General features: G+C 49.8%; 107 protein-coding genes and 2 tRNA genes (2 of these 109 cut by a window edge). 50 read left to right on the plus strand and 59 right to left on the minus strand.

What is annotated here, in order from left to right:
- The 3 genes from Q1A04_RS06315 to Q1A04_RS06325 form a co-directional block, all read right to left on the minus strand.
- On the minus strand, positions 1-852 hold the 5' portion of the coding sequence (locus Q1A04_RS06315) for a SusC/RagA family TonB-linked outer membrane protein (RefSeq protein ID WP_299702715.1). 2550 nt of this gene lie to the left of the window's left edge; only the first 852 of its 3402 coding nucleotides appear in the window; its start codon is at positions 850-852; its stop codon lies beyond the left edge, outside the window.
- A 341-nt stretch (positions 853-1193) separates the two neighbouring features.
- Positions 1194-2417, minus strand: coding sequence for a FecR family protein (locus Q1A04_RS06320; protein WP_299702718.1), 1224 nt, complete (start codon positions 2415-2417; stop codon positions 1194-1196).
- A 225-nt stretch (positions 2418-2642) separates the two neighbouring features.
- On the minus strand, positions 2643-3206 hold the full coding sequence (locus tag Q1A04_RS06325) for an RNA polymerase sigma factor (protein ID WP_299702721.1): 564 nt from the start codon (positions 3204-3206) through the stop codon (positions 2643-2645).
- Between the two features lie 373 nt (positions 3207-3579).
- Here Q1A04_RS06325 and Q1A04_RS06330 point away from each other — a divergent pair, with 373 nt between their 5' ends.
- From Q1A04_RS06330 to Q1A04_RS06340, 3 genes are all read left to right on the plus strand, one after another.
- The gene (locus Q1A04_RS06330; protein WP_299702724.1) at positions 3580-4050 is read left to right on the plus strand and encodes a RadC family protein; all 471 of its coding nucleotides are present in this window, start codon (positions 3580-3582) and stop codon (positions 4048-4050) included.
- An 82-nt stretch (positions 4051-4132) separates the two neighbouring features.
- On the plus strand, positions 4133-4693 hold the full coding sequence (locus tag Q1A04_RS06335; RefSeq protein ID WP_299702727.1) for an ArdC family protein: 561 nt from the start codon (positions 4133-4135) through the stop codon (positions 4691-4693).
- A gap of 10 nt (positions 4694-4703) precedes the next feature.
- Positions 4704-5102: a zincin-like metallopeptidase domain-containing protein gene (locus tag Q1A04_RS06340; protein ID WP_299702730.1), complete on the plus strand. Its 399-nt coding sequence runs from the start codon at positions 4704-4706 to the stop codon at positions 5100-5102.
- A 194-nt stretch (positions 5103-5296) separates the two neighbouring features.
- On the opposite strand, the gene Q1A04_RS06345 is transcribed toward Q1A04_RS06340, so the two are convergent.
- The 5 genes from Q1A04_RS06345 to mltG form a co-directional block, all read right to left on the minus strand.
- Positions 5297-6511 carry a site-specific integrase gene (locus tag Q1A04_RS06345; protein WP_299702732.1) on the minus strand — a complete coding sequence of 405 codons (1215 nt, stop codon included), beginning with the start codon at positions 6509-6511 and terminating at the stop codon, positions 5297-5299.
- A gap of 252 nt (positions 6512-6763) precedes the next feature.
- A tRNA-Ser gene (locus tag Q1A04_RS06350) sits at positions 6764-6848 on the minus strand.
- Between the two features lie 183 nt (positions 6849-7031).
- The gene (locus tag Q1A04_RS06355; RefSeq protein ID WP_299702735.1) at positions 7032-8006 is read right to left on the minus strand and encodes a YihY/virulence factor BrkB family protein; all 975 of its coding nucleotides are present in this window, start codon (positions 8004-8006) and stop codon (positions 7032-7034) included.
- Positions 8003-8416 (minus strand): thioesterase family protein, encoded by a 414-nt coding sequence (locus Q1A04_RS06360; RefSeq protein ID WP_007653357.1) that lies wholly within the window; start codon positions 8414-8416, stop codon positions 8003-8005. The genes Q1A04_RS06355 and Q1A04_RS06360 overlap by 4 nt, the downstream gene beginning before the upstream one ends.
- Before the next feature lie 100 nt (positions 8417-8516).
- Positions 8517-9587 carry an endolytic transglycosylase MltG gene (mltG, locus tag Q1A04_RS06365; RefSeq protein ID WP_299702742.1) on the minus strand — a complete coding sequence of 357 codons (1071 nt, stop codon included), beginning with the start codon at positions 9585-9587 and terminating at the stop codon, positions 8517-8519.
- Between the two features lie 209 nt (positions 9588-9796).
- Between mltG and Q1A04_RS06370 the strand changes: the two genes are divergently transcribed.
- Positions 9797-10423, plus strand: a complete 627-nt coding sequence (locus tag Q1A04_RS06370; RefSeq protein ID WP_299702745.1) for an L-threonylcarbamoyladenylate synthase — start codon at positions 9797-9799, stop codon at positions 10421-10423.
- A 74-nt stretch (positions 10424-10497) separates the two neighbouring features.
- On the opposite strand, the gene Q1A04_RS06375 is transcribed toward Q1A04_RS06370, so the two are convergent.
- A complete protein-coding gene (locus tag Q1A04_RS06375; protein ID WP_299702748.1) occupies positions 10498-11388 on the minus strand; it encodes a lysophospholipid acyltransferase family protein in 891 nt (296 codons plus the stop codon).
- A 194-nt stretch (positions 11389-11582) separates the two neighbouring features.
- Between Q1A04_RS06375 and Q1A04_RS06380 the strand changes: the two genes are divergently transcribed.
- The 5 genes from Q1A04_RS06380 to Q1A04_RS06400 all read left to right on the plus strand — a co-directional run bounded on the left by Q1A04_RS06380 (position 11583) and on the right by Q1A04_RS06400 (position 18731).
- The gene (locus Q1A04_RS06380) at positions 11583-12188 is read left to right on the plus strand and encodes a WbqC family protein (protein ID WP_299702751.1); all 606 of its coding nucleotides are present in this window, start codon (positions 11583-11585) and stop codon (positions 12186-12188) included.
- A gap of 116 nt (positions 12189-12304) precedes the next feature.
- On the plus strand, positions 12305-14908 hold the full coding sequence (locus tag Q1A04_RS06385; RefSeq protein WP_299702754.1) for an ATP-dependent Clp protease ATP-binding subunit: 2604 nt from the start codon (positions 12305-12307) through the stop codon (positions 14906-14908).
- A 183-nt stretch (positions 14909-15091) separates the two neighbouring features.
- Positions 15092-16651, plus strand: coding sequence for an acyl-CoA carboxylase subunit beta (locus Q1A04_RS06390; RefSeq protein WP_299702757.1), 1560 nt, complete (start codon positions 15092-15094; stop codon positions 16649-16651).
- A 99-nt stretch (positions 16652-16750) separates the two neighbouring features.
- On the plus strand, positions 16751-17821 hold the full coding sequence (locus tag Q1A04_RS06395) for a M42 family metallopeptidase (protein ID WP_299702760.1): 1071 nt from the start codon (positions 16751-16753) through the stop codon (positions 17819-17821).
- A gap of 97 nt (positions 17822-17918) precedes the next feature.
- Positions 17919-18731, plus strand: a complete 813-nt coding sequence (locus Q1A04_RS06400; protein WP_299702763.1) for an ABC transporter substrate-binding protein — start codon at positions 17919-17921, stop codon at positions 18729-18731.
- A gap of 14 nt (positions 18732-18745) precedes the next feature.
- Here the strand turns inward: Q1A04_RS06400 and Q1A04_RS06405 are convergent, their stop codons facing one another.
- From Q1A04_RS06405 to Q1A04_RS06420, 4 genes are all read right to left on the minus strand, one after another.
- Positions 18746-19273, minus strand: coding sequence for a hypothetical protein (locus tag Q1A04_RS06405; protein WP_299702768.1), 528 nt, complete (start codon positions 19271-19273; stop codon positions 18746-18748).
- Positions 19273-20502 (minus strand): 3-phosphoshikimate 1-carboxyvinyltransferase, encoded by a 1230-nt coding sequence (locus Q1A04_RS06410; RefSeq protein ID WP_299702771.1) that lies wholly within the window; start codon positions 20500-20502, stop codon positions 19273-19275. The genes Q1A04_RS06405 and Q1A04_RS06410 overlap by 1 nt, the downstream gene beginning before the upstream one ends.
- Positions 20499-21536 carry a 3-dehydroquinate synthase gene (gene aroB, locus Q1A04_RS06415; protein ID WP_299702774.1) on the minus strand — a complete coding sequence of 346 codons (1038 nt, stop codon included), beginning with the start codon at positions 21534-21536 and terminating at the stop codon, positions 20499-20501. Before aroB ends, Q1A04_RS06410 begins: the two co-directional genes overlap by 4 nt.
- A 71-nt stretch (positions 21537-21607) precedes the next feature.
- Entirely contained in the window at positions 21608-22738 is a 1131-nt protein-coding gene (locus tag Q1A04_RS06420; protein WP_299702776.1) for a bifunctional 3-deoxy-7-phosphoheptulonate synthase/chorismate mutase type II, read from the minus strand.
- A gap of 173 nt (positions 22739-22911) precedes the next feature.
- On the opposite strand from Q1A04_RS06420, the gene Q1A04_RS06425 reads away from it, so the two are divergent.
- Positions 22912-24102 carry a proline dehydrogenase family protein gene (locus Q1A04_RS06425; protein ID WP_299703644.1) on the plus strand — a complete coding sequence of 397 codons (1191 nt, stop codon included), beginning with the start codon at positions 22912-22914 and terminating at the stop codon, positions 24100-24102.
- A 165-nt stretch (positions 24103-24267) separates the two neighbouring features.
- Here the strand turns inward: Q1A04_RS06425 and Q1A04_RS06430 are convergent, their stop codons facing one another.
- On the minus strand, positions 24268-24465 hold the full coding sequence (locus tag Q1A04_RS06430) for a hypothetical protein (protein WP_299702779.1): 198 nt from the start codon (positions 24463-24465) through the stop codon (positions 24268-24270).
- A 143-nt stretch (positions 24466-24608) separates the two neighbouring features.
- On the opposite strand from Q1A04_RS06430, the gene Q1A04_RS06435 reads away from it, so the two are divergent.
- The 5 genes from Q1A04_RS06435 to Q1A04_RS06455 all read left to right on the plus strand — a co-directional run bounded on the left by Q1A04_RS06435 (position 24609) and on the right by Q1A04_RS06455 (position 28670).
- Entirely contained in the window at positions 24609-25181 is a 573-nt protein-coding gene (locus tag Q1A04_RS06435) for a sigma-70 family RNA polymerase sigma factor (RefSeq protein WP_076672036.1), read from the plus strand.
- A 48-nt stretch (positions 25182-25229) separates the two neighbouring features.
- Entirely contained in the window at positions 25230-26333 is a 1104-nt protein-coding gene (locus Q1A04_RS06440) for a serine protease (RefSeq protein ID WP_299702789.1), read from the plus strand.
- A 167-nt stretch (positions 26334-26500) separates the two neighbouring features.
- Complete coding sequence (locus Q1A04_RS06445) at positions 26501-27190, plus strand: fasciclin domain-containing protein (protein ID WP_299702792.1); 690 nt, start codon at positions 26501-26503, stop codon at positions 27188-27190.
- A 188-nt stretch (positions 27191-27378) separates the two neighbouring features.
- On the plus strand, positions 27379-27915 hold the full coding sequence (locus Q1A04_RS06450) for a hypothetical protein (RefSeq protein ID WP_299702795.1): 537 nt from the start codon (positions 27379-27381) through the stop codon (positions 27913-27915).
- Between the two features lie 170 nt (positions 27916-28085).
- Positions 28086-28670 (plus strand): DUF4142 domain-containing protein, encoded by a 585-nt coding sequence (locus Q1A04_RS06455; RefSeq protein ID WP_299702798.1) that lies wholly within the window; start codon positions 28086-28088, stop codon positions 28668-28670.
- A 56-nt stretch (positions 28671-28726) separates the two neighbouring features.
- Here the strand turns inward: Q1A04_RS06455 and Q1A04_RS06460 are convergent, their stop codons facing one another.
- On the minus strand, positions 28727-29287 hold the full coding sequence (locus tag Q1A04_RS06460; protein WP_299702801.1) for an arylesterase: 561 nt from the start codon (positions 29285-29287) through the stop codon (positions 28727-28729).
- 311 nt (positions 29288-29598) lie between these two features.
- Here Q1A04_RS06460 and Q1A04_RS06465 point away from each other — a divergent pair, with 311 nt between their 5' ends.
- Complete coding sequence (locus Q1A04_RS06465) at positions 29599-31710, plus strand: carboxy terminal-processing peptidase (RefSeq protein ID WP_299702804.1); 2112 nt, start codon at positions 29599-29601, stop codon at positions 31708-31710.
- Positions 31711-31802: 92 nt separating this feature from the next.
- Complete coding sequence (gene ggt / locus Q1A04_RS06470) at positions 31803-33542, plus strand: gamma-glutamyltransferase (protein WP_299702807.1); 1740 nt, start codon at positions 31803-31805, stop codon at positions 33540-33542.
- 75 nt (positions 33543-33617) lie between these two features.
- Here the strand turns inward: ggt and Q1A04_RS06475 are convergent, their stop codons facing one another.
- The 3 genes from Q1A04_RS06475 to Q1A04_RS06485 all read right to left on the minus strand — a co-directional run bounded on the left by Q1A04_RS06475 (position 33618) and on the right by Q1A04_RS06485 (position 38846).
- A complete protein-coding gene (locus Q1A04_RS06475; protein WP_299702810.1) occupies positions 33618-33983 on the minus strand; it encodes a hypothetical protein in 366 nt (121 codons plus the stop codon).
- A 135-nt stretch (positions 33984-34118) separates the two neighbouring features.
- Positions 34119-37496, minus strand: coding sequence for a choice-of-anchor J domain-containing protein (locus Q1A04_RS06480; RefSeq protein ID WP_299702813.1), 3378 nt, complete (start codon positions 37494-37496; stop codon positions 34119-34121).
- Positions 37497-37688: 192 nt separating this feature from the next.
- Positions 37689-38846 (minus strand): aminotransferase class I/II-fold pyridoxal phosphate-dependent enzyme, encoded by a 1158-nt coding sequence (locus tag Q1A04_RS06485; RefSeq protein WP_299702816.1) that lies wholly within the window; start codon positions 38844-38846, stop codon positions 37689-37691.
- A gap of 266 nt (positions 38847-39112) precedes the next feature.
- Between Q1A04_RS06485 and Q1A04_RS06490 the strand changes: the two genes are divergently transcribed.
- The 3 genes from Q1A04_RS06490 to lysS all read left to right on the plus strand — a co-directional run bounded on the left by Q1A04_RS06490 (position 39113) and on the right by lysS (position 42313).
- On the plus strand, positions 39113-40141 hold the full coding sequence (locus Q1A04_RS06490; protein ID WP_299702819.1) for a hypothetical protein: 1029 nt from the start codon (positions 39113-39115) through the stop codon (positions 40139-40141).
- A gap of 313 nt (positions 40142-40454) precedes the next feature.
- Positions 40455-40661: a hypothetical protein gene (locus Q1A04_RS06495; protein WP_299702821.1), complete on the plus strand. Its 207-nt coding sequence runs from the start codon at positions 40455-40457 to the stop codon at positions 40659-40661.
- Positions 40662-40786: 125 nt separating this feature from the next.
- Complete coding sequence (gene lysS / locus Q1A04_RS06500; RefSeq protein ID WP_299702824.1) at positions 40787-42313, plus strand: lysine--tRNA ligase; 1527 nt, start codon at positions 40787-40789, stop codon at positions 42311-42313.
- 77 nt (positions 42314-42390) lie between these two features.
- On the opposite strand, the gene Q1A04_RS06505 is transcribed toward lysS, so the two are convergent.
- From Q1A04_RS06505 to Q1A04_RS06515, 3 genes are all read right to left on the minus strand, one after another.
- On the minus strand, positions 42391-42891 hold the full coding sequence (locus Q1A04_RS06505) for a YtxH domain-containing protein (protein ID WP_299702827.1): 501 nt from the start codon (positions 42889-42891) through the stop codon (positions 42391-42393).
- A 245-nt stretch (positions 42892-43136) separates the two neighbouring features.
- Positions 43137-43475: a YtxH domain-containing protein gene (locus tag Q1A04_RS06510; RefSeq protein WP_299702830.1), complete on the minus strand. Its 339-nt coding sequence runs from the start codon at positions 43473-43475 to the stop codon at positions 43137-43139.
- 180 nt (positions 43476-43655) lie between these two features.
- Complete coding sequence (locus Q1A04_RS06515) at positions 43656-44045, minus strand: CsbD family protein (protein ID WP_299702833.1); 390 nt, start codon at positions 44043-44045, stop codon at positions 43656-43658.
- 209 nt (positions 44046-44254) lie between these two features.
- Here Q1A04_RS06515 and Q1A04_RS06520 point away from each other — a divergent pair, with 209 nt between their 5' ends.
- On the plus strand, positions 44255-44485 hold the full coding sequence (locus Q1A04_RS06520; RefSeq protein WP_299702836.1) for a Kazal-type serine protease inhibitor family protein: 231 nt from the start codon (positions 44255-44257) through the stop codon (positions 44483-44485).
- 16 nt (positions 44486-44501) lie between these two features.
- Positions 44502-44873, plus strand: coding sequence for a cupin domain-containing protein (locus Q1A04_RS06525; protein WP_299702839.1), 372 nt, complete (start codon positions 44502-44504; stop codon positions 44871-44873).
- A gap of 242 nt (positions 44874-45115) precedes the next feature.
- Here the strand turns inward: Q1A04_RS06525 and Q1A04_RS06530 are convergent, their stop codons facing one another.
- The 9 genes from Q1A04_RS06530 to Q1A04_RS06565 all read right to left on the minus strand — a co-directional run bounded on the left by Q1A04_RS06530 (position 45116) and on the right by Q1A04_RS06565 (position 53303).
- Positions 45116-45934: an enoyl-ACP reductase gene (locus tag Q1A04_RS06530; RefSeq protein ID WP_299702842.1), complete on the minus strand. Its 819-nt coding sequence runs from the start codon at positions 45932-45934 to the stop codon at positions 45116-45118.
- Positions 45935-46127: 193 nt separating this feature from the next.
- The gene (gene recN / locus Q1A04_RS06535; RefSeq protein ID WP_299702845.1) at positions 46128-47807 is read right to left on the minus strand and encodes a DNA repair protein RecN; all 1680 of its coding nucleotides are present in this window, start codon (positions 47805-47807) and stop codon (positions 46128-46130) included.
- Positions 47808-47884: 77 nt separating this feature from the next.
- Positions 47885-48115 (minus strand): hypothetical protein, encoded by a 231-nt coding sequence (locus tag Q1A04_RS06540; RefSeq protein ID WP_299702848.1) that lies wholly within the window; start codon positions 48113-48115, stop codon positions 47885-47887.
- 69 nt (positions 48116-48184) lie between these two features.
- On the minus strand, positions 48185-49090 hold the full coding sequence (locus Q1A04_RS06545) for a DUF4835 family protein (protein WP_299702851.1): 906 nt from the start codon (positions 49088-49090) through the stop codon (positions 48185-48187).
- The gene (gene coaBC, locus Q1A04_RS19030) at positions 49083-49742 is read right to left on the minus strand and encodes a bifunctional phosphopantothenoylcysteine decarboxylase/phosphopantothenate--cysteine ligase CoaBC (protein ID WP_366943807.1); all 660 of its coding nucleotides are present in this window, start codon (positions 49740-49742) and stop codon (positions 49083-49085) included. Before coaBC ends, Q1A04_RS06545 begins: the two co-directional genes overlap by 8 nt.
- Complete coding sequence (locus Q1A04_RS19035; protein WP_366943808.1) at positions 49726-50223, minus strand: flavoprotein; 498 nt, start codon at positions 50221-50223, stop codon at positions 49726-49728. The genes coaBC and Q1A04_RS19035 overlap by 17 nt, the downstream gene beginning before the upstream one ends.
- A gap of 68 nt (positions 50224-50291) precedes the next feature.
- Positions 50292-50618 carry a DNA-directed RNA polymerase subunit omega gene (locus Q1A04_RS06555; protein WP_299702854.1) on the minus strand — a complete coding sequence of 109 codons (327 nt, stop codon included), beginning with the start codon at positions 50616-50618 and terminating at the stop codon, positions 50292-50294.
- 11 nt (positions 50619-50629) lie between these two features.
- On the minus strand, positions 50630-51454 hold the full coding sequence (gene bamD / locus Q1A04_RS06560; protein WP_299702857.1) for an outer membrane protein assembly factor BamD: 825 nt from the start codon (positions 51452-51454) through the stop codon (positions 50630-50632).
- 55 nt (positions 51455-51509) lie between these two features.
- Complete coding sequence (locus tag Q1A04_RS06565) at positions 51510-53303, minus strand: OstA-like protein (protein ID WP_299702860.1); 1794 nt, start codon at positions 53301-53303, stop codon at positions 51510-51512.
- 165 nt (positions 53304-53468) lie between these two features.
- Between Q1A04_RS06565 and tilS the strand changes: the two genes are divergently transcribed.
- Complete coding sequence (gene tilS / locus Q1A04_RS06570) at positions 53469-54809, plus strand: tRNA lysidine(34) synthetase TilS (protein WP_299702863.1); 1341 nt, start codon at positions 53469-53471, stop codon at positions 54807-54809.
- A 166-nt stretch (positions 54810-54975) separates the two neighbouring features.
- Complete coding sequence (gene mdh / locus Q1A04_RS06575) at positions 54976-55917, plus strand: malate dehydrogenase (RefSeq protein WP_007653210.1); 942 nt, start codon at positions 54976-54978, stop codon at positions 55915-55917.
- Between the two features lie 597 nt (positions 55918-56514).
- On the opposite strand, the gene Q1A04_RS06580 is transcribed toward mdh, so the two are convergent.
- The 3 genes from Q1A04_RS06580 to mutL form a co-directional block, all read right to left on the minus strand.
- Positions 56515-57429: a rhomboid family intramembrane serine protease gene (locus Q1A04_RS06580; RefSeq protein ID WP_299702868.1), complete on the minus strand. Its 915-nt coding sequence runs from the start codon at positions 57427-57429 to the stop codon at positions 56515-56517.
- A gap of 69 nt (positions 57430-57498) precedes the next feature.
- Positions 57499-58275, minus strand: a complete 777-nt coding sequence (locus Q1A04_RS06585; protein WP_299702871.1) for a rhomboid family intramembrane serine protease — start codon at positions 58273-58275, stop codon at positions 57499-57501.
- Between the two features lie 114 nt (positions 58276-58389).
- The gene (gene mutL, locus Q1A04_RS06590; RefSeq protein ID WP_299702873.1) at positions 58390-60216 is read right to left on the minus strand and encodes a DNA mismatch repair endonuclease MutL; all 1827 of its coding nucleotides are present in this window, start codon (positions 60214-60216) and stop codon (positions 58390-58392) included.
- Between the two features lie 411 nt (positions 60217-60627).
- Here mutL and Q1A04_RS06595 point away from each other — a divergent pair, with 411 nt between their 5' ends.
- The 3 genes from Q1A04_RS06595 to serA all read left to right on the plus strand — a co-directional run bounded on the left by Q1A04_RS06595 (position 60628) and on the right by serA (position 67021).
- Positions 60628-63531, plus strand: a complete 2904-nt coding sequence (locus Q1A04_RS06595; RefSeq protein ID WP_299702875.1) for a glycoside hydrolase family 3 N-terminal domain-containing protein — start codon at positions 60628-60630, stop codon at positions 63529-63531.
- Positions 63532-63603: 72 nt separating this feature from the next.
- Positions 63604-64752: an N-acetyl-alpha-D-glucosaminyl L-malate synthase BshA gene (bshA, locus tag Q1A04_RS06600; protein ID WP_299702877.1), complete on the plus strand. Its 1149-nt coding sequence runs from the start codon at positions 63604-63606 to the stop codon at positions 64750-64752.
- Positions 64753-65128: 376 nt separating this feature from the next.
- Positions 65129-67021 carry a phosphoglycerate dehydrogenase gene (gene serA / locus Q1A04_RS06605; RefSeq protein ID WP_299702879.1) on the plus strand — a complete coding sequence of 631 codons (1893 nt, stop codon included), beginning with the start codon at positions 65129-65131 and terminating at the stop codon, positions 67019-67021.
- Here the strand turns inward: serA and Q1A04_RS06610 are convergent.
- A complete protein-coding gene (locus tag Q1A04_RS06610; protein WP_299702881.1) occupies positions 67018-67551 on the minus strand; it encodes a hypothetical protein in 534 nt (177 codons plus the stop codon). The genes serA and Q1A04_RS06610 overlap by 4 nt on opposite strands.
- Before the next feature lie 156 nt (positions 67552-67707).
- Between Q1A04_RS06610 and Q1A04_RS06615 the strand changes: the two genes are divergently transcribed.
- Positions 67708-68055, plus strand: a complete 348-nt coding sequence (locus Q1A04_RS06615; RefSeq protein ID WP_299702883.1) for an iron-sulfur cluster assembly accessory protein — start codon at positions 67708-67710, stop codon at positions 68053-68055.
- Positions 68056-68119: 64 nt separating this feature from the next.
- Here the strand turns inward: Q1A04_RS06615 and Q1A04_RS06620 are convergent, their stop codons facing one another.
- The 12 genes from Q1A04_RS06620 to Q1A04_RS06675 form a co-directional block, all read right to left on the minus strand.
- Positions 68120-68356, minus strand: a complete 237-nt coding sequence (locus Q1A04_RS06620) for a hypothetical protein (protein WP_299702885.1) — start codon at positions 68354-68356, stop codon at positions 68120-68122.
- Positions 68357-68369: 13 nt separating this feature from the next.
- A complete protein-coding gene (locus Q1A04_RS06625) occupies positions 68370-69257 on the minus strand; it encodes a ChaN family lipoprotein (protein WP_299702887.1) in 888 nt (295 codons plus the stop codon).
- Positions 69254-69667 (minus strand): hypothetical protein, encoded by a 414-nt coding sequence (locus Q1A04_RS06630; protein ID WP_299702889.1) that lies wholly within the window; start codon positions 69665-69667, stop codon positions 69254-69256. The genes Q1A04_RS06625 and Q1A04_RS06630 overlap by 4 nt, the downstream gene beginning before the upstream one ends.
- Before the next feature lie 91 nt (positions 69668-69758).
- Entirely contained in the window at positions 69759-71093 is a 1335-nt protein-coding gene (locus Q1A04_RS06635; RefSeq protein WP_299702891.1) for an ABC transporter permease, read from the minus strand.
- The gene (locus tag Q1A04_RS06640; RefSeq protein ID WP_299702893.1) at positions 71086-71997 is read right to left on the minus strand and encodes an ABC transporter ATP-binding protein; all 912 of its coding nucleotides are present in this window, start codon (positions 71995-71997) and stop codon (positions 71086-71088) included. Before Q1A04_RS06640 ends, Q1A04_RS06635 begins: the two co-directional genes overlap by 8 nt.
- Positions 71998-72194: 197 nt before the next feature.
- Complete coding sequence (gene dnaJ / locus Q1A04_RS06645; RefSeq protein WP_299702895.1) at positions 72195-73346, minus strand: molecular chaperone DnaJ; 1152 nt, start codon at positions 73344-73346, stop codon at positions 72195-72197.
- A gap of 3 nt (positions 73347-73349) precedes the next feature.
- Positions 73350-73916 carry a nucleotide exchange factor GrpE gene (locus Q1A04_RS06650; RefSeq protein WP_299702897.1) on the minus strand — a complete coding sequence of 189 codons (567 nt, stop codon included), beginning with the start codon at positions 73914-73916 and terminating at the stop codon, positions 73350-73352.
- A gap of 168 nt (positions 73917-74084) precedes the next feature.
- Complete coding sequence (gene obgE, locus Q1A04_RS06655; protein WP_299702900.1) at positions 74085-75077, minus strand: GTPase ObgE; 993 nt, start codon at positions 75075-75077, stop codon at positions 74085-74087.
- A gap of 111 nt (positions 75078-75188) precedes the next feature.
- The gene (locus Q1A04_RS06660) at positions 75189-75779 is read right to left on the minus strand and encodes an adenylate kinase (protein WP_299702903.1); all 591 of its coding nucleotides are present in this window, start codon (positions 75777-75779) and stop codon (positions 75189-75191) included.
- A 71-nt stretch (positions 75780-75850) separates the two neighbouring features.
- Positions 75851-76393, minus strand: coding sequence for a hypoxanthine phosphoribosyltransferase (gene hpt / locus Q1A04_RS06665; protein WP_299702906.1), 543 nt, complete (start codon positions 76391-76393; stop codon positions 75851-75853).
- A gap of 259 nt (positions 76394-76652) precedes the next feature.
- Complete coding sequence (locus tag Q1A04_RS06670) at positions 76653-78902, minus strand: sodium-translocating pyrophosphatase (protein ID WP_299702909.1); 2250 nt, start codon at positions 78900-78902, stop codon at positions 76653-76655.
- A 273-nt stretch (positions 78903-79175) separates the two neighbouring features.
- Entirely contained in the window at positions 79176-80090 is a 915-nt protein-coding gene (locus Q1A04_RS06675) for a M20/M25/M40 family metallo-hydrolase (protein ID WP_299702912.1), read from the minus strand.
- Positions 80091-80200: 110 nt separating this feature from the next.
- Between Q1A04_RS06675 and Q1A04_RS06680 the strand changes: the two genes are divergently transcribed.
- Positions 80201-81445 carry a lipopolysaccharide assembly protein LapB gene (locus Q1A04_RS06680; protein ID WP_299702915.1) on the plus strand — a complete coding sequence of 415 codons (1245 nt, stop codon included), beginning with the start codon at positions 80201-80203 and terminating at the stop codon, positions 81443-81445.
- A gap of 81 nt (positions 81446-81526) precedes the next feature.
- Here the strand turns inward: Q1A04_RS06680 and Q1A04_RS06685 are convergent, their stop codons facing one another.
- From Q1A04_RS06685 to asnB, 3 genes are all read right to left on the minus strand, one after another.
- Positions 81527-82492 carry a UDP-glucuronic acid decarboxylase family protein gene (locus Q1A04_RS06685; protein WP_299702918.1) on the minus strand — a complete coding sequence of 322 codons (966 nt, stop codon included), beginning with the start codon at positions 82490-82492 and terminating at the stop codon, positions 81527-81529.
- Positions 82493-82494: 2 nt separating this feature from the next.
- Complete coding sequence (locus tag Q1A04_RS06690; protein WP_299702921.1) at positions 82495-83847, minus strand: UDP-glucose/GDP-mannose dehydrogenase family protein; 1353 nt, start codon at positions 83845-83847, stop codon at positions 82495-82497.
- 78 nt (positions 83848-83925) lie between these two features.
- The gene (asnB, locus tag Q1A04_RS06695) at positions 83926-85797 is read right to left on the minus strand and encodes an asparagine synthase (glutamine-hydrolyzing) (RefSeq protein WP_299702924.1); all 1872 of its coding nucleotides are present in this window, start codon (positions 85795-85797) and stop codon (positions 83926-83928) included.
- A 150-nt stretch (positions 85798-85947) separates the two neighbouring features.
- Here asnB and Q1A04_RS06700 point away from each other — a divergent pair, with 150 nt between their 5' ends.
- A complete protein-coding gene (locus tag Q1A04_RS06700; protein ID WP_299702927.1) occupies positions 85948-86847 on the plus strand; it encodes an alpha/beta fold hydrolase in 900 nt (299 codons plus the stop codon).
- Between the two features lie 21 nt (positions 86848-86868).
- Positions 86869-87135, plus strand: a complete 267-nt coding sequence (locus Q1A04_RS06705; protein ID WP_299702930.1) for a hypothetical protein — start codon at positions 86869-86871, stop codon at positions 87133-87135.
- A gap of 62 nt (positions 87136-87197) precedes the next feature.
- On the opposite strand, the gene Q1A04_RS06710 is transcribed toward Q1A04_RS06705, so the two are convergent.
- Positions 87198-88601: an FAD-linked oxidase C-terminal domain-containing protein gene (locus Q1A04_RS06710; RefSeq protein ID WP_299702933.1), complete on the minus strand. Its 1404-nt coding sequence runs from the start codon at positions 88599-88601 to the stop codon at positions 87198-87200.
- A gap of 73 nt (positions 88602-88674) precedes the next feature.
- On the opposite strand from Q1A04_RS06710, the gene Q1A04_RS06715 reads away from it, so the two are divergent.
- The 5 genes from Q1A04_RS06715 (at position 88675) to Q1A04_RS06735 (ending at position 96867) form a co-directional block, all read left to right on the plus strand.
- Positions 88675-89316: a C40 family peptidase gene (locus Q1A04_RS06715; RefSeq protein ID WP_299702936.1), complete on the plus strand. Its 642-nt coding sequence runs from the start codon at positions 88675-88677 to the stop codon at positions 89314-89316.
- Positions 89317-89441: 125 nt separating this feature from the next.
- Positions 89442-92627 (plus strand): TonB-dependent receptor, encoded by a 3186-nt coding sequence (locus tag Q1A04_RS06720; protein WP_299702939.1) that lies wholly within the window; start codon positions 89442-89444, stop codon positions 92625-92627.
- Between the two features lie 237 nt (positions 92628-92864).
- Positions 92865-96017 (plus strand): TonB-dependent receptor, encoded by a 3153-nt coding sequence (locus tag Q1A04_RS06725; protein ID WP_299702941.1) that lies wholly within the window; start codon positions 92865-92867, stop codon positions 96015-96017.
- A gap of 198 nt (positions 96018-96215) precedes the next feature.
- Positions 96216-96289, plus strand: a tRNA-Ala gene (locus tag Q1A04_RS06730).
- A gap of 143 nt (positions 96290-96432) precedes the next feature.
- A complete protein-coding gene (locus tag Q1A04_RS06735) occupies positions 96433-96867 on the plus strand; it encodes a DUF2267 domain-containing protein (RefSeq protein WP_299702943.1) in 435 nt (144 codons plus the stop codon).
- Between the two features lie 61 nt (positions 96868-96928).
- Here Q1A04_RS06735 and cysK read toward each other — a convergent pair whose 3' ends face one another.
- The 6 genes from cysK to Q1A04_RS06765 all read right to left on the minus strand — a co-directional run bounded on the left by cysK (position 96929) and on the right by Q1A04_RS06765 (position 101977).
- Positions 96929-97846 carry a cysteine synthase A gene (cysK, locus tag Q1A04_RS06740; protein ID WP_299702945.1) on the minus strand — a complete coding sequence of 306 codons (918 nt, stop codon included), beginning with the start codon at positions 97844-97846 and terminating at the stop codon, positions 96929-96931.
- Positions 97847-97857: 11 nt separating this feature from the next.
- Complete coding sequence (locus Q1A04_RS06745; protein WP_299702947.1) at positions 97858-98700, minus strand: serine O-acetyltransferase; 843 nt, start codon at positions 98698-98700, stop codon at positions 97858-97860.
- Between the two features lie 145 nt (positions 98701-98845).
- On the minus strand, positions 98846-100012 hold the full coding sequence (locus tag Q1A04_RS06750; RefSeq protein ID WP_299702949.1) for an MFS transporter: 1167 nt from the start codon (positions 100010-100012) through the stop codon (positions 98846-98848).
- A gap of 240 nt (positions 100013-100252) precedes the next feature.
- Entirely contained in the window at positions 100253-100747 is a 495-nt protein-coding gene (locus Q1A04_RS06755; protein WP_299702951.1) for a hypothetical protein, read from the minus strand.
- A 230-nt stretch (positions 100748-100977) separates the two neighbouring features.
- The gene (locus Q1A04_RS06760; RefSeq protein ID WP_299702953.1) at positions 100978-101472 is read right to left on the minus strand and encodes a hypothetical protein; all 495 of its coding nucleotides are present in this window, start codon (positions 101470-101472) and stop codon (positions 100978-100980) included.
- A 10-nt stretch (positions 101473-101482) separates the two neighbouring features.
- The gene (locus Q1A04_RS06765; protein WP_299702954.1) at positions 101483-101977 is read right to left on the minus strand and encodes a hypothetical protein; all 495 of its coding nucleotides are present in this window, start codon (positions 101975-101977) and stop codon (positions 101483-101485) included.
- Positions 101978-102119: 142 nt separating this feature from the next.
- On the opposite strand from Q1A04_RS06765, the gene Q1A04_RS06770 reads away from it, so the two are divergent.
- Complete coding sequence (locus Q1A04_RS06770; RefSeq protein ID WP_299702955.1) at positions 102120-104084, plus strand: peptidylprolyl isomerase; 1965 nt, start codon at positions 102120-102122, stop codon at positions 104082-104084.
- 68 nt (positions 104085-104152) lie between these two features.
- On the opposite strand, the gene Q1A04_RS06775 is transcribed toward Q1A04_RS06770, so the two are convergent.
- Together Q1A04_RS06775 and Q1A04_RS06780 are read right to left on the minus strand one after the other, a co-directional pair.
- Positions 104153-104809 carry a thioredoxin family protein gene (locus Q1A04_RS06775; protein ID WP_299702956.1) on the minus strand — a complete coding sequence of 219 codons (657 nt, stop codon included), beginning with the start codon at positions 104807-104809 and terminating at the stop codon, positions 104153-104155.
- Between the two features lie 180 nt (positions 104810-104989).
- Positions 104990-105880 (minus strand): DUF1684 domain-containing protein, encoded by an 891-nt coding sequence (locus tag Q1A04_RS06780; protein ID WP_299702957.1) that lies wholly within the window; start codon positions 105878-105880, stop codon positions 104990-104992.
- A 234-nt stretch (positions 105881-106114) separates the two neighbouring features.
- Between Q1A04_RS06780 and Q1A04_RS06785 the strand changes: the two genes are divergently transcribed.
- The 9 genes from Q1A04_RS06785 (at position 106115) to Q1A04_RS06825 (ending at position 111645) form a co-directional block, all read left to right on the plus strand.
- Positions 106115-106372 (plus strand): autorepressor SdpR family transcription factor, encoded by a 258-nt coding sequence (locus Q1A04_RS06785; RefSeq protein ID WP_299702958.1) that lies wholly within the window; start codon positions 106115-106117, stop codon positions 106370-106372.
- Positions 106365-107039 carry an SdpI family protein gene (locus tag Q1A04_RS06790; RefSeq protein ID WP_299702960.1) on the plus strand — a complete coding sequence of 225 codons (675 nt, stop codon included), beginning with the start codon at positions 106365-106367 and terminating at the stop codon, positions 107037-107039. The genes Q1A04_RS06785 and Q1A04_RS06790 overlap by 8 nt, the downstream gene beginning before the upstream one ends.
- Positions 107040-107092: 53 nt before the next feature.
- Positions 107093-108511: an alpha/beta fold hydrolase gene (locus tag Q1A04_RS06795; protein ID WP_299702962.1), complete on the plus strand. Its 1419-nt coding sequence runs from the start codon at positions 107093-107095 to the stop codon at positions 108509-108511.
- 118 nt (positions 108512-108629) lie between these two features.
- Positions 108630-109061 (plus strand): GNAT family N-acetyltransferase, encoded by a 432-nt coding sequence (locus Q1A04_RS06800; RefSeq protein ID WP_299702964.1) that lies wholly within the window; start codon positions 108630-108632, stop codon positions 109059-109061.
- Between the two features lie 154 nt (positions 109062-109215).
- Entirely contained in the window at positions 109216-110403 is a 1188-nt protein-coding gene (locus Q1A04_RS06805; RefSeq protein WP_299702966.1) for an aspartyl protease family protein, read from the plus strand.
- Positions 110404-110419: 16 nt separating this feature from the next.
- Positions 110420-110578, plus strand: a complete 159-nt coding sequence (locus tag Q1A04_RS06810; RefSeq protein WP_299702968.1) for a hypothetical protein — start codon at positions 110420-110422, stop codon at positions 110576-110578.
- Positions 110578-110829, plus strand: a complete 252-nt coding sequence (locus Q1A04_RS06815; protein WP_299702970.1) for a serine hydrolase — start codon at positions 110578-110580, stop codon at positions 110827-110829. The genes Q1A04_RS06810 and Q1A04_RS06815 overlap by 1 nt, the downstream gene beginning before the upstream one ends.
- A complete protein-coding gene (locus Q1A04_RS06820; RefSeq protein ID WP_299702972.1) occupies positions 110787-110966 on the plus strand; it encodes a hypothetical protein in 180 nt (59 codons plus the stop codon). Before Q1A04_RS06815 ends, Q1A04_RS06820 begins: the two co-directional genes overlap by 43 nt.
- 88 nt (positions 110967-111054) lie before the next feature.
- Entirely contained in the window at positions 111055-111645 is a 591-nt protein-coding gene (locus tag Q1A04_RS06825; RefSeq protein ID WP_299702974.1) for an NAD(P)H-dependent oxidoreductase, read from the plus strand.
- Positions 111646-111689: 44 nt separating this feature from the next.
- On the opposite strand, the gene Q1A04_RS06830 is transcribed toward Q1A04_RS06825, so the two are convergent.
- Positions 111690-112013, minus strand: coding sequence for a hypothetical protein (locus tag Q1A04_RS06830; RefSeq protein ID WP_299702976.1), 324 nt, complete (start codon positions 112011-112013; stop codon positions 111690-111692).
- A gap of 337 nt (positions 112014-112350) precedes the next feature.
- Between Q1A04_RS06830 and Q1A04_RS06835 the strand changes: the two genes are divergently transcribed.
- From Q1A04_RS06835 to Q1A04_RS06850, 4 genes are all read left to right on the plus strand, one after another.
- Complete coding sequence (locus Q1A04_RS06835; RefSeq protein WP_299702978.1) at positions 112351-112518, plus strand: hypothetical protein; 168 nt, start codon at positions 112351-112353, stop codon at positions 112516-112518.
- A 162-nt stretch (positions 112519-112680) separates the two neighbouring features.
- Positions 112681-113778, plus strand: a complete 1098-nt coding sequence (locus Q1A04_RS06840) for a DUF4856 domain-containing protein (protein WP_299702980.1) — start codon at positions 112681-112683, stop codon at positions 113776-113778.
- A gap of 90 nt (positions 113779-113868) precedes the next feature.
- The gene (locus Q1A04_RS06845; protein ID WP_299702982.1) at positions 113869-114987 is read left to right on the plus strand and encodes an imelysin family protein; all 1119 of its coding nucleotides are present in this window, start codon (positions 113869-113871) and stop codon (positions 114985-114987) included.
- A gap of 13 nt (positions 114988-115000) precedes the next feature.
- Positions 115001-115343, plus strand: the 5' portion of a protein-coding gene (locus Q1A04_RS06850; RefSeq protein WP_299702984.1) for an HTTM domain-containing protein. 1040 nt of this gene lie beyond the right edge of the window; the window shows 343 of its 1383 coding nt (coding positions 1-343); the start codon lies at positions 115001-115003; the stop codon falls past the right edge of the window.

The raw sequence follows: 115343 nt of genomic DNA on the forward strand, positions 1-115343 counted from the left end.
TGTCTCACTCGCCGGGAAGGTGGAGGTCCCGCGTATCTGCATTTCAGGCAAGGCGTTTGGATTAGAGCCCATCGACAGGTTGTCCATGATCACCACCGACGGATCGATGTTACGAATCGTCTGGAACAGATTTGCATTCCCTACTTTTTTCAGTTCTTCCTGTGTTATGGTGACGGCTGAACCGGTATAACTCTCCACCGGTCTTTCGAATATACCGGTAATAACCACTTGTGAGAGTTCATTCACAGCAGGCATTAGCTGCAGGTTGATCTCCGCCCGACCGTTTACAGCCACTTCCTGCGTCTCGTAGCTTAGGAACCTGAAGATGAGGACATCACTGGGAGCCACCTGAATAGTATAGTTGCCGTCATTATCAGATATCATGCCCCTTGTGGAGCCTTTTACCATAATACTGACACCGGGCAACGGACTCCCGTTCTCATCTGTGACAGTACCCTTTACTTTAATCTGATCCTGTGGCGTGATAGCCTTAGCAGTAGGCTTGTTCGGGGTGATCAGCACCATGTTATCTTCACTTACTTCGACCTTGTACTTAGGCCCTACGAGCCTTGACACAGCCTCTTGAAGGGTTGCCTCTGCGATTTTAGCGTTTACTTTTTTAGTAACATCCAGTTCATCGTCACTGTAAAAGAAACTCACATTCAAGTCTTTGCGAATCTTATTAAACGCTTCCTGAAGTGTAACTGTCCCCATGTTCAAATTGATCACTCTTGGGGCTTGGCTTTTAGTATCCTTCTCTAGCTGGTAGGCATTCGTTGTGTTTAATGTAATTACCTGTGCGAAGGCATTCGCTGTAACCTGCTGCGAGCAGAAGAGTGTTAGAACTAACAAATGTCTTTTACCCCATAAGGGGAGCTTTTTCCGACTTGGTAGCCGTATAAAAGCATTTTCTGGTAGAAATGTTGCCATAAGGTTAAGGTTGGTTAGATATAGTGGTAAAAAGGTATCTGCTACCATTTACCGCAGGAGAAATAATACTTCTCCTAGGCAAGTGGCCTATAAACGCGCTATTCTATTATCATTATTCTTACAACCCTTCTCTCCAACCGTGACAGTATCCGATACTGCCAACCTAACGCTAGGGCAAAAGATATCCTGCTCTTCCTAAATGAAAGCCTTTTATAGGGACAGAGGCTATTCAGGAAGCGTAAGCACTAAAGATTTCAATAAAGCTATTTCTTCTTCAGGATTTTAACTTTATTGTTATCTATCCTATAATCCACATTTGAAGTTTTACTGATCAGTTCAAGTATGTGCTCGACTGGCTTTTCTTTCAAAGCCATGCCGGTAAAGACCTTATCTTTAAGAGATGGATGCTCGTATTCAACGCTTATCGCATACCATCTGGATAACCTGACAAGAATACTCTCAAGCTCCGCTTTTTCAAAATAGAACTTCCCATCTTTCCAAGCTGTGTACTCTTCTGTATCGACTACCCTGATATTTATGTCTTTATTTTTTCTATCGTAAACGGCTTGTTTACTAGGGGTTAGCACTGCTTCCGTAGAAGCACTCGTGCTCTTCATACTCACTTTACCTTCTACTAGCGTAGTCGCGATAGTTTTATCATCGGCATAAGCACTTAAGTTGAATTCCGTCCCAAGCACTTTCACTTCCACTAATCCGGTTTCCACCACAAACTGTCTGGAGTCTTTTTTCACTTCAAAATAAGCCTCCCCTTGTAGTTGCACCATGCGTCTGTCGCCAGCAAATCGTACAGGATATGTTAAGGAAGATGCCGAATTAAGCCATACCCTACTGCCATCCGGTAATAACACCTGATATTCACCTCCGACAGGCACTTTCAGTGTGTTATAAGCCAGCTCGCCCTCATCACTTAGACCATCCGTATTTTCATAAGACAGCAAGTTGTCTTCATTGGTAATGGCTACACCCGGAAGTTGTATCAACCCGTCTTTCTGGGTTGCAAGATTCACTTCTTCACCGTTTGCCAGCACAAGAACCGCTTTCTTACTGCTCTGTGTTAGTCGGAGCGTTTCAGAGGCGCTATCAGCTGCGGCATACCTGCGATCTTTACCGCTGGTCATTTCTTCGCTTGCTGTGTATTTTTGATAGAATAAATAACTGGTGATAGAAAGCAAGACAACTGCTGCGGCATATTTTAGCGATCTTCTAAAGAATGAGTTCGTTTTCTCTTTCCGCCTTACCGCAATTTTAGTCTTTACCCTTTCTAAGGCTGCATGACTGTTTAGCTTCTGATAAACCTCAAACTTATCGTTAACCGCATCCGAGTTTGTTATCCTACTGTATAATTCATCATTGCCAGCCTGAGACCTCCAAACTGCCAAAACCTCATTCTCATCCTCAGTCAGAGTACCTGATATAGATTTGCAAATAAGTTCAGCAAGCTGAAAATTTGAATTACCAATGCGCATAGTTCCTTCTTAGTGACTATAGAACTCTCGAAGCTCTATTTCGGGTGGAATTTATTTTTACTTTTTTAAAAAAAACTTAAATATCCCTTATCAGAAGACCGGCTGTACTCCTCTTGTTATGAGATTACAACATTGTTGTTCTCCCCGGCATCAAGAAGGAAAAAGGGTAGCGATAAACTTGGAAATGACACTTGGCTTTAACAAACTCGGAGTACTTTAAAATAGTTACTTTGTTAAGAGTAAGCTGATAACGACATAGTAGGGGTAGTTTTTCAAAATCTCCCGAAGCAGCTGAAGCGCCCTTGCCCTTTGGGACTTTACAGTGTTGAGGCTGATTCCCATATCATCGGCAATTTCACTGTACTTAAGTTCCTCAATACAAGAAAGCTCAAAAACACGTCTGCATTTTTCAGGTAGCGAAGCAATCGCGTCATAGAGGATGCCATGCACCTCTTCTTCAATAATAAAATTATCAGCTGTGGCGAGGGATTCAAGGCCCTCCAGAAGATCCATAGATACATGCCTGCCTGACTTTTTCAAAAAGTCCAGTGATGCGTTACGCACAGTTGTATAAAGATAGGATTTAAGTGCTCCCAAGGTCTCAAACTTGTCCCGCTTCTCCCATAGCACGACCATAGCCTCCTCCACTATTTCCTCTGCAACTTCTTGGTCTTTGACATACCTCCCTGCAAAAGAACATAGCCTGCCATAGAGTTGATGAAACAGCTCATTATAAGCTTTCTCATCCCCTCCTTTGAGTCTGCTAAGTAGTTCGTTGTCCTTATCCATCGCCTTGAAAAGGCTAATAATTTCGTAAAAATTATTTAAACAACTACTATATATATATAATTTATATTATGCTTTTGCCAAAATGCGACATCAGCATGCGCATTGTATAGCGGTAAATGCGACTTATTAGCGCCACCAAGCATTCAAAATCTGCCTTTCTGATAAGCCATTCATAAGGCAACATCCAACGTCATTCATACAGGCGCAAAGATAGCCTTGCGGTCCGGACACGGGAACAAGGTCGTCCAAACAAAAGGGGTATCCACTGCCGTGGACCCTCCGCATTTTCTTTGGCTCCACCTTGCCCTTAGTCCGGCTCCGAAGGCAGCGGGGGCACCATAATCAATTTCCTCACACTTAAAGACATGAGATTATGGAAAAGACCGTCAACACATCCGCCTTCGCCAGAGTAGCCGAGATCAAGCTCACCTACCGCAACAAAGTAAAACCCTCCGACAGACCGCAGGTCACCTGCTCCACTGACAGCTTCCAAGTGCTCAAGGCCAGCTGGGACACGGGCAAGATAGAATTCGTCGAGCAGTTCAAGGTCCTGCTGCTGAGCCGGGCCAACCGGGTGCTGGGCATCTACGAGGTCTCCACCGGCGGTGTGGCCGGCACCGTGGCAGACCCCAAGCTCATCTTCGCGGCCGCCCTCAAGGCCTGCGCCTCTGGCATCATCCTTTCCCACAACCACCCCTCAGGGAACCTCACCCCCAGCGCGGCGGACCTGCAGCTGACCAAAAAGCTCAAGCAGGGCGGGGAACTCTTGGACATCGCCGTCCTCGACCACATCATCCTCACCGGCGAGGGTTACTACTCCCTCGCTGACGAAGGGCTCTTATAGAGCCCTTTTTCTTTACTGGCGGAACCGTACAGGCGGCACACGCTCCCAAAACCATTTTTAAACCATCTTAAACTTCATGCTTATGAACGCTTATCAGAAATTGAATCATCTAGCAGAACAGGTGACAAACGAAGTGGTCGCGCAGCTGGCGCAGGGAAAAGTGCTCTGGCAAAAGCCCTGGGCCTCCCCCGGCCTCCCCAAAAACTACAGCTCAGGCCGGCGCTACGAAGGCTTCAACGCTTTCTACTTGAACCACGTCACCGAAAAGAACAACTTCACCGCGCCCTACTTCCTCACCTTCAACCAAGCCCAGGAATTGGGTGGCCGCGTGGGAAAAGGCGAGAAGGGAACACAGGTCGTCTCCTGGAAGATCTATGAAAGGAAAGCAGGGAAACATGAACCGGGGCAGGCAGAGGATGAAAAAGACAGGCACGGAAGAAAATTCGTGCCCTTCCTCTGGACGGTGTTCAACATCGATCAGATCCAAGGCGTTGACTTTGCCCTTCCGCCAGTCTTTGAACGAACAGAGCAGCAGGTCATCGGAGCCTGCCAACACGTGGTGGACAGCTTGGACAGCTACCCACTGCCGCGCCCGCAGATCAAGCACGGAGGGTCGCAGGCCTACTATGCCCCCCACCCCTAACAAGGTGCAAATGCCGGAGCTGAAAAGTTTCGTCTCCCCCCAGGCCTACCACGCCACACTCTTCCATGAGCTGATCCACTCCACCGGCCACCCCACTAGGCTTAACCGCTTTACCGAGGAGGAAAAGGCAACTCGCTTCGGGGATGAGCGATACAGCAAAGAGGAACTGATCGCCGAGATGGGTGCCAGTTTCCTAAGTGCCTTCACCGGCATCAAAGAAGCGGTGTTTAATAACTCCGTGGCTTACCTGCAGGGCTGGGCCAGTAAGTTCAAAGATGACAAGACCATGATCATGTACGCCAGCACCCGGGCTTTCAAGGCGGCCAGCTATATGCTCAGCCTAAAGACGGAGGCGAACGAGGATGCGCTGCCTGCCGTGGCCACAGCCACTTTGCCTGTGCCATTCTAAATTTTGTATTCATAAATAAATACAGCTTAAAAACCATCACCACTTCTCTCCTCTGGCAGGGAGAGTGGTTTAGTATAACGAAGCCTTACGTTAAGCGCCCGCAAATAAGTTGCCTTGCATTTGCCGCTTTCTATAAGAGAACAGCCTTAAAAAATCCTGCAGAAAATATTGAATAGTAAGTTGTTTACCTTTGGCTATAACTTGATTTTATCTTTAAGCGACCGCATGTCATCGCTTACCTTCTGGTCTAGGATCTTGGCGTAGTGCTGCGTGGTCTTGATGTTGGTGTGACCAAGCATCCGGCTCACCGACTCGATCGGCACCCCGTTGGAGAGCGTGACAGTGGTGGCGAAGGTGTGGCGGGCGATATGGAAGGTGAGCGGCTTGTCGATTCCGCATAGGTCGGCTATCTCCTTGAGGTAGGCGTTCATCTTCTGGTTGCTCAGCACCGGGAGCACCCTGTCCTGGTTCAGGCACTGCGGGTGCCCGTCGTACTTTTCCAAGATGGCCAGGGCCGTGGGCAGCAGGGGAATCCGGGAGACGGTGTCTGTTTTCTGGCGGCTGGTGCAGACCCACATTCCCCTGTCGGGGCCGGTGACAATTTCAGAGCGCTTGAGCTTCTGCACGTCTGCGTAGGCTAGGCCGGTAAAGCAGCTGAAGAGGAAGATGTCCCGCACCTGGCTCAGGCGCTCCATCCCGAACTCCCTTGCCGCCATCTTCTGCAGCTCTTCCTTTGAAAGAAAAGCTCGCACCACTTCCTTCTTACTCATCTTGAAGCCTAGGAAGGGGTCACGCAGCAGCCAGCCGCTCTTCAAGCAGATGTGGATGACCTTCTTGAAGTTGCCCAGGTACTTCATGGTGGTGTTGTGGGCACAGCCCCTGACGCTCTTGAGCCAGAATTCATAGTCGGAGATAAAGGCGAAGTCGAGCTCCCTCACGTCAATATCCTCTGCCTTGTATTTCCACCTGATGAAGCTGCGGGTATGCAGCAGGGAAGTCCTGTAGCGCTCCAGCGTGCCGGGCGCAAAGTCCTTCCCCACGAGTTGCTCCGCCTGCCCGTTGTGCTTCTCGAACACTTCTAGGAGCATGACGGGCTTTTCCTCCACCCCCAGCCACTTGTCACGTAGTGCTTCTGCTGTCACCGGCCTCCCCTCCAGCAGGAGCTCCTGCTGGTAGGCGTACACCTTGGACCGGAGCAGGTCCAAGTACGCGTTTATCCTCCTGGCCTCCTCGGTGCTCCCCTTCACGCGGCCTGCCTCCACGGACCATTTACCGGGGGCGATGTACCGGTGCGTGCTTGCTTCGAACCGCTTTCCGTTGATAGTGACGCGCAGGTAGATGGGCAGCAGGTTATCGGTGGTGGTTTTGGCTTTCTTGCCGTAAAACAGGATGCTGATCTTGGTGTTCATTTCGTTTCCTCCTTTCACTGTTTAAGTTAGCATTCAAATACAGATTCCACAAGATGTACAATTACTGCACATCTTATTGGAATACAGCTGATTACAACAAATTCGGGTACCCGAAGCTTGTCCGGTTCTGGGTACCCGAATTGTATCCCTTAGGATAGAGAAAAACTGAATGATTTAGCAGGGGGGCAGAAACAAAAAAGCCCGTAAATCGCTGATTTACGGGCTTTTTGCTGGTTTTGGTATGGCTACCAGCAGAGAGTGAGGGATTCGAACCCCCGGACCTGTTACAGTCAACGGTTTTCAAGACCGCCGCGTTCGACCACTCCGCCAACTCTCTGTAATTGAATAGAGCACAAAAGTATAGCGCTGCGCCGAATTTTCAAAGCTTTACCAAAATATTTTTGCTCTGTTTGAGCATTTCAGGTATAAGCATCTGATTTTGAAGCTTAAAATTTTCAAGCTTCGCCTAATAGCGCACATTAGACCTCCCCTACTCTGCCAACACCTAAGCTACCAACGTTTACACCGCTGCCGAGGTAGCTTTTTCAGCATTCTGTGCCGTCTTTCTGGTCAGGCGCTTGGTCACCGTATCAATGCTCACATTGATCTCGAAGCCGAGTATCAGAATCATCGACACAAAATCGAGCCAGATCATCAGACCAATGAGGGCCCCGATGGAGCCGTAGAATTTGTTGTATGTATCGAAGGCGCTGATGTAGAGCGAGAAGATCATCGACACCAGAAAGATCAGAATGGTGGCCACTACCGCGCCGGCCGAGAAGAAAGGCCATTTGTCCTGTATGGCGGGCACATAGTAATAGATAAGCGAGGTCGCCAGTAAGAAGAGTAGTATGATGGCCACATACTTCAGCATCACGATCAGGGTATAAGTATAGCTTTCCGTCACGATCTCGTAAAACACCAGCACATCGAGTATCCATTGACCAAAGAAGATAGTCGACACTGCCAGAAACAAGATGGATGAAAGCGCGATGGTGAGCACCGTGGCAATCAATCGTTTTTTCAGGTATGGCCTCTTATAAAATGTATGGTACTTTTTGTCGAAAGCGTCCATCAGCGACATGATGCCATTGGTGGACAGGATCAGGGCGAAGAGAAAACCGAAAGACAATAGTCCCCCACGTGGCTTGTTCACGATATCATCGATAGTCCCATAGGCCACGGTGTACATCTCTTCAGGTAGAAAGTCCGAGAGAAAGTTGAGTATGCTCTCGCCCAAGTCCAGCGACAAAATGCTAGGCATGTACGGGATGAGCGTGAACAAAAAGATGATAGTCGGGAAAATGGCCAGCGTAAAGTTGAAGGCCATGTAAGAGGCACGCTTGGTAATGGAGTCCAGCCTGAGTTCGCCCAGCAACACATCAGCTACCTCGTATACCGAAGACTGGCCGTTGTTGAAACGCCACCTCTTCAGGAACACGATGAATTTGCGATACGCTCTGCGGCGCTTCAGATATTGCTGGTTCAGCCTCATTCGCTATAGTATCCGTCCAACTTCTGGTGTATGAGCGCAGGTATGGCCGTTGGGCGTCCTGACTTCATGTCTACAAACACCATCGTAGTCTCGCCCACGTTCAGCAGTGTCTGTTCCTCGTTATACACCTCGTACTCAAACTTTATACGCGAGCCATGCGGCTTGTGCTTGAGAAAGAGTTTGATCGTTAGCAGATCGTCGTACTTCGCCGGGCGGATGTACTTGCACTTGAGCTCCAGCACTGGCATCATGGTACCCGTCGCCTCCATCTCCTTGTAATGTATACCCAGCCTTCTGAACACCTCCGTACGGGCCACTTCATAATAGGCAGCGTAGTTGCCATAATAGACATAGCCCATCTGATCGGTTTCGGCGTAACGTACGCGTATCTGTACTTCTGATTCGAACATTGATTTAATGGTTGAATGGCTAAATTGTTAAATGGTTGACCTCCTGTAGGCATTTATCATACCTACTAATCAACAGTTTACAATGCAGCAATTAAACAATTTACTTTAAGATATTCCGCTGCGTCAGTGCTCTCTGGTAGCGCCGGGCATTGGCGATATGCTCGGAGTGTGTCACGGCGAAACTGTGGTAACCCGAGAAGTCTTCCTTGGCGCAGAAATAGATGTACTTGTGCTGTTCCGGATTCAGCACAGCATCAATACTGGAGATATCTGGCACATTGATCGGACCCGGAGGCAAGCCGGCATATCGATAAGTATTGTATGGAGAATCGTACTGCAGGTGCACGTTAAGCACACGGCGAATCGTGAAGTCTCGCACGGCATATACCACTGTTGGGTCAGCCTCTAGCTTCATACCTTTTTGCAAACGGTTCAGGTATACGCCTGCCACACGCGGCTTCTCGTCGTTCTTGATTGTCTCGGCTTGCACAATAGAGGCCAGCGTGGAAACCTCTTTCGGGGAAAGTCCCATCTTCTCAGCCTTGGCCTTGCGCTCGTCGGTCCAAAAGCGGTCGTACTCGGTTTTCATGCGCTGCATGAGCTCCGGTGCCGTGATGGTCCAGTATACCTCGTATGTGTTCGGTATGAACATGCTCACTACTGTGGTCGTGTCGAAGCCGAGTGTTTGGAGATATTCCTGATCGTTGAGCAGGCTGTCGATCTCTTCTGCCGAAGGTTCTACAGCGGCGGCCAGCTTCTCGGCCAATTGGTTCCGCAGACGGATGTTGTTGAAGGTGATCTTGAGCGGTGACTGTTCGCCCAGACGCAGCACACCGATGAGTTGGCGGTTGCCCCAGCCATTCTCAATCTTATACCTGCCCGGCTTCACCAGCTCGTCGTAGTCCATGAGCTTGGCCATGAACCGCAATGACAGGCGGTCGATGATCACACCGGTGGCCTCAACAGAGTCGAGGGCCTGCTTGTAGTCGGCTCCGGTCGGAATGTATACATAAGTGTCCTGCCCTTTGGTGTCTACGTTGGCTGTATACACGATCTGGTAAGCATAATAGGAAAAGCTGACAAACAGGAATAGCACCAGCACGATAATGCCGGGTATCCACATACTTTTCTCTTTTTTGACGCGTCTGCGTGGGGTGACTTCGTTAGCCATAATGTAATTCAAAAGCCCGGAAAAGGATGTTAGGTTCCGAACCTGTTTAGTTTAGGCTACAAAAATAATACTAATCTTGCTTATCTGACTAATTTTGAACGAGCTTCTGTTTAAAAGCCCGCCTTTGACCACGCTGCGGGCTATACCTGCAACGCGGTTGGCATTTCTACAGTATGCCTTACCTAATGCACTAAAATCAAGATAAAACTATGGCCAACGCTGTTTTCCTCCAGATACATCCGGATAACCCACAGCCCAAAAAGATACAGGAAGCCGTCGAGATCCTCCGCAACGGCGGCATCATCATCTACCCGACCGACACCATTTACGGCCTCGGCTGCGACATCCACAACACAAGGGCGGTCGAGCGTGTGTGTCAGCTGAAAGGGATAAAGCCAGACAAGGCGAACCTCTCTTTCATCTGTTCAGACCTCACCCACATTTCTGACTATGCCAAGATTGACACGCCCACTTATAAGGTGATGAAAAAGGCACTGCCCGGCCCCTTCACCTTCGTACTCGACGCCAGTAGTCGCGTGCCGCGCTATGCAGGCAGCAAAAAGAAAACCGTAGGTATACGCGTACCTGACAACAGAATTGCTTTGGCACTGGTGAGCGAATTAGGCAACCCAATTCTCTCCACCTCTATTCACGACGAAGACGAAGTACTCGAGTACAGCACCGACCCAGAACTGATCTATGAGAAATACCGCAACCTCGTAGACGCGGTAATCGACGGTGGTCCCGGCAACAACGTAGCCTCTACCGTTGTAGACGCTGCTAATAACTTTGAAGTACTCAGAGAAGGCGCAGGTGATATAGAGGAGTACTTGTAAAGAGTTATGAGTCATTTTTTATTCTCCCATTTTACTAACTCAGAACTCGAGACTCAGAACTCAGAACTTGCGGCCTACGGCCGCCGATGTTTCCAACGCTTATGTGTCCAGAGGTAGTTGGCGGGGTTGCGGCGGATGGAGGATTCGAGTTTGCGGGCGAAGGCTTCGGTAATCGGGAAGGTTCCTTCTTCCGGTTTGCTACTGCCATCGGATAGGACTTCGAACGTAAGGCGATAGTGCCCGCGTTTGATTCGCGCTACATCCAGAAACAACACCGGACAACCAAAGGCATGGGCCAGCTTTTCAGCCCCGACAAAGAAAGGTGTATCTTGATTCAGGAAAGTAGTCCAGAACTGTATCTCGCCGTAAGGCGGTGTCTGGTCTGAGAGCATGGCGACAACCCGCGGTGTCTTTCTGTTTCGCACAAAGTCGCGCATGGTGTCTTTCATTTCGATCAAGCGGGCACCAAAGCGACTACGCAGGTATAGCATGAACTCTTCGAAGAACTGGTTTTTTATGCGCTTGTAAATGCCCTCAGCAGGAAAGTTATACTGTACTGCACCGGCAGGCAGCACCCACTCCCAGTTACCGGAGTGAGACCCCATTGTGATAACCGTTTTGCCTTGCTGCACAAAGCCATCAAGCACCTCTTGGTTAGAGAAAACGATTCTTGAGCGCAATTCCGCTGCGTCCATGGAGCCCAATTTGAGTATCTCTACGATCAGGTCTGGAAACTGCCGGTAGAAGTCTCGTGCTATACCTCGTATCTCCTGCTCTGATTTCTCCGGAAAAGAATTACGCAGGTTCTGAAGCACCACTTTTTTGCGGTAGCCAATCACATGGTATACCAACACAAACAAAAAGTCGGCTAGCAGGTATAGTACTGACAGCGGCAGCAAAGACAGACCTTTGAGCAGCCACCAGAGCGGATAATACAGCAGGGGTATGTTAAGCGGTTTTTTCACGAGGTATAGATCGCCTGCAAAGGTACGACCTATACTTGCATTATGAAATTAAAGAAATCGTGCTTATTTCGCAGGAAAAGAGCCACAGGACTGCAGGTATAAAATGATAGATGTCAGACATTAGAACTACACTTCAACTCAGAACTCGCGACTCAGAACTTACAACTTCCAAACTATTTAACTTTCTAACTCCCTTGCTTCTCCTTACCGAAATAATGTACCACCCGCCCATTCAGTACTTTGCGCAGGCATTGCGGGCTGATAGTTTGATTATAGAAAAACACGAGAACTATGTGAAACAGAGCTACCGGAGCCGCTGCCATGCGCTCACGGCGCAGGGCATGGTGCCGCTGAGCGTGCCGGTGCTGCGGGGCAATAGCAAGGACAAGACGAATATCACTGAAATAGAGATCGACTATACCCAGAAATGGTATAACGTACATTGGCGCACGATACAGGCGGCATATGGGCGTGCCCCCTATTTTGAATTTTACAGCGACTACATCCGGGAGGTATATGAGCGGCAGCCGAAATATTTATTCGACCTAAACGTTGATTTATTGCGGCTTTATCTTAAATTTCTGAAGCTGGATCGGCCAATAGGGTTCACAGACAGCTATCAGACAGAGCAGCCAGAGGGGGTGCTCGACCTCAGAAATAGGATACATCCTAAAATCATTCCTGACAACTTGTACGTACAACCCTATACGCAAGTATTTGGCAAACAATTTGTACAAGACCTTAGTATAATTGACTTGTTGTTTACACAGGGTCCGAAGTCGCTTTCCTACTTACAATAATGCCACTGCAAAACTAAACCTTTGTGCTGCAGGACTTGTTAAAAACAGAGGCTTATCCTGTTAACCTCAATCAGTTACAACATTTTTAGACCTTTACATTTTTTTATAGAGTATACATGGAAGCTAAATTCTCAAACAGAGTGAAAGAGGTTATCTCACTCAGCCGTGAGGAAGCTATCCGTCTTGGGCATGACTACATTGGCACCGAACATTTGGTGCTGGGCATGATCCGGGAAGGAGAAGGTACTGCCATTGCCTTGCTGAAGAAGCTGGGCGTTTCGATAGATGAACTAAAGTACGCTTTAGAACAGGCTACCCGAAACACTGCTTCTCAGAACAGCAACATTACTGGCAGCATCCCGCTTACCAAACAGACAGAGAAGGTGCTTAAGATTACTTATCTGGAGGCCAAAATCTTCAAAAGTGATATAATAGGTACTGAACACCTCTTATTATCCATCCTCCGGGATGAGGACAATATTTCTTCACAAATCTTAGCGAAATTCAACGTGAACTACGAAGCGATAAGAGACTCTTTGGATTATCATAGCAATAATCCACTGGCGTCGTCTGACACAGACGATAGTGATGATTCTGACAAATTGTTTGGCTCTTCTTCCCGCGCTGGCAGCAGCTCGAGCAAGAAGCCCGGCGAAAAATCGCGCACCCCTGTGCTCGACAACTTTGGCCGCGACCTGACCAAACTCGCAGAAGACGACAAGCTCGACCCGATTGTGGGCCGTGAAAAAGAAATTGAACGCGTGGCACAGGTACTGAGCCGCCGCAAAAAGAACAACCCGATCCTGATTGGTGAGCCGGGCGTAGGTAAAACAGCTATTGCTGAAGGACTTGCGCTGCGCATTGTGCAGAAAAAGGTAAGCCGCGTGCTCTTCAACAAGCGTGTGGTAACCCTTGACTTGGCCTCTTTGGTGGCTGGCACAAAGTACCGTGGTCAGTTCGAGGAGCGTATGAAAGCCGTGATGAACGAGCTCGAGAAGTCTCCGGACGTGATCCTGTTCATTGACGAGCTACACACGATCGTGGGTGCTGGTGGCGCTTCCGGTTCGCTGGATGCCTCCAACATGTTCAAGCCGGCCCTTGCACGTGGCGAGATCCAATGCATTGGCGCGACGACACTCGACGAGTACCGTCAGTACATCGAAAAAGATGGCGCCTTGGCCCGTCGTTTCCAGATTGTGATGGTAGACCCTACTACGCCGGAAGAAACGATTGAGATACTGAACAACATCAAGGATAAGTACCAAGATCACCACCACGTGAACTACACCGACAAGGCGATTGAGGCCTGTGTGAAGTTCAGTGACCGCTACATGAGCGACCGTTTCCTGCCAGACAAGGCGATCGATGTACTCGATGAGGCGGGTGCACGGGTGCACATCAACAACATCGTGGTGCCAGATGATATTCTGAAGCTCGAAGAGCAGATCGAAAACATCAAAGGCGAGAAAAACCGCGTGGTGAAGAGCCAGAAATACGAAGAGGCTGCCCAACTGCGTGATAAAGAGAAAAAACTGATCGACCAACTCGAAGCAGCTAAAAAAAGCTGGGAAGAGGAGACCAAGAAGAAGCGCTACACGGTAAAAGAGGAAAATGTGGCAGAGGTTATTGCCATGATGACAGGTATTCCGGTGAAGCGTATCGCCCAGAACGAAGGCCAGAAGCTGTTGAATATGGCCGATGAACTGAGCGGCAAGGTGATCGGTCAGGAGAAAGCCATCAAGCAATTGGTAAAAGCCATCCAGCGTACCCGCGTTGGTCTGAAAGATCCGAAGAAGCCGATTGGTTCATTCGTGTTCCTTGGTCCGACTGGTGTAGGTAAAACGGAGCTCGCCAAAGTGCTGGCCACTTACCTGTTCGACAAAGACGATTCCTTGGTGCGTATCGACATGAGTGAGTACATGGAGAAATTCAGTGTATCTCGCTTGGTGGGAGCGCCTCCGGGCTACGTGGGCTACGAAGAGGGCGGTCAGCTGACGGAGAAGATCCGCCGCAAGCCATACTCTGTGGTACTCCTCGACGAGATCGAGAAAGCGCACCCGGATGTATACAACCTGTTGCTACAGGTGCTGGATGATGGTATTCTGACGGACGGTCTGGGCCGCAAGGTGGACTTCCGTAACACGATCATCATCATGACTTCCAACATCGGTGCACGCGACCTGCAAGACTTCGGTGCCGGTATCGGTTTCATGTCGAAGAGCAAGCAAGAGAACGTCGACGACATCATGAAAGGTACTATTGCAAGTGCCCTGAAGAAAACCTTCTCGCCTGAGTTCCTGAACCGTTTGGATGACGTGATCGTGTTCAACTCACTTGGTCGTGAGGATATGCACAAGATCATCGAGCTGTCGCTTGGCAAGCTGTTCAAGCGTATTGATGCGCTTGGCTACAAGATCGAGCTTACCAGCAAGGCGAAGGACTTTGTGGCCGAGAAAGGCTACGATCCGAAGTATGGTGCCCGTCCGCTGAACCGTGCTATTCAGAAATATATCGAAGACCCGATTGCGGAGGAGATACTGAAAGCCGAGATCGCACAAGGCGACACCATGATGGTGGACTACAAAGAAGGTGAAGAAAAACTGACTTTCGCATCAAAGAAGAGCAATGGCAAAAAAAACAAAAGCGCTTTGGATGATGGAGAAGAGGAAGAAAAAGAGCCAACTAAGTCGTCTGGTGACGGTGAGAAATCCGACAAATAAGGTATAAGACCTATAAGCATAAGGGCTGCTCCTAACAGGGTAGCCCTTATTTTTTGCCCTTATCCGAAAGATATACACCGATGTAGATTCAAATTTTGCTATGAGTATAGCTTATTTCGGCTGATAGTTTTTAAATTTGACAATTAATCAATTGATATTAGATAAACAGCTATACCCCATTTCATGGCAGGAGAAATCAGACAGAGCCAGATCGAAACGCTGGACCGCAAAAATGCCGAAGCCTTGCTAGGCGGCGGACAGGACAGAATAGAAGCACAGCACAAAAAAGGCAAACTGACGGCCCGTGAGCGCATCCACCTTTTGATGGACGAGAACTCCTTTGAGGAGATCGGCAAGTTTGTGATGCACCGCTCCAAGGACTTTGGTCTGGACAAGCAGTATTACTTAGGCGATGGCGTAGTGACCGGCTACGGTACCATCAACGGCCGACTGGTTTATGTGTTCTCGCAGGACTTTACGGTACTGGGCGGTTCACTCTCTGAGACCCACGCTGAGAAAATCGTGAAGATCATGGAGCTGGCCATGAAGAACGGTGCACCCGTTATCGGTCTGAATGACTCAGGTGGAGCCCGTATTCAGGAAGGTGTGGTATCGCTGGGTGGATATGCCGATATTTTCTACCGCAACACACTGGCCTCTGGGGTTATACCTCAGATCTCGGCTATCATGGGACCATGCGCCGGTGGCGCGGTCTACTCCCCTGCCATCACCGACTTTATCATGATGGTGGAAGACACGTCTTATATGTTCGTGACTGGCCCGAACGTGGTAAAAACGGTAACGCACGAAGAAGTAACCTCTGAAGAGCTGGGCGGCGCTAGCACGCACAGCACCAAGAGTGGCGTGACGCATTTTTCCTGCGCCAACGAGGTAGAGTGTATCAACTACATTAAAACGCTGTTGAGCTACGTGCCGCAGAACTGCGAAGAGTTGCCACCGTCAGTACCCTACGAGGAAAAAGCTGACGAAACTCGCGCTATTCTCGACACCATTATACCTGAAAACCCGAACCAGCCTTACGACATGCGTGAGGTAATCGAGGGCATCATCGACGCGGACTCTTTCTTTGAGGTACACAAAAACTTCGGCGAGAACATCGTGGTGGGTTTTGCCCGTCTGGGTGGCCGCAGCATCGGCATCGTGGGCAACCAACCTTCCGTCCTCGCCGGCGTGCTCGACATCAACGCCAGCACCAAAGCCGCGCGTTTCGTGCGCTTCTGCGACAGCTTCAACGTGCCGTTGCTGGTGTTGGAAGACGTACCAGGCTTCCTGCCGGGCACTGATCAGGAGTGGCGCGGTATCATCACTAACGGTGCCAAGCTGCTTTATGCCTTCTGCGAAGCGACTGTGCCGCGTATCACGGTGATTACTCGTAAAGCTTATGGCGGTGCATACGACGTTATGAACTCCAAGCACATCGGTGCTGACATGAACTATGCATGGCCGACTGCTGAGATTGCGGTTATGGGTGCGCAGGGTGCTGCCGAGATTATCTTTAAGCGTGAGATCGCTGAAGCCGAAGATCCGGCTGCGAAACTGGCTGAGAAGGTACAAGAGTACAAAGACAAATTCGCGACGCCATACCGCGCTGCGCACCGTGGCTTCATCGACGAAGTGATCATGCCAAGCGAGACACGCTCCAAGTTGATCAAGGCTTTCAAGATGCTGGAAAATAAAGTGGTAAGCCTACCGCGCAAGAAGCACGGGAATATTCCGCTTTAATTGGATTGAATGACGAGCATGCGCAGCCACAGAACATCTGGCTGTACATGCTCGTTATGTTTAACAACCATTGTGTATACATTACTGAAAACTGACCCAATGAGAAAAGAATCTTTCGATTTTCTAGAGAAATACCTGAATAACTCCTCTCCCACCGGCTTCGAATCTGAAGGCCAGAAGCTATGGCTGGAGTACATCAAACCATACATTGAGGATTACTTCGTAGATACTTACGGCACTGTAGTGGGTGTGATTAACCCAGAAGCAGAGTATAAGGTCGTGATCGAAGCGCATGCCGATGAGATCTCTTGGTTCGTGAACTACATCACGCCAGAAGGCTATCTCTACCTGAAGCGCAACGGTGGTTCCGATGCCCTGATCGCTCCGTCTAAAAGAGTTAACATCTATACCTCTAAGGGTATCGTGAAGGCTGTTTTCGGATGGCCGGCCATCCACGTGCGCAAGGTCGAGAACGACAAAGCCCCTACTATCGAAACTGTGTTCTTGGACTGCGGCGCGAGCAATCGTGAGGAAGTAGAGAAAATGGGTATACACGTGGGTTGCGTGGCTACGTTCGAAGACGAGTTCACAGTGATGAACGACAAATTTTACGTAGGCCGTGCGCTGGACAACCGTGTGGGTGGTTTTATGATCGCTGAAGTGGCTCGCATGATCCATGAGCGCAAGCACAAGTTGCCTTTTGGTCTGTACATCGTCAATTCCGTGCAGGAAGAGATCGGTCTGCGTGGTGCCGAGATGATCGCACACCGCATCAAGCCGGATGTGGCCATCATCACGGACGTGACGCACGATACACAGTCGCCGATGTATGACAAGAAGAACAGCGGCGACATCCACTGCGGCAAAGGCCCTGTGATTGCCTACGGTCCGGCGGTGCAGAATAATGTACGCGACCTGATCATCAATACCGCACAGGAAAAAGAGATTCCATTCCAGCGCTCCGCCGTTTCACGTGCAACCGGAACCGACACTGATGCGTTTGCATATTCTAACGCGGGTGTAGCTTCAGCGCTTATTTCGTTGCCGCTGAAGTATATGCACACAACAGTAGAAACTGTGCACAAAGACGACGTGGAGAACGTGACGAAACTGATTTACGAGACACTGCTAAAAATTGAGGACAATCAGGATTTCAGATACCTGAAATAAAAAATCGCTTTTAGCCAATGCGAGAAACCACACAGCACCCCCTTTGGACTGTGTGGTTTTTTATTTTAAGGGTCTTTTCAATTTCTTACTTTTGAACATGCGCTCCCTCTATACTTTCACCGACCAAATGGGCCACACCATTACGCTGCCGCAATTGCCACAGCGCATTGTGTCGCTGGTGCCATCGCAAACCGAGTTGCTTTTTGATCTGGGTTTGCAAGACCGCCTTGTTGGCCTTACCAAATTCTGCATTCACCCCACTGAAAAGGTAAAGCAAAAGACCGTCATCGGCGGTACCAAGAACTTTAAACTGGAAGTGATCGACGCACTCCAGCCTGACCTGATTATTGGAAACAAGGAAGAGAATTATGAGGAAGGTATAGCCCAGCTGCAGGGGAAGTACCCGGTCTGGATGAGCGACATCTATACCTTGGAAGACGCGCTTCAAATGATCACGCAGATAGGTAGACTAACTGGAACAGAAGCTAAGGCAGAGGAGCTGGTACAAGGTATAGCCTCCGGTTTTAAAAATCTGCAGCCCTTGCGACCCGCTATACCTACAGCTTACTTTATCTGGCGCAAACCTTATATGGCGGTGGGCAGCGACAACTTCATCGATTACATGCTACAGCGCTGCGGCTTTCACAATGTGTTTGCCGACTTGTCTCGCTATCCGGAGGTATCGCCAGAGCAGCTGCAGATTGCTGCCCCAACACTGATTTTGCTGTCATCAGAGCCTTACCCTTTTCAGGATAAGCACTTTGCGGAGTTTCAGGAGATCTGCCCGAAGGCGGTGATCAAAGTAGTGGATGGAGAGATGTTTAGTTGGTACGGCAGTCGCTTGCTAAAGGCACCGGAGTATTTGCAGAACTTGATAGAGGAAGTAGTGAAGGATTCAGTGCCTCATTGAGTTATTGCAATACTTTACTTCAGACTGTCTAACAAATCTAGCGCTTGTTTAGACACACCCTCAAAATATGCAGCATCAGCTTTGAGCTGATCTACAGTTTTGCCTTTGACAGGACGCTTATTGGTGGGATCTGTCAATGAAGTAAGTGTGATGATCTTCCGGAGATGCTGTTTCTGTTCTGAGCTTATACTTTCGAGGTGCATCTGCTCCAGCACTTCCAAGAGCAAATGTCGAAAATCCTTCGCCTCCACTGCCTCTTCGTCCAATAAACGCATGATGGCTGCGACAGCTTCATCCTCGTGCGGCGTTTCGATGGCAACCGCTATCAATCTCTCTGTAGTTGGGAGCGGGAGCCTGATAAGTAATTCGTAACCGCCACCCAGCTGCTCGCCTGCCGTGGTATAGCATTTCATCCAAAAACTCTTTGTAGCGGCATCCTTATACACCGCCGCCCAGCCGCCTGCGGCTTCTTCCATCAACTCAAACTGAGGAAGCAAGCCTTCAATCAGACCAGCGTCTCCGTACAAATAGCGCTTTCCCATTATTCATTATTCATTACCTCAAACCCTATTTTCTCCAGATCCTCCCAAAACTGTGGGTAGGACTTGCGCACCACTTCCGGCTCCTGAATTTGTACCGGCTGCAGCAAAGCAATAGGTGCAAAAGCCATGGCCATCCGGTGATCTTGGTAAGTCCTGAAGTTCAGTTCCCGGTTGATCATGAGGGTCGGTTTCATCTGAAAAATGCCGGGTGATCTTTCTTCCAGTGAAGCCCCCATACCTAATACCTCAATCTGAAGCGCCTGAATGCGGTCTGTTTCTTTGATGCGCAAACTCTCTATACCGTTCATTTCCAGTGTTACGCCAATAGCGGCGCACAGTGCCACAATAGTTTGGGCCAAATCAGGACAGTTGCTAAAATCGTAGGACAGGCGCTTTTCGGAGTGCTTCTTGGTGAGGCGCACCCCTTCCGGCTTGAACTCAGTATGCACGCCCAAACGGCGCATGATGTCCACGATGGCTTTGTCGCCTTGGTGAGAGACCTCCCGTAAGCCGAGCAAGGTAATATCCGCTTCTTTGGCCAAAGCCGCCATGCTATACCAGTAGCTGGCCGCCGACCAGTCAGACTCTACCGAAAAAGTGGCGGACTGGTACTTCTGGTGAGGCACTGTGATCGTATTGCCCTCAAAGATGGCCTCTACGCCAAAATGCTTCATCAAAGCCAAGGTCATTTCGATATAGGGACGTGAGCTGACCTTACTTTCTAGTTCTAGTTCCAGCCCCTCCGGAAGCAAAGGCGCGACCATGATCAAAGCCGAAATGTACTGGCTACTGATATCGCTGCGCACTTTCAGGCGTTTCTTGCCATTGCCTTTGAAGCCGCTGATCTTGAGTGGCGGATAACCTTCCTTACCTAGGTACTCTATACCTGCGCCTAGCTCCTGCAAGGCTTCTACCAGCACTTTGATCGGCCGCTGGCACATGCGTTCGGTGCCGGTTAATGTTTTTTGCTGACCAGTTATAGCATAGTAGGCTGTCAGGAAGCGCATAACCGTGCCGGCATCCTCGGCGTCGATAGAGTCCGAGTCGCTTTTCAGGAGTTTTTGCAGGAGTTGGGTATCGTTGGCTTCGGAGAGGTTGTGTAGCTTGGACTCTCCCCCTGCCAAAGCCGCGATGATCAAAGCACGATTTGCCTCGCTCTTAGAGGCAGGTAATTGTATGCGGCCCTTCAGTATACCTGTTGGGTGCGAAATAGTAAGAGTTTTGGTCATAGTAGCTGATAATAGCGCAAAGATTCCTGTATTTCGGCGAGGGTGACAGGCTGGTCCCAAACAGCCTTGCCTATACCTTGCAACAGCGTACAGTTGATAGTGGAATGAGTATTTTTCTTGTCCTGCAGAGCCAGTTGGCTCATCGCCCGAATGTCTTCTTCGGTGAGCTTCACCTTTTCGTAAACCGAAACCAGAAAAGTTTCGATCTGGTCGAGCTCCCGCTTGGTGAGCATGTCTTTCTTCACGGACAGGTAAGCCTCACACAGCATCCCGACGGCAATGGCCTCACCGTGTAACAACTCGCGGCCCGGCTGCCCCATCAGGTAACTTTCTACGGCGTGACCCACCGTATGGCCGAAGTTGAGCACTTTGCGATAACCGCCTTCCAGCGGATCGGCCTCCACCACCGCTGACTTTATACCTACTGAGTGCCGTATAAGTGCGTCCCAGTCTTCAGTGAAAAGCCCGATGTGGCGCTGTTCCTCAAAGGCCGCCGCGTCTGCGATCAGCCAGTGTTTGATGATCTCGGCATAACCTGACTTGAGTTGACGCTGCGGGAGCGAATTTAGGAAAGTCGGATCGATGATGACGGCTTTGGGCTCTTTGTATACTCCGATGTGGTTTTTGAGTTCGTGGAAGTCTATACCTGTTTTGCCGCCTATGCTGGCATCAACCTGCGCCAGCAGTGTGGTAGGCACCTGCACAAAGTACATACCGCGCTTGAATGTGGCCGCACAGAAACCGCCCATGTCGCCGATCACGCCGCCACCCAGATTCACGAGCACCGACCAGCGGTCCAGATTGAACTCCGTCATACGCTGCCAGATGTGCTCGCAGGTCTGTAGGGTTTTGTGTTCCTCGCCGCTTTGTATCTGGATGATATCGTGTTCGGGCAGATAGGGCTTCACTTGCGGATAGCAATGGTGCAGGGTGTTTTCGTCCACCAGCACAGCTACTTTCGAGAAGGCGAGGTTTTGCAATACCGCTTTCAGCTGCGGCAGCACGTCTCGTCCGATGTATATGCTTTCGGTCACGCAGATTTTGATTTTATCAGGTATAGATTAAGAATAAAACGTCGGCTTTTGACCGACGTTCAGGTATACGCTTACGAAGCCTGTTCCGGCTTGGTGTCAGGTTTTGCTTCTTGGTTTCCGTCCTGCAGGATGATGGTCTGTTTGCGGATGGACTCCACATGAATCAGCTTATAAAGCTCTTCCACAAAGGCCGGGTTTATACCTGCCTCGGAGGCCCAGTCGGCTCGGGTTCGGAAAATCTCTTTCCAGCGCTCAAGCTGCAGCACCTGCACGTTGTTTTGTTTTTTGTACTCCCCTATCTGCTCGACTAAGGCCATGCGCTGTGCCAAGACACCGATTAGGTCATGGTCGGCGGCGTCAATCTGCAAGCGCAGTTCCTCGGCCCGGTTTACGAGTTCAACGTCATCGTAATTTGTTTTGCGCACCTGCAGTTTGTCCAGAATGTCAGCCAAGGCCGCTGGCGTCACCTGCTGCTCCGGGTCGCTCAGGGCTTCAATCGGGTTCGGGTGCGTTTCGATCATCACACCGTCATAGCCAAGATCAAGTGCCCGCTGCGAAATGGGGTGTATAAGTTCACGCGTGCCTCCGATATGGCTTGGGTCCACGATCACAGGCAAGTTCTGGAAACGGGCTTTCAGTTCGATCGGAATCTGCCATACCGGCGCGTTGCGGTACTTGGAAGGCTGATAAGAAGAAAAACCACGGTGAATGGCGGCCAAATCGCTTATACCTGCCTGATAGATGCGCTCAATCGCTCCAATCCACAGTGCCAGATCCGGGTTTACGGGGTTTTTCACCATCACCGGCACTTGCACGCCACTCAGCGCATCGGCTATTTCCTGCACGGCAAATGGGTTCACGGAGGTGCGGGCGCCAATCCACAACACGTCTATACCTTGTTTTAGGGCTTCTTCTACATGGCGGCCAGTGGCTACTTCCGTCGTCACGCGCATACCCAGTTCACGCTTCACGCGGCCTAGCCATTCCAGTCCTTCTAGGCCTATACCTTCGAAGGTGTTTGGGCGGGAACGTGGCTTCCAGATGCCCGCCCGAAACAAGTGCACACCCAGCTTTTTCAGAGCTTCGGCGGTTTGCATCACCTGCTTTTCACTCTCAGCGCTGCAAGGTCCGGCAATCACAAGCGGCCTGCCTCGCTCGGCTAGCAAATCAGCAAAGTAAGTGTCTTTATTTTTAAAATTCATCGGTATCAATTGTCCATACAAAGGTACGACAATTACAACAGTTATGCAGTGGATCTAGTTTAAGGGAATGCCTGCACTGAAAAACAGTACAAAAATATACCTTAAGTACTAGGTGTCTATGGTGTATAACTTTAACAGTTACACTATCTTTGCGCCGATTAACACGCTATTACATGAACCCGGTTACCAACGTTTCTTTCGACGATACAGCTGTCGCTTTTTCATCCAAGTCAGACGCTGAGCTTTATAAAATGTACCTGTTGTTCAAGTCCATGAACAGCAACAAATTTGTGAAACTGGGTGGCAACCTGCTTAACACAGCCCTTAAGCTGCACTTGCCTGTTAAGTTTATCATCAAACCAACCATTTTCAACCACTTCTGCGGAGGCGAAACGATAGAGGAGTCGGAGCGTGCCATTCGTGAGCTGGCCAAGTACAATATCGGTACCATTCTCGATTACTCCGTGGAGGGCGAGGGCGTGGACAGAAGCTTTGACGAGACGAGAGACGAGATTCTGCGCACGGTAGAGAAGGCACGCGGCAACAAGAACATCCCATTCTCGGTGTTCAAGGTAACCGGTCTGATGCGTACCGACTTATTGGAGAAAGTACAGGCTGGCGAACAGATGACGGAAGAAGAAAAAGCCGCTTTCGAGCGTGGCCGTCAGCGTGTAAAGGACATCTGCAAACTTTGCCACGAAGCCGATGTGCGTGTGTTTGTGGATGCCGAGGAAAGCTGGTTTCAGGAAACAATCGACAACTTGGCCTACGAAATGATGGAGCTCTACAATAAAGAGAAGGCCATCGTTTACAATACATACCAACTATACCGCCACGACCGCCTAGACGCTCTAATGCGCGATTATGAGAACGCCGTGGCTAAAAATTACATCTTGGGCGCAAAACCAGTGCGCGGTGCCTACATGGAAAAAGAGCGCAAGCGTGCAGAAGAGCAAGGCTATCCAAGCCCGATCAACCCAACAAAAGAGGCGTCTGACAAGCTCTACAACGAAGGTCTCCGTTTCTGCATCGACCACATCGACCGCATATCGCTTTGCGCCGGTACGCATAATGAGGACAGTTCATACCTGCTCATGGAGTTGATGGAAGAGAAAGGTATAGCGCCCAATGACGAGCGCGTGTTCTTTGCACAGCTTTATGGTATGAGCGATAACTTGTCGTACAACTTGGCCAACGCGGGTTACAATGTAGCCAAATATGTACCTTATGGTCCGGTGGAGTCGGTGATGCCGTACCTGCTGCGCCGCGCCAACGAGAACACCGCCATTGCCGGCCAGAGCAGCCGCGAGTTTGGCTTGATCAGCAAGGAGATGGAGCGCCGCAAAAAAGTAAAGCGTTTCTAGACTAGTTCTGGCGCTTTACCCATGGCAGTCTAAATACAAAAAATTTTTACTAAACCTGAGCTGACTATGGCCTGACCAGCACAAAAAATAAGAAGGCCCTGCATTGCTGCAGGGCCTTCTTATGTGTTTAGAACTATAAGGTATAATCCGTAGTTCTGCTATTGATTACTGTACAGTTACAGTAGTGTCAACTTCAACTTCAGTCTCAGTTTCAACAACTTCAGCCTCTTCAGTAACAACTTCTTCAGTCTCAACAACCTCAGTTTCTACAGCTTCAGTTTCAGTTGCAGTTTCTTCAGTGTTGCAAGCTGTGAAAGCTACTAGGGCGAACGCTACGAAAGCGAATTTGAATAAATTTTTCATTTTGTGTTTGTGATTAAGTGTTTTGGTTTCGAATTTGAACTTCATACCGGAAAGCCGGATAGGTAACCCGGCATTTTTTATTTTTTTAAAATATTTTTTTGTTGGGTTACAAAATGCGGCCTGGCGTATTAAAAAGGAACGGAATGAGGAAGAGTTTGTATGAGACGGATGAGGCGATCATGGAAGGGATCCGGAATGACGACGACCGAGCGCTCGCACACCTGTATAAGCTGCACTTCCCGATGATATCTCATTTCATTATCAGTAACAGTGGAACTGATGATGAGGCGAAAGACATTTATCAGGAAGGCGTGATCGTCTTCTACGAGAAGATCAAAGGAAACAGCTTGGAGCTGAGTTGTCAGATCAAAACCTATCTCTACTCTGTGTGCCGCCGACTCTGGCTAAAGCGACTGGCCGAAAAAGGACGCTATGCTAACCGCATAGAGGATTCTGAAAATTACCTGTCGCTGGAGGAGGATGTGCCGCAGCATGAGGAGAACGAAAGACAGTTCGGCGTTATGGCTGAGGCGCTGGACCAACTGGGCGAGCCCTGCCGCACGTTGCTGGAGGACTTTTACATCCGGGCACAGGGCATGCAGGACATTGTGGAGAAATTTGGCTACACCAATACTGATACCGCCAAAAACCAGAAGTACAAGTGCCTACAGCGCCTCAAAAAACTGTTCTTTACTTCTTACAAACCAGAGGTATAGCCTTAGAATGAATTTTAGCACCTTATAACAAGGTATTTTTATAGAATCATGTTTGACTACCGCATTTATGAGCAGATAGAGCGCTACTTGGCCGGGGCAATGCCCGCCGAGGAGAAAGCTGCCTTTGAGGCGCTGTTGGTCACCGACCTGCGGCTCGCCGATCAGGTACAGGAGCACAGGCAAGTACTGCAGGCGATGCAGCAGTACGGTCAGCGCCAGCAACTGCGAACCAAGCTGAGCAGCATACACAGCGAAATGGAAAACGACACGGCCTCCGCCACTTCTATTGGTGAATTGCAGGCTTGGAGAGTTTTCTTTAAAAAACACGCCCAGACGATGGCTGTGGCAGCAAGCGTTTCCCTTTTATCTGTGTTTGGCACGCTTTGGAGCGTACAGCAGATCAAAGCCCCGGTACAGCAGCAGACTGCTCGCTATATTGAGCTGCGCCGTGAAGTTGAGAAGATCAAAAAAGAACAGCGTGCCCTTATCAATGGCATTGCCAGCGCTGATGTCGCCGCACCGGCTCCTCGCTCGGCCCGTTTTAGCGGTACTGGCTTTGCCATCAGTCCAGACGGCTACATAGTAACCAGTTCGCACGTAATCCAAGGTGCAGACTCTATCCTAATTGAAAACAAGGCCGGACTCAAGTATAAAGTAACAGAGGTACACCGCAATACCGAATACGACCTGACTATCCTAAAAATAGAAGACCCTTCTTTCGCAGGTTTCAGTAAGCTGCCTTATACCTTCAAGACTGCGGCATCTGATTTGGGAGAGCGTGTCTATACCTTGGGTTTCCCACGCGAAGACATTGTGTTCGGCGAAGGCTCCCTGAGTTCCGCTTCCGGCTTCGAGGGTGATACCACTTCTTACCAGATCTCCATCCCCCTAAACCCGGGCAACAGTGGTGGCCCACTGCTTGACGATAAAGGCAATGTAATCGGGGTTATTAATGGCAAACAGGCCGGACAGGAAGGCGCCGCTTTCGCCGTAAAGTCGACATATCTGCTGCAAATGGTAACCGAAATGCAGGAGAAAAACGCTGGAAGCACCGTTTCAATGCCTCAGCACAACGCGTTGAATGGCACTGCCAGAACACAGCAACTAAAGAAGTTACAGGACTATATCTTTGTTGTGAAAGTCTATAACTAATTAAGCTACTATTGTTTTATTGCAATACTTAAAAGGACTATCTCAGTAAAATCTGAAGATAGTCCTTTTTTCTTATAACTTTTTTTACCAGTCGTAGTTAAATAAACAATGTGTACAAATTGGATATAATTACACACATTTTATTTTAGAACAAAAAGCTAACGACTATGAAAATGAGATTTTTTAAACCCGCAGCCCTTGTGCTTGCCGCAGGATTTATGTACAGCTGCGCCAGCAGCAACGAATCTATGGAAACAACAGCCATGGATGAGACAACGACTATGAGCCAGACGGAAACAATGGCAGGTGACGACGCTACAACAATGGAGACTGAGGTATCGACGGATGTAACAACTACTGATACTGACATGCGCACTAGCACAGAGATGGGCGCTACCGCAGAAACCAGCTCCATGACTATCTTAGATGCTGCCAACACTAGAAGCGACATATCTACCTTTATGGAGCTGGTGCAGGCCGCCAATATTTCATCTGCTTTTCAGCAAGACAGCGAGTTCACCATTTTTGCCCCAACTAACGAGGCGTTTGAGAAGCTGCCAGCCGGTCAGCTAGAATACTTGAAAAAGCCAGAAAACAGAAATGAACTAATTCAGGTATTGCAGGCACATATTATTGCCAATAAAGTAACAACTGCCCAAATGCAGGCAAACCAGCGTATCCAGATTAGTGATAATGACTATATCGAGATTGGTACTCTAGGTACAGGAGCTACCCCAGCAGACTTCACAATCGGTGGGGCTAGCATTGTAGAGCCTAATATTGAAGCCTCTAATGGTGTAATCCACGTAGTAGACCGTGTACTTGTTACTGCTGACCGCGTAAGTGATGATCAATAATTAGATATAACCATTACAGAAAAGCCTTTCCACTATTGGGAAGGCTTTTTTTTTGCACACTTCTTAGGGCAAAAGGCATTCCTGATCAGGTCTTTTGCAACTATAAGACTTCACAGCCGTTAGTATAAACTGGCTTTGAATAGCCTTACGTTACATAAACTCTTTAAAAACAAATAACAAAATAAGCTATGGACAGACGAGACAACGCGAGCATGATGACAGCCATGTTCAGAGACCGTGACAGCGCAGAGCGCGCCTATGAAGAACTTCGTGCCCGCGGGTATGACAAAGACGATATCAATGTGGTATTGTCGGATGAAGGTCGTAAACGCCACTTTGGTGATGACGTGGATCGCGACGGTGATACCGAGTTAGGCAACAAATCACTAGAAGGTGCTGGTGCCGGTTCAGCCATTGGTGGTACACTTGGCGCCATTGTGGGTGCCGTGGCTGCTATTGGTACATCGGTAGCTATTCCGGGTCTGGGTCTGGTAGTTGCCGGTCCGTTGGCGGCTGGTTTGGCAGGCGCAGGCGCAGGTGGCCTGACAGGCGGCTTGATCGGTGCATTGGTTGGCGCCGGTATTCCGGAAGAACGCGCCAAGGTATACGAAGAAGGCGTGAAAGAAGGTAATATCGTGCTGGGCTTTCAGCCACGCACGCCTGAGGATGCCCGCTACTTTGAAGATCATTTCCAAAAGAATCGCGGAGAGCATATTTATTACTAAGTTTTAAAACTTACATAAACAAAGGCTTGGCTTGTCCCCTGTGGAGGAGTCGAGCCTTTGTTTTTTAATGCAGCTGCTCACCCACTCCAAGTTTAGGCATACTGAACAAATTATTACCTTTTCTTCGTATGCCCTAGGAAACACGTTGAAAAACTAACCAAAATAAAACCATGAAAAACCTATCGATGGCAACGGCCCTACTGTGCGGCTGCTTTGCTTTTGCATCTTGCGGATCCAACACGCAGGAAACTGATTCTACCACGAATGTAGACACAGAACTAAATACGACGGCCGCCGCCGACTCTACCCTTAACGACGACAAGCGTGAGTTTATGGGCCATGCGCACAGTGTCAGCACACAGCAGGTGGAAATGGGCAAGTTAGCCGCCGAAAAAGGTGTTACGGCGCAAGTGCGCGACTATGGCCAGCAAATGGTGGACCTTTACTCTAAAAAGCTGGAGGAGCTGCAGGACATGTCGAATCAGTACAATGTAACCTTGCCGCAGCAAATGGAAGAAGACCATGCCGGTCGTATACAAGAACTCCGCGACAAGAGTCCCGAAGAGTTTGACCGCACCTACTGGGATGCAGTGGTGGAGGCCCATAAAGACGCATTAGGTGAGTTTGAGGACAATGTAAAAGACATTGAAGAGACAGATAACACGACCTTTAACCTCTGGGCCAGAAACACTACCAAGGAGATCCGCGCACAGATGGAGAACGCCATGCGTTTCAGACAGGATCATAAAAACTAATCTATACCTACTGAATATACTAACGGGCTGAATCAAATGATTCTGCCCGTTTTATTTTAAAGTTCTTCCTTAAGCAACCCTTCTAATACTGTCCAAGTATGGCGGGCTAGGAGTTTCTGCCCCTCCGCATTGGGGTGCACACCGTCGGGTAGGTTTAGATGCCGCATACCGGCCACCCCTTCCAGCAGAAAGGGCACAAAAGCCACATTGTTTTTGATAGCCAACTCCCTAAACAGTTTTCGAAACTCCGCCGCATAGCGTCCCGGCACAATGTCAGGTATTTCCATGCCTGACAAGATGATATGCGCCTCCGGGTGCTTGTGTTTTACTTTGTCAATGATCTGCTGCAGGTTCTGGGAGGTTTCGCGGGCAGGTATACCGCGCAGCCCGTCGTTCGCTCCAAGAGCCAGCACAAAGAAGTCGATTTGCCCGGCCAGCCAGCGATCGACCCGATACAGTCCGCTGGACGTCGTGTCACCGCTTATACCCGCATTGATCACCGTATGGTCATAGCCGGCTTCCTTCAGCTTTTGTTGAATGAGCGCGGGGTAGGCCTGCGCCGTCGGCAGTCCGTAGCCTGCTGTCAGGCTGTCGCCGAAAAAAAGGATTGTCTTCATAGTGTTCTGTGGCCCTGCCAAAACGGGTCTATACTGCCCATACGGGAACTGTTAGGTATAGCCGCCGCATCAGGCAGGTACAAGTTTTAGTATGCTCCGGAAACGAAAAAAATTCTACAACAGTTATAATAAGCAACAAGCTCTTACGTAAACAAGTAGCCGACAAGTTTGTATTGCTTTTACCGGCTACAGCTCTTTGCGATAAAGTTTTATTTATGCTACATTAGGACTCACCTTAAAAGAATCGCCCGTTTCAACATCTGCGGCATTACTTTTGCGTAGAGTTTATGTGGTCCAACTAACTAAATTAGATGCTATCCTTGACAACCAGATTAAAAATATTTCTCTCTGTGCTGGCCGTTATTTTGCTTACAGGCTCTTTTATACTGTATAGTAAGAACGACTCACCGGAAGGGAAAAACGAGATATTGATTAAAGCCCTGATGCAGGGCCTTAACTCAGCGCACTACAAACCCGAGAAAGTAGACGACAACTTCTCTAAGAAAGCATTTAAGCTATACCTTGACCGTCTTGATTTCAACAAGAAGTTCCTGATCGAGTCAGACGTGGCCATGCTGCGCCAGTACGAAACCCAGCTGGATGACCAACTGCGTGCAGGCTCTTTCGATTTCTTTGACATCGCATCGGACCTGATCGAGAAGCGCACGAAGGAATCGGAGGCGTATTACAAAGAGATTTTGGCCAAACCTTTTGATTACACTAAGGACGAAACCATTGAGCTGGATGGTAAGAAGCTGCAATTCGCGAAAGACAAAAATGAGCTGAAAGAAGCTTGGAGAAAGCAGTTGAAGTACCAAACCTTGGTGCGACTGGCCGAGATGCAAAAGCAGCAGGAGAAAGCCACTGCCAGCGCTGATAGCAAAGACAAACCGAAAAGTTATGAGCAACTGGAAGCCGAAGCCCGCGAAAAGGTGATGACGGCTTACAATGAGCTCTATAAGCGCCTCGACCAAGTTACCCGCGATGATCGCCGCGCAACTTATATCAACGCCGTAGCCAATGTATATGACCCGCACACCGGCTACTTCCCTCCTAAGGCTAAAAAAGATTTCGACATTGAGTTTACAGGTCGTTTGGAAGGTATAGGCGCCTCTCTGCAGGAAAAAGACGGACAGATTAAAGTGCTGGAAATCGTACCGGGCAGCCCTTCGTACATGCAGGGTGACCTGAAGCCGGGTGACGCAATCCAGAAAGTGGCTCAAGGCAGTAATGACCCGGTTTTGGTGGAAGGTATGCGCCTTGACGATGCCATCCAACTGATCCGTGGTAAGAAAGGCACCGAAGTACGTCTGACAGTACGCAAGCCTGACGGTAGCACCCGCATTATCCCTATTGTGCGTGATGTGATCGTATTTGAGGAAACTTACGCACAGAGTGCCATGATAGACGAAAAGCAGAAGATCGGATACATTAAGTTGCCGGGTTTCTATGCTGACTTCGAGCGTAACGGCGGCCGCAATAGTGGCGCCGATGTGAAGGCCGAAATCGAGAAATTGAAAGCGGCAGGTATGCAAGGTCTGATTCTGGATTTGCGCAATAACGGTGGTGGTTCCTTGGCCGATGCAGTTGAGATGGCCGGTCTATTCATAGAGCAGGGTCCTATTGTGCAGGTACGCACGGCTTCTGGCAAAACGGTGGTACTCGATGACCGTGATCCTGAAGTGCAGTACGGTGGTCCGCTGGTGATTATGGTGAATGCGAACAGCGCCTCAGCCTCTGAGATTCTGGCCGCCGCCATGCAAGACTATAAACGTGCTGTTATTGTGGGTACGCCTACCTTCGGTAAAGGAACCGTGCAGCAGTTCTTTGAGCTGGACGAGGCGCTGCCATCGCAGTTTGACCCATACAAGCCATTCGGTGCGTTGAAGCTCACGATCCAGAAATTCTACCGCATTAACGGTGGCACCACGCAATTGCGCGGCGTTACGCCAGATGTAATTTTGCCGGATGCCTACAGCTTCCTAGAGTTCGGTGAGAAAGAGCAGGAATATCCGCTTGCGTTCGACGAGATCTCCCCTGCCCGCTATAAGGCGTGGACGAAGAGCAGATTGAACATTCCAGCTATTCAAGCCAATAGCAAGAGCCGTATTTCAAGTAATCAAAGCTTTAAAGTAATTAAAGAGAGCGGCGAGCGCCTGAAGAAACAGTCTGACATCACAACCCGCTCTTTGCATATGGCGAAGTATTTGGCGGAAGAGACCAAGAGTGAAGCAGCCAACAAAAGAATGGAAGACGCTCAGAAGAATGTGCCGGTACTGAACGTATCGCGCATGAAAACTGACCTGCAAGCCATCGCTGGTGATACTGCCAAACTGGCCCGTAATAAGGATTTCATGAAGTCCCTGCAGAAAGACGTGTATGTTGAAGAAGCGGTGGCCATCATCAAAAACGACATCAAATAAGAAACGATAAAAAGCCTTCCAAGAAAAGCCGGTTATGCAGATAGCCGGCTTTTTTTTATTTTGCACCATAGCCTCACCTATACCTTTAACTCATGAAACATCTCCACTTGCCCCAAGCTCTCCGATCAAAGCGTCATACCCTCACTTGTTTTGTGGTGGCAATGCTGATTTTCTCAGGTTGTGCTACCAAGCCGCAAACTCAGCTTGAAGCTGAAAACCGCGGTGTCGTAGCTGAAAAGGCTATGGTGGTTTCGGCTCATCCAGACGCCTCTAACATCGGGTTAGAGATATTGCGGAGAGGTGGCAACGCCTACGATGCAGCCATCGCCACACAGTTTGCCTTGGCCGTCTGCTATCCGGTGGCAGGCAACATCGGTGGGGGTGGCTTTCTAGTTTACCGCCACCATACTGGTGAAACAGGCGCGCTCGACTTCCGCGAAAAAGCCCCTGTAGCCGCCCACCGTGACATGTACCTCGACTCCCTCGGCAATGTTATACCTGACCTGAGCTTGCTTGGTCACTTGGCCGCTGGCGTACCCGGCTCCGTGGATGGCATGCTGAAAATACATGAGAAGTTAGGCTCTATGCCTTTTGCCGAGCTCGTGCAACCCGCCATCGACTTGGCTCGCCGAGGCGTGGTCCTGACCGAGCGTGAAGCCCGCATGCTTAACAATGCCTATGAAAGGATGATCACGCATAACAAGCACACGCCATATCTGACGCGAGAGCAGGCTTGGCAGCCCGGCGATACCCTGTATCACCTTGATCTTGCCCGTACCTTGGAGCGCATCCGCGACAAAGGCCGCGAGGGTTTCTATGCCGGTGAGACAGCCGACCTGATCGTGCGGGAGATGCAGCGCGGAGGCGGACTCATATCCCATGAGGACTTGCGCGATTACAACGCGATCTGGCGCACCCCGATTACCGGGCAATACAAAGATTACAAGATCACCTCTATGTCACCGCCATCGAGCGGCGGCATTGCTCTGCTGCAACTGCTCACCATGGTAGAGCCCTACGACCTGAAAAGCTACGGCTGGCAGCAGCCTCAGACCATACAGCTCATGACCGAGGCCAAGCGCCGTGTATACGCTGACCGCGCCACCTACCTCGGCGACCCGGACTTCTACAAAGTACCGACAAGTGGCCTTTTGGATCGCAGCTACCTGCAAGAGCGCATGCGCAATGTGAGCTTGGAACAAGCCACCCTGTCCTCTGACGTGAAAGCAGGGGAGCTGCCGGTATACGAATCAGATCAGACGACACATTTCAGCATTGTGGACCAGTTGGGAAATGCGGCTTCCATTACTACCACCATCAATGGCGGCTACGGCTCTATGGTTGTGGTGGAGGGTGCCGGTTTCCTGCTCAACAATGAGATGGACGACTTTAGCGCGAAGCCGGGCGTGCCCAACATGTTTGGCTTGATTGGCGGCGAGGCCAACGCGGTGCAGCCCGGTAAGCGCATGCTTAGCGCTATGACGCCCACCATAGTGGAGAAAGACGGCAAGCTATACATGGTAGTAGGCACGCCGGGCGGCTCCACCATCATCACCTCCGTGTTCCAGACCATCCTGAACGTGGTAGAGCACGGCATGACGATGCAGGAAGCCGTTGCCGCCCCCCGTTTCCATCACCAGTGGCTGCCCGACGAGATCCAGCATGAGCCAGATGCCATCTTACCTGAAGTAAGGGCTGTTTTAGAAAGCAAGGGCTACAAGCTAAAGCAAAGAGGCAAATACGGAGCCGTGGAAGGTATATTGGTGCTACCTAATGGTAAGCTCGAAGGGGGTGCCGATCCACGTGGCGATGATACGGCTGTTGGTTTCTAATCAGGTATAAGACAAACAAAAAGAGCTCGCAGGTACTATACCTGCGAGCTCTTTTCGATTTAGTCCGGCTATACCTTAGCCGTTTTTTCTTTTCTCTATAAACCCGGCAATGTAAGTTGCCATGGCGGCTATACCTGTGGTGCTCATGAGTCCGAACACAAGTTTGCGGCGATTCAGGGTAGCACTGTCGAACTTGGCCTCGGTTTCAACATCGGGCACTGCGGCTTGCAGGAACGAGCGCAGGGTTTGGAACAGCAGTATGCCTGTTACGCCCACTGCTACATGGGCCAGTGTTTGGTTGCCTTTTTCGAGCCCTTTGCTCAGCAGTAACAACCCGGAGCCTGCAGCGGCAGGTATAAGCGCAGTGGTTGGTCTTTTTTCGTTGAGCAGGTAGCTGCTTAAACCGGCGCCTATAAGTGTGGCACCATGCACGTTATTCATAATTTGCGGCTTGTCTATCATAGTCTGTGTTACTTAGTGTTTATACTATTACCCTCTCTTACGTTAGGAGGTTATCAAAAAAAAAGCGGCCCCCTGCAATGCAGAGAGCCGCTTCACTATTGAAATCGATTTGGTTTAGTTCTTTATCAGACGTGACTGGAACACCTTGTCGCGTACCTGAATCTGCACAAAGTACATACCGTTGCGCAAAGCTGGCAGACGATCGTTAAGCTGTTCGATCACGGAATTCAGGGTGCCATTCAAGCCATGCATCTTGATGCCTTCTGCTGAATACACCGTCAACACCACATTTTCAACCGTAGAAACATCTTCTGGCAACACGATGGTTACTGCGCCTCTGGTAGGGTTCGGATACATGCGGAACTCTTGGTTTTTGCGACGAGCCAAACCAGTAGGCGTATCGTTGTCGCGAACCTCCAGCGTGAAGCTGCGGGCGTTTGTGCCTATACCTAGGTCAGTAGTTGCTTGATTGATGAAGAACATAAGTTGTTCTGTCTCTTCAATTTCTTCATCATCTGCAATGCTCACTTCAAACGAAGCAGTGGTAGCATCAGCCGGCACCTCAACAGCAATTACGTTCTCGGCGGCAACCGGGGCTGTGGTATAGTCCACGGCAGTGGCAGTCGACTCGTCCTTCACGGTCAGGTATACCGTGTGGGCCTTCGGCTGTGCGGCTGAGAGTGTCAAGTTTACATTGAACGGGGCATCGCCTTCAGTTTTCGTCAGTGTTGGCTCCGTGAAAGTTACGGTTGGCGTTGTGCTAAACGTGAAGCGAGCTGACACCGGCATGTGATCAGAAGTGGTACTTCTAAAGCTGGAGATGCTGTTAAGGAACTGGTTCTCAATTACGATTGACTCATCGATGTACTCATCCGTCAAAGACTTAGATACGATGATGTGATCCAAGAAGCTCTGGTAAGACCCACCAGCATAAGTGAAAGCGCCTGTTGTGCTCAGGTCGTAAGTCAGAGTAGTAAAGTCCTCGTCGTTCACGAAAGCTTCCAGTGAAGACGGCAGGTTGTTCACCACCGACACGTCCACGTCATCGTTCATGTCGCCGAGTAGCACCAAGTTGATGTTCGGATACTGCGCGTTAAGGCTGTCTTTCAGCACTTCTACGTCATACTTGCGCATGTTGTAGCGGCTCACGTCGGTATCGCGGTTGGCGCGTGTGTGCAGGTTAACCAAGTGGATGCGCTGCGCAACGCCATTTACAGTAGCTTCTACTTCTACCATGTATGGCAGACGGCCGCTTGCCCAGAAGCTGTCGCTAGTACCCGGATAGTTCTCCAGTTCTCTGCCTTCCAAAATCTCATTGTAGAGTGTGTTCAACAGCACTTTCTCTTTTTTGATCTGCACGGTCTCCTCTTTGTACACAAGGTATAGTTTCTGCGGATCCATGGTGCCTGAACCGGATTTCTGTGAGTAAGAGTACACATCAGACTTCACGAAGCTGTAACCTTCTAACTCATTGATCAACTGCTCCATTTTCTCGTCATTCGAAATCTCCTGTAGCGCGATGATGTCGGCGTCCAACGTCTCGAGTACTTTCTTAGTGTTGCTGTACTGCAGATCCAAGTTGCTTGGGCCACCGCTTGTAGAGCCGAACCAAGCCACGTTCCAAGACACGATATCCAGTGTGCTGGTCTTAGCCAGTGAACTACCGCTCAACATGCCCTTCTCAGCAGAGAAATCGCCGCTTGTGTAAGTAATGGCACTTGAAGTGCGAAGCTTAGTGCTGGCAGGCTTAAAGCGAACGTATACCGTGTTTGTAGCAGCAGCTTCCTCGGCAGAGTAAGTGATAGAGGCTGCAAACGTCTCGTTGTCTTTCGAAAGTTCAAAGTCTTCCTCCACGCTCAGCGTCATGCCTTCGTAGCCCGGTGCAGAGAACCTGAAGCTCTGTGCCTCAGAAGCGTTTGGCGTTTCCACCATGCCGAAATCGTAATTAAAGTCGCTGGCCAACAGGGCGCGCTCCACGTTCTCCACAGCCACATCATCCACTGTCCAGCGTGCTGCGCCGTCAGCTTCAGCTACTGCCGTGTAAACAAAAGCCACGAATACGCTCTCACCTTTGTAGGCGCTTAAATCAATAAAAGACTGCTTCCAGTAGTCGGAGGCAAGCTCTGGGAAGTCACCGTTCAGCTCCGTCCAAGTAGCAGAGCTTGGGGCGCTTGTACCGTCGTAGTCAGTAGACACCATCAGTTTTAGGCCCGGGCCTTTGAAAGCGGTTCTGGTCCAGAAGGTAAGGGCGGCGATGTTAAAGTCACTCAGGTCCAGCGAAGGAGAGATTAACCAGTCCTCGTTTTCACGGGCGCTACCGCTGAAGCCGTTGATCTGCACACCGTTGGTGCGCTGGTTGTCTTCGTTTTCTCTACCGAATGTAGTACAACCCCATACCTGATCACCAATTACACTATAGGCAACCCATCCACCCGGAAGTGCTGTAGCACAATTATTGAAGTTCTGGATGTATGGGCTGAACACTTCAGCGGAAAGTGAAACGGTGCCATAGTCAACACCGTTGCTGCTGTGCGTGATCGTGCTGTTGAAGTTACCAACAGTGCTAGTCGCTAATTTCACAAACACCTTACGGGTTTCTTCCAGTTCGCTAGGGGTAAACACCAGTCGTTGGGTATACTCGCCATCTTCCGTTTTAGAAAGACTGAAAGCGCCATCTACGGCCAAAACAACCTCGTTTGTCAGCTCATGGCCCACAACATCATAAGAAAGAATATCGGCAACTTGATTGACACCCACCGTGCCGAAAGCAAGCGAGGAAGCGCTTACCTGTACCGGTTGTGGAGCAGGGTTTGTTTCTTCAATAACAATGTTATCAATAGCAACACCATCACGCGAACCGCCTACGCCAGACTCTACGTTCTCGTAAGTCACCCAACGCAGCTGCACAACGGCATTGTTCTCAGCTCCGGCTGGCAACATGGCTTCAATCGATCTGATATCGCCTTCTTCCGTTAAATCCTTGCTGGTGTAGTCTGTGCTCGCCACTTCAGTCCAGTCACCTGATTCGCCTACACGGTACTGCAGCGTAACACCAACTGAACGGGATTGATTATTGATCAACTCGACATCATAGGAAACCTTAATACTAGATTTTCCCATTGTGTTGACAGCCGCCGCAATCTGGTCAGAGCCATTGGATGAGTTGGATGACAGCTGAACGTAAAGTCTGTTTCCGCCGCCTGCCGTGTAATTATACACACTTGAACCACCAGACTGCTTTAAGTCTTTGACTAATATTGGAGCATCAGCTGATGGAGTAGACGCCAAAGCGGCCGTCTTGGAGTTGTTGTATCCATTCAACCAAGCCGCGATGCCAGCCGGAAGCTCCGTCGTACTGCCCATACTACTAAAGTCGGTGCTAAATGGAAGCGTTTGGGGAGTTGGATTACTTTGCCCTTGTACCTCATTGCCCGCCAAAAGGCCGCAGCATACCAGCACAAAGGCAGAAACCTTGTGTAAATGTTTAAACATAAGTATAAGATTGATTTGAGATTTTCCCGAACAGGATGGGGTAATGCAATGCACTGAAGTACATCGGCTTTAGACTACAGGATGTAGGAGATAAAACCATCTTACAAATGTAAGAAGATGGTTCTAATGTAATGTTATGAATTCGTTATAAATAATTAATTCATAATATATAGATATATTATCCCAATTCAGTTAAATCGCAACCAGTGCCTGTTCTATATCTTTGATCAGATAATCCGGGTCTTCTAGTCCAATATAGAAGCGAACCAAGTTAAAGTCGAGTTTGCCTTTATGCGTGCCGTTGCTGTAGTAAGCCGCCGCAGGGTATATCAGTGACTCGTGCCCTCCCCATGAGGCCGCCATCAGGAAGTGCTGCAGGCTGTTGCAGAAGTTATCGATCTTCCGGATATCATCTGTTCTCAGGGCTATGGTAAACTGCCCAGTATTGCTTTTCATCTGCCGTTTTGCCAGTTCATACTGTGGGTGCGAAGGTGAGAATGGATAATAGATCCGATCCACTTTGGGGTGTTTTTCCAGCCAAGCCACTACTTTTCGGGTGGACGCGGCAACCCGCTCCATACGCACCGGCAACGTGCGGAGCCCGCGCAGAAGCAACCATGCATCGTGTGGGGCGAGAATGGCGCCCAAGGTCATGTACTCCCGTTCAAATATCCTATTGATCATCTCACGACTGCCACAGATAATGCCGCCCATGGTGTCGGAGTGTCCGCCTATGTACTTGGTACAGGAATGCACCACTAGGTCAACTCCGAACTGGATGGGATTCTGGTAAAGCGGCGAGGCAAAACTGTTGTCGATGATGGTGCTGCAGCCGTGCTGTTTTGCCAAGGCTGTAATGACAGCAATATCCTGCAGTTCGAAAGTGAAGGAATTGGGACTTTCCATATAAAGCAGCTTGGTGTTAGGCCTGATGGCCCGACGGTAGTTCTCTGTGTCCGTGCCATCCACCATCGTTACCTCTACCCCAAACCGAGGCAAAAAGCGCTTCATCAGTACATTGGTCCAGCCATAGGGTTTTTCAATGCACACCACGTGGTCGCCTGCATTCAATTGCGAGAGCACAGCAGCCGACACAGCCGCAATCCCGCTCCCAAAGGCGATGGCATGCTCCGCTCCTTCCAAGGCAGCCAGCTTCTGTTCAAGCATAGTCACAGTGGGGTTGTTGCCGCGGGTATACAAGTAAGACTCTGCTTCGTTCTGCAGCATGCGGCGCATGTCATCTACTGTCTTGCAGGCAAAATTGCTGGTCTGCAAAATGGGTGGCGCCACAGCATTGTAATACAATTCACGGTCTTCGCCCAGTTCATTCAGAATATAGGATAGCTCCATAGTCGATCAGTTTTGCTTTGCCTTATTTTAATCTTTTTCACTGATACGAATTATCCTGCAAGGCTGTCGTTTTCATCTCTGTACTGTATCGTTTTAACCTTGAAAAAAGCATCTTAAAATGCCTCTTACACAGACAAATAGGAGTAGTGAAAAATAATTTTAAATAACTTTATAACACATTGATAATCAATTATTTATAACAACGAAAACACTGACATTATTACACAAAATTGCAACTGTTAGCAAGTCATAAATGTTGTAATAACATGAAAGAGAAAGAAGAAGAAAACATCATATCCATGTATCCGGAAGAGCAGAAGCAACTGGACAAGGAATGGTATAAATCTATTCCGGCGCAGGTGTTTCTGAACTACTTTTTTGCGATAAACTACCATCTTGATCATTATGAAGGCATGGGCCTGCAACAGTTGGCTTACTTCAAGGACGTGCCGGCAGAACTGCCGGAAGAAGATGTGGAAGCAGTGAAAAGATTGTTGTTGAACAGCTGGAATACTGAGTACGCCCTGCGTGCCACTGCCGAACTAGGCGATGAAAGCTATATCCGCAATGCCTTGCATTGGACATTCCCGCAGGCTTACTATACCGTATTTGCGAGCTTGCAGGCTTTCCTACACACACGTCAAATCAAGACGAGTAATGAAGCATTGGTAATGCGCGAGGCCGGCCGACTTGTAGTGAAGAATGCTTATCCGCAGGCCATGAGCTTTTATGCATCCGGGCATTATGACGACTTCCGTGTGAACCGTCTGCCGCTGGCGCATTACAAACCGGGTCTGCAGATAGCGGGCAAAGAGTTGGAGGCCCAGTCGCAGATCGGGCAGTTTCTGCGCACGACCCGCCGCATGAAAGCCAAGGCGGTGCGACAGCATGTACAAGCCAATGCCGCTACCGCTATACGCAGTAGCCGTACCGGAGAAGTGCTCCAGAAGTTTGGACCGCAACACTGGCAGCAGCTGACTTGGCGCGTGGGTTATACTACCCTGTTCGATTTGTTGGCTAGGTTGCGCATTTCCAATTCACACCGCGAGATAGAGCGTTTTGTGCAGGCTGACATCGACTTCAAGCTGTTCCACGAGTCGCTGTTAGAGATTGTAAGTTACCTCAACGGTATACATGAGAGCTATGTGGCACAGGCCATGGGATTGCAGCAGTACGAAGCCTTTGTGCAAGAACTGCCAGCTTACCTGCAAAACTCTTTTGTTGCAGCCAGACTGCAAGATAAAATAAAGCCGCTCCTCCAAGACGAACAGCAGCGATTCCGCACAGCTGCCTAAGTCTTTTCGATCTACTACATATATGGGCGCCCTTGCAGACTGTGGTTTGCAAGGGCCTTTTTTTTGGTTAGAGTTCTCGGGATTGAAGTTACCCCCAGCTTTTGCAGTGCGGTTTCACCCCGATTTACCTGCCCTTCCGAAGGGAAATTTTATGCACAATTGACATCCCCCTGCCCCCTTCTTTGTCGAGGGCCCCTACCCCCAAGGGGGACTTTTTCTAGAGTTTCCAAGCATAAGGGTATAAGCCTTGTCGCTTCCATTTTACTCACACATATCGCTGGCACGCATTGTAAAACTAACTCGCACCGAAACTATGAAACAGATCACGGTGGCTTGGTGCACTAAAACGACTACCCACTGTTCGAGCGGTCAGCGAGTTTGGGGAGTCTTGATTTTTTTGCTTACTTTTTTCATCAAGGAAAAAAGTAAGGCCCGGCTGGCCAAGCCAAGCTATAAATCAAATTTGGTTGCTAAAACAACAGCAGTTGCTACGCCAGCACAGTGTAAGCTACATTCATAAGTATGAGTGTGAATTCTCACTTAACTTCTTAACCTTTAACAATCACCAATTAACCCTTTAAAAGCTGCCGATAATTTAGCAATTTTGCAGCTTGATCTTAAAATATCACTTTTAGTACATATCGCATGCAACTAAGCGAACAGGAACTACGCAGACGCCACGAGCGCGAAGAACTAGAGAAAATGGGCATCAACCCATATCCCTCTGAAACATTTGAAGTTACGGCCACGGCCAAAGAGATAAAGGAGAATTTCGATAAGGAGAAGAACAACTACCAGGAAGTAACCTTGGCTGGTCGTTTGATGAGCCGCCGTGTAATGGGCAAGGCCTCGTTTGCTGAGCTTATGGACAGCACAGGCCGCATCCAGATCTACGTATCGCGCGATGATATTGCGCCGGGCGAGAACAAGGACATGTACAACACCGTGTTCAAGAAAATGCTTGACATCGGTGACTTCATCGGCATCAAAGGTTATGCATTTGTAACGCAGGTTGGTGAAATCTCCGTGCACGTTACAGAATTGAAAGTATTGACCAAGTCGCTTCGTCCGCTCCCGATCGTAAAGCGTGAAATCGACGAGAACGGCAACGAGATCGTGCACGACGGTTTCACTGACCCGGAGCTGCGCTACCGCCAGCGTTACGTCGACCTGATCGTGAACCCGCATGTGCGTGAGACCTTCCGTAAGCGTACGCAACTGGTGAACTCTATGCGCCAGTATCTGACCGAGCAAGGCTACCTAGAAGTGGAGACCCCTATCCTGCAGCCACTCTACGGAGGTGCTGCGGCGCGTCCGTTTAAGACGCACCACAACACGCTGGACATGACGCTATACCTGCGCATTGCCAACGAGCTATACTTGAAGCGCCTCATCGTGGGTGGTTTCGACGGTGTATTCGAGTTCGCAAAAGACTTTCGCAACGAAGGCATGAGCCGCTTTCACAATCCGGAGTTCACGCAAGTGGAGCTGTACGTAGCTTACAAAGACTACAACTGGATGATGGACCTTGTAGAAACCATGGTGGAAAAGGTAGCCATGGACCTGCACGGTACCACAGAAGTGCAGGTTGGTGAGAACGTTATCAACTTCCAGCGCCCTTGGAAGCGCTTCACCATGTTTGAGGCTATCGAGCATTTCACTAAGATCAACATCTCGGAGATGGAAGAGCCTGAACTGCGTCAGACAGCCGAATCGCTCGGTATAAAAGTGGATCCAAAACTAGGCAAAGGCAAGATCATCGACGAGATTTTCGGCGAGACCTGCGAGCCATACCTGATCCAGCCAACCTTCATCACGGACTATCCTGTGGAGATGAGTCCGCTGGCCAAGAAGCACCGCGACAAGCCTGGTCTGGTAGAGCGTTTCGAGGCGATCTGCAACGGCAAGGAAATCTGCAACGCCTTCTCTGAGCTGAACGACCCGATTGACCAGCGTGCCCGCTTTGAAGAGCAGCTGGAACTTGGCAAGCGTGGCGACACCGAAGCCATGGTACTGGACGAAGACTTCCTGCGTGCCTTGGAGTATGGTATGCCGCCAACAGCAGGTCTGGGCATCGGCATCGACCGCCTGAGCATGATCATGACGAACTCACACTCTATCCAAGATGTGCTGTTCTTCCCGCAAATGAAGCCAGAGAAAAGAGAAGAATAATCACTATACCATACAAAACAGAAGCGCCCGCTATACTTAGCGGGCGCTTCTGTTTTGTATGGCACAAGGCTTTAGCCCTATCCTTTTAGGTTCTTGTTATCACCTTCCCCAGCTACTGTTTTCTTTACAGTCTCGGCTGCTTTATTGAAGGATTCTTTTGCCTCCTTTACCCAAGAGCCTGATTTGTCTTTGCCTCCCTGCAGTTTTTCATTAATGCCGCGGCCAACCCAAGCGGCCGAGTCAGAAAGACGGCGACGGGTAATTCGACCACTATCAGGAGCCATCAGTATACCTGCCAGCACACCCACACTCGCGCCTGCCAATAGGCCCATGGCCACACCCAGAGTGCCACTGCTCTCCCCATACGAGCTAGAAGACGAAGCCTTACGGCTGCCACTGCTATACACAGTACGCTGCTGCGTTTGCGGCTGGTGCTTTGACTCACGGACTGAAGAGTGTGTTACGTTTCCGCTTGTTTCCTTACCCACATGGCTGTAGGTAGAAGAAGACGATTTCGGGGTGTTGCTGTATGTGCTCTTTGCCTCTCCAAGGCTGCTGTAATCCATTTTCGTTCTCATAGTATCTTATGCTTTTAATATGTTGTAATTTTTGCGCTTGCTCAATGGCTTTAAAATAATAACGGGACTAAATGCTGAAGGTTAACCTAGAGTTAAAGGTAGACAGCCAAAAATAAAGGCCTGCCCCGCTAGGGACAGGCCTTTCATCTTCACAAAGCTTATTCCGCCTCAGCGGGCACGCATGCACCGGGAGCAAGCTAAGTTTCGAGTATACGTTTTGGATGGGCTATGCCCAATGTGGCAGACTAAACGTTCGTAACAGTAGAACCGCCAGCACTTGTGCCAGAAGTTGAACCGGTAGAGCCTGCGGACGAACCAGTAGATGAACCGGTAGAGCCAGTTGCTTTTTTAGCATCGTCCATCATGCCGCCCATTTTGTTCATGGCGTCATTGCTCATATTTTTGATCTCATCCAGACCAGTCTGCAGATTTTTCTCCAGATCTTTGCTCAGTTTGTTAGCCCATTTCTTGATACCAGTTCGGGTCTGCTCACCTGTATCAGGAGCCATTAGTAAACCTGCAATTACACCAGCGCTAGCACCTGCCAGCAGGGCAAGCATTACTTTTCCGCTATTATCTTTCATAGTCGTGTTTATTATAAATTGTTAGATTTGTTTTCTTTAATATTCGCTATTGAACTAATAACGGTTAAGTTCAGTATTAAGTTATAGCTATACAATAGTTTTATACTATATAGTGCTTAAATAACGAAAAAAAGCTCAGCAAAGTGTTTCGCTGAGCTTTTTCGATGTTCTAGCAATCACTTATAGATCTTTGATAACCTTCATGATCTCGTTTTTGGTTTTGCCAAGCTTCTGCTGCAAACGGCCCCAGAGTTCGTCTTCCTGACCTTCCACGTAAGTAAGATCATCTTCTGTAAGCTCAGCATAGTTCTTCTTCAGCTGACCTTTCACATCATCCCAAGAACCGCGCATCACAAGGCTGCTGCCATCGTCAGTTGCATTGCTGCTCTCCAGTTTATCCATAAAGTTTTTCACGGTGCGTTCTACATCTTCGCCCACCTTTGTCAGCGTCTTTTTCAGGCTATCGCGTGTATCCACACCATTGTTTGGTGCCAATAATATACCGGCTGCTACACCGGCACCGATACCGGCCAAAGTAGCCAGTAAGATTTTTCCTTTTTCGTCGTTCATGTTGTTTAACATTTTCTTATGATGTTTATTTGATAAGGTGAGGCCACCATAGATTGGAAAGCTTCACACTGTATCTCGTATTCTAATTAGTTTACGTTTGGATACATACGAGGGCAAACATACTAGGTTTGTAATGCGCCTAATAAGCAATGGCCGAGCCGTATGTTCTAGTAGAAGATTAATTAAACCAACACCACATATAAACCACTATGAAAAAAATAGCCTTGGCTACTGCCTTTCTGGCGATGGGTACTTTCTACTCCTGCAAAAACAGCGAAATACCCTGCATCGACCAGTCCAAGATTAACCCTGACCAAATGTGCACCATGCAGTATGACCCGGTATGCGGCTGCGACGGCAAAACCTACGGCAATGCCTGCGAGGCAGACCGAGCCGGCGTGACCTCCTATACCAAAGGCGAGTGCCCTGACAGAAAGTAAGCTATACCTAAAAAAGATGAGCGAGAAAAAATACTTTAAACAGACCAAGCCCTTCCAAGTACCTACTACCGATGGAAAATTGATCGAAGAGCACTTCGGAAAAGCCTCTACTCACACCAGCGCTTTCAGTGTGGCGCACATGGTAGCGCCTCCGCAGTGGGGCGAACCGCATCAAACACCGGAGTTCGATGAAATCACGATTGTGCTGCGTGGCCGAAAACTAATTGAGATTGACGGAGAGGAAATTATAGTGGAGGCCGGCGAGTCTATTTTGATCAAAGCCGGAGCCCGCATCCGCTACTCCAACCCTTACGACGAGGAAACCGAGTACTGGTCCGTGTGCGTACCGGCATTCGACTTCACCAAAGTGCATCGTGAGGAAGATTGATTTGGAGATTTGAAGATGGGGAGATTTGAAAATGTAATAATACGGAAATTTAAGCATCCAGCACTTTTGAAAAATTCATTACAGTAATAAAAGTGTTTGTTGTAGCCATTACGACTATCCTCTTCACTCCTCTTACAACACATCAAAAAAGCCCTTGGCGCATTTAGCACCAAGGGCTTTTCATATTTCAGAGAATGTTAGATTCATTTTCAAATCTTCACATCTCCAAATCTTCAAATTAATTAAGACTGTTTACTGATCATCTCCACTACATCTTCAGAGATGCCCATGGTAGAGAAACCGCCGTCGTGCATCAGGTTCTGCATGGTCACTAGGCGCGTCAGGTCAGAGAACAGCGTGATACAGTAGTCAGCGCAAGACTCGGCGGAGGCGTTGCCGAGTGGCGACATCTTATCGGCATAGTCGTAGAACGCGTCGAAACCACCTACGCCTGTACCTGCAGTTGTTTTAGTAGGGGACTGCGATATCGTATTCACACGCACTTTATTCAGTCTGCCAAGACGGTAGCCATAGTTACGGGCAATCGACTCGAGCACGGCCTTTGCCTGCGACATGTCCGTGTAGTCAGGGAATACACGCTGCGCGGCGATGTACGACAGCGCTACGATAGAGCCCCACTCGTTCATGGCGTTCTGCTTCTCGGCCACGTGCATCACTTTGTGGAAAGAAAGTGCCGAAATGTCCAGCGTCTTCAAGAACCAGTCATAGTTCAAGTCACCGTAAGACTTGCCTTTGCGGATGTTTGGGCTCATGCCGATGGAGTGCAGCACGAAGTCGATCTTGCCGCCCAGTATTTCCTGTGCTTTGGTGAAAAGGTTTTCCAGATCTTCCACAGAAGTGGCGTCGGCAGGTATAACCTGTGCGTTGCAGGCTTCAGCCAGTTTGTTGATCTCACCCATACGCATGGCCAATGGCGCATTGGTCAACACAAACTCAGCGCCCTCTTCTTTGGCACGCATGGCAACTTTCCAAGCGATAGACTTCTCGTCAAGCGCTCCGAAAATGATTCCCTTCTTTCCTTTAAGCAGATTGTAAGACATGTATTTGTCAGGTTAATGTTTCAAATTGTTATGATTTCCGACAGACAAGTATAGCCTGCGGAAATGAGGCAGCAATATAGCAATAAGTGTGTATAACTCAAGTCCGGTTTTGCTCTCACTTGCCTAAGCTTGCCATCTTATTCCTGCACAAACTCCCTCTCCTTTTATTTAGGCTTAGGGCTGGAGTAAGACCTTACAGTGAAAGTAATTCTTTGGCACTCTTGTAGGCGCTCGCACTTGGGTTGGCCCCTGCAATCATGTGCGCAATTTCATCTACCCGCTCTTTCTCACTCAGCTTCTTCACGCGGCTAATTGTGCGGTCTTCCGTGTCGTGCTTGTACACAAAGTAGTGCGAGTTACCCTGCGCTGCAATCTGCGGCAAGTGCGAGATGGCAATGATCTGGTGCTTCTGCGCCATCTGCTGCATCATCTTGCCCACTTTCACGGCTACCTCACCGGATATACCTGTGTCAATCTCGTCGAATACAATGGTAGGCAGGGCAGTTTTATCAGCTAGCATGTACTTAATACTCAACATGAGACGAGAGAATTCACCGCCTGAGGCAGCTTTCACCAAGGATTGTGGCTGCGCTCCCTTGTTGGCACTGAACAGAATGCTGATCTCGTCGGTACCTGTAGCGGTTGGTGCGGCGGCTTTGTGCTGAATGACAATGCGGGCGTTCGGCATGCCCAGTTCGGCCAGCAAAACGTAAAGCTCCTGCTCAAACTTGCCAAACGAAGCTTTGCGGCGCTCAGACAGTACTGCGGCTTTCTCCAGCATATCCTTTTCGGCCTCTTTCATGGCCTTTTCGGTGCTCGACAAGGCATTGTCCAGATTGAGTACGCTGCCCACTTTGCCTTCCAGCTCGCGCTGTATCTCGAGCAACTCGGCAATGGTCTGTACCTGATGCTTGCGCTGCAAGGTATAGATTGTGTTGAGTCGCTCTTGCACCTCGGTGGTGCGGGCTGGGTCGGCTTCTGTTCTCCGCTCGGCGTCTTCCAGTTCTCCGGCAACGTCGTTCAGTTCAATCATGCAGCTTTCGGTGCGGGTGCGCAACTCATCATACTTCGGAGAGAAAGCCGCCAACTGACTGATCAGCTGCACCGTGTCTTTCAAAGCAGAAGTGATGTTAAATTCAGATTCAGTCAGGTACTGAACAGCCTGTGTCAGCTTCAGCTTGATGTCTTCGGCATTCTCCAGTTCTTTCAGTTCTGTTTCCAACTGCTCCTGCTCGTCTTTCTGCAGGTTTATTTCCTCCAGTTCGTTGAGAAGAAAGGTATTGTAGTCCAGTTCCTTCTGTGCCTGCGCCAGTTGGTCGGTCAGTTTCTTGTAGTCACCTTCGAGCTTCTTATACTTGCGGAAGGTCTCGTTGTAGTCTTTCAGGTAGGACAGGTTACCGGCATAGATGTCCAGTGAAGTGTTGCCGGCGTAAATGTCGAGTATGTTGAGCTGGAAACTGGTGTCACCCAACTGCAGCGTGTCGTGCTGCGAGTGGATGTCCATCAGGTTCTCCCCTATCTTGCGCAGCACGTCGAGCGTTACCGGTGTGTCATTCACAAAAGCGCGTGACTTCCCGCTCGGGCTGATCTCACGGCGCAAAATGCACTGCTCATCAAAGTCCAGATCTTCGGCTATGAACACCTCTTTCAAGTTATACAGCGAGATATCAAACACTCCCTCGATCACGCACTTCTGCGCCTGATTGAAAAGTAGCTTGGAGTCAGCGCGGTTGCCGAGCAAGAGGCCGATGGCGCCCAGCATAATGGACTTACCGGCACCCGTTTCACCAGTTATAATATTGAGTACCGGCGATGGATTCATTTCCAACTGCTCTATCAGTGCGTAGTTTTTTATTTTAAGATCAATCAGCATATGGGATGGACTCAAGCAATGGTCACAAGATATAAGCCTTATGGCCTTCGCTTAGTTCGATAATTCAGGTGTAAATTTTAGTAAGGAGCTTCTATATCGTAAATCACTTCTTCCACGTCCTGCACAGGTATAGCGTGCTCGTGCCGGCGGCCGTCCAAGATTTCAAATTCCTCTTCTGTGGCTGTTATCAGTTTCCCTTGCACAACTACTCGATTGCGTAGAATCACCTGCACTGAATCCTGCATTTTCAGCTCCGGCAGGTGCTGGGGTATATCTTTTCTGTAAATCCTGATCTGGCGTTTGCCCATAAGTATAGCGCGTAGGTATAGCCCTTCGCACCGTGAAGATACGGGCTTTCTGTGAGATATGGAAAAGGCTTAACGCTGAAGTAAAACTTCGTATTTGGTGTTATTGGTTGGGTCCACCTGCGTGAGCAAGGTATAAGCGGCCTGCTTGTCAGCCGGGGCGGCTGTCTTGAAAATATTGATCAGCTCATCTGACTTGGCCTCGAAAAAAGAACGGATAATGGCCGCTCCGGGCTTCTGCTGTGAGATCTTTTGAATGTTTCTCAAGACGTCTAACGTGGCCTTACGGGCTTTCTCCGGATCCTGCGCCATCAGGTCTATACCTTGGCGGTGCATGGCATAGATGCCTTCACGGAAGGGCACAAACACGGGATCCTGCAGGTTGTCGATCATCCAGTAGCGGTTTCGGTTGCCCTCAAACGGACGCCAGCCCGGGAAGATAGATGTTTGGGAAGCTGCCAAGTTCAACACACCACGAGCTTGGTCAAATGCCGGGGAACCACCTAGCTTGCCAAAGCTGTCGTTGTCCATCCCGATGATCATGTAGGCGTAGTAAGCCAGCATGGCCGAAAGGTTGGACGTAAAGTTATTGGCCGCAAAGTCGAGTGGCTGGGCTTCGGTAAACTGGAAAAGCCAATCCTTATCGATGAAAGAGAAAAGTGTGGACTCGTAGCCGGTTCCATAGGCTGGCCTCACCGACACGATCTGCACGTTGGCACGGAAGGTCCCTACCTCAGGCATTTCGGTCAGGTTGATCAGAATGCGGCACTTGATGCGCTCATCCACGCGGTATGACTGGTTGGTCCAGCGACGGTTATTCATAAACTCGAAAATGCGGCTCTGCATTTCGGTGATCACCTCCCGGTTGGTAATGGCTACCTGCTCGCTGTTTACCACGACGTCGCACTGTAGCTCTTGGGCACGGGCTCCAAGGGCAACGCTCATCACAAACAGCAAAACCAACAGTCTCTTAAGCATAGAGTCTTTCCCAGATCAAATTCACGATATCTTGCGCCACTTCACTTTTTTGCTTGAGCTCAAAAGCGGTGGTGGTATCTTCCTCAATAATAGTGATTTTATTTGTATCGTGCTTAAAACCAGCGCCCGGATCGTTGAGCGAGTTGAGCACGATCATGTTCAGGTTCTTCTTTTTCAGTTTCCCGCGGGCGTTGCTGTCTTCGTTGTCTGTCTCCAGCGCAAAGCCTACCGCAAACTGGTCTGCACGTTTTTCTTTACCGAGCGCCGCTGCTATATCAACGTTTTTAACGAGCTCAATCGTCAGTTCGGCCTCGGCTTTTTTTATTTTCTTATCAGCGACCACCTTGGGCTTGTAATCGGCCACAGCGGCGGCAAACACCCAAATGTCAGCAGATGGAGTCAGTTCTTTTACAGCGGCATACATTTCGTCGGCTGTCGTAACCGGTGTAACCGTTATACCTTCGTGCTGCGCTTTCATATTGGTAGGGCCAGCTACGAGCTGTACCTTGGCGCCACGCTGGGCGAAACACTCGGCAAGGGCAAAGCCCATTTTCCCGGTCGAGTGGTTCCCGATAAAACGCACCGGATCGATAGGCTCATAGGTAGGGCCTGCTGTCAGGACGACGGTTTTGCCGTTAAACGCTTTTTCCAATGCCTGTGAAGTGATTTTCTAGTACGCGAATAATTTCCTCCGGCTCTGCCATACGCCCCTGCCCTATTAGCCCGCTGGCCAATTCGCCATAGCCCGCTTCGATGATGAAGTTGCCATAGCCGCGCAGTTTGGTAAAGTTCGCCTGCACCGCCGGGTGCTGGTACATATCCAAGTCCATAGCCGGGGCCACAAACACCGGGCAGCGCGCTGACAGGTAGGTAGCTGACAAAAGGTTGTCGCAAAAGCCGTTGGCAAACTTGGCGACGGTATTGGCGCTTGCTGGTGCTACCACTATGGCATCGGCCCAAAGGCCCAGTTCCACGTGGTTGTTCCAGACGCCCTGCTCGTTGAGCACAAACTCGGTGAGCACCGGCCGCTTGGAGAGGGTGGCCAATGTGAGCGGGGTTATAAAGGCAGAAGCAGAAGTGGTCAGGATCACCTGCACTTCTGCTTCTGCTTTCACGAGTAAACGGACCAGCATGGCTGCTTTATACGCAGCTATACTTCCGCAAACTCCCAATACTATTTTCCGGTTTCGGAGCATGCGCCTTACAGCGACAGGTCTTCGCCTTCTTCGTCTGGTGTGCGCACGTATACTTTACCTTCCAGAAACTCCTCGATAGCAAGGCTGGTAGGCTTTGGCAAACGCTCGTAGTACTTAGAGATTTCGATCTGCTCACGGTTCTCGAACACCTCCTCCAGATTGTCCACTGTGGTGGCAAACTCAGCTAGCTTAGAGTTCAACTCCTCTTTCAGCTTTACTGAGATCTGGTTGGCTCTTTTGGAGATAACCGAAACAGACTTGTAAACATTTTCGGTTTGCTTCGCAAAGTCGGCCATGTTACGGGTAACGATTGATGATGGAACTGATGCCATATATAATTACTTTATGAATTGCTTGGGTTGATTTTCTTTATTTTCTCGAGTTCGGACTGTGTGTTAGAGTACACTTGCTCTGCACTACGCAGATAGCGGCTGTCCGGATACTGGTCTATGAAGCCTTGATAGAAATCTACCGCCTCCATGAAACGCTCCTGCTGCTTATCCGGCACACTCTCCAACGCGAAACGGTACTGGGAGTCTACACGCAGGTAAGCGGCTCGCTCACTAAACGGTGAAGACGGATTTTCACGCATGAAGTTGGTGAAAGCCACTACAGCTGATTTAAAATAGCGCAACTTATAGTACAAGTAGGCGCTCTCAAATGATTTCTGGTCCAGCTTGGCGCTCAGGTCATCAAACATCTTGTTGGCCTCAGCTGCATTTTCGCTGTTTGGATAGCGCACCAAGAATTCCTGTATGGACTCCATGGCCGTAATCGTGCTAGTCTGGTCCTGCTCAAAATCAGGGGAATCGTTGTAGAGCGACTTCGCCTGCAAGAACATGGCCTCCTCAGCCATTTCGCTCCGTGGGTAGGTTTCGTAGAATGTGCGGAACTGGAAAGCGCTCAGCATGTACTCCCGCTGCTGGTAGTGTGTGTTAGCGTAGTAGAAACGAGCAGTTTCCGCCTCCTCCCTACCTGTCATCAAGGGCATTACCTGCTCCAGCAATTGGTTGGCGCGGTAGTAGTCCTCTTTCTCGTAGTACTCGAGCGCGGCTTTGTATTTTTTGTCAACGTCGTTGCTTTTTAAAAGCTTCTGAAAATTGCTGCAGCTGGTCGCAAAAACCAACAGGCACAACATTACGACGGTATGGAAGATTCCTCTGTTCATGAACGGGCAAAATTATACAATATACCTGTGATATACAAGCGTGAAAATGCGGTGTTTAATTGCGCGCTGGCGTTAGCTGTGTGGGCTTTACCGTGCTTTTTTTAGTTTTGGTTGGCACAGGTTTCTTTTTAGCCGCCTTGCCCTTCGCCGGTGTTACCGCCTGTGCAGGGGCCGCCACCGGTGCCCGTTTGGCCATAACGTCCTGCTTGCTAGGCCTCAAATCTTCAAGCCAAACAAAACCCTCCAACCTCCTGTCGCCGGCCTGTAACTCGTGCGGCGGTATAAAACTCGCCTCCGGACTTACCAGAAACGAAATAGACTTCAATTTATTTTCCGCAAAGTTCAACACCATATCACTACAAATGGCCTTGTTCATACCTGTCAGCACTGTGTCTCCCTCTAAAGCAAAATAAATACTCTCACCATTGCCGTTCACATTGACCCGGCGCATGCGTCCCTCCTGAAAATGAGCCACCATGTTACGCCCTTTCACTTGGTTGTAGTTTTTGAGCGAGTCTTCGGAAGTGATAAAAGAGTTGCTGAAAACGTACATCTTGTCGAGCGTCTTGTTGCGCAGGTGCATACGGATCGTGTCCCCCACAATCTGGCTCTGCTCACTCCACAGGGTCGGGTCTTTGTGCATGTACATCAGCGAGTCGGTGCGGTTATAGCTCAGCGAGTCGCAAGTGCCTTGCAGATCCGATTTGAATATTTTCACATTGTTAAAGGCATAGACCATGCTCGGCTGTCCATCCACTTTTGCTTCTCGGGAAATTAGCGAATCGGCGGCCATATACAGCGTATCGCCATCCATGATCGACTCCATCACCGGACTGCCTGATACTTTGGCAACCCCCTGATCGCGCCAGTAACGGCCCAGTTGCCCTCTAATGATCACGTCATCTTTTAGGGAGCGCATGGTCATATTGAGTTTGGCCTCACCATAACCCCTGCCTTCGTCATAGTACAGGTCGTCACCTCCCAAGCGGTACTCCGGCGTCACGATATAGGCATTGCGGCCGAAGCGTGAAATCTTGGTGATGGTATTATAAGTACCCTGCTCTGCATAAAGGTCGCCGTTCTGGCCTTTGATGAAAGTCGGCCCTTGAAAGTACACTACCTCGCTCTCGGTATTATAACGCATGTTCTGCGCCGTGATTTCGTAATCAGGCGAGAACACTTTTACATTTTGCTGGAAAGTGAAGACTTTGGAATTTGTATCATAAGTACCCCGCTGGCTCTGCAGGCGGTTATTAGGCTGCACAATGGTTCCTCCTTCGGTATAGACTGCCGTGCGGTTCTCCATATTATAGTCAAGCGTCGGGGTGGTCAGCGTCATACGCGGATCCTGCATGGTAACGCCCCCGCTCATTTTGGCGGTGCGTCCGGCACCATCATAGATAGCTTTTGTGCCAGTCATGGTAACAGTATCTCCTTGATTGATGCGCACATTGCCGAATGCCTCCAATATCTCGCTGTCCCGGAACTGATATACTGAGTCGGCGTAAAGAAATGTCTCCTTCTGCTGAAATATAACATTACCAATCAGTTTGGTAACACGCTTTCCATTGATCGTGGTACCAATCAAATCATCGGCACCCTTCAACTCCACCCTATCCTTCTGCCCTTGCTGACGAGGGCCTTGCTGGGCTGGCGTTTGGGGAGAGCGTGCCGGCTCCTGCTGGTTTAGGCGTGGCTGTTGCTGCTGAGGCTGTAGAATGCGTGGCTTCGGCGGAGGTGGCTGCTGCTGCGGAGCCGTGCGCAAAGTAGCCGGTGGCTTCTCCTGCGCCAAAACTGTCAGCGACAATAGCATAAAGAGGATAGAATAAACTAATTTTGTGATGTTCATGCTTTTTATGGATGCAGGACGCAAGACACAGGATGTAATACTTTTTTTAAAGGGGAGGCTCTAAATAAAGCTCCTAAATTCTTAAAGCTAGTCCTGTATTTACTGCCTGATGGTTTGTGTCCTTTTCAATGTCAAAATTATAAAAAATATACCAGCCGCTGTCTTATGCTACAGAAAGTTTCCGGTTTCATCCAATCACATAACCTTTGCGAACCCGACAGTAAAATACTGGCGGCCGTTAGCAGCGGCATCGACTCTATCGTGCTATGCGAAGTATTGCACCAGCTCAAGTATACGTTTGCCATTGCGCATTGCAACTTCGGGCTGCGTGCCGAAGACGCCGAGGCCGACCAACTCTTCGCCAAAAAGCTGGCCAAAAAGTATGAGGTGCCCTTCTATACCGAAAACTTCGATACCCGGGCCTTCGCCGCGCAAGAGAAACTCTCGATCCAGATGGCTGCCCGCACGCTCAGGTATACGTGGTTTGAACAGGTACGCCAGCAGGAAGGTTACGACTACACCGCCACGGCACACCATAGCAACGACCTGACAGAGACCATATTGCTTCACCTGACCAAAGGCACAGGTATAGCCGGCCTCCATGGTATACCTGCTAAAAATGGGCACATCATCCGCCCGATGCTCCCAGTCACCAAAGACGACATCTTTGACTTCGTGACTGAGAAGCGACTGATCTGGCGAGAAGACACCTCCAATGAGACAACCAAGTACCAGCGCAACAAAATCAGGCACGAGGTAATTCCGGTACTCAAGGAAATCAATCCGAATCTGGAGGAGACCATGCAGCACACGGCCGAGCGAGTGAGTCAGGCCGAGGCCATTGTGCATGCCTATATCGACAACCTGCGCCAGCAAAGTATAAAAGAGGCTGAAGACGCCGTATACCTGTCATTGGTGCCGTTGCAGAACGCGACGGGTCTGCCGGTAGTGCTGCACGAACTGCTTCGCCCCTTCAACTTTACCTATACTGTGGTGCTGGAACTAGTCGAGGCACTGGACGGACTTTCGGGCAAACAATTCGACTCGCCGAGCCATACCTTAGTAAAGGACCGCGACCAGCTCGTGATCACACCACGTAATTTAAGCCGCTTCGGAAGCGTAACAATAACGGAGGGCCAGACCGAAGTAGACGAGGAGCATGTGCACATGACGCTACGTTACGTACTGACCAGTGAATACAAGCTCAACACTAAGCCCCATGTGGCCGCTCTGGATGCCGGTTTGCTCAAGTTTCCGCTCCGACTGCGCCCGTGGCAGGAAGGTGACTGGTTTGTGCCGCTGGGCATGAACGGCAAAAAGAAGATTAGCGATTTTTTGATTGACAAGAAGGTCCCAGCCAACCTTAAGGCCAAAACACTGGTATTGGTATCAGACCAGTCTATTGTCTGGATTGCCGGCCAGCGACTGGACAACCGCTTTAAAGTGACGGAGAAAACAGAACAGGTGCTAGAGGTTACATTGCTGCCAAAGTCGGCTGCCTCTTGATTCTGCTGTCAGAGGATTTCGCTGCAACATGCTCCTTGTCAGAGCTAAAAGTGCTGTGACTTTCTTATAAGAGTCTTTTGCTCAAAAAGCACGCTTTTAACAATAGATTTTTCTAATTTTACGGAAGTAAACCGAATCTCAAACCATAATTAAAGTATATCCTACAATGAAAGTAACCGTAGTTGGAGCTGGTAACGTGGGTGCGACATGCGCCGATGTATTGGCTTACCGCGAAATCGCGAACGAAGTAGTTTTAGTGGATATTAAAGAAGGTTTTGCTGAGGGCAAAGCGCTTGATATCTGGCAGAAAGCCCCCATCAACCTATACGACACACGCACTGTTGGCGTAACCAACGATTACAGCAAAACTGCTGGTTCTGACGTGGTAGTAATCACATCTGGTCTGCCACGCAAGCCGGGTATGACGCGCGATGACCTTATCTCTACCAACGCCGGTATCGTGCAGTCGGTAACTGAGAACATCGTGAAGCACTCGCCTGACGCCATCATTATCGTGGTTTCTAACCCGCTTGACGTGATGACCTATGCAGCGCACATCACTTCTAAACTGCCACGCACTCGCGTAATGGGTATGGCTGGTATCCTAGACACTGCCCGTTACAGAGCGTTTTTGGCTGAGGCCCTGAACGTATCTCCAAAAGACATCCAAGCTGTATTGATGGGTGGCCACGGCGATACCATGGTTCCGCTTCCACGCTATACAACGGTTGGCGGTATCCCGGTAACGGAATTGATCGACGAAGAAACACTGAACGCTATTGTTGACCGCACTAAGAACGGTGGTGGCGAACTGGTGAAACTGATGGGTACTTCTGCTTGGTACGCACCGGGTTCTGCAGCTGCTCAGATGGTGGAGGCGATCGTGCGCGACCAGCGCCGCGTATTCCCTGTTTGCGTGAAGCTGGAAGGTGAGTACGGCATCGATGGCGTGTACCTTGGTGTACCAGTTATCCTAGGCAAAAACGGTATCGAGAAGATCATCGAACTGCAACTGAACGAAGACGAGAAGCAATTGCTGGAAACGTCACGCGGTCACGTGAAAGAAGTTATGGACGCGCTGGATAACATCAACGCCGCCAAAGCTTAATCGCTATACGTTAATATTGATACAAAAAGCGCCGCTTCTGCAAAGGAGCGGCGCTTTTTGTTTGAATCAGGATTTTCAGGATTTAAAGACTTACAGGATTTTCACTAGTGCAGGGCCCAACCATCCCTAGCCCCTCCATGTCTAAGGCGTGGAATCTGTAGTTGCCATTCGTAAGGTATAGCTTCGTCGTATTAGTACTTTAGTCTTTCCACTGATTATACCCACCCCCGCCCCTCCCGAGAGGGGAATTTCTGCTATTACCAGCTTATAAGCATAGGTGTTCTAGCAAATGACCGCTGGTACGCATTGCAAGGCATACTTGCACAGCAGCAATGGAACAGATCACATCAGCGAGGTGCACAAAATGACAATACACTGTTTGAGCGTTCAGCGAGTTTGTATTGTCTTGACTTTTTTGCCTACTTTTTGTGTCAAGACAAAAAGTAGGTGCCCGCCGCACAGGCGCAGCTATAAAACAAGTCAATTTGCTAATAGAAAAGGTCATAACTAGACTTGAGGCTAGAGGCCCCACCATAGCAGTCACGAGCGAGGACGCTCGCGCCATAAAGAGAGCCCAGCGGCAAGCAAAAAGCTAACCTAATCCTTCTGACTCGCCTGAAACAGCTTCTGTTTCTCTTCTTTCGAAAGGCTCTCGTAGCCGGAAACAGAGATTTTATCCAAAATCAGGTCGATCTCCATCTGGCTGGGCTTGCCGGCATACCCGGTGTGGTAACCCGAATTGTTACGGGCTCCATTCCCTACAGTGGCTTTCTGCCGGTGCGTTACTTTCAGCTTCGGGCGGCGCTTAAACAAACCGGTAAAGAAATCCATGGTGCCGTGCAAAGGGCGTCCCATGTCGCGGCCGCGCTGCAGCTGCTTCACGAATAGCCAGCCGAAGAAGGCGCCACCTAAGTGGGCGATGTTACCACCCGCATTGTCGCCGATGGCACCAGAGATAGAAAGAATTACCAGAAAAGCAGCGATATACTTAATCCGCACCGGACCGATGATGATCAGGTTGAAGGTATAGTTCGGAATCAATGTCGCAGCCGCTACCACCACTGCCAACACACTGGCTGAGGCACCGATCATCACAGCATAGGCTGCACGGTCGGCAAAGTAGGGAATCAGGTTGTAGCTCAACATATAGAGCAAGCCACCGGCTATACCTCCCAGTATGTAGAGGCTCAGTAATTTCTTTTCACCGAGATACTCCCTGATCAGTTGCCCGAACCAGTAGAGGTTAAGCATGTTGAAGATAATATGCAGAAAACCTTCGTGGGTGAAAAAATACGAAATGATCGTCCATGGACGGGTGATGAAAACGAGTGGGTCAGAGGGGAGCGCGATAAAACGCATAAGCCCACTGTAGGCCCAGTCGCTACTAGTCAGAAACAACACCGTACGGAGCGTGATCAGCGCCACAAAAACTATTACGTTGATGAGGATGAGCTGCTTCAGGGTGTTGTTCGGCTGCCGGAAAGAGTCTTTTATGTCTTGGAGAATGCTCATTATACCTGTTAGCTGAAAAGAGCGGAAAGGCTTTTGCGCCTTGCTATCTTATACTTGTTGTTTTTACTATTACGTATCCTGATAATCGTTGCGTTGCCACATTTTTATAAGAATATACGCAAACAGCATACCGCCGAGGTGCGCAAAGTGCGCCACGTTGTCGCCCGGCACCCTGTTAAAGCCCGCATAGAGCTCATAGCCCCCGTACAGGAGCACAAAATATTTGGCCTTTATCGGGACGGGCAGGAATAACAGGAAGAGCTCGAGATTTGGAAAGAGCATACCAAAAGCCATCAAGATACCGAACACCGCTCCCGAAGCGCCCAACATCGGCATGTTAAAAGCCTGATTGAAGACGGCCGTAACAGCTTTCTTACTCTCGGTGATGTATCCTTCATTATCCGGGTTGCGCTGGTATTCTATGGCAAAGCGCTTCTCATACCCGCCTGCATAGTGTGACTCCATAAAGTTGTAAAAACCTGTGGGAGTCGGACTTTCAATATACTGCACTGCTTCTTGCTCTATACCATGCAGTTCATACGCCCGCACACCAGAGTAGAGCATACTGGCTCCCAAACCTGTGATGAGGTAGAAGGCCAGAAAGCGCTGCGAACCCCAGAAACGCTCCAGCAAAGGCCCGAAGATGAACAAGCTGAACATGTTGCTGAACAGGTGTGCCCAGCCGCCATGCAAAAACATGTGGGTGAACAGCTGGATCGGCTGGAAGTAGTCAGAGCCGAAATGGTGCAATGCAAATTGCCGGTAATTAAACACATTACCCTGCAAAATAAATACGACCACGTTAATGATCAGGAGGTTCCTGACCATGGGGGTTATATTGAACATCTTATCTTCTTTTTCTCGAGTCGCTTGCTATACCTGTTGACTATACCTATATCTGAGAATAAACTCGAAAAAGCAAAGCAACAATTTAACAATCAACCATTTAACAATTAAAACCTACCCCTTCAGGAAAAGTTCATGCAGCTGATTGAGCTCCATGATGACCAGCGTCTTCTGTCCGCCGGGGGTATAGTTGGGTACTTCGCAACCAAACAGCTTGTCTACGAGTGAGTTCATCTCGAGGTCTGACATGCGCGGCTGCAGCTTGGAGGCCAGTCGCTTGGCCATGGCCCGGGCGAGGTTTTCTCGCTTATCCAACTTGAGCGTGGCCAGATTGTTTTTGTACTGTTCAATCAACTCTTCAAGTAGCTCCTTTTCGTTGGCCGCCTGCACATCGGCAGGTATAGCGTTTAGGATGATGGTGTTGCCGCCAAAGTCCTCGAACTGAAAGCCCAACTCCTGAAACTCAGCCCGCAGCTCTTTCACCAAAGCCGAATCAGCCGGCGACAGCTCAATAGTCTGTGGGAAAAGAAGCGCCTGCGAAGTCACCATTTTTTTCTGCAGCGAGGCCATGTATTTTTCAAAGAGAATGCGCTCCTGTGCCGCCTGCTGGTCGATGATCATAACACCGGACTTCACCTGCACCAACAAGTACTTGTGATGTACCTGCAAAGTTTTGCTGGAGGTAGTCATGGGTGTGGCAAACGCATCGTCGAGCAAGCCCATACCTGATGGGGACGTAATCCGCTCCTCCTCTTGCTGTACTGCCTGACCATTCCGAAGCGGCTCGTAAAGCTGCTCCCAGCCATTGGAACTGACCTTTTTAGGCGAGGATGGTACTTTGAACCCCGGGAACGTACCTTCTTTCTCAAATCCCTCTCCCCCATGCGGCATGCGGATCGGCTGCAGTGGCGCAAAATTCACGTCACTCTGGAAATCAAGGGAAGGGGCGATGTTATGCGTTCCCAGCGACTTCTTCACGGCGGCGTGCACGATGGCGTATACCGTCTTCTCGTCTTCGAACTTGATCTCGGTCTTGGTCGGGTGCACGTTGATGTCGATCCGCTCCGGCTCAATATCGATAAAGAGCACGTAGAACGGGTGGCTGTCCTTTGGCAGGAGTCCTTCGTAGGCCGACATCACGGCGTGGTTGAGGTAGCCGCTCTTGATAAAACGGTTGTTTACGAAGAAGAATTGCTCACCACGGGTTTTCTTGGCGAACTCGGGTTTGCCAATGTAGCCACGCACGCTCATAAAAGGCGTTTCCTCTTCACAGCCGGCCATTTGCTCTTTGTAGTTGTTGCCAAACACGCCTACAATACGCTGGCTCAGCTTACCGGCCGGCAAACTGAATATCTCTACCTCGTTGTGGTGCAGCGTAAAAGCTACTTCCGGGTAAGCCAACGCTACCCGCTGAAACTCGTCCAGTATATGGCGCATTTCCACCGCATTCGTCTTCAGAAAGTTACGGCGGGCGGGTACATTATAGAAAAGGTTTTTGACAGCTATGGATGTACCAGCAGACACAGCAGCCGGTTCCTGAGATACTACCGTGGAGCCCTCCACCAGCAAACGGGTACCTGTTTCGGCACCGTGCGGCTTGGTTTTGAGCTCTACTTGTGCTACCGCCCCGATCGAGGCCATCGCTTCTCCCCGGAAACCCATCGTCCGGATCCGGAAGAGGTCTTCAGTGGATTTTATCTTGGAGGTGGCGTGTCGCTCGAAGCACATGCGAGCATCAGTTTCCGACATGCCGATACCGTTGTCAACTACCTGCACCAATTGTTTTCCGGCTTCCTTCACGATCAGCTGGACGCTCGTGGCACGGGCATCAATGGCGTTCTCGAGCAACTCCTTCACCACCGACGAAGGCCGCTGCACTACTTCGCCTGCGGCGATCTGGTTAGCAAGGTAATCGGGCAATAAGTGTATAATATCGGACATCCGCTATTTCAAATTCAATTTGATGGTATCTTCTCCCTAAAAACCACGTTTTAAATAAAAGCGGCCGGGTTTTTGAATATACTATTTTGTCAAAACAGAACTTATTCAGAACGAATTTTATTACTAATTTACAGACCGGTTGCAAAATGCGGTCGGAAATTAAAGATCGACTGAAATCTGATTATAACAAGAGACTGATGTATGGCTTGTGGCTTTTGAGGCGTTAGCACCTACAAGGACCATCCGCTATACCGCCTAAGGGAGGCAAAAAAGATCAGAAATAATTTTTCTCGTTTTTTGAACCGCCTTCTGCAAAAATAGGCTTAATTTCGACTTGTTCCAATATAATAATACCAGTACAATATGTTGAAGAGTTTTAGCTTAGGATTACTTATACTTATCTTTCTCGGGATGGGACCACTGATGTCACTGACACCGTCAGACAACATCATTGTGGCTTCAAAAGAGCAAAGCTGGGTAGACAGTGTCTTTACTACTATGACTCCCAATCAGCGTTTGGGCCAGCTGTTTATGGTGGCCGCCTACTCCAACAAAAACGAAAAACACTTTCAGTCAATCGACACACTTGTGAGCCGCTATGGCATTGGCGGTATCATGTTCATGCAGGGTGGCCCAGTGCGGCAGGCCCAGCTGACTAACCGTTTCCAGAGCAAGGCCCGTGTACCGATGCTGATCGCGCTGGACGCTGAATGGGGCCTGAACATGCGCCTCGACAGTAGCATGCACTTCGCCAAGCAGATGACGCTGGGCGCGCTCACCGACGACAAATACGTATACCTGATGGGCCGCGAAATCGCACTTAAAATGAAGCGTATGGGTGTACACGTGAGCTTCTCGCCTGTACTGGACGTGAATGTAAACCCGGCCAACCCAGTGATCGGCAATCGCTCTTTCGGTGAGACCAAAGAAGAAGTAGCCCGTCGCGGTGTGGCCTATATTAAAGGCCTGCAGGACCATGGCGTGATTGCCGTTGCCAAGCACTTCCCCGGCCACGGCGACACCGACACCGATTCCCACCTAACTCTTCCTGTGGTAAACCACGACATGAAGCGCCTCACAGAGGTGGAGCTATACCCTTTCCATAAGTCTTTTGAGGCCGGTGTGATGGGCGTGATGGTCGCGCACCTGCACATGCCGAAGATCGACTCGACCAAAAATCAGGCAGCGACGCTCTCCAAGCCGATCGTAACCGGTATTCTGAAAGAGAAGATGAAGTACAAGGGACTTGTGTTTACCGACGCCCTGAACATGAAAGGCGTGAGTAGCTTCTACAAGCCCGGCGAAGTAGACCTGAAAGCGCTAATGGCCGGTAACGACGTGCTGTTGTTCCCAGAGGACGTGCCAACAGCTGTGCGCAAGATCAACGAGGCTATCGCCAAAAAGCAAATCAAGCAGGAAGACATTGATCAGCGTGTGCGCAAGATCCTGCACGCCAAGTACTGGGCTGGCCTGAACAACTACAAGCCGATATCGCTGACCAACCTGCAGCAAGATGTGGATCGTCCGTTGAGCAATGTGGTGCAGGAGCAACTTTACGAGCATGCCGTTACAGTAGCTCGCAACAAAGGCAACTTGATTCCTTTCCGTAACCTCGATACACTCAGCATTGCTTCCGTAACAATTGGTACAGGTTCTAATAACATGTTCCAGCAAACACTGGGCAACTACTCCCCTGTAACCAAATTTAATATCAAGGATCGGTTTGCTCCGGACTCTGCCTTTACAAAACTTATACCTAAGTTACAGGACCACGACGTAGTGGTAGTAAGCGTACATGGTATGAACAACACGCCTTTCAAGGATTTTGGGATTGGCTTGGGTACACGTGCTTTTGTGCAATACCTGCAGGAGCGCACCAATAAGAAAGTGGTGGTAGCCGTGTTTGGCAACGCCTATAGCCTGAAGTTCTTCGACAAGAGCGATTGGTTAGTAGCCGGCTACGAAGACAATCCAACTTCGCAGTCGCTGGTGCCGCAGGTGCTGTTCGGTGCCCGTGCCGCCAAAGGTAAACTGCCCGTAACCGCTTCGGCTACACTGAAGGCCGGTACAGGTATAGCTACCCCTACCCTTGGTCGCCTAAAGTATGGCTCACCGGAGAGCGTAGGCATGGACTCCAAGACTCTTACACAGATCGATAACATCGCGACTGAGGCCATTGCCTATGCCGCTACGCCGGGTGCGCAGGTGCTGGTGGTAAAGAACGGAACTGTGATCTTCAACAAATCATACGGCCACTATACCTACGATAAGAAAAAGCCGGTAACCAACACCACAGTATACGACATCGCGTCCATCACCAAAGTGGCGGCTACGCTGCAGGCCGTGATGTTCCTGAAAGACCAAGGCAAGATCAACTTGGACGAAAAAGTAGCGACTTATCTGCCTGAACTGAAAGGCACTAACAAAGCCAATTTAGTAATTCGCGACGTGCTGGCCCACCAGTCAGGTTTGCGCGCAGGTATACCGCACTGGCAGAAAACGCTGGACAAGCTGCAACTGAACCAGACCTTTTACGCCAGCGCCCAAAACGATGTGTTCCCGAACGAAGTGGCACCGGGTATTTACTCTATCAAATCGATGGAAGACTCGCTTTGGGCTTGGACGGTACGCTCGCCGCTGTTGGTGAAGCCGAAGACTGCCAAAACCTATGACTACCAGTACAGCGACTTGGGCTTCTACATCCTCAAGCGTATGTCGGAGCGCATGTTGAACCAGCCACTGAACGAGTTCATGGATCAGAACTTCTACGGTCCGCTCGGTTTGAGCACCATGACCTATAACCCACTTTTGAAGCACCAGCGCGACGTGATTGTACCGACCGAGGATGACAATTACTTCCGCAAGAATCTGATCTGGGGCACAGTGCATGACCAAGGCGCTGCCATGATGGGCGGTGTGGGCGGCCATGCGGGCTTGTTCTCCAACGCCAACGACTTGGCCGTGCTGATGCAAATGAACCTGCAGAACGGCAACTACGGCGGTCACAAGTTCTACACTACCCCGGTGGTGACAGAATTTTCGAAGCGCCAGTTCAGTACTAGCCGCCGCGGTTTGGGCTGGGACAAACCCGACCCGGACGGTAACGGCCCGACCTCTAACTTGGCCTCAAAAGCTACTTTTGGTCACACAGGCTTTACGGGTACAGGCGCTTGGGTAGACCCGGAGAACCAACTGATCTACATCTTCCTGTCTAACAGGGTATACCCGGACGCCAGCAATTCTAAACTGGTGAAATATAACATCCGTACCCGTATACACGATGTGATCTATAAATCGATTGTTCCAAAAACTTAACAAATATTGGATTGTTACAGGTGCAGCTCCGCATAGGGCTGCACTTGTTGTTTCCTACCACCTTATAGAATCATGAAAATCGGAATAGTTTGTTATCCTACCTTCGGGGGAAGCGGCGTGGTCGCCACAGAACTCGGCAAGGAACTGGCGCTCAAAGGCCATCAGGTACATTTTATCACCTACAGTCAACCTGCCCGCCTCGATTTTTTTAACGAGAACCTGTTCTACCACGAGGTATACATCCCGTCGTACCCACTCTTCCAGTACCCGCCTTACGAATTGGCACTGGCCAGCAAGATGGTAGACATCGCCCGCTTTGAGAAGTTGGACGTGCTGCATGTGCACTATGCCATCCCCCATGCGTCGGCAGCCTACATGGCTAAACAGATCCTGCGCACCAAGGGCATTTACATCCCGGTGATTACAACTCTGCACGGTACGGATATCACACTGGTAGGCAAAGATGCGTCGTTTGAGCCGGTGGTAACGTTCAGTATCAACCAGTCAGATGGCGTAACGGCGGTGTCGGAGAGCTTGCGTACCGAGACCTATGAATTCTTCCAGATCGAAAAAGAGATTGAGGTAATCCCGAACTTCATCGACCTGAACAAATTCAAGCGCCAGAAGAAAGAGCACTTCAGGGCGGCGATCAGCCCCAATAACGAGAAGCTGTTGGTACACACCTCCAACTTCCGGGGTGTGAAGCGTGTCGAAGATGTGATCCAGATCTTCGCAAAGGTACGCGAGAGAATGCCTTCCAAGCTCTTGCTGGTGGGAGACGGACCAGATCGTCCTAAAATGGAAAAGCTTTGCCGCGACCTGAAAATCTGCAACGATGTGCGCTTTTTAGGCAAACTGGAAGCCGTGGAGGAAGTACTTTCCATCGCCGACCTGTTCCTGATGCCATCCGAAAAGGAAAGCTTTGGTTTGGCCGCACTCGAAGCGATGGCCTGCGAGGTGCCTGTTATCTCGACCAATGCCGGCGGTATACCTGAGCTGAACACCCACGGCGTAACCGGCTTTGTGAGCGAAGTAGGCGACGTGGATGACATGGTGAAAAATGCCCTGCACATCCTCGACGATGCCAACCTGCCGACCTTCAAAGCAAATGCTCTAGCCCGCGCCCACGATTTTGACATCGAAAAAATTGTGCCGCTCTACGAGCAATTCTATCAGCGCATTATCGACGCGCAACTGGCTGAGACAGGCAACCCTCTGTAAGTCAGAAACAAAAAATAGAAAAATCCGGCCACTATACCTGTTGCCGGATTTTTTTATGCCTTATATTTACTTTGGTGTGTTATTTCATTATCCCACTACTATATATTTACTTTGGTGTGTTATTTCATCATCCTACTACTGTCATCTCGACGTAAGGAGAGATCTAGAGATGTTAGCACAACCCTACCCCTCTCAAGAGGAAATCTTCTTACAGAGTATAATGCCCTCATCGCGTCCCGCGAATGTGAGCTATTGGGCGGACTCTGGCCGCTTCAGTTTGTGCCTTTCGGCATAAGTGGCGGGACGCCACTGGATACCTCACACTCGCCAGAGGCGAGCGAGGGCAAATTTTAATTGAGTACTTACCCTACCCACCATGGCAAAAGACAAATACTACATCATTGACTTCGACAGCACTTTCACACAGGTAGAGGCGCTCGACGAGTTGGGTGAAATCACCCTCGAAGGTGAGGAGAATAAAGCAGAGATTCTGCAGCAAATCCGGGATCTGACCAACGGGGCCATGGAAGGAAAAAGTTCTTTTACCGAAGGTCTGTCTAAGCGTCTGGCCTTGCTAAAGGCGAACCGCCGTCACCTGAAGCCGCTGATTCAGCTTTTGCAAAACAGAGTATCGGATTCCATCAAACGCAACAAAGAGTTCTTTCAGGCCTATGCTGACAATATCCTGATCGTGTCGAGTGGGTTTAAAGAGTTCATTACCCCCATCGTGACCGAGTATGGCATTAAAGAAGAGAATATTTATGCCAATACCTTTAAGTTTGACGAACAAGGCAATATCATCGGCTTTGACGAAGAGAACTTGCTTTGTCTGGACAGAGGCAAAATAAAGCTACTCGAAGAACTGGCGCTGGAAGGTGATGTATACGTCCTAGGTGATGGCTATACCGATTATGAAATTAAGGAAGCGGGACTGGCTAACAAGTTCTATGCTTTCACAGAGAATGTGGTGCGCGACAGTGTGGTAGCCAAAGCGGATAATGTGGCCCCGAGTTTGGACGAGTTTCTGTATCAGCATAAACTGCCCATGGCCATCTCCTACCCTAAAAACCGCATTCGGGTATTGCTTTTGGAGAACGTGCACCCTAAGGCCGTTGAGCTGTTCAAGCGCGAAGGCTACCAGATTGAAACCGTATCAGGGGCTCTGAGCGAGGACGAACTATGTGAGCGGATCAAGAATGTGTCAGTGCTGGGTATACGTTCTAAAACGCAGGTAACCAAGCGGGTGCTTGAGCATGCCAACAAACTGATGTGTATCGGCGCTTTCTGCATTGGCACCAACCAAATTGACCTCACTAGCTGTCTTGATGCGGGTGTAGCGGTGTTCAACGCGCCTTACAGCAATACCCGCAGTGTAGTAGAACTGGCTATTGGCGAGATCATTATGCTCTGCCGCAATGTGGTGGATAAGAGCACCAAAATGCACCAAGGCATTTGGGACAAATCAGCTACGGGCAGTGTGGAGGTACGCGATAAGAAACTGGGTATAGTGGGCTATGGTAGCATTGGGGCACAGCTGTCTGTTTTGGCTGAAGCACTAGGTATGGATGTGTACTATTATGATGTAATAGAACGCCTCCAGCTCGGCAATGCCCGTAAATGCGAGACATTGAAACAGCTACTTGAAATATCGGACATTGTGACTTTGCACGTGGACGGCCGCACCAGCAACAAAGGGATGTTTGGAAAAGAAGAGTTTGCAGCCATGAAGGACGGTACCATCTTCCTAAACCTGAGCCGTGGCCATATCGTGGATTTACCCGCCTTAGTAGAAGCCATTAAATCGGGAAAAGTACGTGGCGCAGCGGTGGATGTGTATCCTTATGAACCTGCCACTAATAACGAGGAGTTTGTGAGCGAACTGCGCGGCCTGCCCAATGTTATCCTGACGCCGCACATTGGCGGTAGTACCATGGAGGCGCAAGAGAACATCGGCACCTTTGTTCCGAACCGGATTATGGAGTACATCAACACGGGTAACAGTTATCAGAGCGTGAACTTCCCGAATATCCAGCTGCCGGAGCTCAAAAATGCACACCGCCTGATCCATATTCACCAGAACGTGCCGGGTGTGCTCGCCAATATCAACAGCGTGCTGGCTGGAAATCAGGTTAACATACTAGGCCAGTACCTCAAAACCAATGAACAGATCGGTTACGTGATCACGGATATCGATAAGTTATATGATAAGAAAGTGATCGAGGACATGAAGCGGGTACCGGCTACGATCAAGTTCAGGATTTTGTATTAAAACACCTGCCCGATCTCCTGCTTCAGATAGCTGATGGCTTTGGCGGTTGGGTCGATTTCACTATTGAGCACGTTTTCCAGAATGCGCTTGGCCAGTTCAGTGCCTTTTGCCTTTTCATCGAGGCTTTGGAAAGATTTGTTGATCAGGTTCACGACTTCTTCGCGGGCATGCCTTACCTTTTGCCATGACTGCTCGGTCATGTATACCTGCTGCGACATGTTGTGATTGAACTCATTTCTTATTTCAGTGAGCAAGATGCGGTGATATTCGGCGGCAGTGTGGCCTCCCCCACTCACACGCAATAGGAGGTTGCTTGGCGTGATGCGCTCCAGCAGCAGCACAATGCGTTCGTAGGCCTGCAGCCGGATAGGCGTTACCACTTCAGAACTTTTGTGCCGAAGCTCCAGCAAGCGCAGCTTATAATCTCTCTCCAAGAACTTTTTAAGCATCGAGTAAGCCACTGCGGCCACCAGTATGGCAGGTATAGAAATTCTGAGTATGTCGAGTATAATGTTGGTTCCTTCTTCCATTAGGGTATGTTTTGAACCTTAAATATCGGAAAAAATTAATTTAGGTTGGCATGAATCATTTTTTGGGTATGGCTGTTTAGCTATTACAAAGGAGAGTCGCAGCAAAATTGAGAGTAATTCCGTAAATTGCGACTCCATTTCAAATTAGAACAGACTATGGCAACTGAAACAAAAACTGCACCGATAGCGCTTACTGAAAAAGCACTGGCTGAAGTTAAGAATATAATGCAAGAGAAGAACGTACCGGCTGAATACGGCCTGCGCATTGGCGTGCAGGGCGGTGGCTGCTCTGGTATGTCGTACCTGCTGGGCTTTGATAAAGTGAAGGACACTGATGAAGTTTACAACCTCGACGGTCTGAACCTGATCATGGACAAGAAGCATGCGATGTATGTACTGGGTATGGAAGTTGATTTCCAAGACGGTTTGAATGCCCGTGGTTTCGTTTTCAACAACCCACAAGCCAAGAGCACGTGCGGTTGCGGAAGCTCTTTCTCTGCATAAGCATACCTTTCTTTCTCTTTAGTAGAAAGACGAAGCCCGGCCAATTGGTCGGGCTTTGTTGTTTTTATGGGTGAATTAAATCTTTCAAATAGACGAAAATCATAGCTATTAGAAAAACGGCAAGCATGGCCCCCAACAGTATAGCAAAGAAGCCCAGCGAAAAAGAACTACCTGCCTTACTATAGCTGCCTTCATATTTGTCTGCCAGAACTTTTGCAATAACTTCTTTATTCCTATACCTGAAAAGAAGGTATAGCCAGCCCACCCCAGCTAATAAGATATCATATATTAGGAATTCCATATAGCTTTACCTCCTAATAAGTCCTCGTCATACTCACTGGCACAACCAGAATAAAATCTGCTTTTTGCTTATTCTCATCCGTCAGCTTGTCCAAATCTTCCTGAAGTACAGTCGTAATGGTCATGGTTTTGAGTTGTGGATTCCCCTGTTTCAGGTACCAGCCTATACCTTCAAAATTATCGGAGTGATAAGCGCCGTTGAGGTGCAGCATTTTTTTGCCGCTGTTCACCTGCTGCAAAATGAAGTGCGCCATGGTCGCGTCTTTCAGGGCTTGCGCCTGCACGATGTTCTCGCTTTTGGTATTGCCGTGGGTGCTGTTGCCGAACATAGCCAGCATGTTTTTATACCCCGGCAGGTTCATGTCTACCTGCACGGGCAGCGGCGCTATGTAGCGTTTCGCATCTGCCGATACATTCTCCAGCGCCTTCAGGCTGCCACCCGATACCATAGCGGCATAGCGGCGCGGCACGTTAGTCGCGATGAAAGGTATAGACACTTCCTTGGCAAAGCGCACCACAGGTCGATAGTCGGTTTTGTAGTTATTCCACGGCCTTGACTCCTGCTCAAAGTTGTTCTCCGCCACTTGCCCTGAGAGGTACTCATTTAGCACCAGTTGTACATCGGCCTCAAACATTTCGGCACCGATGGCGAAGTTTTGCTGGTGCGACTTGTGCAGGTCTTTAGCCACTTCCAGCTGTAGCCAGTGTGCAATCGGGTCGTTGTGCTGCTCACCAAACAGCACCACATCAGCCTTCTGTAGTTCGTCCAGCATTTTGCCATACTTCACTTGTTTGCCTTTATTGTTGAAGAGCTGGTAGGCAGGTTTGTCTTTGTCGTTTGCGGCGGCTGTACCTGTGGTGAACATAAGCAACAGGAGGGTTAGGAGGGAATATGCTTTCATTTTATCTTGTTGTCTAAGAACTCGTATTTTCCGTTTATGAGTGCGTCCAAGGCTTCAATTACATCTTCTTTAGACTGGCCAGTAACATCAGTTATGAATTCAGGGTCATCTTTTTCAATAAGCCCGAATAGCTTTTTGACTTTTTTGGGCCTTTTATAAAACAGATAGAACTCTTCGAGTCTTTTATCTCCAATGCCACTAATAGACAACCCATGCTTAGTGATCTTATCTTCAAACTCTAATGAAGGGGAAAAGTGTATCTCTGAGTCATCGACGCCGGCCATTTTTGCAATAATTTCATCCCAAGGAAGTTGCTCAAATCTTTTGACTATTTCCTGCGTTTCTACATCTCCTAATTCGATAATCTCAGGCTTGAAGGGGTCACAAAAACTGTGTCTAAATGATTTCATACTTGAATATTAAGTTTTCCCTATCAAGTTACAAAAAAATAGCTGGCTCCGAAGAACCAGCTATTTTTAATTTATACCTATACCTGAGTGGCTATACCCTATAAAACAGCCACTTCGACAGCTCTTTGTAGTTGATCTTCTTGCCATACATCAATATACCTACGCGGTAGATTCTGGAAGCGATCCAAGTTGTGAAGATGAAGCCCAAAACAAGAAGACCCATCGAAAGCAAGAGCTCACTGGCTGGCACACCGAAAGGTATGCGCACCATCATCACGATTGGCGATGTGAATGGTATAATCGACATCCAGAAAGCCACAGGGCCGTCCGGGTTTTTGATCACCACTGTGTAGGACATGATGAAGGAGATGATAAGCGGGATCGTGATCGGAAACATGAACTGCTGGGTATCCGTCTCGTTATCCACAGCCGCGCCAATGGCTCCGAAGAGTGAGCCATACAACAGGTAGCCTCCTAGGAAGTAGAACAAGAAGCTGCCCAGCAAGAGCGGGAAGTTGAGGTTGGCGATGGCGCTACTCACTTCCGACAAGGTATCGGCCTGACTTGTTTCCTCTGTTTGCGCCGGCTCCTCGCCAGTCGCTAAGTCACGTCCGGCTTGCATTTGCTCGATAGGCGTAGGCGCTGGCTTGATGTCAAACGCCGCCTGCACCCCGCTCACCACGATGGCCGACAGCACCACCCACAGCAAAAACTGGGTTAGGCCCACGCCGGCTATACCTACGATCTTGCCCATCATCAGCTGAAAAGGCTTCACCGACGAGATCATTACCTCCACAATGCGGTTGGTCTTCTCCTCAATAACCCCACGCATGATCTGCACGCCATACAGGAAAATAAAGAAATAGATGATCACCGCCCCAATGATACCAGCCCCCGAAGTCACCCAGACGTTGCTGTCACGCTCGCCGCGGTCGCTCAGACTCACGGTCGTCATGGTAACGTTGGCTTTCATCTTGTTGAGCATCTCGCGGTCTATACCTGAGGCCATGAACCGCTGACTCTCGATTTCCTTCTCCATCATGTTCTCCAGTCTGAACTTCACTTGCAGACTGATATTCCTTTTAGAGTATAGCCGTATACCTTCCGGATTATCCAGATCAAGTTTCGGGATGTGCAGCAAAGCGGTGTAGTCAGTTTCCTGATAGGCGGCCTTGGCTTGTTCTACTGAACTGGCAGCAATAGGTATGATCTTCAGGTCTTCCTTGCTCTCGAGTTTATCGGCAAAAATGCCGCTCTCGTCCAGCACCATTACCACGTCGTCGCTGTCGGAGAAAGTGGCCAGCCATGCAGGTATAACCATGAAGGCGGCCAGCAACAGCGGTGTCAGGAAGGTCATGATGATGAAGCTTTTCTTCCGCACGCGTGTCAGGTATTCGCGCTGTATGATGAGCCAGATCTTATGCATGGTAGGTTTCTTTTACTTTTCGGATAAATATGTCATTGATACTTGGCACCAGCTCCACAAAGGAGTGCACCTCCACGCGCTGGATCAGGTAGCGCAGCAAGTCGTTTGGCGAAGCGCCGTCAAGCAAACGGATAGAAGCGCGGAACACACCATGGTTGTCGTGCTGCTCCAGTACCTCGAAATCTGGCGACGTAATGAGCAAGTGCCCGTTGCCGATCACCTGATAGGTATCTGTCTTGTAGGTGTCTTTGATTTCGCGCACTGGGCCATCCAGCACTTTGCGGGAACGGTTGATCAGGGCAATGTTGTCACACAGCTCCTCTACCGACTCCATGCGGTGCGTCGAGAAAATGATAGTGGCTCCATTGTCGCGCAGGCGCAGGATTTCGTCTTTGATCAGGTTGGCGTTGATGGGATCGAAGCCGGAGAAAGGCTCATCGAGAATGATCAGCGATGGCTCGTGCATAACCGTGGCCATAAACTGCACTTTCTGCTGCATACCTTTCGAGAGGTCTTCGATGTTCTTGTTCAGCCACTCTTTTATCTCAAAGCGGGCCACCCACTCCTTAATGCGAGCTATGGCCTCGTCTTTGGTCAGGCCTTTGAGCTGGGCAAGGTATAGCAACTGCTCCCCTACCTTCATCTTTTTGTACAAACCGCGCTCCTCAGGCAGGTAGCCCATGTCCTTGATGTGCGAAGGACGAAGTTTCTCTCCTTTGAAGTAAATCTCGCCGGAATCGGCACCGGTGATTTGGGTGATGATACGGATAAGGGACGTTTTGCCTGCTCCGTTGGGCCCCAGTAAGCCGAAAATACAGCCCTGCGGGATGTCGAAACTGACGTTGTCAAGGGCAGTGTGGTTGGCGTATCGCTTGGTTACGCCATCTATTTTAAGAATGCTCAATGCTGTTAACCTTTTGGTATGTTCAAAAATAGCCTTTTTGGGGCTGAGTGACAAGAAATATCAATAAAGCACTATACTTAATCGACTAACGCAGGTATAGGCTATACCAAATACGAGTGCTGCGATATATTAGCAACAAAAAAGCCTGCCTTCTCTATTGAAAAGGCAGGCTTTTGTTTATCTAGTCATGGAGAGGCTTACTGAAAGTAGTCTTTCACTTTCTCAAAGAAGCCTTTGTCGCTCTTACCCGGGTGAGGGGCAAAGTTGTTGGAGTCACGCAGACGCTCCAGCGCGGCACGTTCCTCGCTGCTCAGCGACTTCGGCGTCCATACGTTGATGTGGATCAGCTGGTCGCCTTTGCCATACCCGTTGATGTCTTTCACACCTTTGCCACGCAGCCTGAAAATCTCGCCGCTTTGTGTTCCCGGCTTGATCGTGATCTTCACGCGTCCACCGATGGTCGGCACTTCGATATCAGCACCAAGCGCAGCATCGATAAAGCTGATGTACTGATCGAATATTACGTTGTTGCCGTCGCGCTTCAGGCTTGGGTGCTCTTCTTCTTCAATCTGAATGAGCAAGTCACCCGGCACACCGCCACGCTCCGGCACGTTACCTTTACCGCTCATGGAAAGCTGCATGCCATCCATTACGCCAGCCGGCACGTTGATCGTGATCACCTCTTCCTGCAGCTCGCGTCCGCTTCCGTGGCAGGCTTCGCAGTTTTGGGTGACAATACGACCTTCACCGTTACAGGTAGGGCACGTCGCTGTACTTACCATCTGGCCCAGCATGGTGTTCACCACCTTGCGCACCTGACCCGAGCCTTGACAAGAGCCGCAAGTCTGCATTTCGGTACCGTTCTTGGCACCGTTGCCGCCGCAAGTGCCACATGCTACGTAGCGTTTTACTTTGATTTTTTTCTCAACGCCATTGGCAATTTCCTCGAGGTTGAGTTTCAGTTTAATGCGCAGGTTGCTGCCTTTGCGGGTACGTCGGCCACCTTGACGGCCAGCGCCGCCGAAGAAACTCTCGAAGCCGCCACCGCCTCCGCCACCGAAGATGTCGCCGAACTGGGAGAAAATGTCCTCCATGTTCATACCTCCACCGCCGCCGAAGCCGCCGTTCATGCCCTGATGACCGAATTGGTCATAGCGCTGACGCTTCTGCTGGTCGCTCAGTACTTCGTAAGCCTCAGCCGCCTCTTTGAAGTTATCTTCTGCCGTGTGGTCGTCCGGGTTTTTATCAGGATGGTACTTGATAGCGAGTTTACGGTAAGCCTTCTTAATCTCTTCCTGACTCGCGCCTTTGCTTACACCTAAAACCTCGTAATAATCTCTCTTAGCCATTGCTTAAGCTCCTATTATAACTTTCGCGAAGCGGATCACCTTTTCATTCAAGGTATAACCCTTCTCGATTACATCTACTATTTTGCCTTTCAGCTCTTCTGATGGCGCTGGGATTTGTGTTACTGCCTCGTGCAGGTCACTGTCAAAGTCATCGCCTGCCTTGATGGTAATAGGCTTCAATCCTTTGAGCTGGGTCACGTGCTTCAGTTTGTGGAATACCAGTTCCAAGCCCTGCAACATCGCATCCACATCTTTAGTTGCCTCCATCGACTGACGGGCACGCTCCATATCGTCCAGCACAGGCAACAGTTCGCTCATCAGGTCTTCATTGGCTGTTTTCAGCAAGTCCATGCGCTCCTTGGCTGTTCTGCGTCTGAAGTTCTCAAACTCGGCCATCAGACGAATGTATTTATCTTTCATCTCTGCCAGTTCAGCTTCGGCTTTGGTTTCAGAGCCAGTATCTTCTGCTGTCTCTTCAGCCTGCTCCTGTCCGTTATTTTCTTCTGAGTTGGCAGTATTATCCTGTAGTTCTGCGTTTTCCTGCTCTTTCTTAATATCTTTCTCTGACATAATGCCTTAAGAATTATAGGTTGATAGGTCTATTTTGTCTTTTCAATTGTCTTGCCAATTCTGGTTTTGTGTCAGATTGGCACAAAGTGTTCGAGGCATAGCCTCAAAAAAAATCGGTAGCAAGCCTTGCAGCCTCTACCGATCCATGTTTACATAAAGACTGGTGGACTACGAGTTAAGTGCCGACCAGATCATATCTTTCAATTGGGTGATATTCTTCTGCGTCATGCTGGAGATGAACACTGTTGGAATATCTTTCGGCAACGTCTCTCGCATTTCAGCTTCCAGCTCATCGTCAATCATATCCGTTTTGGTGATGGCCAAAATGCGTTTTTTGTCCAGTAGCTCTGGGTTGTAAGTCTGCAGTTCGTTCACCAATACCTTGTATTCCTCTGCAATATCGGGGCTGTCACACGAAATCATGAACAGGAGCATGGAGTTACGCTCAATGTGACGCAGGAAACGCAGTCCAAGGCCTTTTCCTTCCGAAGCGCCTTCGATGATACCCGGTATATCGGCCATCACAAAGGATCTGTAGTCGCGGTAAGCGACCACTCCTAAGTTCGGCTCCAGCGTGGTAAAGGCATAGTTGGCGATCTTTGGCTTTGCCGCTGATACCACCGACAGCAAGGTTGACTTACCAGCATTCGGGAAACCTACCAGACCGACATCGGCCAATAGCTTCAGCTCCAGAATCACCCATTCTTCTCTGCCGTCCTCACCCGGCTGGGCATAGCGCGGTGTCTGGTTAGTAGGCGATTTAAAGTGCGCATTGCCCAATCCGCCACGACCACCCGGTGTCAGAATAATCTCTTGTCCGTCTTCGGTGATTTCGCACATGAACTCACCGGTTTCGGCGTTACGGGCGATTGTTCCAAGTGGAACCTCCAGTACGTCGTCTTTGCCTTGCGCACCTGTCGAGTGGCTTGGTCCACCGTTTTGGCCGTTTTCGGCAATCACGTGCTTACGGTACTGCAGGTGCAGCAAGGTCCACAGCTGGGCGTTGCCACGCAGGATGATATGGCCTCCTCTGCCCCCATCGCCGCCGTCAGGACCACCCATAGCGGTGCGTTTGTCGCGGTGCAGGTGCGCAGAACCAGCGCCACCATGCCCGGAGCGGGAACAGATTTTTACGTAATCAATAAAGTTGGATTGGGCCAATGTAGGTAATGCTAATAGGTATAAATTATAAGGTATAAGCACGTACGGAGCATTTGAGTTCCGGCCTGCTTATACCTTCTGTATTCTATCTAAATAAAGCTTTGAAGAAGATTACTTCTGCTGCTTCTCTTTCAGGTTGTCGATATGCTTGCAGATATTGTTAAAGATCTCTTCAATCTCACCAATACCATCTACTGCATAAAACTTGTCTTGTCCGGCATAGTAATCAGCAACCGGAGTCGTTTTGGTATTGTATTCCACTATGCGCTTGCGGATCAGCTCTTCGTTCTGGTCATCTGGACGGCCTGAAGTCTGTCCGCGCAGTAAAAGGCGCTTCGTAAGCTCTTCATCGTCCACTTTCAAGGCGATCATGCACGAGATTTCAGTACCAAGGTCCATCAAAAGCTTGTCCAGACCCTGCGCCTGTGGCACGGTGCGAGGGAAGCCGTCAAAGATAAAACCGCCAGCGTGATTGTTCTCTTTCACTTTGTTCTCAATCATGCCGATCACCACTTCGTCTGGCACCAACAAACCGTTGTCCATCAGCGATTTGGCTTTCATACCCAGTTCAGTGCCAGCGGCAATCTCTGAGCGGAGCAAATCACCTGTCGACAGGTGTATTAGGTTATACTTGTCTATCAGCTTTTGGCTTTGCGTACCTTTACCAGCACCGGGAGGGCCAAACAAAACGATGTTGAGCATATCTTTGAGTTATGATAAAAAACAAATTTAAGGATAAAATCGATGTACTGTTGAATATTTTTTAACCTGTACTAGGATACGATCTTGTAGATGTCGCGCAGGTTGCGTCCCAATCCGTTGTAATCGAGTCCGTAGCCTACTACAAAATCGTTCGGTATAGACTTGGCCACGTACTTCACATCCAGCTGGTGCTGCAGACACTCTGGCTTCATGAGCAAGGTAATGATCTCGATCGAAGCAGGATGTTTTTCATTGAGCTGCTGCAACAATGCGTTTACGGTATGGCCGGTATCTACGATGTCTTCAATAATCACCACATCACGCCCCTCAATATTCTCAGTCAAGCCCAGCACTTCTCTCACTTTACCGGTGCTTTGCATGTCTTGGTAAGAAGACATACGGATAAATGAGATCTCGCACGGGATGTTTATGCGCTTCATCAGGTCTGCCGTGAACATGAACGAACCGTTTAGTACAGCTAGAAAAAGTGGGTTTCTACCGGCGTAGTCCTGCTCGAGCTGCTCGGCCAGCATGTGTATACGGGCGATGATTTCCTCTTCGTACATGTAAGTACTGAACTGGCAGTCGTGAAGCGTAATAGTACGGGGCTCCATAATGTGTAGTGGTGTTGTTGGTAAACAAAGGTACGGATAATAAAAAATAAGCCCAACGCTATGGCTGGGCTTATTCAAACTTAGACCATGATTTAATTTCGTTTTTGCAAGCGAAAATTACTCAGAATGGGTTCTGGCGAAGCAGTTTTTAAACTTCATAGCAGCGCTATGGGGCGAAAAAAATGCGCGATCAGGTTCCTTTATGAGCAATTTGCAGCGCAAAAGATGAAGTTAAACCATGGTCTTTAGCAAACTAAACTTATTTTTTTGCGGCGAAAGCTACGAAGTCAACGGTAGTTTCTGTGTCCGCGCTGGCTGTTTCCGGCATTACCGGCACTACTTCCATGTTGATCTCTACGGGTGCTTCCGGCAATGGCGGCTCCTGCTCCAAGGCAATGTGCGGCGCGATTACCAGTGACACGATCGACATCAGCTTGATGAGGATGTTCATAGACGGGCCTGAAGTATCTTTGAACGGATCACCCACGGTATCGCCGGTTACAGACGCTTTGTGCGGTTCAGAGCCTTTGTACTCCATCTTGCCGTTGATCTCCACACCTTTCTCAAATGACTTCTTGGCGTTATCCCAAGCGCCACCTGCGTTTGACTGGAACATCGCCATCAACACACCTGACACGGTCACACCGGCCAGAAGACCACCCAAAATTTCTGGAGAGGAAGTATCCGGGAACACACCTTGGAAGCCGAAGCCTACGATAACAGGCACGATCAGGGCAATAGCACCTGGCAACATCATTTCGCGAATAGCCGCCTTGGTAGAGATGGCCACGCATTTTTCATACTCTGGCTGACCGGTTCCTTCCATAATACCCGGAATCTCGCGGAACTGACGACGCACTTCGTGCACCATCGCCATGGCTGCACGTCCTACTGCCGCTATACACAGTGCCGAGAAGATAAACGGAATCATGGCTCCGATAAACAGGCCGGCCAATACCGGCGCTTTGTACAGGTCAATAGAATCGATACCCGCTATACCTACGAAAGCCGCAAACAGAGCCAGTGATGTCAACGCCGCAGAGGCAATCGCGAAGCCTTTACCTGTAGCTGCAGTGGTGTTACCCACGGCGTCTAGAATGTCGGTACGGCCGCGCACTTCTTTTGGAAGCTCACTCATTTCGGCTATACCGCCTGCGTTGTCCGCAATCGGCCCGAAGGCGTCAATAGCCAACTGCATGGCCGTAGTCGCCATCATACCGGCCGCTGCAATAGCCACCCCATACAGACCAGCTGAGGCGTAAGAAAGCACAATACCGGCCGCCAGCACGATCATGGGCATAACCGTAGACTGCATACCTACTGCCAGACCAGCGATGATGTTGGTGGCATGGCCTGTAGAAGACTGCTGCACGATAGAATTAACAGGGCCTTTGCCCATAGCGGTATAATACTCCGTGATGATACTCATGAGCGTACCTACTACCAAACCGATAATCACGGCATAGAACACACCGTCGTTGGTGAATTCAAAATTACGGAGCACCAGATTCTCCGGCATCAGCCAGTGAATAGCGAAATAAGCGCCAACAGCCGTTAGGGCAACGGAGATCCAGTTACCCAAGTTAAGAGCCGCCTGCACGTTTCCGCCTTCTTTTACCCGAATAAAGAGCATACCGATCAGGGAGAATACGATACCCAAACCAGCGATGAACATCGGTAGGATTACTGGGGCCATGCCGCCGAAATTGTCTTGAGAAACCACTTCACGACCAAGTACCATGGTCGCCAGAATAGTGGCCACATACGAACCGAAAAGGTCAGCGCCCATACCTGCCACGTCGCCCACGTTGTCACCCACGTTATCAGCGATAGTAGCCGGGTTGCGCGGATCGTCCTCCGGTATACCTGCTTCTACTTTACCCACCAAGTCAGCGCCTACGTCGGCCGCTTTGGTATAGATACCACCACCTACACGGGCAAAAAGGGCAATACTTTCAGCACCCAGCGAGAAACCGGTGAGCACTTCCAACGCCACTTCCATTTCGTGCCCGTTCACATCGCCATTCACACTGTATACAAAGAAGTAGTAAAGCACGATAAAGAGCGAGCCCAAGCCCAATACGGCCAAACCTGCCACGCCCATACCCATTACTGAGCCACCCGCAAACGACACGTTCAGGGCACGTGAAAGACTAGTACGAGCCGCTTCGGCCGTGCGCACGTTGGCCTTGGTGGCGATGCGCATGCCGACAAAACCAGCGATGGCTGAGAAAAGGGCACCCATGATGAAGGCTAGCACGATCGTCCAGTGCGAATTCTCACCGGTATAGCCGAGATAGAAAAGGAATATACTGGCGATGACTACAAAGTAAAAGAGCACTTTGTACTCCGCTTTTAAGAAAGCCATCGCGCCGTCGGCGATGTGACGGGCGATCTCTGTCATGCGTTCGTTACCTGCTTCTTGCTTCGTTACCCAAGCCGACCGTATAAAGGTATACAGGAGGGCCGCCAGACCAAATCCAGGAATTGCGTAGAGAATAGTTTCCATTCAATAAGAGTTAGTTTTGTTAAAAAGGGTTGAGATTCTAAAAATTGCTATATAGAGCTATTAAAGAAAGCCTATTCGTTTGACTTTTCCAAATATTTGCTCTCAAAGCCACTTATATTAGCCTTCACTTATACCCTTAAAACTTAACCGCTTGCGCCGTTACGGCGTATAACCCTACCCTCATACTCCCAAAACCTACTTCTACACCCTTTAAAAGCACAAAAAGGCCATCCTGAACAGATGGCCTTCCCTTATAAATCCAATCAAATACTTTTACAGCTTCTCCATCAACTCCCGGTAAAGCGCCACCATACTGTTGATATCTTTCTTGTTAACGATCTCATTTGGGGTATGTACATTATCCTCGGGAGCACCCACAAAGCACCAATCCCATGGGTATGGCCCATGCTGCAGCTCCTTGGCGTCGCTGCCGCCGGAGCCCTCTACTTCTAATTGGTAAGGTATACCAGAGGCTTTTGCTATACCGATGATCTTCTCCACATAAGACCTCCGCGGAATCAGGCTATCGCGCATGGAGATGACCACGCCCTTGCCCGGCTGCACACCCTCTGTTACCCACGTGATATCCGAGATCAGGGCCTGATGTACCCCATAGCGCTCCGAAATATATTTTGCAAGGTAGGCGACTGAACCTCCCCCATGCTCTTCCCAGCTACTGAAAGCGATAATGCCATCCTCCAACGTCTCCGCCACTTTTAGGGCACTCCATACTCCTAACCGGTTGTCTAGGTAGCAGGACTGCACCGTTTCCTCTGTCTCTCTGAAGTCGCACTTAAAGACTAACTCTGTTCCTCGTTCGATTTCCCGCTCATACTTGTAGCTTAGCTCATGCTCTTCTTCGTCAAACTCCAGCGTGCATTCAATCTTTCCCTGCGAGTCTTCTCCCACCAAGGTATAGCCGGTTTCCAGATCAGGGCCTCCGATCTTTACCAGTTGCTTACCATAGCGCACCGTAAAACCGATGGAGTCAATATGAGCGAAGATAGCTGTACGGGGCTTTCCGAATATCAACAAAATACAATCTTGAAAACCTTCTCCATAAACTATGGTCGGTTGCCGCTTCCACTGAACTTTCTGTTCTTCAATGTAGTTAAGCAAAAAATCGGATAGTTTTTTCTCGTTGCCGGATGGAGCGTGTATGCTACAGAGTTGTTTCAGAAGTTTCATGTAATATTTCTTTTGTATCAATTCAAATTTAGTATAATTGTTGTACTTTTAGTACCCGATTACTAGTTAAGGGCGCTAAAACACGACACTCCGGCTTTTTCTTTTAACCTATGAATAAGATTGTACTTGTTTTCCTCGGTATCCTCCTGTCAACCTTTGCTATGGCACAAGGCGCAAAGGCGCAACAGGACACAGTAATGAGGGAGATAACCATGCAATCTGTTGAGGTGATTCCGAGTGCCGGCAACATAAAAGGCATGCTTCTGATGGACAAGGACATCCAGTACGAACTGGAAGGCGCCGTGGACAACATGTATAACTTTAAGTATGAGCTGGCCGAGAAGCAGTTCAAGTCCCTGCGCCGTCGCTACCCCCACCACCCGCTCCCTTATTTTCTGATGGGCCTCAGCCAGTGGTGGAAGATCGTCCCTACCAACATCCAGACCCTGCAGTACGACGACCTTTTCTTCGCCTACATGGACTCCACCATCCAGAAGGCCGAAAAGCTTTACGATAACAATGACAAAGACTACGAAGCCGCTTTTTTCCTGTCAGCCGCCAACGGCTTTACAGCCCGACTGCACTCCGAGCGTAGCAACTGGCGCAAGGCTACCGTGGCCAGTAAGCGCTCTCTTGAATACTTGGAAAAAGCCAAAGCGGGCAATGGCCTGAGCCCTGAGTTTTTGTTCGGCGAGGCCCTCTTCAACTACTACTCCATCTGGATTCACGAAAACTACAAAATGCTGCGCCCAGTGCTGGCTTTTTTCCCAAGCGGCGACAAGCGACTGGGTATAAAACAGCTCCGCTACGTGGCCGGCAACGGCTTTTATACGGGTACCGAGGCTAAGTTCTTCCTCATGAAAATCTATGCCAATGAGGAGGGAAATATGGAAGCCGCATTGGATCTGGTCAAGGGGCTGGTAGAGAAATACCCGAATAATGCGTATTTCCAACGCTTCTATGCCCGGGCACTCTTTGTGCAGGGCCATTTCACGCTGGCTGAGCGTGTTTGCTTGGACATGCTCAACAAACTGGATCAACGTATGCCGGGCTATGAAGCGGTAAGCGGACGCTATGCCTCCTACATTCTCGCCTATATCAATCAGAACAAGTATAGGGACTACCAGAAAGCAAAGGCGTACTATCAAAACTCCATTATGTTCGCCGAAATGAGCAATGAGCGTGAATCGGGCTACTTCGTGAATTCATACCTCAACCTAGCCCGTATCGCTAAGCAGGAACGCGAACTTAAAACGGCAAAACACTACTACGCCATCGTGCTAGAGGCTACTGACAAAAAGCAGGCTGCCAACAAGGAAGCTAAGAACTTCATTAAAGCACATAAAAAAATCTAAGAGAAGTTTCAGCTACCTCCCATAAACAAGAAAGGCCCTGACTAGTCAGGGCCTTTCTTGTTATACAGTGTTTCTGTAGAGCTAGTGTGCTACACGATCAGCGGGTATCTGCACTTTCTCCTTGAAATACTCGAGCGTTCTTCTCAGACCCTCGGCCCGGTCCACTTTCGGCTCCCAGCCCAGCACCTCTCTGGCCTTGGAGATGTCCGGCTGGCGCTTCTGCGGGTCGTCGGTCGGCAGGGGCTGGTACTCCACGTTGAGCTCCACGCCCGTTAGCTTGCAAATCTCCTCGGCGAACTGCTTGATGGTGATCTCGGACGGGTTGCCGATGTTGACCGGCATGTGGTAGTCGCTCAGCAGCAGGCGGTAGATGCCCTCCACCAGATCGTCCACGTAGCAGAAGGAGCGCGTCTGGCTGCCGTCGCCGAAGATGCTAAGCGGCTCGCCCCTGAGCGCCTGGCTCAGGAAGGCGGGCAGCACGCGGCCGTCGTCGAGGCGCATGCGCGGCCCGTAGGTGTTGAAGATGCGCACGATGCGCGTCTCCAGCCCGTGGTGCATGTGGTAAGCCATGGTCATGGCCTCTTGGAAGCGCTTGGCTTCGTCGTAGCATCCGCGCGGCCCCACCGGGTTCACGTTGCCCCAGTAGTCCTCGCTCTGCGGGTGCACCAGCGGGTCGCCGTACACCTCCGAGGTGGAGGCGATCAGCATGCGGGCCCCCTTGGCCATGGCTAGGCCCAGCAGGTTGTGGGTGCCCAGCGAGCCCACCTTCAGGGTCTGGATCGGGATTTTGAGGTAGTCGATCGGGCTGGCCGGCGAAGCGAAGTGCAGGATGTAGTCCAGCTTGCCCGGCACGTGCACGAACTTGGACACGTCGTGGTGGTAGAACTCGAACTGCTCGAGCTTGAACAAATGCTCGATGTTCTCCAAGTTACCCGTGATCAGGTTGTCCATGGCGATGACGTGATAGCCCTCGGCTATCAGGCGGTCGCACAGGTGGGAGCCGAGAAAGCCGGCCCCGCCCGTTACCAGTACTCTTTTTCTTGCCATGGCTATACGGTCGCGTTGGTTTGCTGTGGAACAGAGGCCTGCTTGATGCCGATGCCGAAGTAGGCGAAGCCCTTCTCCTCCATCTCCTTGGCGTCGTAGATGTTTCTGCCGTCAAACACGACCTTCTCCTTCAAAAGCTTGCTCACCACGGCGAAGTTCGGGGAGCGGAACTCGGGCCACTCGGTCACCAGCAGCAGCGCGTCGGCGTCGATGAGGGTCTCGTACTCGTCCTTGCCGTACTCGATCGAGTCGCCGAGCGAGTGCCTGGCCTCCTTCATGGCCACCGGGTCGTAGGCCTTCACCTTCGCACCACGCTCGAGCAGCTTCTCGATGATCACCAGCGAGGGGGCCTCGCGCATGTCGTCGGTCTTGGGCTTGAAGGAGAGTCCCCACACGGCAAACGTCTTACCCGACAGGTCGCCGTTGTAGTAGTTGCTTATTTTGTTGAAGAGAACGGACTTCTGCTTCTCGTTCACCGTCTCCACCGATTTCAATACCTCCATCTGGTAGCCGTTCTCGGAGGCCGTCTTGATCAGGGCCTTCACGTCCTTGGGGAAGCAGCTTCCCCCGTAGCCGATGCCCGGGTAGATGAACTTGTTGCCGATGCGGGCGTCCGAGCCGATGCCCTTGCGGACCATGTTCACGTCGGCGCCCATGACCTCGCACAGGTTGGCGATGTCGTTCATGAACGAGATCTTAGTGGCCAGCATGGCGTTGGCCGCGTACTTGGTCATCTCGGCCGAGGGGATGTCCATGAAAATCAAGGGGTGTCCGTTCATCAGGAACGGCTTGTAGAGCTTGCTCATCACCTGCTCGGCGCGCTCGGAGTCCACCCCCACCACGATGCGGTCGGGCTTGAGGAAGTCGTCGATGGCGGCCCCCTCCTTCAGAAACTCGGGGTTGGAGGCCACGTCGAAGGCGATGTCGGCGCCGCGCGCCTCGAGCTCCTCGCGGATGGCGCGGCGCACCTTGGCCGCCGTGCCCACCGGCACGGTGCTCTTGGTCACCACCACCAGATAGTCGGTCATGGAGCGGCCGATCTCGCGGGCCACGGCCAGCACGTACTTCAGGTCGGCCGAGCCGTCCTCGCCCGGAGGCGTGCCCACGGCGATGAAGGCCACCTGGCAGCCCTGCACGCTGGCCGCTAGGTCGGTGGAGAAGCTGAGGCGCTCCTTCTGGGCGTTGCGCGTCACCATCTCCTCCAGACCCGGCTCGTATATGGGCAGGATGCCCTGCTTGAGGTTCTCTATCTTCTTCTCGTCGATGTCGATGCAGGTCACGTCGATGCCCACCTCGGCAAAGCAGGTGCCCGTCACAAGGCCGACGTAGCCAGTGCCTACTACAGCTATTCTCATAGGTAAATCTTATTAATGAAGTACAAATTTAATGTTTATATACTATTATATACGATATAATATCACTTTTTAAAGCCCTCACAGCATCCATTTCTGCCACCAATGCTGAAACACCAGTAGGCTCCATACCTGAGATTGCCACTCACCACTCCGTGAGCTGGCCATACCTACCCGCAGGCGCTGCACCTGCCCCGGATCAAATATTCCCTGCCTTCGGATAAAGTCATCAGACAGATAGCTCTCCACCAATAGCCGGGCTTCTGTCTGCAACAGCTGCTGCAATGGTAATTCAAACCCCTGTTTAGGTTTGTTAGTCAATTCTTTAGGCAATAAGCTTTTGAACGTATCATGCAGAATTTTCTTTCGCTGTGTAGCATCAATTTTGGAACTTACCGGAAGTGAAAACGCAAACTTAACAATTTTATGGTCTAAGAACGGACTTCTGATCTCCAATCCATTTGCCATCCCTATCAGATCTATCTTTGGAAGCACAACATTTGCAAGCTCCAGCTGCCAGTCGGCGCAGAGCACGTTGTTCAGGTTGTGATGATTTTCTTCCAGACAAGATAAGAGACGTTGTTTTCGGGCCAAGTATAGCCTGTTGCGAACACTTCTGGCCAGTTTAGGCTCTAACAGCGCGAGGGCCTCTGACTCATTGGCCAAACTCGCCCACTGCCAGTATCTTTCCCTATGGGGCATACCGGCGCCTTTAGAGAACTGACGCAGTTGTCTTACTTTGTTCGCAGCAAAAGAGTTACGGGGATTTGGCAATAAATTCAGAAGAAATCCAAGGGATTTCGCCACCCCAACCTTTACGCCACCACTTATCAGTTGATACTCAGCAAGATGCCTTTCACACCCGGCAAAAAGCTCATCTGTACCGTTTCCCGAAAGTACAATCCGCACCTCTTGACTTGCACGTCCGCCTAGAATATATTCTGCCAGAGCTGAGGAGTCGGCAAAAGGCTCACTCAGGCAATTTAGGAAACCCGGCAAACTGGCATACATATCCTGTGTTGTCACAAGGTATTCCGTGTGCTCGGTTTTATACCTGTTGGCTACTAGTCGGGCATGGCGCAGGACATCTGTATCAGCCTGCCCTGCAAATCCGATGGAGAAAGTCTTAAGCTGAGACAGGTGTTTGGAGGCAAGCGCCGTTGTTATGCAAGACTCTATACTGCCATCCAATAATACTCCGGGCGGATCGCCGGTCCCTAAACAGCCGACGACTGCCTGTTCGAGCAGTTTTTCTAGCTTGGCTTGCTGCTGTGTATAACTTAGTGGGTTAGTTGCCGCCTTTTCAGAATCGTAAGGCAGACGATGCCACATTTTCTGATGCAGCTTGTTATCCTTCAGGTATAGAAAGTGACCGGGCAGTAGCTTTTTAACACCCTTCAACATAGAAGCGGGTGCCGGCACATAGCCTAGCTGCAAGTACTGGTAAAGCGAGGTCTGATCTACTTCACGTGGAACGCCAAGTTCCAGCAAAGCCGCCATATCAGAGCCAAATAGGAACTTGTCGGCATCTCTGTAGTACAGCAAAGGCTTTTCGCCGTATCGGTCGCGTGCGATGAACAGTGAATCTTTCACTTTATCGTAAACGGCCAAGGCAAAATAGCCACGTAGCCGCTTAAGGAACTCCTGACCTTCTTTTATGTAAAGTCGCAGTATGACCTCGGCATCTGTGTCGGTATGAAAGGTATAGCCTACAGACTGGAGCTTTGTGCGCAAATCACGGCAGTTTAAAACTTCGCCTTGGTATACCATGATATAGCGCCCGGTAGGATCTTGGAAGGTCTGTGCAGAACCCGCCAACCCGACCTGACCTTCTTGATAGAGTCTCTTATTACCATTGTCTGAATTCTGGAGTGCCCGAACACGTCGTTCCAAGCCCTGTAACGCTTCGTTGCCAGTGGCTGTAAAGGCATACACTCCTGCTATTCCAAACATAGTGGCTGCAATTTACGATTTATCGAAGGGCATACGCACCAATCCTATTTACGGCGATAAAAAAAGCATTTCCGGACAGATTTTTACTTCCTGCACAACCTGTGCCCCTCTCTCAAGTATAGTAAGTATAGATCACACCCTGAGTCACCTATGAAACCAGACTGGCTGGATACCAAAGAATATCCGTTCGAATCTAAGTTCTTAGAGCTAGAGGCGGGCAAAATGCACTATATCGATGAGGGAGAAGGCCATCCGATCGTAATGATCCACGGCACGCCTTCTTGGTCTTTTGCATACCGCAACCTCATCAAAATTCTAAGCAAAAAGCATCGCTGCATTGCGCTGGATCTGATCGGGTTTGGGTTGTCGGACAAACCGAAGGACTGGAGCTACAAGCCACGGGCCCATGCCGCCAACTTCGAGCAACTTATGGAACACCTCCAGCTCAAAAACATCACGCTGGTGGTGCATGACTTTGGTGCCCCTATCGGGCTGGCCTATGCCATCAAGCACCCGGACAATGTGCAGAACATCGTGATGCTCAACACATGGACTTGGTCCCTGTCGAACCATCAGGTGTTTTCGAAGGCCAGCAAGTACTTGGTGGGCCCGCTGGGCAAGTTTCTGCACTCCAAGCTAAACGTAACCACAGGCACACTGGTGCATGAGCTGTTTGGGAAAGAAAGCAAGATGCCCGAGAAGCTGCAGGAGCAGTACACCCGAGCGCTCGGCGACCCGGATGATACGGTAAGCTCCCTAGCCTGCGCCCGCGAGCTGGTGGGGGTAAGCAAGTGGTATGACGAACTTTGGCAGGAGCGCAAGAAAATACAGGATATCCCAACCCTTATACTCTGGGGGGAGCGCGACAAACTGGTAAAGATCGACGCGCTGCAGCGCTGGAAAAACTTCTTCCACGAATGCTATGTGCTGCACTTTGAAGACAGCGGCCACTTTTTGATGGAAGAGCACGCTGATGATGTGGCAGGGTATGTAAACAATTTTATTAAAGAAGAAGATAAGAAAAAAGAGAAAGCAGAACACGATCACTAACCTAAAAAAGAGGAAACACCTATGGAACCCGATAAATCACTAGAAGAGGCTCTGTTTCGCAGTCACCAAGCAACAGAGAAATCCAATCAAGCACAAAGCAAACTATATAATATGGGCAGCGGCCCCGAAAACCCAGAAGCGCATCAGTCCGCCGCGTCACAACCAGAACTGCACGAGACTCCGCGCAACCTGTTGCAGTCGTGGGACACCTTGCGGCAGTTGGATGAGGAATTAGAAGCTAAAAAATCAAAAAAAAAGCACAATACAGATACCAAGCCCAAAGCATAATTATTGGCACATACATAACATAAACAGAAAGAGGCAGCCGTTATATGGCTGCCTCTTTCTGTTTAAAATATCTTCCCCGGGTTGAGAATACCATTCGGATCAAAGAGTTGCTTTATACCTTGCATAAGCCGCAACTGCACTTCGCTGAGTGCTATACCTATGTAAGGCCGCTGCACCAGCCCAATGCCATGCTCACCGGAGATGGTGCCTCCTAAACTCACGCACAGGCGGAAGATCTCCTTTATACCTTCGGGCAGCTTGTTGTTCCAGTCATCGTCTGACATATCGCCCTTCACGATGTTGATGTGCAGGTTGCCGTCGCCGGCGTGGCCGTAGCAAACCGACTTGAAGTTATACCTTGCCCCGATCTCCTTTACGCCCCGCAAGAGCACGGGCAGTTCGGCACGCGGCACCACGGTGTCTTCTTCTTTGTAGATGGAGTTGCTTTTCACGGCATGGCCTACGTTGCGGCGCAGGCGCCAAAGGTCTTCTTTCTGTTTTTCGGTATCGGCCACGAGTATGTCGCCTACGTCGAAAGTCTCCAGCACCTCGTATACCCGCTCGGCGTCTTTGTAGAGCAAGTCCATGTCGTTGCCGTCCAGCTCAATGAGCAAATGCGCCCGCTCATCAGCTGACATCGGCATCTCCAAACCTACATACCGACAAGTCCACTCAATGGCCTCGCGCTCCATGAACTCTAGCGCCGACGGCACGATGCCCGCCATAAAGATGCGCGCTACGGCAGCGGCGGCCTCTTCTTCTTTGCGGAACGGCACCAGCATCACCAGATTCTGGGTCGGGTAAGGTATAAGCTTGAAGACAATCTTGGTGATAACCCCCAATGTACCCTCGCTCCCAACCATCAGCTGCGTCAGGTTGTATCCGGTGGCGTTTTTGAGCACATTGGCGCCGGTCCACGTAATCTCACCGGTTGGCAGCACCACCTCCACGTTCAGCACATAGTCTTTGGTCACGCCATACTTCACCGCCCTCGGTCCGCCCGACGATTCGCTCAGGTTGCCGCCCAGTTGACTGCTGCCCCGGCTCGAAGGGTCCGGCGGATAGAAAAGTCCTTTTGCAATCACCGCCTCCTGAAACACTTGCGTTATCACGCCGGGCTCCACAGTGGCCTGCAAGTTGCGCTCATCGATGTCAATGATCGCGTTTAGCCGCTCCATCGACAGCACCACGCCCCCGTGCACCGCCAGCGCGCCGCCGCTCAGTCCGGTGCCGGCTCCGCGTGGTGTCACCGGTATAAGATTTTCGTGGCACAGACGCATAATACGGCTTATTTCCTCGGCGTTCTTAGGTTTGAGCACCACTTCCGGGTGGTAGCGCAGGTCTTCGGTTTCGTCATGGGTATAGCGCTCCATACCTTCTAGGTCAGCGGGCAGCACCATGTGATCATGCCCGACGATGGAGGCAAAAATTTCGGCCAGTTCGGGGCTTATCTTGTTGAATTTCATTTTATATTAAATAGCTAATGCTTAATTTAGCCAGCACGTCACCTAATTGTGTCATCTATTACCAAGTTACGCTTTGAGAACATCAATTACCAATTACCTATTATTTATCTTTTTTATTGGGTTGCTGGCCTCCTGCCAATCTGCGCAGCCCACTTTCAGCAAGCGTGGCGAAACGTATAAGTCAGCCCGGGAAATAGCCGAGGAGAAGCGTCAGGCTCGCAAACAGGCCAGAATGGCCGCCCGCAACGGTGGTAAAGGCAAAAAAGTAGCCTCCAAAGACCGCACCAGCCGAACCAAAGTACCCAATGCACGCCGCCTAGACGAGAATGTAGCCACCGTTATCCATACGGCGCGCTCCTATACCGGCACCCCTTACCGCTGGGGAGGTACCACCCGCGTGGGCATGGACTGCTCCGGTCTGCTGTGCACCTCCTTTCAGAGCATAAACGTCACCCTGCCCCGCACCTCGGAGGAGCAAAGCCGTTACGGCAAGCCGGTTAAGGTAAAGGAATTGAAAGAAGGTGATTTGGTATTCTTCGGTGCCAACAAATACAGCCGTGAGATCACGCACGTGGGCATGGTAACCGAGGTAATCAATGATAATGAGATAAAATTCATACACGCCTCCACCAGCCTCGGTGTCATCGAAAACAACCTGATTTCAGATTACTGGCAGAAGATTTTTATCAAAGCGGTCAGGCCATTTGAGGAATAAACCCTCTAAGAAACAAGGTATAATCTGGAATCCGATACAAAATTTTACACAAAAACAACACATAAAACCCTCACAACTACGTACTTATAAGCAATTAGATTTTTTCAATCAAACTTATAAGTATTATGAGGACTTTTTACACAAGGCTACTTCCGTTCCTTCTCTTTTTGCTGACAGGCCAGACAGCATTAGCACAGGGTACAACTACAGCCGCCATGAACGGCGTAGTGCAAGACCAAGGTGGTTCTCCCCTTCCCGGGGCAACAGTCATTGCGGTCCACACTCCAACCAACACGCAGTATGTAGCTGGCACCAATGCAGAGGGGCGCTATAATATTCAGAACATGCGCGTTGGCGGTCCTTACACGGTTAGGACCTCTTATGTCGGGTATCAGGAACAGCGGTTTGAGAATATCAACTTGGCATTAGGCCAGAATTTCAGACTGGACCTGACCTTGGCGGAAAGCACCACCACACTCGGAGAAGTAATGGTGACGGCCACGCAGGACAAAATTATCAACTCGGATAGAACAGGCGCCGCCACCAACGTATCGACGGAACAAATTGAATCCCTGCCGACCATCTCCCGAAGCCTCAACGACTTTACCCGCATCACGCCGCAGGCCTCCACTTCAGGAGCAGGCATATCGTTCGCGGGCCAGAACAACCGCTTCAATAACTTCTCCATCGACGGCACCGTGAACAACGACGTGTTCGGCCTATCGGCCAGTGGTACCAATGGCGGTCAGACCGGTGTGCAGCCGATCTCCCTCGATGCCATTGAGGCGATACAGGTCGTGATAGCACCATTCGACGTGAGACAGAGCGGTTTCACGGGGGGTGGTATCAATGCCATTACCCGAAGCGGGTCCAACCGCTTTACAGGTTCGGCCTATTATTTCGGCAACAACGAACGCTTGGTGGGCAAGAGCCCGGATGACGCGCGAACAAGGCTGCCGGACTTCACCGACTACCAGACCGGTATCCGCATCGGCGGTCCGATCATCAAAGACAAGCTCTTCTTCTTTGTAAACGGCGAGAAAACCAAACGGGTGGCCCCGCTCCTGTTCGAACCCGGCTCCGCAGGCTCTAACATCACAGTAGATGAAGCTACCCGGGTATTTAACACGGCTAACCGACTGGGATATGACCCCGGCAGTTTCAGGGCCATAGACGACGAAACCCTGAGTGATAAGATCTTCGCCCGGCTCGACTGGAACATTACTGATAACCACCAACTCACGCTCCGCCACAGTTACGTGTATGGTGAAAACATCGACAACTCCAGAACACCGAACGCCCTGCGCTTCTCAAACAACGCTGAGTACTTCCCAAGTACCACCAACTCCAGCGTACTCCAGTTGCGCAGCCAGTTCGGCGGGCAGTATGCCAATGAGGCGTTGATCGGCTTTACGGCAGTGCGAGATGACCGCGACATTATTGGCGATCCCTTCCCGAGTGTACTTATCAGGCTTGATGGCGGCAGAACGATTGCATTGGGCAGTGAGCCCTTTTCCGCACAAAATCAGCTGGACCAAGATGTGCTGACCATTACCAACAATTTCAATGCTTTTCTAGGCAAACACACCATCACACTCGGAACCCACAACGAATTTTACAAAACGTTCAACCTCTTTATAAGACAGGAGTTTGGGGCCTATGAGTATAACTCCCTCGAGGCTTTCGAAGCGATTGGCACACCGAATGAAGCTGCCCCGGGCGCATTTTTCAGAAACTACTCCCGCACCGACAACCGCCAGCAGGGTGCTAATTTCAACGCGTTCCAACTAGGTTTTTATGTACAGGATGAGTATGCCGTGATGAACAACCTGAAATTGACGGCCGGTCTGCGTTTGGACATCCCGACCTTTAGCGATCAGCCCGCTGCCAACACGGAGTTCAACGAGGCATTTCAAAGCCGGGGCTTGGCTACAGACAAAACGCCGGGAGCCCAGTATATGCTGTCTCCAAGGCTGGGGGTGAACTGGGATGTGATGGATAATGGCAATACTCAGGTACGTGGCGGCGCCGGCGTTTTTACGGGTAGAGCCCCCTTCGTGTGGATATCAAACCAGTACACCAACACGGGTGAGCTTTTGGGAAGCCTTGCCCTCACCTCAGGACCGCTGCTGGAACAGATCCGTTTCAGTCCGGATCCAAATATGCAGCCAACCGCCACCAGCGTGGGCCTGTCGGATAGAACAGCTGAAATCAACATCACCGACCCAGACTTCAAATTCCCGCAGCTGTTCCGTGTAAACGCCGCTATAGACCAGCGCCTGCCATTTGATATGGTGGCCACTTTGGAGGGTATCTACTCCAAGAACCTGAATAACATCTATTACCAGAACCTGAATTTGGAGCAAAACGGCACCTTGGATGGAGCGGATAATCGTCCTGTTTTCAGAAGAATTCCGGGCAATAATTTTCAGGACATCATATACCTGACCAATACAAGCCGTGGCTTTGGCTACAGCCTGACCGGCCAATTGCAAAAGACCTTCATGGAGAATGGGCTTTCCGGTTCCTTGGCCTATACCTACTCACGCGCCAAAGACGTAAACCCCGGCAACTCGAGCCAAGCGCGCTCTAACTGGATAAACGTAAACCAAGTAGAAGGCCTGAACAATGTAAGAGAAGCCTTTGCTGACAATGACGTGCGCTCCAGAGTGGTGGCAGGGCTTACCTATAATATGAACTACTTGGGCTTTGCCGGCACCACCATCTCCGCTTTCTACAACGGACAGACAGGTGTACCGCTCTCCTATATCTACAACGGGGACGTGAACAATGATGCGGGCAGGACGAACGACCTGATCTACATCCCGAGAGACCAGTCGGAGATCAACCTTGTGCCTATTACTGACCGGCAGGGAAATGTCATCCCCGGCTCTCCCACGCCGGACGATCAGTGGGCGGCACTGGATGCCTTTATCAGTGACAATGACTACTTGAGCTCCCGCCGGGGCCAATATGCGGAGCGAAACGAAGACCGGCTCCCTTGGACGAACCAGATTGACTTGCGCCTGATGCAGGAGTTCAGACTAGGGCTGGGTAATATCGAGAACAGACTCCAGCTTACGCTTGATATTTTTAACTTCACTAATCTGATCAACAAAGACTGGGGCAGACAGTACACTGCTACTTTCAACGCTTTCCAAGCCATAGACTTTGTCGGGTACGAGGCAGGCACCACAACCCCGAGGTTCAACTACACAGGCAGGGGCCTGACAGATGGCAACCCCTACTTTGTGAATGATTTTCAGTCAAGGTGGAGAGGGCAATTCGGCATACGCTACATTTTTAACTAGCGATAATTACAACTGAACGCCAAAAGGAAAGGCGGTGCTTGCAAGCACCGCCTTTCCTTTTGGCGTTCAGTGTTTAAACTGAGTTTAAGCATAACGTCCGATCGCAATTTACAACTTTTTTCTATTGCTTGAAAATAAATAACATAAGACGAATTATTAATAATAATTTAATCTCTAAGTAGTTGCATTTAGCAATATAGCCTCTAATTTTGCAGGCAAAAATCAATCAATCTTTTTATGAAAAAATTTTATAGTACGCTATGTCTTTTCCTAGCTCTTGTGCTGACAGTACAGTATAGCTGGGCACAAGGCACTACTACGGCCGCTATGAACGGCGTGGTAAAAGATCAGTCTGGTACTGAATTACCTGGTGCAACGGTGATCGTTGTTCACCAACCAACTAACACACAGTATGTAGCCCCTACTAACTCAGAAGGACGTTACAACATTCAGAACATGCGTGTTGGTGGTCCTTACACAGTTACCACATCTTATGTGGGTTATCAAGAACAGCGAATTGAGAACGTTACGCTGACACTTGGTCAAAACTACCGTCTTGACTTAGTTTTATCTGAAAGCGCCACAACTTTGGGCGAAGTAACAGTAACAGCTGCGCAAGACAAGGTAATCAATTCTGACAGAACTGGTGCTGCTACAAGCGTATCAACTGAGCAGATTGAAGCACTTCCTACAATCTCAAGAAGCTTGAATGACTTCACAAGATTGACTCCACAAGCTTCAACAGCTGGCGCTGGTACTTCTTTCGCAGGTCAGAGCAACAAGTACAACAACTTCTCTATTGACGGTACTGTTAATAACGACGTGTTTGGCCTCTCCTCCAGTGGTACTAACGGTGGCCAGACTGGTGTTCAGCCAATCTCTCTTGATGCGATCGAGGCTATCCAAGTAGTAGTTGCTCCTTTTGACGTACGTCAGGGTGGCTTTACTGGTGGTGGTGTAAACGCTATTACAAGAAGCGGCAGCAACAACACAGAAGGCTCTGTGTATTACTTTGGTAACAACGAAAAACTTGTTGGCAAAAGCAATGATGCCGCTAGAAACGCTTATCCTGACTACACAGACTACCAGTTAGGTGGCAGACTAGGCGGTGCTTTGATCAAAAACAAGCTTTTCTTCTTCGCTAACGGTGAAGTGACAAAAAGAACTCAGCCAGTACTTTTCGAGCCGGGTTCACCTACGTCTAATTTCAGCATCGATGAATTAGATAGAATCTCAGCTGTTGCAAAACGTCTTGGTTATGATCCTGGTAGCTTCGGCGCTCAGTCTCAAGAAACAAACAGCGAAAAACTTTTCGCCCGTTTGGACTGGAACATCAATAACAATCACCAGTTGACACTGCGTCACAGCTATACTTATGGCGAAGATCTGGGCTTATCTAGAAACCCTAACACACTTCGTTTTTCTAACAACGCAGTATTTTTCCCAAGCACTACTAACTCTACTGTAGCACAGTTGAACAGTAACATTGGTGGTGTTTTCGCTAACGAGTTACTCGTAGGTTACACTACAGTAAGAGACAACAGAACAATCAGTGGTGATCCTTTCCCAACTGTACAACTTAACCTGTCAGGTGGTAGAAGAGTAACGCTAGGTGGCGAGGCTTTCTCTGTTGCTAACCAATTAGACCAAGATGTATTTACTTTAACCAACAACTTTAGCTGGTTCAAAGGCAAACACACCTTCACTTTCGGTACACACAACGAATTTTATAAAACTTACAACCTGTTCATCCGTCAGGAGTTCGGTGCATACCAGTACGACTCTATAGAAGCGTGGGAAGCTGTAGGTACACCTGAAGAAACTGCTCCTTTCCAGTATGACAGAACTTACTCACTGACTGACAACCGTAAACAAGGCGCAGACTTTACGGCCTTCCAGCTTGGTTTCTATGCTCAGGATGAGTACGCGCTAATGCCAAACTTGAAAGTTACAGGTGGTATTCGTTTAGACATGCCTACTTTCAACGATGAGCCGGCTGCAAACGAGATGATCAACAACAACTCTAAGTTTACGGAGCGTGGTCTTGCTACTAACAAAACTCCAGGAACTCAGTTCTTGATCTCTCCTAGAGTTGGCGTTAACTGGGATGTATTTGATGATGGTAGCACACAAGTTCGTGGTGGTGCCGGTATCTTCACAGGTAGAGCCCCATTTGTTTGGATCTCTAACCAGTATACTAACACTGGTAACATGCTTGGTAGCATCAACGCACGTGGTTCTAAGTACCCTGATTTGCGTTTCAATGCTGATCCAAACTCACAAATCACATCTGGTGATCTTGGCTTGAACGAAAGAGCTTCTGAAATCAACATCACAGACCCTAACTTCAAGTTCCCGCAGCTATTCAGAGTAAACGGTGCTATTGACCGCAGACTTCCTGGTAACGTAGTTGCCACAGTAGAAGGTATTTACTCTAAGACAATTAACAACATCTACTATCAGAACCTGAACCTAGTTCAGAACGGAACACTAGAAGGTGCTGACAAGCGTCCTATTTTCAAGAGAGATGATACTAACTTCAACGATATCATCTACCTGACTAACACAAATCAGGGTTACTCATACAGCGTTACAGGTCAGTTACAGAAGACATTTGACTCTGGTCTGTTCGGTTCAGTAGCTTATACTTACTCTAGAGCTCAGGACGCTAACCCAGGTAACTCAAGCCAAGCTCGTTCAAACTGGATTAATGTAAACCAAGTATATGGTCTGAATGATATCAGAGCTGCTTGGGCTGATAACGACATCCGTTCTAGAATTATAAGTGCTCTTGGCTATACCTTGAAGTATGAGAACGGTTCATCAACTACAATCTCAGCCTTCTACAATGGCCAGTCTGGTGCTCCGATTTCTTACATCTACAACGGTGACATCAACGGTGACGATGGTAGAACTAATGACCTTGTTTACATCCCTAGCAACAGAAACGAGATCAGATTCTCAGGTGATCAGGCAGCTCAGGATGCCCAGTGGGAAGCTTTCAACGCTTACGTGGAAAGCAACGAATACTTGAGAAGCAGAAGAGGTCAGTATGCTGAGCGTAACGGCGACAGAATGCCTTGGACAAACCAAGTTGACCTTCGTTTCATGCACGAAATCAAGCTGAACACAACTGATGAGAAATCTCACAAACTTCAGTTTACTTTCGACGTGATGAACGCCGGTAACCTACTTAACAAAGATTGGGGCAGACAGTATGGTGCTAACTTCAACGCATTCCAGCTGCTTGACGTAGTTTCTGGTTCAGGTACTACTACTCCTACCCTGCGTTACACTGGTAGAGGCTTGACTGATGGCAACCCTTACTTCACGCAAGACTTCGCTTCTCGCTGGAGAGGTCAGGTTGGTGTACGTTACATCTTCAAATAAGAAGAAACAACCTATACAGCAAAAAGGCGGGACAAATGTCCCGCCTTTTTTATTTTCAAAATCTATCCCCTCCGCTTTTGCATATTCAAAAAATGTTCTAATTTTGTGCCAGTCAAATGGGGGATTAGCTCTCTGACTGGATTGTCCCGAAGGCTTTCGGGAAGGTCAGCGGTTCAGACCCGCAGTTCTAATATTTATGGGGGATTAGCTCAGCTGGCTAGAGCGCTTGCATGGCATGCAAGAGGTCATCGGTTCGACTCCGATATTCTCCACAAAGGCAACCCACACGGGTTGCCTTTTTTTTGTTCAGTGTTGTTCCCTTTTCTCTCCTTTACCAAACCTGCCAAATATTCCAGAACATGCCCCACCCTCGGACGTACCATATAGGACGCAACGCTTAAAGAAGGGAGGACAAATGCCATTTAACTTTGAAGACAACATCAAAAATGCAACAGTGCTACTGCAGGAAGTGGCAAACGAGCTACACACCGATGATTTAAACAAAGCCGGGCGCATTTTCCGGGCTGTGCTGCAGTCGATTAGGGACAGACTCCCGGTAAACGATGCCGTGCAATTTGCCGCGCAGCTTCCGATTTTCTGGAAGGGCATCTATTTCGACCAGTATGATCCGAGCAAAGCACCCACAAAAATTCGGGACGCGCAGGAATGGATCAATTACATCCGCAACAAAAACGCCTTTGCCGCTAACAACGACTTCCAGCAGGACGAGGAAATCACCGCTTCCTTCAAAGCAGTGTTTCGGGTACTGCAACGCAACATGACAGATGGCCAGCTGCAGAAAGTGAAAGAGTCGCTGAACCAAGACATTCAGGAACTGCTAGCCGCTTAAAAACAATCGCGCCGTCTCCCAAAAGAGAGACGGCACGATTTGATTATAGAACATTATTATGTTACACGAACAGCCCTTCTACCGATAAGTAGCGTTCGCCTGTATCGTAGCAGAATGTGAGCACGCGGGCACCCTCTTCTATTTCCTCATCCAGTTTCTGCTGCACCGCCGCCAATGAGGCACCCGAAGACACGCCTATAAAGATACCTTCCTCCATTGCAGCTCTTCTGGCATAGTCATAAGCATCGTCAGCCGCTACTTGCACCACGCCGTCCAGCAAACTGGTATCCATGATGCTCGGCACAAAACCCGCGCCTATACCTTGTATCGGATGAGGACCGGGTTGCCCTCCGCTCAGCACAGGTGATGCGGCCGGCTCTACAGCGTATACTTTCAGATTAGGGAAATGCTGCTTCAGCACTTTAGCCACTCCCGTGATGTGCCCGCCGGTACCCACACCGGTTATCAAATAATCAAACCCCTCCGGGAAATCTGCCAAAATCTCCTGTGCCGTTGTTTCGACGTGAATCTGCGTATTGGCTTCGTTATCAAACTGCATCGGCATCCATGCGTTTTCATGCTCCTCCAGCATTTCCCGGGCACGTTCTATGGCGCCTTTCATACCTTTTTCGCGAGGGGTCAGCTCCAGTTTGGCACCGTAAGCCGCCATCAGCCTGCGTCGCTCGATGGACATGGATTCCGGCATAACCAAAATCAAATGATAGCCTTTTACGGCTGCTACCATAGCCAGCCCCACTCCTGTATTGCCGGAAGTGGGCTCAATAATCGCGCTTCCTTTCTTCAAAATACCCTTGGTCTCGGCATCCTCTATCATAGCCAGCGCAATGCGGTCTTTAATGCTGCCACCCGGATTGGCCCGCTCCATTTTCATCCACACCTCGGCTTTGTGCTTAAACATGCGGTTTATACGCACATGTGGTGTTTTTCCTATTGTATCGAGTATGCTATGCGCTTTCATTGAAATGTCTTTTAGATTGAAAAATTGAGAATATCAGCTTTGTCTTCATAGTAGCTCACTTTAATCTGGGGTCTGTGGTACACGCGGGCATAGGGCGGCACACTCTCCGTCAGCCACACATTACCCCCGATGATGCTATTGCTTCCCACCACGGTATTTCCGCCTAGTATGGTGGCGCCGGCATAGATCACCACATGATCCTCTATGGTGGGGTGGCGTTTGATATTGGCCATGGCCTTCTCCACACTCATCGCGCCCAGTGTCACGCCTTGGTAAACCTTCACGCTGTTTCCGATAACGGTGGTCTCCCCTATCACGACGCCGGTGCCGTGGTCGATACAGAAGCGAGACCCGATGTGCGCTTTTGGGTGGATGTCTATACCTGTTTTGGCATGCGCATAGGCGGAAAGCACGCGGGGCAATAGCGGTACACCCATGCGGCAGAACTGATGCGCCAACCGGTATACCGCTACGGCAAAGAAACCGGGGTAGGTCCTGATCACCTCGTCTACGTTCACGGCGGCGGGATCTCCGGCCTCAATGGCGGCGGCATCGTTGTTGAGTTGGTGCTGCAGCTCGGGAAGGGCCTCAAAATAGGCGTCAGCTATCTCGTAGGGTTTCCCGGGCAGGCGCTCCTCTATTCTGAACAAGATTTTCTCGAGATCCGATCGCAGCAGCATGTAGTAGGCTTCTACTTCAGACCGCGACCCAAAGGAGCGCTCCGCAAGCGAGGGGAAAAGCAACTGCAGTACACCGTCCAGAAAGGCGCAGCTCATGGAGTGCGGCACCACGTGGCGCGACTGCTGGTGCACTGTTGTCAGATGGTCTAAAAAAGCTTGGTTGATTGCTGTCATGGTGAAAGAGAAACAAAGCCAGTAAGCTAAAGTTTTACCTAAGTATAAACGACAGTTTTCTATACGGGCAGGCCGGAGGCAATGACTATATATCCCGGAAAATCTTGGAAGCAACTACAACAAGGACCTCAATAAGATAATGACCCTATGCCTCTTTTTTAACAGCGAAAATAAGGTACAAAAACCCTAGCATGGCACAGGCGCCTCCCGTCCAGAAAACCACCGGAAACCGTGCGGGATTATTGTCATAGAGCCAACCGGACATCAGTGCCCCCAAGCCTATACCTGCCTCCAGCGCGATATACATGGTGGCCATAGCCCGCCCGCGGTGGGCGGGGTGGCTGAGGTCAATGGTCCAAGCAAAGACAGTGGGTGAGTTCATGCCCACGGCCACACCAAACACCGCCGCCGCCAGCAACAGGCCCGTGGCGGTAGTCACCCAGCCGATGAGCCCCATTGCTACTACCAGCAGTGCCGAGCTTATCTTCAGCACCCGGATGCGCCCGTACTTATCGGAGGCTCTGCCCGCCAGAAAGCGTATGGCCAAGGAAGAAAGGGTGAAACTGGTAAAGAAGAGGCCTTTGTTCTGTATACCCAGATGCTCACTAAAATCGGGCACGATGGTCAAGATAATACCGAACGACACGACAGTAAGCATCATAAAAACGGAGGGGTTCACCACCCGGGGTTCAAAGATCTCGCTGCGGGATATCTTCAGCAGTCCCATCCGGAAGCGGTTCGGGTTGTCCAGCGTTTCGTGCATGCGGGCCACCACGGCCACCGAAAGAAAAGCGGCTACCGAGGAGGAGTAGAACATGGCATCGAGAGAGAAGCTGTTGGCTATGGCAGCCCCCATGGCAGGACCTGCGGCCATACCCAGACTACCGGCCAAACCTAACAGGCCGGTCGCCTCTCCCCTACGCTCCATCGGGATAATGTCGGCCACGTAGGCGGCAGTACCCGTGGGTGTGAAACCAGTAGAAAAGCCGTGCACAAGCCGTAGCAGCAGAAAAGCCGCCACCGTGCCTGTAACAGGGTATAGAAATCCGCACAGAATACAAACGGCTCCCCCTATCAGCATGACAGGTATACGCCCCATCTTGTCGGCCAGCTGACCGCTAAAAGGGCGTGACAAGCCCGCCGTAAGCGTGAAAAGTGATATGATAAGTCCTTTGTATTCAGCGCCGCCCAGCTGCGTGATGTAGTTGGGCAACTCCGGTATGATCATGTTGAAACTCGCAAAGAAGAGGAAAGAGCTTAAGCACAGCAATCCAAATTGTAGTCCATACACGCGTGTTTTCAGCTCAGCCATAATCGAAATAAAGCCGCAATTTCCGAAAACAATCGCTCCCAAACTATACCTACTCGAATATGTTCTGCTACACTTGCTTGGATTGACAATCCGCTGTGCCTATTGAGCATTAGACACGTAGATGCTGGAAAATATTGTGGACGACAGAATGACCCTATTGTAAAGGATTATAGTGGGGTGAATCAGAACAACAGATTTTGTGACAGCTGCAGCATGCTTAGCACCCTGCGTCAGGGCACATCAATTGGCTGCGCTCGAAGTGTTGTAATGTACTCCGTTTACGGCAATAGCTCGCGCCAACGCGGCTGCTTGAATACTTAGGCCCACATGACAGGCAAGATTGGAACTCTGGAATGTCAAGAAGTTCACGGATTTCTGCTTGCCGCCATGTAAATCGAAAAGCACGCAATTGTCACACAAATACACGGCGGAAACATGGCGCCAATCTATTAGGTGCTCTGGGCTGTAGAAGTTCAAACGATAACTAATGAGGCTTGGAGAGATGGAAAAGTAAGCCGTTCTAAGTTGTACCCTATCTGTGCCCACTGCGATAAGGATCACGCCTACAGCCATAATAAGCAGCGCTGCAAGCGCCCAATACCACCTAGTTTGCTCTGCCAGCAATATATTGTGTAATACAGAAGCAGCCCCGCCCGTACTCATGAAAAGCCCGAGCCAAAGCATCCGGTCTTTTATTTTGCGCAGCTGTTTGGCTGTATAGAGGCTGACATACATACGGATTGTACTAAATAATTAAATACAAGGAAATAAGCAGCCGCATCAGGTTTAAAAGAACTCAATACGCCATGAATAATGCTAAAATTTAATTATAAATTACTACGTCAATAAATTATTTCATGTTTTGTTTTTATACAAAATAAATAAAACACAAAAAAACAAACTTATCTCTCAGTATGTAATGTTAAGTAGGGGAGATATAGGACGCATACTAGGCTAGCATTGGTTTATAAACCTACATGCTGCAGATAAGTAGCCGTTTGGTTGACTTCCACTTTCTGCTCAATAGCAGCTAGTTGTATACTTACACTGACATGGTTGGCTAGCTGTGGGTCTTGGATATGCCCGAGTCGCATAATCACTTGATTGCTATCTTTCAGTTCAAACACCAGTACATGCTCTGATGCCTGTATGCTGTCGATGGTGTCCCAGAAAATAGTGCGTTCAGGGCCATACAAGGTAAGTCTGTATTTTATTCTTTCAGGGGTCATGGAAAAGAAAGCGTCTTTGAAGTGGAAGTACCCCGTGCCGACAGCCACTCCGCTGGTACCGGCAGCACTTATCAGAACCGCAGCGGCTGCCCAAGCCCACCGAATCTCCTCTTGGGCTATCAGTTCGCTTAGCAACACATACAAGCCTCCGCAGAGGAAAAAGACACCACCCCACAGCAGGACCCTTTTGGTTTTCTTGAGATCTTTATTCGGGTATAAATTTACATACATAGCAATGTGACTACTGGTCAGTAATTTGAAAGCGTATTTCTTTATTGGTCGCTATTCGTTCCAATTCTGATTTTATTCGCTGCATGGTCTGCTCACGGCGCACCGACCCAAGGTTTACAGAATGCCATTCTTCGTTTTTCAACTCGAAATGCACCACCGTTTGGCCTACCAAGATGCTTTCTACTTCTTCCCAGTCGAAGTCATGCTCACGCTGCATAAAACCGAGCCGATAGCGCACACCAGTGGCGTATAGCGTCAGGTGGCGCTGGTAACCGGGATTGTGATCAAACCAGACGGATGCCAGAAAGAGCGTAAAGGGAAGGAGACTGAACAAGTAAAGGAAGGTAACGGCCGAATGCAAATCGCGTACGGCAACCAGCTGATAAAGCAACCACCCGTGCAGCGCCACCGAGAGCAGCGCCAACAGCAAGAGTAGCCGCTCCATCTGCGACCTAACACCATAGGGTCTGGAGAATAAGCGTACGCTTAAGCCTAAATCCTGCATAATTATTTTTGCCGGTTAAGCAATCAATATACTATTTTTTATATAATCGGCAAACGAAATCCCGCTTAATCATTAAAAAAGCCCTATACCTGCACGGCCTTATAGACGCATTTAGTATATTGAAATCCCATACCACTTGACTATGCGAAAATCCTATACCCTGCTTCTTGCCTTTGCCACATTGGCAGCCTGCCAATCGCAGCCGCCACAGCAAAGTTTAGCTCCTGAACCACAAGGCATCAACAAGTTCTCAGACCCTAACCTGCAGCAGCTCTATACCTTGCAGGATGAGCGCAATACCAGCCAACTGCTCACTTTCCTCAACAACCCCAACGCACAGTACAGGCGGGAAGCAGCCCTCGCATTCGGCTCGATGCAGGACACCGTGGCCATACCCCAGCTCTTGCTCGCGCTCTCCGACACAGCATCCGACATACGGCTAGCCGCCGCTTATGCACTCGGACAAATCGGCAACAAGAAGGCGCAGCAGGCCGTGATGCGGCACATTAACCAAGAGCAGCGCCCGGCGGTTCAGGCCGAGTTGCTCGAAGCCCTTGGCAAAATGGCCGATGCCGGCGGACTCAACTATCTGGTAAGTTATCAGGCTCCAAACGAAACCGCACAGGCGGGACAGGCGTGGGGACTCTACCGCGCCGGTCTGCGGCAGGTAAGCAGCGCGCAAGCGGTAGAGAAAGCCGTGCAGTGGCTCTCCGGAAACGCTCCGTACGAAGTAAGACTGGCCGCCGCGCACCAGTTGGCCCGCACGCCCAAACTGGACCTGAGCCCCTATCGTCAGCAGCTGACCACGGTTGTTACGTCGGATGAATCGGCGGATGTGCGCATGGCCGTGGCGCAGGCTTTCAGCAAAATAAACGCACGCGACAAAGCGGCTTTGCTCTCAGGTATAGTACAGAGCGACCCCGACTACCGCGTGCGACTGAGCGCCATACGCGCCATGGGCGGACTGGAGTTTGATGAAATTGACGATGCCATAGTGGCCGGCCTGACGGATGAGAACATCAACTCGGCGGTGGCAACGGCAGAGTTTCTGCAGGCCAACCCAAGCGGGGTGAACGTCACCACTTTGCAGAAAGCTTTGGATCAAGTAGAGGACGGACGCGTACGCGCCGGCCTGATCTGGGTTATATTGCGCAACAGTCCTGACAAAGCGCAGCTCAGCCAGAAATACCAGCAGCTATACCTGAGCACGCAGAACCCCTACGACAAAGCCCATATCCTGAAAGCGCTTTCGGCGGACTACGACAATTACAAGTTCATAGCAGAGCAAACCTTTGCAGCGCCCCAGCCCGTGATCGGCACCTATGGTATGGAGGCTCTTTCGGCCATGCGCCAACAGGCGGATTTCCCCAAAGCGCTGGAGCAGGACTTTGCCGATATATTCAGAAAAGGGATAGCGTCTGGCGACGTATCATTGGCAGGTCTGGCTGCCGGGGTTATCCGCAATCCCAAGCTGAACTACCGCGACATCTACACGGACTATGCCTTCCTGACGGAGGCGCAGCAGAAACTGGTACTGCCCCGCGACATGGAAACTAACATAGAGCTGCAGAAAACCATCGACTACCTGAGCGGCAAGGAGCCATCCGAAGCGCCAAAGAACCCGTTCACCCACCCAATTGACTGGAAGCTCGTGCAAACAATCCATCCGGACCAAGAAGTGGTAATTGAAACTGAAAAGGGAGTGATTACCCTAGAGTTGTTTGTGGAAGATGCTCCGGGCTCGGTGGCCAATTTTGTGGAGTTAGTGAACAAGCAGTTCTTTGATGGGCTGTACTTCCACCGGGTGGTGCCTAATTTTGTGGCCCAAGGAGGCGACCAGCGTGGCGACGGCTGGGGCAGTTCCGACTATTCTATCCGGTCAGAGTTTGCGCCACTACACTACCGCGAGGGCTATGTAGGCATGGCTTCCGCTGGCAAGGACACCGAAAGCAACCAGTGGTTTATCACGCACTCTCCTACGCCCCATCTGGACGGCCGCTATACCATCTTCGCCAAGGTGATAGAGGGTATGGACGTGCTGCATCAACTGGAGGTTGGCGATAAGATCAAGCAAATGAACGTATTACTGAGAACTAAATCGCAGTAGAAGCTATATCTGGGCATAAAAAAACGGCGACCGTATCTCAGGTCGCCGCTTTTATTATGGCCCGGTTACTAGAACCGTTCCATTGGCTGCTCTTCAGGGCTCTGCAGTCTGGCCCAGTCGCGTATAAGCGACTTGAACTCCTGCAAAAGCGTCTGGCTGCGGTCTTTGCCGTACCAGCCGTGCAATTTTTCTACAAACTCTTTATAGGGTGCTTCCTGTGCTTTCAAATCCATAAATAGCTGCTGCGCAGGTTCAGGTCTAGGCCCCCAAGTACCGATCTCCTCTAGGGTATCGGCGTCTAAAACGATCAGTTTAGGTATAGAGCGTCCGCCGTTGGTCAGGTAAGCGTCCATTACCTCGGGGTTTTCATCACGCAACAGGAGTTTCACTTCAATAAGCGGGGATGCATCTGCAATCTTAACCAAGGCCGGCACTGTCTGGGCTGCATCGCCGCACCAAGCCTCTGTCAAAATCACCCAGATCATCTTGTTCTGCACACTCAGCATCAGGTCTACCAACTCATTGTCCAATACAGTGGTTTTCTCAACCCGGCGCATGCGCTGCGCATTCATGCGGGTATACTCCACCATGGCTTCGGAGTGGTTGGTGCCGGTTGTTTTGTTTTCCGCCAGCAGGGTGTCAATCAACTCGCGGTATTGGGTATAGGTCATGGCTTTCGCCAAGTGCTCACTTGTAATTACTGTGTTAGACATAGTCTCTGTCATGCTAATAGTTTTGGTTTTCAAAATTTACGGGGAACTATATATGAACAGACCTATGCTTAAATAAGTTCCCCTCTTCAGAGGGCTTTTCCAGCGCCTTATACCTATTGTTATACCCTTTTAACTTATAAGGGTTCGCAATTTTAGATTTTGGCTTTCAGATGGCAAACGAAAACAGAATGCCTACCTTGAGTACTCCCCGTACGATTTCTCTCCGGCTTCCACACTGACAGTCAGCAGGTTTTGGCGTGGCGGCAGTGGACAAGTGGCATACGAAACAAAGTCGCAGGGAGGGTTAATGGATTTATTGAAATCGAGAATAGTTGTGCCGTCAGGACGGGGCTTTTCGGCATAGAGGTAGCGACCGGCTCCGTAGGTTTCGAGGCCATTTGTTTTGTCGGCGAAAACAATGAAAAGCTCTTCTCCTTCCATCAACGCGTCAAGCCGATGCTGCCTGCCATCTAGTTCGAACACCAGCGTACCGGGGGAATCTCGCAAAGTGGTCTGACCCACTATGTTGGTGATCGGTATCTGTTTTGGCGTAGGGTGTGGCTCCAGTTTGGCTTCCACGCGCCACGCGGCGTTTACCGGAAAGCGTGTTATTCCTTTGAAGTGGATCAAGGCATCGTTCTCCAGATCACGCAATCGAATCCCGTATTTATCGCCACGCTTGATCACAAACCACGTAAGCGAACCATGGGTTAGCTGGGGAATAGTATCCAGACCGGGGCCGAAGAGCGACACCTCTTTCACTGGTCTGCCATTGAGCAGCACCTCCACACCTTTTGCTATGCTGGTGGACACCCGGTCGTCTTCCAGAGTGATAACACCAGCATTGCCGGGGATTTTGCCAGCCGGAAAGGTCAGATCATGGCCAGCCCCGCTACCAAACGTATTCTCTCCCTCCTGCAACCAGTATAGCCCTGCCAAGGTCAGCCATCCATCCGGCGCTTTCAGCTTCGCCTCTCGCTCGCGATGCCATTCATCTATGAGATTGATATAGGTTTGATTTGTTTGCGCTTCCCTTTCGATTGATTGACTGTCTGCGCTACAACCGGAGAGTAGCCATGTCAACAATGTAAATGCACTGCAGTGGAGTATGAGCGATAATTTATTCACGGGTAGGGTATTCGGAAGTTGAGGCTAAGACACAAAATGGCTCCAGCCATGCGCAAGAACTATTTTTACCTACCACGAAGGTACAAATTCCAAAAGACAGATGGGAGTCTAATCCAAAATAATTATTCACTAAATTATTTGCACTTTTATTTAATATTTAGATATTTGTCTAAATACCTAATTTACATAGTGAACAAAGTCTTTAAAGCGCTCAATGACCAGACCCGCCGCGAAATCCTTAACCTGCTGAAGGAAAAGGACATGACCGCTGGCGAGATTGCGGAGGCTTTCAACATTACAAAACCCAGCATTTCGCACCACCTCGACATCCTGAGTCAGGCCGAGCTGGTGACCTCCGAAAAGCAGGGGCAGTTTGTGATTTACTCGCTTAACACAACTGTGCTCGATGAGTTGATGAAATGGATTATCACCTTAAAAGATGAATAAGATGAAAACGACCGGCCTCACCAGAGAAATCATACTTTGGGTTATTATCCTCATTCCATTGGTCTACTTGGCTTGGGTCTGGAACGACCTGCCAGAGCGTGTGCCAGTGCACTTTAACCTGAAAGGTGAAGCCGATGGCTGGGCTGGCAAAACAGCTATGATTTTTATCGTGCTCGGAACAACTGCCCTGCTCAACCTTATTTTGCTGGCAGTGCCCTACATCGACCCGAAACGGAAGTTGACCTACATGGGCAGCAAGTACCACCAGCTGCGCTTCATCCTCGTCATTTTCATGACCGCGCTCGCGATGTTCATCATTCACAGCGCTTTGAACCCGGACACTTTCCAGCTGAACGCCCTCCTCATATTGATCGGAGGTCTGTTCATTGCCTTGGGCAACTACTTTCAGGCGGTTAAGCCCAACTACTTCATCGGCATTCGCACCCCTTGGACACTGGAGAGCGAACAGGTATGGCGCAAAACCCATCGGCTTGGAGGCATCCTCTGGATTGCGGGCGGGCTTGTTATGATCTTACTGGCGTTGTTCCCAGACTCCGTTACCCGGCAGGCAATATTCTTGGCTACCGTGGCCATTCTAGTAGTGGTTCCGCTCGTTTACTCATTTATCGAATTCAGAAAAGAACAGCGGCTGCAGCGACAGTCGTAATAATCCCAAAGCTATTTTATAGGTATAGCACACCAACTCAATTAAGGTATAGCATGAAACGACAGTTCTTTACACTTCTCCTAGTTCTCTTATCTGCAGCATCGTCCTTTGCCCAGCAGCCAGTGCCCCCATCACAAATTGCGGGCTCATGGAAGGGCGTCCTTGACATTAGCGGCACGAAACTCCCACTGGTGTTGCACATTAGCGCAGACCCAAGTGGTGCGCTCAGTGCCACCATGGACAGTCCGCAACAGGGCGCTAGAGGTATACCGGTGCAGGAAGTAAGACTGACGCAAGACAGCCTATACCTAAATATAAAGGCCATTGGAGGGGTATATGTGGGCAGAGTAACCAGCCCCGAAACCATAGAAGGACACTGGAAACAAGGCGGCTACGCATTGCCCATGCAGCTTACGAAAGGAGCCTACGAGGCACAGCGCCGCAAACAGGAGCCTACAAAGCCATACCCTTATCAGGAGACCGAAGTAAGCGTGGAGAACAAAGCAGCAGGCATAAGCCTTGCCGGCACACTGACCATGCCCCAAGGGAAAGGCCCGTACCCCGCCGTGATTCTCTTCACGGGCTCGGGTCCGCAAGACCGCGACATGACTGTGTTGGGCCACAAGCCTTTTCTGGTGCTGGCCGACCACCTCACCCGCCAAGGTATTGCTGTGCTCCGACTCGATGACCGTGGTACAGGAAAATCAGAAGGAAGCGCTACATCTGCCACTACACAGGACTTTGCTACAGATGCCCAGGCTGCCTATACCTTCCTGAAAGGGCACAAAGAGGTAAACGCTAAAAAAATCGGATTGCTGGGCCTGAGCGAAGGTGCCCTGATCGCCGCAAAAGTAGCGGCTGCCAACAAAGACGTGGCCTTTGTAGTGTTGATGGCCGGGAGTGCCGTTCCCGGAACAGAACTATTGGTAGCGCAAAACGAAGCTATTTTCAGCGCTGCCGGTATACCTGACCAAACCCTGCAGAAATTGCTTAAAATGCGCCGTGCCCAGTTTGAAACTGCTGCTTCTGAGGGTGATGTAGATGTAGCCTCCAAGAAGATCAGAACAATAGAGCAGGAAGCAAAGGCGCAGTTCACGGCGCAGGAAATACAGCAACTCGGTTTATCAGCTCAGAGTGAGAACAGTTTGGTAGCACAGCTAAGCAGCCCTTGGATGCGTTACTACCTTGCTTATGACCCCGCCCCCACTCTGCGGCAACTCAAGATGCCGGTGCTTGCGCTCAACGGCAGTAAAGACCTGCAGGTGCCCGCTGCTGCGAACCTCGCCGCTACCCAAAAAGCTTTGAAAGCCAGCGGCAATAAACATTACACGGTTAAAGAATTGCCCGGACTCAACCATCTTTTCCAGACGGCTAACACCGGCCTGCATACCGAATATGCTGCAATCGAAGAGACGATGGCACCCGTGGCGTTGGAGACAATCAGTGCGTGGATAAAGGGAGTGGTGAAGTAAGAGAAACAAAAACTTGCATGCCTCATGCAACCAAAGTGACTATCTACGGGTCCCTTTGGTATAGTAAATATAACCTACTTAAGCAGCGCCTATACCTCACAGCTACGTTCCTATACCTATGCAAATCCACTTCAGAGAAATCATTGAAGATGATGTCGAAGCGCTAGCACAGCTTTCACTTCAGTTTGGCTATACCGTGTTAGTTGAGGAGATGAGAGAAAGGGTAGCGCAGGTGCTTGCACGAAAAGACCATTGCGGTTTCGTGGCTTGTGTCGGCAAACAGGTAGTAGGCTGGATTCATGGCTTTTATACCTTCCGTTTGGAGTCAGAGCCTTTTGTGGAGATTGGGGGCTTAATGGTGGACGAGCATTTCCGGAGGCAAGGTATAGGGCAGCAATTGATAGAAAGAGTAAAGACATGGGCGGCTGTACATTCAGTCAGAAAGGTGCGGGTACGCTGCAACACCACACGCACTGCTACCCATACCTTTTATAAAAAGGCTGGTTTTGCGGAGAGCAAAGAACAAAAGGTGTTCGACCTCCATCTTTAACAACTTGATAGCACGCTTACACATTACCTATAACTGTTAGGTTAAATTCTGCAGGGTAGAAATTCAGACTTATAGGCACGAAAGCAATCATGATTTTTTGAACATATAGTATTAATTTGAACAATATATACCATTATACCTATATCCGCTTCATATGAAATCCATAGCCTTCTACTTGGTTTTTGCATACTGTTTTATCGCTCAAACGCAGGCGCAGCATCAGCCAAAGGCAAAAACCACCCTCCCATTCGAACTGATTGAGGATAAGTATATTCTGATAAAAGCTAGTGTAAACGGGCTGGACACCTTAACATTCTACTTTGATACCGGAGCGACTACCACCCTGCTCGACAGCAAAGTGGCCGCAAAGTTAGGTATAGAGCCTGACTACAATGAAGAAGTACAGGGCGCAAGCGGGGCTGTGACCTATCGCATTGCCCTAAACCAGCAAATCAACCTGCCAAATCTGCAGATAGACAGCGTACACATCGTACTCGACGACCTCACCAGACTGCGTCATGCTGGCGGCATGCACTACGACGGCATTATCGGCAACGATATCATCCAAACGCACATCACCGAAGTAGATATCACGAACCGTCGCATCAACCTTTACCCTTTCGAACAGGCGCCTGATTTCAAGAACTACACCACCCATGTATTTGAATTCTTGAACGATATCCCTATACCAGTGCTACCAGCCACCATCACGCTCCAGAACACACAAAAATTTACAGACAATGTTTTGTTCGACAGCGGCGCCGGGCTTACGCTGCTCGTAAACACTCCCTTCAGGAAAGAGCATCGCATACTGGAACAAAGCCCGAAGTCTATGACAAGTCGCAGCAATAACCTTAGCAGCTCAACCGTAAACCACATCGTGGCAATAGAGCAGCTTGAGTTCGAGTCGCACACTTTCCCGCAAATGCCGGTATTTCTGGCTTCTGATGAGCAAGGGGTGAGCGGTTTCAAGGGTTATCTGGGAATACTTGGGGCAGAGATTATCAACCGGTTCGATTACGTCCTAAACTACGAAACGCATACGCTATACCTGAAACCCAATGCCTTTTACACTGCTTCGTTCATATTCCCAGTGAGTGGCATCAGGTTACGGCACGACGAACAGGGCCAAGTGGTGATAATGGATGTATACGAGGGGAGCGATGCCTACAAAAAGGGACTTCGCGTGAACGACGTGATTGTGGCGATTGACAACAAAAGCGCATCCATTCATGAATACCGCAGGCTGCTCAACCAGCAGGACAGGAACAAACTTACGGTTTCGGTAAAAACCGCAAAAGGGGTAAAGAAACATAGCATCCAGCTGAAGCGATTAATTTAGTCTGCACTCCAACGCGATGAAAAAACTGGCGGAGTCAGAACTTGAGGGGATCGTAGCCAAGACTGATTCCAAAAGAAACATTCAGAGTGCTGCCTTTCGGGTAGAGACTGCTGATGGCTCGACTCCGGCCTGCCCTGCTACCTCATCGACAAGCGCTCGGGGCAACCCAAACTAATGGACCACTTGCTTGCCAGCGAAGACGAAGCGTGGCCGCTCGAAAAGACCATCGCGCAGGTGAAGCAGATGAAGCCCAAGTACCCGCCGGGGCAGCAAGGCAAAGCTAATTACGGTAACACAAACTTCAAGCTTCTGGGCCGGGTACTGGAAGTGGTCATGATACAACCGCTGCACGATATCCTGACATCGGTGTTCAGAAACAGTATATGCCACGTATCTTCTCGCCCTTCAAAGCCATACCTGACCTGATTAGCCACTGCGGCTCCACGGGTACGGCAGTGTTTTACGTACCTTCCAAAGACGTGTTCATCACGGGCACCATTAACCAAGCCAGCAGCCCCAGCACCCTTTTTCAGACATTGATTAAGCTAGTGAACAAATTATAAATCGGTCGTTCATTTGCAGAAAATTGAATTTCTGGTGCCCGAAGTTATTGACCAAAACACTGACCCGCATTTCTTAGTTACATAGAGTATGAAAGCAATTATACTACTCGGCACACTCAAAAAAGAAGGCCTGTCCAACACGGAGGTTCTGTCAGAGTTTCTGGCGGGCTATTTCCAAGAGCAGGACATTGACTGCACCATCGTCAAGCTGGTCGACCACAACATTCTGGCGGGCACCTACAGCGACATGGGAGAAAGCGACGACTGGCCAGATGTTCTAAAGCAGGTGCTCGCGGCTGACATCATCGTGTTCGCCACCCCCATCTGGTGGAACAATCAGTCATCGGAGATACAGCGGGTGATCGAGCGCCTCGATGAAATCCATGACGAGATCTTGGAAGGGAAAAAATCGAAACTGGAAGGTAAGGTGGGCGGCATCGTGATCACGGGCGACTCTGATGGGGCACAGCACATCATTGCCAACATCAGCAACTTTTACAACGCCGTGGGTATAGCCCTGCCTCCTTACGCCTCACTGTCGGTGCTGTGGGAAAAACAGGCCAAAGGCCAAAAGCCAAGCCGGGAAGAGCTCCTGCAGAAGTATAAGAAAGACTATGGCAGCACAGCAGAAACAATGGTAAAGCAGATGCTTCGTTATCTCCCGAAAGCTTCTTCTTAAGTCTTACCTTACTCGAAAGATCCAATCTGCGCTATTGCCTTATGTTATCGACGGTTTACGTCGGTGGCTAAATCTGCGGCGGGCGCTGCGTCCGGGTGCAGTTCAAATACAGTTTCCTCTGCAGCCAGACCGACGAGCGGCGCCTGTCTGATAAGATCCTGTAGCTTACGACCTGCCCTTTCCATGTTAACAGGACATAAATAGGTCAGCAGCATGAAACACTCCTTTTCCCTCTCCCCTATGAACAGGTACAGGTTGTGAGTGCTTTCACCAAAATAGTTTAACGTACGTGTTTCGACATGCTTAATGTCAGCAAGCGGAATGGTGGCTTTCACAGAGCCGTTTGACTCTATTAATCTTATGATCATGGGCCTATGCTGATAAATGTATTATGAACCTAGGCTGTGGCTAAATTGCCGAACAGACTGCAGTTTAACAAAATATTAGCAGAGCTTATAGTAATACTCGGTTTATTTCAGATAAAATAAATAAGTACCGGCATTTAATTCCTATCTCCTATTCCGTAATAACTGTTCATTAACACGTGACGCTGCTATACTAGCCCGTTCACGGCTTCTTTATTTATAGTCCATAATATGGAGGCTCCCGTTTGGGCAAAATTTGAATACAGCGCTTTTCACCAATTCCCCTGCAGCTACTCCTATTGTCCCGTCTGTTTCCAATCCATAGGTATAAGCCCAATTCTTGACCGAGTATACTTATGTGCGCCACCGGGAAGGTATGGTGCCACTTGCGGATGAGCGCTTCCCGGGAGTGCTGGTCCCTACAAAGTCAAAGACGGTCACTATACTAGAAGTGAATTCCCTGCCCCATCAATTCCCGGCCCCATCTGCCATGTGTTTGTGCCGGTAAGCTCAGGATTTCAACAAAACAACTATATCACAGAAAATCAACTTATTAGAAGAGATTTAATTTCTTATTTAAAATTATTCTAAATAATGCTTGTCCCTTAAAGCAGCCTACATTAGATTTGCAGCATATTTATAATCAGTCTAAATAAACATACTTGCTTTTATGCACCGCAAACTAAACTCCAAGATGTTCATGCTAGCAGGCCTCGCGGTTTGCACCCTTTTCTCTTCCTGCTCCAAAGACGAAGAAGACTCCCCGTCTTACACTGTTCCGCAGACTTATAATTTCGAAAACGTAAATTACTCCGGCCAAACTGACCGCATCAGCATGTTGTCAGAGCTTGACAGCTATGTCAAAACCGGCAATAATGGCGCACTGCTGGATGCCCAGAAGATGAGAGACATGTACGCCAATGTAAACGCCCCCTTTTCGGAGGCAAGACTGAACACATCAGGCAAGCAGCTCAAAGACAAGACAATCTTATCCGCGCAGTCTTTGTTTGACAGCTATTTTGATAAAGCCGCCTCGGCCAGTCTTTCTGCCGGCACTCCGGCTCTTAATGGCAAAGCCGGTCTGTTGACCACTTCTGAAGGCACAAAATACTTAGTAGATGCCAACGGCGTGGAGCCAGCTCAAATCATCCAGAAAGGTCTGATGGGCGCTGTGTTCTATTTCCAAGCGGTAGAAGTTTACCTGACAGAAGCCAAAATAGGCGCTGCCGTAGACAACACCACTATTACACCGGGCGATGGCACAAAGATGGAGCACCACTTCGATGAGGCCTTTGGTTACTTCGGCGCTCCCGTGGACTTTCCTACCAACCTGAACAACCTGAAATTCTGGGCTAACTACAGCAACAAAGTCAATCCGAGCACAGGCAGCAACAAAGCCCTGATGGATGCCTTTTTGAAAGGACGTGCCGCCATTTCCGCTAAGGATATGAAAGGCAAGGATGAGGCCATTGCCACCATTCGCACCGAGTGGGAAAAACTGGTCGCTGCTTCTGTTATTCTGGAGTTGAACTTGGCCAAAACGCACATTGCTGATCAGGCCAAAAAGAGCCACTACCTGTCAGAAGCCTTGGGCTTTATGGTGGGCCTTAAGTTTAAGTCCGACCGCAAAATCACTGACGCACAATACGAAGAAGCCATGGCTCAGCTAGGGTCCAACTTCTACGACACGACAGCCGCTGACATAAACGCTGCCATCGATATCATTAGCACGGCCTACAACATGGACAGCATCAAGTCTCAATTGTAGTATGAACTGCCGCACAGCATATAACTTTTAAACACCAACAGCAGCCACGGCAATCCATTGCTTTGGCTGCTGCTTTTCAGCTTAATCACTATGACTGCACTAAAAAACTACACATTCGCCGCCGTACTGGCCTGCCTTGGGGCTCTGTCCGGCTGTGGCTCCAACGACGGTGACTCGGGTCCTACATCTGAGTATGATCGTCAGGCGATGCTTGCGAACTACGCTGACAACCTGATCGTTCCGGGTTATCAGAAATTTAAGACGGAGACAGACGAAATGGCCTCAGCCGTTACGGCATTCACTACTGATCCTACCGCCGCCACGCTCGCCGATGCCCGAAAAGAGTATCAGGAAGCCTACTTGGCTTGGCAGGAAGTAAGCGCCTACGAATTTGGTCCGGCCGATGAACAGTTGCTACGCAGTAACCTGAACATCTACCCTACCACCACTAGCCAAGTGGAAAACAACATCAGCAGCGGCAACTATAACTTGCAGACCACCGCCAACATGTCTGCCAAAGGCTTTCCGGCAATGGACTATTTGCTGTATGGCTCAGCAAGCGATGCTGCCACAGTAGACCAGTTCACGACTGCTGCCAACGCCGCCAACCGCAGAAAGTACCTGCAGGACATCACCAACCTAATTAAGGAGGCGGCAGATGTGACGCATACCGCTTGGACGACGGGCGATACCGCCAAAACCTTCAAAGAGACGGGCGGAACAGCCGTGGGTAGCTCCATCGGCAACCTAGTGAACGAGTTTAACTACGAGATGGACCTGACAAAGCGCGCCAAGGTAGGAATTCCTTCGGGCAGGTTCTCTGCCAATACGCCAGTTCCAGACAGAGTGGAGGCCTACTACAGCAATACCTCGCTGGCTTTGCTGGAGCGTAACCTTATAGCCCTGAAGGCAACCTTCATGGGGGAGTCCGCTGCGGGAGCCAACGGCCCGGGCTTGGATGACTACCTAGACCATGTGGACGCCAAGTACGGTGACAAGAATTTGTCTACGGCCATCATCCAGCAGTTTGATGCCGCCCTTGCCGCTGTGGCGGCTATGCCGGGGCCGCTATCACAGGCTGTCACCAGCAATCCGCAGGCCGTGACCCAAGTATATGACGAGCTGCAGAAGCTAATCGTCCTGACCAAAACCGATATGCCTGCCGCACTGGGTGTGACCATTACCTACACCGACAACGACGGCGACTAACTAACTTCTTGGTATGCTTCAAATCCTGAAAGCACGGCTTACAGCCCCTGTTTCTGCCGCTCCGCTGGCAGTTTTCCGCATCATCTTCGGCGGGATGATGCTGGGCAGTATTGTACGCTTTATCGCTAAAGGATGGGTGCACGAATTGTATGTGGCACCCAAGGTATACTTTCCATTTTATGGATTTGAATGGGTAAAGCCATTGGGCGAGACAGGTATGTACATCCTGTTTGGCCTGATGGCTTTTTCAGCGCTGGGCATCATGCTCGGGCTGTTTTACCGCTGGTCGGCTGTGCTTTTCTTTCTCAGCTTTACCTATGTGGAGCTCATCGACAAAACCAATTACCTCAACCACT

Origin of the sequence: uncultured Pontibacter sp., assembly GCF_947499215.1 — a bacterium.
Taxonomy (GTDB): domain Bacteria; phylum Bacteroidota; class Bacteroidia; order Cytophagales; family Hymenobacteraceae; genus Pontibacter.

Coding starts and splice junctions, on each gene's coding strand:
- Q1A04_RS06320 (WP_299702718.1), bottom strand. CDS start 2,417: ATGCGCATTGGTAATTCAAATTTTCAGCTTGCTGAACTTATTTGCAAA.
- Q1A04_RS06325 (WP_299702721.1), bottom strand. CDS start 3,206: ATGGATAAGGACAACGAACTACTTAGCAGACTCAAAGGAGGGGATGAG.
- Q1A04_RS06330 (WP_299702724.1), top strand. CDS start 3,580: ATGGAAAAGACCGTCAACACATCCGCCTTCGCCAGAGTAGCCGAGATC.
- Q1A04_RS06335 (WP_299702727.1), top strand. CDS start 4,133: ATGAACGCTTATCAGAAATTGAATCATCTAGCAGAACAGGTGACAAAC.
- Q1A04_RS06340 (WP_299702730.1), top strand. CDS start 4,704: ATGCCGGAGCTGAAAAGTTTCGTCTCCCCCCAGGCCTACCACGCCACA.
- Q1A04_RS06345 (WP_299702732.1), bottom strand. CDS start 6,511: ATGAACACCAAGATCAGCATCCTGTTTTACGGCAAGAAAGCCAAAACC.
- Q1A04_RS06355 (WP_299702735.1), bottom strand. CDS start 8,006: ATGAGGCTGAACCAGCAATATCTGAAGCGCCGCAGAGCGTATCGCAAA.
- Q1A04_RS06360 (WP_007653357.1), bottom strand. CDS start 8,416: ATGTTCGAATCAGAAGTACAGATACGCGTACGTTACGCCGAAACCGAT.
- mltG (WP_299702742.1), bottom strand. CDS start 9,587: ATGGCTAACGAAGTCACCCCACGCAGACGCGTCAAAAAAGAGAAAAGT.
- Q1A04_RS06370 (WP_299702745.1), top strand. CDS start 9,797: ATGGCCAACGCTGTTTTCCTCCAGATACATCCGGATAACCCACAGCCC.
- Q1A04_RS06385 (WP_299702754.1), top strand. CDS start 12,305: ATGGAAGCTAAATTCTCAAACAGAGTGAAAGAGGTTATCTCACTCAGC.
- Q1A04_RS06390 (WP_299702757.1), top strand. CDS start 15,092: ATGGCAGGAGAAATCAGACAGAGCCAGATCGAAACGCTGGACCGCAAA.
- Q1A04_RS06395 (WP_299702760.1), top strand. CDS start 16,751: ATGAGAAAAGAATCTTTCGATTTTCTAGAGAAATACCTGAATAACTCC.
- Q1A04_RS06400 (WP_299702763.1), top strand. CDS start 17,919: ATGCGCTCCCTCTATACTTTCACCGACCAAATGGGCCACACCATTACG.
- Q1A04_RS06405 (WP_299702768.1), bottom strand. CDS start 19,273: ATGGGAAAGCGCTATTTGTACGGAGACGCTGGTCTGATTGAAGGCTTG.
- Q1A04_RS06410 (WP_299702771.1), bottom strand. CDS start 20,502: ATGACCAAAACTCTTACTATTTCGCACCCAACAGGTATACTGAAGGGC.
- Q1A04_RS06420 (WP_299702776.1), bottom strand. CDS start 22,738: ATGAATTTTAAAAATAAAGACACTTACTTTGCTGATTTGCTAGCCGAG.
- Q1A04_RS06425 (WP_299703644.1), top strand. CDS start 22,912: ATGAACCCGGTTACCAACGTTTCTTTCGACGATACAGCTGTCGCTTTT.
- Q1A04_RS06430 (WP_299702779.1), bottom strand. CDS start 24,465: ATGAAAAATTTATTCAAATTCGCTTTCGTAGCGTTCGCCCTAGTAGCT.
- Q1A04_RS06435 (WP_076672036.1), top strand. CDS start 24,609: ATGAGGAAGAGTTTGTATGAGACGGATGAGGCGATCATGGAAGGGATC.
- Q1A04_RS06440 (WP_299702789.1), top strand. CDS start 25,230: ATGTTTGACTACCGCATTTATGAGCAGATAGAGCGCTACTTGGCCGGG.
- Q1A04_RS06445 (WP_299702792.1), top strand. CDS start 26,501: ATGAAAATGAGATTTTTTAAACCCGCAGCCCTTGTGCTTGCCGCAGGA.
- Q1A04_RS06450 (WP_299702795.1), top strand. CDS start 27,379: ATGGACAGACGAGACAACGCGAGCATGATGACAGCCATGTTCAGAGAC.
- Q1A04_RS06455 (WP_299702798.1), top strand. CDS start 28,086: ATGAAAAACCTATCGATGGCAACGGCCCTACTGTGCGGCTGCTTTGCT.
- Q1A04_RS06460 (WP_299702801.1), bottom strand. CDS start 29,287: ATGAAGACAATCCTTTTTTTCGGCGACAGCCTGACAGCAGGCTACGGA.
- Q1A04_RS06465 (WP_299702804.1), top strand. CDS start 29,599: ATGCTATCCTTGACAACCAGATTAAAAATATTTCTCTCTGTGCTGGCC.
- ggt (WP_299702807.1), top strand. CDS start 31,803: ATGAAACATCTCCACTTGCCCCAAGCTCTCCGATCAAAGCGTCATACC.
- Q1A04_RS06475 (WP_299702810.1), bottom strand. CDS start 33,983: ATGAATAACGTGCATGGTGCCACACTTATAGGCGCCGGTTTAAGCAGC.
- Q1A04_RS06480 (WP_299702813.1), bottom strand. CDS start 37,496: ATGTTTAAACATTTACACAAGGTTTCTGCCTTTGTGCTGGTATGCTGC.
- Q1A04_RS06485 (WP_299702816.1), bottom strand. CDS start 38,846: ATGGAGCTATCCTATATTCTGAATGAACTGGGCGAAGACCGTGAATTG.
- Q1A04_RS06490 (WP_299702819.1), top strand. CDS start 39,113: ATGAAAGAGAAAGAAGAAGAAAACATCATATCCATGTATCCGGAAGAG.
- Q1A04_RS06495 (WP_299702821.1), top strand. CDS start 40,455: ATGAAACAGATCACGGTGGCTTGGTGCACTAAAACGACTACCCACTGT.
- lysS (WP_299702824.1), top strand. CDS start 40,787: ATGCAACTAAGCGAACAGGAACTACGCAGACGCCACGAGCGCGAAGAA.
- Q1A04_RS06505 (WP_299702827.1), bottom strand. CDS start 42,891: ATGAGAACGAAAATGGATTACAGCAGCCTTGGAGAGGCAAAGAGCACA.
- Q1A04_RS06510 (WP_299702830.1), bottom strand. CDS start 43,475: ATGAAAGATAATAGCGGAAAAGTAATGCTTGCCCTGCTGGCAGGTGCT.
- Q1A04_RS06515 (WP_299702833.1), bottom strand. CDS start 44,045: ATGAACGACGAAAAAGGAAAAATCTTACTGGCTACTTTGGCCGGTATC.
- Q1A04_RS06520 (WP_299702836.1), top strand. CDS start 44,255: ATGAAAAAAATAGCCTTGGCTACTGCCTTTCTGGCGATGGGTACTTTC.
- Q1A04_RS06525 (WP_299702839.1), top strand. CDS start 44,502: ATGAGCGAGAAAAAATACTTTAAACAGACCAAGCCCTTCCAAGTACCT.
- Q1A04_RS06530 (WP_299702842.1), bottom strand. CDS start 45,934: ATGTCTTACAATCTGCTTAAAGGAAAGAAGGGAATCATTTTCGGAGCG.
- recN (WP_299702845.1), bottom strand. CDS start 47,807: ATGCTGATTGATCTTAAAATAAAAAACTACGCACTGATAGAGCAGTTG.
- Q1A04_RS06540 (WP_299702848.1), bottom strand. CDS start 48,115: ATGGGCAAACGCCAGATCAGGATTTACAGAAAAGATATACCCCAGCAC.
- Q1A04_RS06545 (WP_299702851.1), bottom strand. CDS start 49,090: ATGCTTAAGAGACTGTTGGTTTTGCTGTTTGTGATGAGCGTTGCCCTT.
- Q1A04_RS19035 (WP_366943808.1), bottom strand. CDS start 50,223: ATGCTGGTCCGTTTACTCGTGAAAGCAGAAGCAGAAGTGCAGGTGATC.
- Q1A04_RS06555 (WP_299702854.1), bottom strand. CDS start 50,618: ATGGCATCAGTTCCATCATCAATCGTTACCCGTAACATGGCCGACTTT.
- bamD (WP_299702857.1), bottom strand. CDS start 51,454: ATGAACAGAGGAATCTTCCATACCGTCGTAATGTTGTGCCTGTTGGTT.
- Q1A04_RS06565 (WP_299702860.1), bottom strand. CDS start 53,303: ATGAACATCACAAAATTAGTTTATTCTATCCTCTTTATGCTATTGTCG.
- tilS (WP_299702863.1), top strand. CDS start 53,469: ATGCTACAGAAAGTTTCCGGTTTCATCCAATCACATAACCTTTGCGAA.
- mdh (WP_007653210.1), top strand. CDS start 54,976: ATGAAAGTAACCGTAGTTGGAGCTGGTAACGTGGGTGCGACATGCGCC.
- Q1A04_RS06580 (WP_299702868.1), bottom strand. CDS start 57,429: ATGAGCATTCTCCAAGACATAAAAGACTCTTTCCGGCAGCCGAACAAC.
- Q1A04_RS06585 (WP_299702871.1), bottom strand. CDS start 58,275: ATGTTCAATATAACCCCCATGGTCAGGAACCTCCTGATCATTAACGTG.
- mutL (WP_299702873.1), bottom strand. CDS start 60,216: ATGTCCGATATTATACACTTATTGCCCGATTACCTTGCTAACCAGATC.
- Q1A04_RS06595 (WP_299702875.1), top strand. CDS start 60,628: ATGGGACCACTGATGTCACTGACACCGTCAGACAACATCATTGTGGCT.
- bshA (WP_299702877.1), top strand. CDS start 63,604: ATGAAAATCGGAATAGTTTGTTATCCTACCTTCGGGGGAAGCGGCGTG.
- serA (WP_299702879.1), top strand. CDS start 65,129: ATGGCAAAAGACAAATACTACATCATTGACTTCGACAGCACTTTCACA.
- Q1A04_RS06610 (WP_299702881.1), bottom strand. CDS start 67,551: ATGGAAGAAGGAACCAACATTATACTCGACATACTCAGAATTTCTATA.
- Q1A04_RS06615 (WP_299702883.1), top strand. CDS start 67,708: ATGGCAACTGAAACAAAAACTGCACCGATAGCGCTTACTGAAAAAGCA.
- Q1A04_RS06620 (WP_299702885.1), bottom strand. CDS start 68,356: ATGGAATTCCTAATATATGATATCTTATTAGCTGGGGTGGGCTGGCTA.
- Q1A04_RS06625 (WP_299702887.1), bottom strand. CDS start 69,257: ATGAAAGCATATTCCCTCCTAACCCTCCTGTTGCTTATGTTCACCACA.
- Q1A04_RS06630 (WP_299702889.1), bottom strand. CDS start 69,667: ATGAAATCATTTAGACACAGTTTTTGTGACCCCTTCAAGCCTGAGATT.
- Q1A04_RS06635 (WP_299702891.1), bottom strand. CDS start 71,093: ATGCATAAGATCTGGCTCATCATACAGCGCGAATACCTGACACGCGTG.
- dnaJ (WP_299702895.1), bottom strand. CDS start 73,346: ATGGCTAAGAGAGATTATTACGAGGTTTTAGGTGTAAGCAAAGGCGCG.
- Q1A04_RS06650 (WP_299702897.1), bottom strand. CDS start 73,916: ATGTCAGAGAAAGATATTAAGAAAGAGCAGGAAAACGCAGAACTACAG.
- Q1A04_RS06660 (WP_299702903.1), bottom strand. CDS start 75,779: ATGCTCAACATCGTTTTGTTTGGCCCTCCCGGTGCTGGTAAAGGTACG.
- hpt (WP_299702906.1), bottom strand. CDS start 76,393: ATGGAGCCCCGTACTATTACGCTTCACGACTGCCAGTTCAGTACTTAC.
- Q1A04_RS06670 (WP_299702909.1), bottom strand. CDS start 78,902: ATGGAAACTATTCTCTACGCAATTCCTGGATTTGGTCTGGCGGCCCTC.
- Q1A04_RS06675 (WP_299702912.1), bottom strand. CDS start 80,090: ATGAAACTTCTGAAACAACTCTGTAGCATACACGCTCCATCCGGCAAC.
- Q1A04_RS06680 (WP_299702915.1), top strand. CDS start 80,201: ATGAATAAGATTGTACTTGTTTTCCTCGGTATCCTCCTGTCAACCTTT.
- Q1A04_RS06685 (WP_299702918.1), bottom strand. CDS start 82,492: ATGGCAAGAAAAAGAGTACTGGTAACGGGCGGGGCCGGCTTTCTCGGC.
- Q1A04_RS06690 (WP_299702921.1), bottom strand. CDS start 83,847: ATGAGAATAGCTGTAGTAGGCACTGGCTACGTCGGCCTTGTGACGGGC.
- asnB (WP_299702924.1), bottom strand. CDS start 85,797: ATGTTTGGAATAGCAGGAGTGTATGCCTTTACAGCCACTGGCAACGAA.
- Q1A04_RS06700 (WP_299702927.1), top strand. CDS start 85,948: ATGAAACCAGACTGGCTGGATACCAAAGAATATCCGTTCGAATCTAAG.
- Q1A04_RS06705 (WP_299702930.1), top strand. CDS start 86,869: ATGGAACCCGATAAATCACTAGAAGAGGCTCTGTTTCGCAGTCACCAA.
- Q1A04_RS06710 (WP_299702933.1), bottom strand. CDS start 88,601: ATGAAATTCAACAAGATAAGCCCCGAACTGGCCGAAATTTTTGCCTCC.
- Q1A04_RS06720 (WP_299702939.1), top strand. CDS start 89,442: ATGAGGACTTTTTACACAAGGCTACTTCCGTTCCTTCTCTTTTTGCTG.
- Q1A04_RS06725 (WP_299702941.1), top strand. CDS start 92,865: ATGAAAAAATTTTATAGTACGCTATGTCTTTTCCTAGCTCTTGTGCTG.
- Q1A04_RS06735 (WP_299702943.1), top strand. CDS start 96,433: ATGCCATTTAACTTTGAAGACAACATCAAAAATGCAACAGTGCTACTG.
- cysK (WP_299702945.1), bottom strand. CDS start 97,846: ATGAAAGCGCATAGCATACTCGATACAATAGGAAAAACACCACATGTG.
- Q1A04_RS06745 (WP_299702947.1), bottom strand. CDS start 98,700: ATGACAGCAATCAACCAAGCTTTTTTAGACCATCTGACAACAGTGCAC.
- Q1A04_RS06750 (WP_299702949.1), bottom strand. CDS start 100,012: ATGGCTGAGCTGAAAACACGCGTGTATGGACTACAATTTGGATTGCTG.
- Q1A04_RS06755 (WP_299702951.1), bottom strand. CDS start 100,747: ATGTATGTCAGCCTCTATACAGCCAAACAGCTGCGCAAAATAAAAGAC.
- Q1A04_RS06760 (WP_299702953.1), bottom strand. CDS start 101,472: ATGTATGTAAATTTATACCCGAATAAAGATCTCAAGAAAACCAAAAGG.
- Q1A04_RS06765 (WP_299702954.1), bottom strand. CDS start 101,977: ATGCAGGATTTAGGCTTAAGCGTACGCTTATTCTCCAGACCCTATGGT.
- Q1A04_RS06770 (WP_299702955.1), top strand. CDS start 102,120: ATGCGAAAATCCTATACCCTGCTTCTTGCCTTTGCCACATTGGCAGCC.
- Q1A04_RS06775 (WP_299702956.1), bottom strand. CDS start 104,809: ATGACAGAGACTATGTCTAACACAGTAATTACAAGTGAGCACTTGGCG.
- Q1A04_RS06790 (WP_299702960.1), top strand. CDS start 106,365: ATGAATAAGATGAAAACGACCGGCCTCACCAGAGAAATCATACTTTGG.
- Q1A04_RS06795 (WP_299702962.1), top strand. CDS start 107,093: ATGAAACGACAGTTCTTTACACTTCTCCTAGTTCTCTTATCTGCAGCA.
- Q1A04_RS06800 (WP_299702964.1), top strand. CDS start 108,630: ATGCAAATCCACTTCAGAGAAATCATTGAAGATGATGTCGAAGCGCTA.
- Q1A04_RS06805 (WP_299702966.1), top strand. CDS start 109,216: ATGAAATCCATAGCCTTCTACTTGGTTTTTGCATACTGTTTTATCGCT.
- Q1A04_RS06810 (WP_299702968.1), top strand. CDS start 110,420: ATGAAAAAACTGGCGGAGTCAGAACTTGAGGGGATCGTAGCCAAGACT.
- Q1A04_RS06815 (WP_299702970.1), top strand. CDS start 110,578: ATGGACCACTTGCTTGCCAGCGAAGACGAAGCGTGGCCGCTCGAAAAG.
- Q1A04_RS06820 (WP_299702972.1), top strand. CDS start 110,787: ATGCCACGTATCTTCTCGCCCTTCAAAGCCATACCTGACCTGATTAGC.
- Q1A04_RS06825 (WP_299702974.1), top strand. CDS start 111,055: ATGAAAGCAATTATACTACTCGGCACACTCAAAAAAGAAGGCCTGTCC.
- Q1A04_RS06830 (WP_299702976.1), bottom strand. CDS start 112,013: ATGATCATAAGATTAATAGAGTCAAACGGCTCTGTGAAAGCCACCATT.
- Q1A04_RS06840 (WP_299702980.1), top strand. CDS start 112,681: ATGCACCGCAAACTAAACTCCAAGATGTTCATGCTAGCAGGCCTCGCG.
- Q1A04_RS06845 (WP_299702982.1), top strand. CDS start 113,869: ATGACTGCACTAAAAAACTACACATTCGCCGCCGTACTGGCCTGCCTT.